General features: G+C 65.0%; 93 protein-coding genes and 3 pseudogenes. 39 read left to right on the forward strand and 57 right to left on the reverse strand.

Annotated features, from left to right (window positions below):
- Positions 1-318: 318 nt before the first annotated feature.
- The 3 genes and pseudogenes from BO1_RS57685 to BO1_RS19140 all read right to left on the reverse strand — a co-directional run.
- A pseudogene (locus BO1_RS57685) lies at positions 319-417 on the reverse strand (type II toxin-antitoxin system YoeB family toxin); the annotation flags it as partial.
- A 21-nt stretch (positions 418-438) separates the two neighbouring features.
- Positions 439-894 carry a universal stress protein gene (locus BO1_RS19135; RefSeq protein ID WP_322788535.1) on the reverse strand — a complete coding sequence of 152 codons (456 nt, stop codon included), beginning with the start codon at positions 892-894 and terminating at the stop codon, positions 439-441.
- A gap of 307 nt (positions 895-1,201) precedes the next feature.
- The gene (locus tag BO1_RS19140) at positions 1,202-1,891 is read right to left on the reverse strand and encodes a CBS domain-containing protein (protein ID WP_028218939.1); all 690 of its coding nucleotides are present in this window, start codon (positions 1,889-1,891) and stop codon (positions 1,202-1,204) included.
- Positions 1,892-2,329: 438 nt separating this feature from the next.
- Here BO1_RS19140 and BO1_RS19145 point away from each other — a divergent pair, with 438 nt between their 5' ends.
- A complete protein-coding gene (locus BO1_RS19145; protein WP_028218940.1) occupies positions 2,330-2,842 on the forward strand; it encodes a universal stress protein in 513 nt (170 codons plus the stop codon).
- Positions 2,843-3,320: 478 nt separating this feature from the next.
- Here the strand turns inward: BO1_RS19145 and BO1_RS61255 are convergent.
- From BO1_RS61255 to BO1_RS19200, 9 genes and pseudogenes are all read right to left on the reverse strand, one after another.
- Positions 3,321-3,995: pseudogene (locus BO1_RS61255) on the reverse strand (Tn3 family transposase).
- Between the two features lie 70 nt (positions 3,996-4,065).
- Positions 4,066-4,785 carry a hypothetical protein gene (locus BO1_RS59285; protein ID WP_156992319.1) on the reverse strand — a complete coding sequence of 240 codons (720 nt, stop codon included), beginning with the start codon at positions 4,783-4,785 and terminating at the stop codon, positions 4,066-4,068.
- A 78-nt stretch (positions 4,786-4,863) separates the two neighbouring features.
- Positions 4,864-5,220 carry a Rieske (2Fe-2S) protein gene (locus BO1_RS19170; RefSeq protein WP_028218944.1) on the reverse strand — a complete coding sequence of 119 codons (357 nt, stop codon included), beginning with the start codon at positions 5,218-5,220 and terminating at the stop codon, positions 4,864-4,866.
- A gap of 154 nt (positions 5,221-5,374) precedes the next feature.
- Positions 5,375-5,758, reverse strand: coding sequence for a BON domain-containing protein (locus BO1_RS19175; protein ID WP_028218945.1), 384 nt, complete (start codon positions 5,756-5,758; stop codon positions 5,375-5,377).
- A gap of 32 nt (positions 5,759-5,790) precedes the next feature.
- The gene (locus BO1_RS19180) at positions 5,791-6,948 is read right to left on the reverse strand and encodes a porin (protein ID WP_028218946.1); all 1,158 of its coding nucleotides are present in this window, start codon (positions 6,946-6,948) and stop codon (positions 5,791-5,793) included.
- Between the two features lie 139 nt (positions 6,949-7,087).
- Positions 7,088-7,948 (reverse strand): SDR family NAD(P)-dependent oxidoreductase, encoded by an 861-nt coding sequence (locus tag BO1_RS19185; RefSeq protein WP_043285431.1) that lies wholly within the window; start codon positions 7,946-7,948, stop codon positions 7,088-7,090.
- Between the two features lie 13 nt (positions 7,949-7,961).
- On the reverse strand, positions 7,962-9,266 hold the full coding sequence (locus BO1_RS51725; RefSeq protein WP_043285434.1) for an MFS transporter: 1,305 nt from the start codon (positions 9,264-9,266) through the stop codon (positions 7,962-7,964).
- 107 nt (positions 9,267-9,373) lie between these two features.
- Complete coding sequence (locus BO1_RS19195; RefSeq protein WP_028218948.1) at positions 9,374-10,423, reverse strand: BKACE family enzyme; 1,050 nt, start codon at positions 10,421-10,423, stop codon at positions 9,374-9,376.
- 36 nt (positions 10,424-10,459) lie between these two features.
- Positions 10,460-10,855 carry a carboxymuconolactone decarboxylase family protein gene (locus tag BO1_RS19200; protein WP_028218949.1) on the reverse strand — a complete coding sequence of 132 codons (396 nt, stop codon included), beginning with the start codon at positions 10,853-10,855 and terminating at the stop codon, positions 10,460-10,462.
- Between the two features lie 167 nt (positions 10,856-11,022).
- Between BO1_RS19200 and BO1_RS19205 the strand changes: the two genes are divergently transcribed.
- A complete protein-coding gene (locus BO1_RS19205; RefSeq protein ID WP_028218950.1) occupies positions 11,023-12,042 on the forward strand; it encodes an AraC family transcriptional regulator in 1,020 nt (339 codons plus the stop codon).
- A 117-nt stretch (positions 12,043-12,159) separates the two neighbouring features.
- On the opposite strand, the gene BO1_RS19210 is transcribed toward BO1_RS19205, so the two are convergent.
- The 4 genes from BO1_RS19210 to potE all read right to left on the reverse strand — a co-directional run bounded on the left by BO1_RS19210 (position 12,160) and on the right by potE (position 19,774).
- Positions 12,160-13,830, reverse strand: a complete 1,671-nt coding sequence (locus tag BO1_RS19210; RefSeq protein WP_028218951.1) for a bifunctional aspartate transaminase/aspartate 4-decarboxylase — start codon at positions 13,828-13,830, stop codon at positions 12,160-12,162.
- A 122-nt stretch (positions 13,831-13,952) separates the two neighbouring features.
- Positions 13,953-15,638, reverse strand: coding sequence for an aspartate-alanine antiporter (gene aspT / locus BO1_RS19215; protein WP_028218952.1), 1,686 nt, complete (start codon positions 15,636-15,638; stop codon positions 13,953-13,955).
- 91 nt (positions 15,639-15,729) lie between these two features.
- Positions 15,730-17,412: an aspartate-alanine antiporter gene (aspT, locus tag BO1_RS19220; protein WP_028218953.1), complete on the reverse strand. Its 1,683-nt coding sequence runs from the start codon at positions 17,410-17,412 to the stop codon at positions 15,730-15,732.
- Positions 17,413-17,527: 115 nt separating this feature from the next.
- Complete coding sequence (potE, locus tag BO1_RS19225) at positions 17,528-19,774, reverse strand: putrescine-ornithine antiporter (protein ID WP_028218954.1); 2,247 nt, start codon at positions 19,772-19,774, stop codon at positions 17,528-17,530.
- 667 nt (positions 19,775-20,441) lie between these two features.
- Between potE and arcD the strand changes: the two genes are divergently transcribed.
- The 5 genes from arcD (at position 20,442) to BO1_RS19255 (ending at position 26,790) form a co-directional block, all read left to right on the forward strand.
- Complete coding sequence (gene arcD / locus BO1_RS19230; RefSeq protein ID WP_043285436.1) at positions 20,442-21,923, forward strand: arginine-ornithine antiporter; 1,482 nt, start codon at positions 20,442-20,444, stop codon at positions 21,921-21,923.
- Between the two features lie 16 nt (positions 21,924-21,939).
- Entirely contained in the window at positions 21,940-23,196 is a 1,257-nt protein-coding gene (arcA, locus tag BO1_RS19235) for an arginine deiminase (RefSeq protein ID WP_028218956.1), read from the forward strand.
- 56 nt (positions 23,197-23,252) lie between these two features.
- Positions 23,253-24,263 (forward strand): ornithine carbamoyltransferase, encoded by a 1,011-nt coding sequence (locus tag BO1_RS19240; RefSeq protein ID WP_028218957.1) that lies wholly within the window; start codon positions 23,253-23,255, stop codon positions 24,261-24,263.
- A gap of 93 nt (positions 24,264-24,356) precedes the next feature.
- Positions 24,357-25,301, forward strand: coding sequence for a carbamate kinase (gene arcC, locus BO1_RS19250; protein WP_028218958.1), 945 nt, complete (start codon positions 24,357-24,359; stop codon positions 25,299-25,301).
- Between the two features lie 34 nt (positions 25,302-25,335).
- The gene (locus tag BO1_RS19255) at positions 25,336-26,790 is read left to right on the forward strand and encodes a patatin-like phospholipase family protein (protein WP_245643838.1); all 1,455 of its coding nucleotides are present in this window, start codon (positions 25,336-25,338) and stop codon (positions 26,788-26,790) included.
- Positions 26,791-26,871: 81 nt separating this feature from the next.
- Here the strand turns inward: BO1_RS19255 and BO1_RS19260 are convergent, their stop codons facing one another.
- From BO1_RS19260 to BO1_RS19270, 3 genes are all read right to left on the reverse strand, one after another.
- Positions 26,872-27,666, reverse strand: a complete 795-nt coding sequence (locus tag BO1_RS19260) for a potassium channel family protein (protein WP_028218960.1) — start codon at positions 27,664-27,666, stop codon at positions 26,872-26,874.
- Between the two features lie 110 nt (positions 27,667-27,776).
- Complete coding sequence (locus BO1_RS19265) at positions 27,777-29,510, reverse strand: SulP family inorganic anion transporter (RefSeq protein ID WP_028218961.1); 1,734 nt, start codon at positions 29,508-29,510, stop codon at positions 27,777-27,779.
- Positions 29,511-29,578: 68 nt separating this feature from the next.
- A complete protein-coding gene (locus BO1_RS19270; RefSeq protein WP_043285438.1) occupies positions 29,579-31,012 on the reverse strand; it encodes a DUF2252 domain-containing protein in 1,434 nt (477 codons plus the stop codon).
- A 200-nt stretch (positions 31,013-31,212) separates the two neighbouring features.
- Here BO1_RS19270 and BO1_RS19275 point away from each other — a divergent pair, with 200 nt between their 5' ends.
- A complete protein-coding gene (locus BO1_RS19275; RefSeq protein ID WP_028218963.1) occupies positions 31,213-32,298 on the forward strand; it encodes a transporter substrate-binding domain-containing protein in 1,086 nt (361 codons plus the stop codon).
- A 47-nt stretch (positions 32,299-32,345) separates the two neighbouring features.
- Here BO1_RS19275 and BO1_RS19280 read toward each other — a convergent pair whose 3' ends face one another.
- The gene (locus tag BO1_RS19280) at positions 32,346-33,206 is read right to left on the reverse strand and encodes a potassium channel family protein (protein ID WP_028218964.1); all 861 of its coding nucleotides are present in this window, start codon (positions 33,204-33,206) and stop codon (positions 32,346-32,348) included.
- 90 nt (positions 33,207-33,296) lie between these two features.
- Positions 33,297-33,941 (reverse strand): hypothetical protein, encoded by a 645-nt coding sequence (locus tag BO1_RS19285; protein WP_028218965.1) that lies wholly within the window; start codon positions 33,939-33,941, stop codon positions 33,297-33,299.
- A gap of 278 nt (positions 33,942-34,219) precedes the next feature.
- Here BO1_RS19285 and ydiK point away from each other — a divergent pair, with 278 nt between their 5' ends.
- Positions 34,220-35,347: an AI-2E family transporter YdiK gene (gene ydiK, locus BO1_RS51730; protein ID WP_245643839.1), complete on the forward strand. Its 1,128-nt coding sequence runs from the start codon at positions 34,220-34,222 to the stop codon at positions 35,345-35,347.
- On the opposite strand, the gene BO1_RS19295 is transcribed toward ydiK, so the two are convergent.
- The 4 genes from BO1_RS19295 to ppk2 form a co-directional block, all read right to left on the reverse strand.
- A complete protein-coding gene (locus BO1_RS19295; protein ID WP_028218966.1) occupies positions 35,344-36,285 on the reverse strand; it encodes a phosphate acetyltransferase in 942 nt (313 codons plus the stop codon). The two genes, ydiK and BO1_RS19295, sit on opposite strands and share 4 nt — an antisense overlap.
- 26 nt (positions 36,286-36,311) lie before the next feature.
- Positions 36,312-38,630, reverse strand: a complete 2,319-nt coding sequence (locus BO1_RS19300) for a DUF3141 domain-containing protein (RefSeq protein WP_028218967.1) — start codon at positions 38,628-38,630, stop codon at positions 36,312-36,314.
- 165 nt (positions 38,631-38,795) lie between these two features.
- Entirely contained in the window at positions 38,796-39,050 is a 255-nt protein-coding gene (locus BO1_RS19305) for an RNA-binding protein (RefSeq protein ID WP_028218968.1), read from the reverse strand.
- 80 nt (positions 39,051-39,130) lie between these two features.
- A complete protein-coding gene (gene ppk2, locus BO1_RS19310; RefSeq protein ID WP_028218969.1) occupies positions 39,131-39,952 on the reverse strand; it encodes a polyphosphate kinase 2 in 822 nt (273 codons plus the stop codon).
- Between the two features lie 313 nt (positions 39,953-40,265).
- Here ppk2 and BO1_RS51735 point away from each other — a divergent pair, with 313 nt between their 5' ends.
- Together BO1_RS51735 and BO1_RS19320 are read left to right on the forward strand one after the other, a co-directional pair.
- Positions 40,266-41,522 (forward strand): cation:proton antiporter domain-containing protein, encoded by a 1,257-nt coding sequence (locus tag BO1_RS51735; RefSeq protein WP_043285443.1) that lies wholly within the window; start codon positions 40,266-40,268, stop codon positions 41,520-41,522.
- Positions 41,523-41,613: 91 nt separating this feature from the next.
- Positions 41,614-42,537 (forward strand): transporter, encoded by a 924-nt coding sequence (locus BO1_RS19320; RefSeq protein WP_043285445.1) that lies wholly within the window; start codon positions 41,614-41,616, stop codon positions 42,535-42,537.
- A gap of 59 nt (positions 42,538-42,596) precedes the next feature.
- Here the strand turns inward: BO1_RS19320 and BO1_RS19325 are convergent, their stop codons facing one another.
- From BO1_RS19325 to BO1_RS19340, 5 genes are all read right to left on the reverse strand, one after another.
- Positions 42,597-43,247 (reverse strand): response regulator transcription factor, encoded by a 651-nt coding sequence (locus BO1_RS19325; RefSeq protein WP_028218971.1) that lies wholly within the window; start codon positions 43,245-43,247, stop codon positions 42,597-42,599.
- Positions 43,244-44,692, reverse strand: a complete 1,449-nt coding sequence (locus BO1_RS19330) for a sensor histidine kinase (protein WP_167338365.1) — start codon at positions 44,690-44,692, stop codon at positions 43,244-43,246. The genes BO1_RS19325 and BO1_RS19330 overlap by 4 nt, the downstream gene beginning before the upstream one ends.
- Before the next feature lie 529 nt (positions 44,693-45,221).
- A complete protein-coding gene (locus BO1_RS57695; RefSeq protein ID WP_084688048.1) occupies positions 45,222-45,506 on the reverse strand; it encodes a hypothetical protein in 285 nt (94 codons plus the stop codon).
- Between the two features lie 245 nt (positions 45,507-45,751).
- A complete protein-coding gene (gene fdhF / locus BO1_RS51740; protein WP_043285447.1) occupies positions 45,752-48,457 on the reverse strand; it encodes a formate dehydrogenase subunit alpha in 2,706 nt (901 codons plus the stop codon).
- The gene (locus BO1_RS19340) at positions 48,445-49,884 is read right to left on the reverse strand and encodes an NADH-ubiquinone oxidoreductase-F iron-sulfur binding region domain-containing protein (RefSeq protein ID WP_028218973.1); all 1,440 of its coding nucleotides are present in this window, start codon (positions 49,882-49,884) and stop codon (positions 48,445-48,447) included. Before BO1_RS19340 ends, fdhF begins: the two co-directional genes overlap by 13 nt.
- A 970-nt stretch (positions 49,885-50,854) precedes the next feature.
- Here BO1_RS19340 and BO1_RS19350 point away from each other — a divergent pair.
- A complete protein-coding gene (locus BO1_RS19350; protein ID WP_028218975.1) occupies positions 50,855-51,457 on the forward strand; it encodes a hypothetical protein in 603 nt (200 codons plus the stop codon).
- A gap of 124 nt (positions 51,458-51,581) precedes the next feature.
- Here the strand turns inward: BO1_RS19350 and BO1_RS51745 are convergent, their stop codons facing one another.
- Both BO1_RS51745 and BO1_RS19360 read right to left on the reverse strand, forming a co-directional pair.
- Positions 51,582-52,736, reverse strand: coding sequence for a CapA family protein (locus BO1_RS51745; RefSeq protein ID WP_043285452.1), 1,155 nt, complete (start codon positions 52,734-52,736; stop codon positions 51,582-51,584).
- Between the two features lie 30 nt (positions 52,737-52,766).
- A complete protein-coding gene (locus BO1_RS19360) occupies positions 52,767-53,015 on the reverse strand; it encodes a hypothetical protein (protein WP_156992320.1) in 249 nt (82 codons plus the stop codon).
- 366 nt (positions 53,016-53,381) lie between these two features.
- On the opposite strand from BO1_RS19360, the gene BO1_RS51750 reads away from it, so the two are divergent.
- The 5 genes from BO1_RS51750 to BO1_RS51760 all read left to right on the forward strand — a co-directional run bounded on the left by BO1_RS51750 (position 53,382) and on the right by BO1_RS51760 (position 60,392).
- On the forward strand, positions 53,382-54,209 hold the full coding sequence (locus tag BO1_RS51750; RefSeq protein ID WP_052409517.1) for a polysaccharide deacetylase family protein: 828 nt from the start codon (positions 53,382-53,384) through the stop codon (positions 54,207-54,209).
- 86 nt (positions 54,210-54,295) lie between these two features.
- A complete protein-coding gene (locus tag BO1_RS19370; protein WP_043285487.1) occupies positions 54,296-55,531 on the forward strand; it encodes a putative glycoside hydrolase in 1,236 nt (411 codons plus the stop codon).
- Positions 55,532-55,536: 5 nt separating this feature from the next.
- Entirely contained in the window at positions 55,537-57,972 is a 2,436-nt protein-coding gene (locus BO1_RS51755) for a serine hydrolase (RefSeq protein WP_084688050.1), read from the forward strand.
- 162 nt (positions 57,973-58,134) lie between these two features.
- A complete protein-coding gene (gene groL, locus BO1_RS19380; protein ID WP_028218978.1) occupies positions 58,135-59,730 on the forward strand; it encodes a chaperonin GroEL in 1,596 nt (531 codons plus the stop codon).
- Between the two features lie 80 nt (positions 59,731-59,810).
- Positions 59,811-60,392: a hypothetical protein gene (locus BO1_RS51760; protein WP_043285454.1), complete on the forward strand. Its 582-nt coding sequence runs from the start codon at positions 59,811-59,813 to the stop codon at positions 60,390-60,392.
- Positions 60,393-60,467: 75 nt separating this feature from the next.
- Here BO1_RS51760 and BO1_RS19390 read toward each other — a convergent pair whose 3' ends face one another.
- The 3 genes from BO1_RS19390 to BO1_RS19400 form a co-directional block, all read right to left on the reverse strand.
- Positions 60,468-61,790 (reverse strand): erythromycin esterase family protein, encoded by a 1,323-nt coding sequence (locus tag BO1_RS19390; protein WP_028218979.1) that lies wholly within the window; start codon positions 61,788-61,790, stop codon positions 60,468-60,470.
- Positions 61,791-61,887: 97 nt separating this feature from the next.
- A complete protein-coding gene (locus tag BO1_RS51765; protein WP_043285456.1) occupies positions 61,888-62,610 on the reverse strand; it encodes a phosphoribosyltransferase in 723 nt (240 codons plus the stop codon).
- A gap of 98 nt (positions 62,611-62,708) precedes the next feature.
- Complete coding sequence (locus BO1_RS19400; RefSeq protein WP_028218980.1) at positions 62,709-63,362, reverse strand: dienelactone hydrolase family protein; 654 nt, start codon at positions 63,360-63,362, stop codon at positions 62,709-62,711.
- Positions 63,363-63,837: 475 nt separating this feature from the next.
- On the opposite strand from BO1_RS19400, the gene BO1_RS19405 reads away from it, so the two are divergent.
- Entirely contained in the window at positions 63,838-65,463 is a 1,626-nt protein-coding gene (locus BO1_RS19405) for a bifunctional aminoglycoside phosphotransferase/ATP-binding protein (protein WP_028218981.1), read from the forward strand.
- Positions 65,464-65,541: 78 nt separating this feature from the next.
- On the opposite strand, the gene BO1_RS51770 is transcribed toward BO1_RS19405, so the two are convergent.
- The gene (locus BO1_RS51770) at positions 65,542-66,033 is read right to left on the reverse strand and encodes a hypothetical protein (protein ID WP_043285458.1); all 492 of its coding nucleotides are present in this window, start codon (positions 66,031-66,033) and stop codon (positions 65,542-65,544) included.
- 249 nt (positions 66,034-66,282) lie between these two features.
- Here BO1_RS51770 and polX point away from each other — a divergent pair, with 249 nt between their 5' ends.
- The 6 genes from polX to BO1_RS19440 all read left to right on the forward strand — a co-directional run bounded on the left by polX (position 66,283) and on the right by BO1_RS19440 (position 72,186).
- Complete coding sequence (polX, locus tag BO1_RS51775; protein WP_063744692.1) at positions 66,283-68,139, forward strand: DNA polymerase/3'-5' exonuclease PolX; 1,857 nt, start codon at positions 66,283-66,285, stop codon at positions 68,137-68,139.
- Positions 68,140-68,235: 96 nt separating this feature from the next.
- A complete protein-coding gene (locus BO1_RS19420; RefSeq protein WP_245643840.1) occupies positions 68,236-68,427 on the forward strand; it encodes a hypothetical protein in 192 nt (63 codons plus the stop codon).
- An 86-nt stretch (positions 68,428-68,513) separates the two neighbouring features.
- Positions 68,514-69,806 carry a polyhydroxyalkanoate depolymerase gene (phaZ, locus tag BO1_RS51780; RefSeq protein WP_043285493.1) on the forward strand — a complete coding sequence of 431 codons (1,293 nt, stop codon included), beginning with the start codon at positions 68,514-68,516 and terminating at the stop codon, positions 69,804-69,806.
- Between the two features lie 115 nt (positions 69,807-69,921).
- Positions 69,922-71,130, forward strand: coding sequence for an acetate/propionate family kinase (locus BO1_RS19430; protein ID WP_028218983.1), 1,209 nt, complete (start codon positions 69,922-69,924; stop codon positions 71,128-71,130).
- Positions 71,131-71,235: 105 nt separating this feature from the next.
- On the forward strand, positions 71,236-71,463 hold the full coding sequence (locus tag BO1_RS61780; RefSeq protein WP_028218984.1) for an ATP-binding cassette domain-containing protein: 228 nt from the start codon (positions 71,236-71,238) through the stop codon (positions 71,461-71,463).
- Between the two features lie 180 nt (positions 71,464-71,643).
- Positions 71,644-72,186 carry a lipocalin family protein gene (locus BO1_RS19440; RefSeq protein ID WP_245643841.1) on the forward strand — a complete coding sequence of 181 codons (543 nt, stop codon included), beginning with the start codon at positions 71,644-71,646 and terminating at the stop codon, positions 72,184-72,186.
- Between the two features lie 150 nt (positions 72,187-72,336).
- Here BO1_RS19440 and BO1_RS51785 read toward each other — a convergent pair whose 3' ends face one another.
- On the reverse strand, positions 72,337-72,834 hold the full coding sequence (locus BO1_RS51785) for a universal stress protein (protein WP_063744693.1): 498 nt from the start codon (positions 72,832-72,834) through the stop codon (positions 72,337-72,339).
- 216 nt (positions 72,835-73,050) lie between these two features.
- On the opposite strand from BO1_RS51785, the gene BO1_RS19450 reads away from it, so the two are divergent.
- From BO1_RS19450 to BO1_RS51790, 5 genes are read left to right on the forward strand one after another with little or no spacing between them, the layout of a single operon-like run.
- Entirely contained in the window at positions 73,051-73,770 is a 720-nt protein-coding gene (locus tag BO1_RS19450; protein ID WP_028218986.1) for a Bax inhibitor-1/YccA family protein, read from the forward strand.
- 39 nt (positions 73,771-73,809) lie between these two features.
- Positions 73,810-74,949 (forward strand): MlaE family ABC transporter permease, encoded by a 1,140-nt coding sequence (locus BO1_RS19455; RefSeq protein ID WP_028218987.1) that lies wholly within the window; start codon positions 73,810-73,812, stop codon positions 74,947-74,949.
- A complete protein-coding gene (locus tag BO1_RS19460; RefSeq protein WP_028218988.1) occupies positions 74,943-75,755 on the forward strand; it encodes an ABC transporter ATP-binding protein in 813 nt (270 codons plus the stop codon). Before BO1_RS19455 ends, BO1_RS19460 begins: the two co-directional genes overlap by 7 nt.
- Before the next feature lies 1 nt (position 75,756).
- Entirely contained in the window at positions 75,757-76,695 is a 939-nt protein-coding gene (locus BO1_RS19465) for an MlaD family protein (protein WP_028218989.1), read from the forward strand.
- Positions 76,692-77,414: an ABC-type transport auxiliary lipoprotein family protein gene (locus tag BO1_RS51790; protein ID WP_043285461.1), complete on the forward strand. Its 723-nt coding sequence runs from the start codon at positions 76,692-76,694 to the stop codon at positions 77,412-77,414. Before BO1_RS19465 ends, BO1_RS51790 begins: the two co-directional genes overlap by 4 nt.
- Before the next feature lie 331 nt (positions 77,415-77,745).
- On the opposite strand, the gene BO1_RS19475 is transcribed toward BO1_RS51790, so the two are convergent.
- The 6 genes from BO1_RS19475 to BO1_RS19500 are packed head-to-tail and all read right to left on the reverse strand — an operon-like array spanning position 77,746 to position 83,090.
- Positions 77,746-78,741 carry a hypothetical protein gene (locus BO1_RS19475; RefSeq protein WP_028218990.1) on the reverse strand — a complete coding sequence of 332 codons (996 nt, stop codon included), beginning with the start codon at positions 78,739-78,741 and terminating at the stop codon, positions 77,746-77,748.
- A gap of 31 nt (positions 78,742-78,772) precedes the next feature.
- The gene (locus tag BO1_RS51795; protein ID WP_043285463.1) at positions 78,773-81,130 is read right to left on the reverse strand and encodes an FAD-dependent oxidoreductase; all 2,358 of its coding nucleotides are present in this window, start codon (positions 81,128-81,130) and stop codon (positions 78,773-78,775) included.
- Complete coding sequence (locus tag BO1_RS19485) at positions 81,127-81,663, reverse strand: flavodoxin family protein (protein WP_245643842.1); 537 nt, start codon at positions 81,661-81,663, stop codon at positions 81,127-81,129. Before BO1_RS19485 ends, BO1_RS51795 begins: the two co-directional genes overlap by 4 nt.
- Positions 81,664-81,691: 28 nt before the next feature.
- Positions 81,692-82,153, reverse strand: coding sequence for a CBS domain-containing protein (locus BO1_RS19490; protein ID WP_028218992.1), 462 nt, complete (start codon positions 82,151-82,153; stop codon positions 81,692-81,694).
- The gene (locus BO1_RS19495) at positions 82,150-82,443 is read right to left on the reverse strand and encodes a hypothetical protein (protein WP_156992321.1); all 294 of its coding nucleotides are present in this window, start codon (positions 82,441-82,443) and stop codon (positions 82,150-82,152) included. The genes BO1_RS19490 and BO1_RS19495 overlap by 4 nt, the downstream gene beginning before the upstream one ends.
- Entirely contained in the window at positions 82,440-83,090 is a 651-nt protein-coding gene (locus BO1_RS19500; protein WP_028218994.1) for a BON domain-containing protein, read from the reverse strand. Before BO1_RS19500 ends, BO1_RS19495 begins: the two co-directional genes overlap by 4 nt.
- Positions 83,091-83,265: 175 nt before the next feature.
- Here BO1_RS19500 and BO1_RS51800 point away from each other — a divergent pair, with 175 nt between their 5' ends.
- On the forward strand, positions 83,266-83,790 hold the full coding sequence (locus tag BO1_RS51800; RefSeq protein ID WP_043285465.1) for a universal stress protein: 525 nt from the start codon (positions 83,266-83,268) through the stop codon (positions 83,788-83,790).
- On the opposite strand, the gene BO1_RS19510 is transcribed toward BO1_RS51800, so the two are convergent.
- From BO1_RS19510 to BO1_RS59295, 5 genes are all read right to left on the reverse strand, one after another.
- Complete coding sequence (locus BO1_RS19510; RefSeq protein ID WP_245643843.1) at positions 83,780-84,307, reverse strand: hypothetical protein; 528 nt, start codon at positions 84,305-84,307, stop codon at positions 83,780-83,782. The two genes, BO1_RS51800 and BO1_RS19510, sit on opposite strands and share 11 nt — an antisense overlap.
- On the reverse strand, positions 84,300-85,178 hold the full coding sequence (locus BO1_RS19515; RefSeq protein WP_028218996.1) for an LOG family protein: 879 nt from the start codon (positions 85,176-85,178) through the stop codon (positions 84,300-84,302). The genes BO1_RS19510 and BO1_RS19515 overlap by 8 nt, the downstream gene beginning before the upstream one ends.
- Positions 85,179-85,180: 2 nt before the next feature.
- Complete coding sequence (locus tag BO1_RS51805) at positions 85,181-85,477, reverse strand: NAD(P)H-dependent oxidoreductase (protein WP_028218997.1); 297 nt, start codon at positions 85,475-85,477, stop codon at positions 85,181-85,183.
- A gap of 193 nt (positions 85,478-85,670) precedes the next feature.
- Positions 85,671-86,321, reverse strand: coding sequence for a BON domain-containing protein (locus BO1_RS19525; RefSeq protein ID WP_028218998.1), 651 nt, complete (start codon positions 86,319-86,321; stop codon positions 85,671-85,673).
- A 73-nt stretch (positions 86,322-86,394) separates the two neighbouring features.
- Positions 86,395-86,541, reverse strand: coding sequence for a hypothetical protein (locus BO1_RS59295; protein WP_156992322.1), 147 nt, complete (start codon positions 86,539-86,541; stop codon positions 86,395-86,397).
- 262 nt (positions 86,542-86,803) lie between these two features.
- Here BO1_RS59295 and BO1_RS19535 point away from each other — a divergent pair, with 262 nt between their 5' ends.
- From BO1_RS19535 to BO1_RS19560, 5 genes and pseudogenes are all read left to right on the forward strand, one after another.
- The gene (locus BO1_RS19535) at positions 86,804-87,007 is read left to right on the forward strand and encodes a cold-shock protein (protein ID WP_028218999.1); all 204 of its coding nucleotides are present in this window, start codon (positions 86,804-86,806) and stop codon (positions 87,005-87,007) included.
- Between the two features lie 58 nt (positions 87,008-87,065).
- On the forward strand, positions 87,066-87,716 hold the full coding sequence (locus BO1_RS19540; protein ID WP_028219000.1) for a nitroreductase family protein: 651 nt from the start codon (positions 87,066-87,068) through the stop codon (positions 87,714-87,716).
- A 37-nt stretch (positions 87,717-87,753) separates the two neighbouring features.
- Positions 87,754-88,195: pseudogene (locus tag BO1_RS51810) on the forward strand (hypothetical protein).
- Between the two features lie 119 nt (positions 88,196-88,314).
- Positions 88,315-88,692 carry a hypothetical protein gene (locus BO1_RS51815; RefSeq protein ID WP_043285468.1) on the forward strand — a complete coding sequence of 126 codons (378 nt, stop codon included), beginning with the start codon at positions 88,315-88,317 and terminating at the stop codon, positions 88,690-88,692.
- Positions 88,693-88,864: 172 nt separating this feature from the next.
- Positions 88,865-90,169: a sigma-70 family RNA polymerase sigma factor gene (locus BO1_RS19560; protein ID WP_043285501.1), complete on the forward strand. Its 1,305-nt coding sequence runs from the start codon at positions 88,865-88,867 to the stop codon at positions 90,167-90,169.
- A 26-nt stretch (positions 90,170-90,195) separates the two neighbouring features.
- Here BO1_RS19560 and ftsH read toward each other — a convergent pair whose 3' ends face one another.
- Together ftsH and BO1_RS19570 are read right to left on the reverse strand one after the other, a co-directional pair.
- Positions 90,196-92,112 carry an ATP-dependent zinc metalloprotease FtsH gene (ftsH, locus tag BO1_RS51820; RefSeq protein WP_043285471.1) on the reverse strand — a complete coding sequence of 639 codons (1,917 nt, stop codon included), beginning with the start codon at positions 92,110-92,112 and terminating at the stop codon, positions 90,196-90,198.
- A gap of 75 nt (positions 92,113-92,187) precedes the next feature.
- Entirely contained in the window at positions 92,188-92,865 is a 678-nt protein-coding gene (locus BO1_RS19570) for a dienelactone hydrolase family protein (protein ID WP_028219003.1), read from the reverse strand.
- 135 nt (positions 92,866-93,000) lie between these two features.
- Here BO1_RS19570 and BO1_RS19575 point away from each other — a divergent pair, with 135 nt between their 5' ends.
- Positions 93,001-93,348 carry a hypothetical protein gene (locus tag BO1_RS19575; protein WP_028219004.1) on the forward strand — a complete coding sequence of 116 codons (348 nt, stop codon included), beginning with the start codon at positions 93,001-93,003 and terminating at the stop codon, positions 93,346-93,348.
- Between the two features lie 37 nt (positions 93,349-93,385).
- Here the strand turns inward: BO1_RS19575 and BO1_RS19580 are convergent, their stop codons facing one another.
- Positions 93,386-93,664, reverse strand: coding sequence for a hypothetical protein (locus tag BO1_RS19580; protein WP_028219005.1), 279 nt, complete (start codon positions 93,662-93,664; stop codon positions 93,386-93,388).
- A gap of 226 nt (positions 93,665-93,890) precedes the next feature.
- Between BO1_RS19580 and BO1_RS19585 the strand changes: the two genes are divergently transcribed.
- Together BO1_RS19585 and BO1_RS51825 are read left to right on the forward strand one after the other, a co-directional pair.
- Positions 93,891-94,133, forward strand: a complete 243-nt coding sequence (locus tag BO1_RS19585; RefSeq protein WP_245643844.1) for a ChaB family protein — start codon at positions 93,891-93,893, stop codon at positions 94,131-94,133.
- 38 nt (positions 94,134-94,171) lie between these two features.
- Complete coding sequence (locus tag BO1_RS51825; RefSeq protein ID WP_043285475.1) at positions 94,172-97,075, forward strand: AMP-binding protein; 2,904 nt, start codon at positions 94,172-94,174, stop codon at positions 97,073-97,075.
- A 30-nt stretch (positions 97,076-97,105) separates the two neighbouring features.
- On the opposite strand, the gene ppsA is transcribed toward BO1_RS51825, so the two are convergent.
- Together ppsA and BO1_RS19600 are read right to left on the reverse strand one after the other, a co-directional pair.
- The gene (ppsA, locus tag BO1_RS51830) at positions 97,106-99,541 is read right to left on the reverse strand and encodes a phosphoenolpyruvate synthase (RefSeq protein ID WP_043285477.1); all 2,436 of its coding nucleotides are present in this window, start codon (positions 99,539-99,541) and stop codon (positions 97,106-97,108) included.
- A complete protein-coding gene (locus tag BO1_RS19600) occupies positions 99,538-99,987 on the reverse strand; it encodes a universal stress protein (RefSeq protein ID WP_028219007.1) in 450 nt (149 codons plus the stop codon). Before BO1_RS19600 ends, ppsA begins: the two co-directional genes overlap by 4 nt.
- A 210-nt stretch (positions 99,988-100,197) precedes the next feature.
- On the opposite strand from BO1_RS19600, the gene BO1_RS19605 reads away from it, so the two are divergent.
- Complete coding sequence (locus tag BO1_RS19605) at positions 100,198-100,689, forward strand: hypothetical protein (RefSeq protein WP_052409520.1); 492 nt, start codon at positions 100,198-100,200, stop codon at positions 100,687-100,689.
- Positions 100,690-100,845: 156 nt separating this feature from the next.
- On the opposite strand, the gene BO1_RS19610 is transcribed toward BO1_RS19605, so the two are convergent.
- The 4 genes from BO1_RS19610 to BO1_RS19625 form a co-directional block, all read right to left on the reverse strand.
- Positions 100,846-102,363: an efflux transporter outer membrane subunit gene (locus BO1_RS19610; RefSeq protein ID WP_028219009.1), complete on the reverse strand. Its 1,518-nt coding sequence runs from the start codon at positions 102,361-102,363 to the stop codon at positions 100,846-100,848.
- Positions 102,341-103,426 carry an HlyD family secretion protein gene (locus tag BO1_RS19615; protein ID WP_028219010.1) on the reverse strand — a complete coding sequence of 362 codons (1,086 nt, stop codon included), beginning with the start codon at positions 103,424-103,426 and terminating at the stop codon, positions 102,341-102,343. Before BO1_RS19615 ends, BO1_RS19610 begins: the two co-directional genes overlap by 23 nt.
- A complete protein-coding gene (locus BO1_RS19620) occupies positions 103,423-104,124 on the reverse strand; it encodes an ABC transporter ATP-binding protein (protein WP_028219011.1) in 702 nt (233 codons plus the stop codon). The genes BO1_RS19615 and BO1_RS19620 overlap by 4 nt, the downstream gene beginning before the upstream one ends.
- A 4-nt stretch (positions 104,125-104,128) precedes the next feature.
- Positions 104,129-104,674, reverse strand: a 546-nt coding sequence (locus BO1_RS19625) for an ABC transporter permease (protein WP_028219012.1), incomplete at its 5' end; no start/stop codon positions are given.

A 104,674-nucleotide genomic window follows, 5' to 3' on the forward strand; every position in this document is an offset into this window, starting at 1 on the left:
TGTTCACGAAAAATTGACTTGAAAATCGGTGCCGTACCTGCTTAGCAGTGCTTCAAGTTCGGCGTCGATGGTTTCGCGTGTCCAAGTCAGGGCTCGACGCCATCGGTATTTCAGGTGCCTCCAGACAAAGCAGAGGATTTTTTGGTTAGCGATCGCGGATCAGGTCCGACGACATGGCGATGCGCTGGTTGCCGCGACCGCCAACCAAAAAAATCTCTGCCAAATGAAAAAAGTTTGATCACTTTTATTATGTTAAATTAACGCGGCGTCCAAGTTCCTACCCGGGAAATGGTAGTGCCAGGAGGCGATGCGGACCTGTTAGTCGTCAGCCTCATATATACGGCGATTCGCATCATCGATACGCCGTGACCAAAATAGCTTGGCCTCCAATGCTTCTGGCCTCCCAATTCTTTCGAACGGCGCGCATTGCCTCTCGCGCTAACCTCGAACAACCAGTACCGGGCATGGAGATATCCGGAGAAATCCCTCGGCAACACTGCCCAGCACTGCCCTGCTCACGCCATGCCTGCCGTGGGTGCCCATTACGACCAGATCGGCGTCCAGCACGGCCGCACAGCGCCGCAAACATTCGACGATCGAGTCAGATTTCCCTAGCGTCTCGCAGATTTCGACGGAGATCGTGACTTCCTGGGCGGCCATCGCTCGCCGCACTTCTTCCAGCGCCTTGCGACCGTCCTCATTGAGGACCCTGCCGAGCGCATCGGGATCGAAGTAGCCGCCGTATGGAGCAAGGCCCCATTTATGGACAACGTAAACAGCGTGCACGCGCCCGTGACCGAAAGCTGCGAGAGCGAGGGCTTCCCGCGTGGCGCGCCGCGCGGACCCACTGCCGTCCACTGCCAGCAGGATCCTTCTATAAATGGGCTTTGTCATACGTCTGGTTTCCTGATGCGTCGTAGCTCTGCTCGGCTGGTTCGTGAAGCTGCGTGACGCCGAATGCGCGCCCAAGATCCGATGGTTCTATCCGGCGGTCTCCTTCTGAACGAAGGAGCACGACTCGCCCAGGATAAGCAACCGGTCTCAGTTTCGACTGATCTCGATCAATTGATTTTGAATCGAGCATGCTGTGGCAGCTGGCGACCGACGCTCGCGTTGCCCGTCGATCTCAACCGCGGCATTTGTGACCTTCGTCTGCTGAACCAAATTGACAAGATCGAAGTTGAGGTTAGCCTTTTTTGTGTCACATGCCGGGTGCTATCGGATACGGCTCAGTGTGGTCTTCGACACGCTTCACCCCTTGAATGCCTCCCGCAGCGGTGCGCATGGCCTGCACTGCCACAGCCGAGCGGTAGAATCCCCACAGGTGCACCACGCCGTCGCGCACGACGATATTTTGTCCCGCAAAGGCCCAAGGATGGCTCGCAATTTCTCCCATGAGCATCGCCCGTATTTCGCGGTCGGTCGAATCCACTTCCAGCGGGGGCTCATCGACGGCACTCGCCAAAGCCTGCACGAGATTGGCGCGGCTGACGATGCCAACGACCTGACCACCTCGCATGACCGGTACACGCTTGATACGTCTTGTTTCGAAGATGTTGGCGACCTCGGAGAGAGGTGTCGCTTCATCAACTGAAACGACATCTGTTGTCATCACCTCCGCGACCAGATTACCGTGTGACTTGACGTAATCCTTCGCATCGCGGCTCGATGAAAATAAATCAAGCCACCAGGAGTGGTAGCGTTCCTGAGTTTCGAGTTCTGCCCGGCGTATCAAGTCGCCTTCGCTCAACATTCCCACTACGCTGCCGTTTTTGTCGATTACTGGCACACCGCTGATACCATGGTCTACCAGGACCTTCGCAGCTTCGCGTACCTGCATTTCCGGCTTTACTGAAACGACGGTTGAGGTCATTACATCTAGAGCGCGCATTGCTGGTCTCCTATTTGGGTGTCGGGAAGCGCCAGGACTCACGGCGAATTTCAAGAAAGGGCAGTTGGCTCAAGCCGCTGTAAGTCGTGCCGGCGCGACGTTTGGCGCGAAGACCCGGCTAGCGACACCACGCTGGAACCAGTCGCCCGGCAAGACAACTTTGGGGCACGCTTTTGTTTGCGTGGCCCCGTGCAAGGCCAGCCAGCCTCCACCTGCTTATTCAGCCTACGAAGGGAAGGCACCCACCATGTTGACCTGAGTCAAAGCTCTGCGCTCTGTGAATTGCACCCTGCCCTCGCGCTCGCTCAGGTGTGTCGTGAAGCCGGAGCCGCCGGGACCGCGCTGGCCTGGGGCATCGTATCGTTTGACTTGAATCAACCAGCTGAGGCCAGTCGACCGCAATCATGGACACACCGTGCCACCGACACCGAGGTCCCAATGTACTCGCAAATTCTCGTTCCGATTGACGGCAGCCCGACCGCGGCGCGGGCGTTCGATACTGCGTGCAAACTGGCCCAGGAAACCGGAGCGCAGTTGCAACCACTCTATGTCGTCGCGGCTCCGTTGTTGGCTTACGATGCTCCCGGCAGCGATCACGGCATCATACGTGACGCCTTTCTACATGAAGGGAGGGCCGTGATGAAGAAGGCGCTTGCGTCAATGGATCGCGATGGCGTGCAAGGCACTCCGCGGATCGTCGAGCCCGAAAAGGCGGGTGATGACATTCCGCACTGCATCCTGCGCGCGGCCCGGGACTTTAAAGCTGATCTCGTCGTTATGGGCACGCATGGCCGCAGCGGGGCGCGCCGACTCATGCTCGGCAGCGTTGCAGAACGGTTCCTGCGTATCGCCGGGTGTCCCGTGCTGATGATATCCGCGCATGGCGACAGACAATCCAACGGCGATGACGTGGCAACCGAACCGGCCGAGTCCGCAAAGAAGACAGCCTGATCTGAGCGTTCGAAAGGGGCGCGAACCTGATTGCGGCCCGCTACGCCCGTTCTAACCACGCGCGGGAAGCAAACTACTGACGCAAATAGGCATCCGGGCGCTGCTAGTGCAGACGTTCGTCGCGTTGGCACGCGCACGTTCGAACGGCAGTATCGGAGCAGGCACGCGAGCTTCGCTTGGGGATCGGGCTGGCTGCGTCTTGATTCGGCATAGGTAGTATGCCTAGCCTTGATTTCAATCCATTTTGCGACGGCAGGTTGATCGTGGCTTGATGAGGATTTGCGCGGCGCGCCCCGTCAAAATACCTCACCAAATCAGGCACCTCCGGTCTCCCTGTCTGGTCCCTTCCATTTTTGATCGCCAGCCGAAGCGTTTGCGCGCCGATGTGCCGCACGGCTTGCGCCCATAGGACGGAACTCAAGTAGCGGCGCACCGACGGCGATTGCTGCGGTTCAAGCTAGCCGTCGCTGCGTGGCATTCAGGTCGGTGGCGCTCGGCAGCAAATGATGTGCATAGCGTTCGATCGGGAAAATGAACGTTCAGCGCAGGTTGATACCTTCGAGATGCGCCGCAAGTCGCTCGCCTGAACGGATTCTCCACTCATCGCCTCTATCTGGTCGTCCGCGCCCTGCATGTGGATCGTGTTCCACGCCATCACGGTATTGGAGAGCAGCGCCAGTGCCGAGGGTACCGCCGCGAGCGGGTCATTGTTTCCGGCTAGTTCCAGTGGCATGTTGCCGGTGTGGATCGCCCGCTGCACCGAATCCACCTCCGCCCCACGATTGAGCACGTGCTGCAACTCAAGTAGTCGATCAGACAAATCGTGCGGAATAGCCGCCCGATATGGACGCAGCCTGTATAGCGGTTGTCCGCGTGCGGCTGAACCGAAGCGCGAGAGCGCCTACACCACCGTGCATTGGCCGGTCTGCACTGAGGCAGCGACGCGAACAAACTCGTCCAGGATGCCCACAACCAGATCCATTCGGACGTCGCGGTCGGTGACAGCAGTAAGCTCTGCAGGGACAGTATGATGCTGCGGGACGTGCTGGCGCCGGTCACGAAGATGCGAGAGTCGCGGGCACAGGTCAAAGCCTAAGGCCCGCGACAGCCCCATCGCATAGTCCATGGGTATCGACGGCAAGCTGGACAACATCGTCGGCACCGCTTTGACGAATCAAGCCCTCAATCGCTGCCCCGGCCTGACGGTCGTTGAGGACAATGGGTTAATCGTAGAAGATGCCACAGCGATCAAGATGCACCGCACTGTCGATACGTACGTCGCCGCGCGTGGTTGCGTCGCGCAGCACGATCAAGCTCTGGTCAAGATGCTCGATGAGCGGGCCGAGGAATTCCCTTGAATCCTGCGGCAGCTTCAGATGCACATAGAAATGATTGCGCTTCGTTTTCCATTCGTCTGGAGGGATCAGGAGCATCGCCTGGTTGCGGAACGCGAAGCTGCGAGCGACGAAAACGGAACCATTGCGCAATGCGACGCGCAGCGCAAAGTGCGTCGCCGATTCGAAAGCCAATAGCGCCTTGTACCGGTCATAGCTGTCGATCGCTTCTCGCCAGGCCCGCCCGAGTCGGACTACGACGCGGTCCGGTAACACGTAGCCCTTACAGGCATAAAGTTCCCGCAGCACGTCAAGTGCGCTGATGACGGGATGGACGGTCTGCGCTTCAAACGGCAGGCGGACGAACCTGGCGAGTATCGCGCGGGCTTGCCCTCGTTTTGCGAGCAGGCGTGGGCGAACCACGCTTGGCCGACGTGGTGCACGTTGGCCAAGCGCCTGGTCGGCCAGCGCGCATACCCTCATGCTGAGTTCTTCGCGCGTTAACGCTGCGTCAAGCGCGACCGTTTTCACAGCTGACGCGAATTCGCGGAGTCTCGCATTCGGATCTACTGCGATTGATTCGACCGCACGCGTCGCGTCGTTGACCACCTTCCGGATCCAGCGACGCAGCGTCCCCCAACCTTCCAACGTTTTCTACTGCAGGTGTGTATGACTCTCGCCCGCGAATCACGTTGCCGTTCGACATGCCGGTGCCTCGCCGGGACTCGCGTACTGCCCTTCCAGGCTCATGACCAGCTTCCCGCAGGCTACGTGAACGCGAATTTTCATCAGGCTCAAGCCGCCTGCACCCGCCGTGCAGCCGGTGCGCAGATCAAAGCGCAGGCCGTGTGCAGGGCAACGCAAAACGCGCCCCTCGAGTTCTCCGCTCGCGAGCGAGGCGCCACTGTGAGGACAGGCGTTGTCGATCGCGTAGATCGTGCCATCGATGTTGAACAGGACAATGCTGCGACCATCGACAAAGGCAAGCTTGCGCTGGCCGGGTGCAAGGTCCCCGGCAACGCCAATTACGACATGACGCGTCATCTCAAATAAACTCGCGAATCAGTGTTTCTGCCATTAGCCATTCGCAGCGAGCGTGGCGATGGTCGGGTAAGCAGCCGGCAGCGGCGTCTCGAGGTCAACTGGCGCGGCAAGCAGCGCGCCCGTGGGTGGTCGCGCCGCCTGCTGGCCTGCCGGTCTACTGGCCGCCGAACGGCTTCTTGACGCTCAGCCGGTTGGTGATGGACATCACGCCCGGAACGCCCCGCGCGATCTCGGCGACCTTGTCGATCTGGGCTCCGTCCACAACCGTGCCGTCGAGCGTCACCGCCCCGCTCTTCGCAATGACGCTGATGTCACCGGCATTGATCTCCTTGTGCTTGACGATCTCCGCGTAGACTTTCCTGCGCAGCGCGCGATTGGGCGTGCGGATGTTCTTTGCCGTCATGCCGCTGGAAGCGGCAATCGCGGCAGCGTTTGAAGCGGCGAGCGCTTCGCTCGCGCCAGGCTGCGCCCAGGCGTGAATGGATGCCAACGCGATCAAGGCGGCGCCGGCGTTCCTGATCGCCTTCTTTGTCTTCATGGAATGCTCCCGTTTTTTCGAGCGGATGGGTATCAGAAGCTATGGCGGATGCCGACCATCACCGCCGTGCTCGACCGGCCTTTCGGAACCGGTGCACCATACGTGATCGTCTGGCTCATGTCGCCGTGATTGTCGACGTAGCCGACCTGTGCGTAAGTAAGGGTGGCCTTGGACAGGTTGTACTCGGCGCCCAGCGCGTATTCGGCCGAGTGGTTGGCGCCCATGTTGCGGTCATGCAAATAATAGAAGCCCGAGGTGATCCTGAAGACCGGGCTGAACCTGTAGCCGAGCCCGCCGGAATACATCTCCAGATTGAACCCTTTGGGCGCGTTCGCATTTGAGGGATTGCGTGCGCGGCTATATGACGTCGAGACCGAGAAGCCGTGGAAGGTGTACTGCCCGCCGAGATAGTAGAACTGGTTGTTGTTCAGGCCAGTCGAGGGCGCGGTGGCGATCGCGCCGGTTTGCAGGTTCGCCGTGAACGGGCTGGTGTCGTGCCCGTTGTAATAGACAGCCGCGAGGTTCAGGCCGTAGTTCGAGTACTGCAACACGGCCGACTCGCGGGTGCCGCCCTGGAATTGGCCGGGCACCCCGCCTGGCGCATATTCGAGCGCGAGCGACGCGCCGTAGAGCTTCGGCGAGCGGTAGACGATCGCGTTGTCATCGTAGAGCGCGCCAATCGGTCCGTTCGTGCTCAAGCCCTGCCAGCCCGCCGCCTGGTTCAGACCGAGCCAGCCTGTCAGGACGGAGCCGAAGTACTGGGCGCTGCGCACGTCCGTGTCGGCCATCGCGTAGATCATCGGCACGATCTGGCGGCCCGCGTCGATCGCACCGAACGGGCCTGACACGCCAAGGGTCGACTGCTGGTTGAACAGCACGGTCACCCCCGGCGTATCGGACAAACCGGATTTGCCATTGGTGGTGTTGAAGGCGCCTTGCAACTTGAAGTTGACCTTATAGCCGCCGCCGATATCCTCGGTGCCCCTCAAACCCCAGATGCTCGAATAGATCCCTCCGTCCTTGAGTTCGTAGACGTGTCCATTATTCTTCGGGGACTGAAAGCTCGAGGCGTTCGCGCTCTGATAGAGGAAACCGGTATCGACGGATCCGTACAACGTAACCGACGATTGCGCGTGCGCCGCACTGGCGAACACGACAAGCGCTGCAGCGCCACTCCACTTCAATTTCATTTGGTATCCGAATTAATGTTGAAATTTCCGGGCAGCCCCGGCGAGCGTACTTCGGGATTCGTCAGTTGTCAGTTCGTGGAACGATGCGCGATGCACAATGTGGATCGCGCCAGACTCGGCGCATAGATGCGCCAAATACTCAGATCACCGCTCCGCCATTCGGGCTGATGACCTGCCCGACCAGATAATGGTGATCGCTGGCCAGATGGACAACGGTGGCCGCATATTCCTCGGGGGTGCCGAGGCGCCCCGACGGAACCATCTGCCAGAGCCGGTTGCGCGCCTCGTCGCCGATCGTGTCGAGGTACGCGTTGAACTCGGGCGTCGCCACCCCACCCGGCGCCAGCACGTTGACGAAGACATTTGCGCCGGCCACCTCCGCTGCCAGCGCCTTGCTGAACGCGATCACCGCGCCCTTGGTCGCGCTGTAGTGGGGACTGTGCGCGCTCATTGCGCTGATGCCCGCAATCGAGGCCACGTTGACGATCCGCCCATAGCGCTGGGGCTCCATCAGCTTGAGCGCTTCACGCGCGCAGTAGAAAACGCCGTGGACATTCACACCCCAATAGTGATGCCAGTCCTCGTCGCTCATGCTGCTCGTGAAGCCGAGTGACTGCCGTGGCACGGGCGAAGTCATATACCCGTAGTGAAGATTGCGCCGGCGCGTGTCATCCGGCCGGTTCGGCGTGAGCGCCGCATTGTTCACGAGGATGTGAAGCGTGCCGAAGCGCACGGCCACTTGCGAGAACATGCGCTGCACGTCGGCACTCGACGACACGTCGCAACGAAGCGCGAGACATGGCACGCCCTCGGCCTCAACTGCAGCGCGCGTCGCCTCGAGGGTCTCGGGATCGACATCGCAGACCGCCACGCTCGCGCCGGCCTGGGCCAACGCGACCGCGCACGCCCGGCCAAGACCGGGGCCCACGCCCGTCACGAGCGCCACGCGCTGCGCCAGCACGCCCTCGCCGGAATGGGTTTGCCCGGGAACGTTATTCATGTTTGGACTTCCTTCAGTTTTGAGCTTGTTGCTGTGATGCGCCGACACACGCCCGCTCCGGTGCCGTATCGCCGGGTGCCGCTCGTGAGCGGGCGTGCCTCGCCAATGCGAGGAAGCACGGCAACGATGCAATGGCGAACAGGTCGGTCCCGAGCAGGACCCAGGTCAACGGCGCATGAACGCCGGCCTTCGCGAGACGGTCGCTCAGCGCGCCGGCAGCGAAGTTTCCGAGTGCGAACGCGAAAAGGTTGATGAGTGTCATCGTCAGGCCCGTGATCGTCGAGCGCATGCGCGTCGGAACGTGGCTCTGGATCACGCTGATGGCCGGCCCATAGACCGCGAGCGGCAGGAAGGCGCCCGCGCACATTCCGGCGTAGAACAACGGGGAACCTGCAGGCGCGAACCGGTAGGCGATCATCAGCGGCGCGCATACGGCTACCAGCAACGCCATGAAGCTTGCGTGCCCGCCGGCGAAGCGCCGCGCGAAACGGTCGCCCCCTGCGCCGCCGACGACGGCACCAAGCGTGCCGAACAGGATCTGCGCGCCGCCGATGAGGCGCGTGATTCCCGCTGGATCGAGCCCGCGTTCGCGCACGAGCCACAGCTGGGCAAACGAGAGGCCGGCGAATATCAAATGCACGAGGACGAACCCGGTGATCGCCAGTTGCAACGCGGGGCTGCCACGCATCACACACAGCACCTCGCGCAGTTGTGCGGCGAATGGCGTGCTGCGTGCGGCGGCCGCATGTTGCTCGCGCTCGTCCTTGAGGAACGCGAGGGCCACGGCCATTACCGCGCCGATCACGCCAAGGCCATGGAACGTCGCGCGCCAGCCATAGACGGCGCCAACGGTGCCGGCCAGCACGAAGCTCGAACCGACCCCGAGCGGGATGCCGATGAAGAACAGTCCGAGCGCTGTGGCACGCCGGCGCGCCGAAAAGACCTCGGCGAGGATTCCGACTGCCGCCGGCACCAGCGCCGCCTCACCCGTCGCCACGAGCAGGCGGGCCGCCACCAGTTGCCCGAAGCTGTGAGTGGAACCGGACGCCGCCGTGCATACGCTCCAGACGACCAGTCCCGCCGCGATGACGCGTGTGCGGCTGAAGCGGTCCGCGCAGGCGCCCATGACGATCGCCATCACAGCGTAGCTGAGGACCCAGACGGCGCCCACCAGGAGTCCGTACTGGGCGTTGCTGATGCCAAGTTCGGCGACGACGGTCGACGAGAAGCCGAGCAGGATGTTGCGGTCGATTTGCGCGAGGATATGCGTGACCAGCAATGTCGCCAGTACCGCACCGGGGTAGTTCTTCCATGCCATGCAGGTCTCCATGAACCGCATCGCCGCAGCGATGTCGTGTCACGTGCTACAACAACGGGGTTTGCGGGGCTGCGAGGGGGCCAAACCGCCTTGCAGCCCCGTGTGCATTACGCCGCGATCTGGAAGCCGCGCTGGCCGGGGCGGCGATTCGGCGTGTAGCCCAGTGCGTTCAGGGTCTCGTCGACGCTGCCGTAGTGCTCACCGATGCGGTAGATACGGCGCGCGTCCTCGCCGCTCGCCACATCGCGGTGCAGTTCGCGGGCGATGCGGACCGTCTGCTCGACCTGCTGCACCGACGTCATGCGCTCGCCGGCCTTGCCCCAGAGGTTGTCCTCGATACCGACACGCACGTGCAGACCCATCGCGATGGCCATCGTGTTGAGCGGCAGCACGTGGCGCATCAGGCTTTCGACGCTCAGCACCGCGTTTTGCGGGCAGCGGTTGATGAACTCCATCAGGTTGCGCGGATTGGGGCCATCCGCCCCGCCACCGATCGCCACCCAGTTCAGCACCAGAGGACCGGTGTAGTGGCCGCGCCGGATCAGCCGTTCCACAGTCTCGAGCTGGCCGACGTCGCCGAGCATGAAGTGCGGCTGAATTCCGGCGGCCTGCAGTCGCTTCAGGTGCTCCTCGACGAACGCCGGGCCCGACGGGATCCACATTTCCTTGTACGCCTGGAAATAGGCGGGGTGGCCCATCGAAGTGTCGCCGCAGTCCTCGGCGGTGAGCAGCTCGGTGACATTCATCTGGTTGGTGTTGATGGCGATGGTCACCTGGTCGGGCGCGGGCGTGAGATCGGCCAGCATATGGCGCGTGTCGTCATTGAGCCACTTCGCCGCTTCGCCTTCGTTTTCCGGCGCAAACGAGATCGAGCCGCCCACCTGCAGCACCATGTCGGGCACGGCGTCGCGCAGTCGTGCGAGCATCTCGTTGAACTTCGACAGGCGCTTCGCGCCCTTGCCGTCCTCCTCGCGCACGTGCACGTGGAGCACGGTGGCACCGGCGTTGTAGCAGTCGACCGCCTTCTGGATCTGCGCGTCCATGCTCACTGCGATGTCGTCCGAGTCGCTCGGCAGGAACTGCGGGCCGTAGGGCGCGACCTGGATCACAAGCTTTTCCTGGTTCTCGGGCAGGAGGGAGTCGTCGAGAAATTGCATGATGGGGTCCTATTGAAATCTGGAATTGGGGGGTGCTTACTTCTGGACGGCTTGCGCACGGCTTTCGTGCGAGGCGGCCTCTTCGAGCAGGATCGGGGCCGCGAGGCTCATCGTGTGGATCCCCAGCACGGAGACACACTGGAGCACGGCGGTGATTTCTTCCTTCGTCGCCCCAAGTTCGAGCGCCTTGCGAATGTGGCGCCGCACGCCGGGCGCGTACATGTGCGTGCATGAGGCGTCGACGGCAATCGCGATGAACTCGATCGTCTTCGCGTCGAGCACGCCGGAGAGCATCGGCGCAGTGCCCATTGCCATGAACTTCTCCGTCCAGTCGGGATCGAGCGCCGCGAACGGCTCCCAGTTCGGGTTCCAGTTGCCGCTCGCGCGCAGCGCATCGCAAATCGGCGTCGCCGTGGCGTCGTTCGTATTCATGGGAAGACTTCCTTTGCGTTCCATATCAGTGGGTCAGGTCGAGGTCTGCATGGCACACCCTGGCGCGCCGTTACAGGAGATGCATCGATTTTAGGGAGGCAGCTTCGCGGCCGCTTGACTTTACGGGACAATTTATTAACATAGAGTGCCAACGCGGGAAGACCCTGATGCCGAAACTCGTTCGCAGCGCAAGCCTCACCCATTACGCCGAAATAGCCCGCGCGTCCGGGCTCGACCCCTATCTCATGCTCGCGGAAGTCGGACTGCCGGCTGACTGCCTGAGCGAGGCTGACCTCAGGATTCCGGCCGAAAAGGTTGCGTTGTTGCTCGAGCGCTCCGCTCAGGAGAGCGGGGTCGAAACATTCGGATTGCTCATGGCGGAGACACGCCGGGCGTCGAACCTCGGTCCGCTTGCACTCGCGGTGCGCGACGAGCCAACGCTGCGCCACGCGCTGAATGCCGCGGCGCGATACAGCCACCTGCAGAACGAGGCGCTGTTCATCCGCGTCGAACAAGACGGCAACCTAGCGATCATTCGGGAAGAACTGCTGGCAGGCGAAGGCGTGCCGGTGCGTCAAGGGGCCGAACTCGCGCTCGCGGTCATGTTTCGCCTCTTGCTCTTTTTCCTCGGCGACGAATGGCACCCGAAGTCTGTCTGCTTCACGCACGGGCCGCCCTCTGACCGCACGGTCCATACGAGGATCTTCGGACCGAACGTCGAGTTCGGCCATGCGTTCACGGGTATCGTCTGCGATGTCAACGACCTCAAGTTGCCGCTGCCTTCGGCCGATCCGGTCATGGGCAAGTATGTTCGCCAGTATCTCGGCAGCGAAGCGGTCAATCAGTCGCTGTCTGACGACGTGCGCAAGCTCGTCTTTCTCCTCCTGCCACAAGGTCGTAGCACGATCGACACGGTCGCGCGCCATCTGGGCATGAGCCGCCGCACGGCGCACCGCCATCTTGCTGATGAAGGCGTGAGTTTTTCATCGATCCTCGAGGAGGTGCGCGGTGAACTGGCGCTGCGTCATCTGGAGCGGCGCGAGCGGCCATTTTCCGAGATCTCTGGCTTGCTCGGATTCTCGGAGCCGAGCGCCTTCACGCGTTGGTTCAGAACGCGATTCGGCAGCAGTCCTAGCCAGTTCGAGGCGTCAGCGAAACGCCCGCGTGCGAAGCGGAAGGCGGGCTAAACGTCGGCCGGCATGCCGGTGTGAACGCGAGATCGTTGAGCCGCGATCCGGCATGTAAGGCCGGATCGCGGCCCAGACGTCAGATTCAGGGTGGCGGCCTGCGAGCCGCCGCCGCCCCTACTTCTTCGGCGCAGGCAACGCGGACGGATCGAGATGCTTGCCGGTCTCGTCGTTGTAGCGCTGCACATACTCCTCGGTGAGCTTGCGCACCGCGCGGCCGATCTTGCGATAGTCCGACTCATTGAGGTTCGCAAGCGAGACGCGCCCCGACGGGTGCGGTGTGCCAAAGCCCATGCCTGGCAGCAGCACCACGCGCGCCTCTTCTGCAAGACGGAACAGCAACTCGTTGGGCTTCACCTGCTTCAGGAGCCAGTCGACGAAGTCGCGCCCGAAGCGCCTCTCGCCCATGTACTCCATGTCGAGGATCGTATAGTAGTCGACCTGGTTCGGATCGCCCTCTTCGTAGGGAATGCCCATCTCCTCGAAGAGCGCACGCTTGCGATGGCGGATGAGGCGCTTGAGCGCATTCTTGTAGGCGTCGGGCGTGTCCATGAGTGAGAACAGCGAGAACAGCACCATCTGAACCTGCTGCGGTGTGGAGAGGCCCGCCGTGTGATTGAGCGCGACAGTGCGGCTGTCGGCCACCAGACGATCGATGAACTTGAGGTGGTCCGGATCGGTCGTGATCGACTCGTAGCGCTTGTGCAGTTCCTTCTTCTCCTCCTTCGAGAGCGCCGCGAGCGTATGGTCGAGCACGTTGTCGCGGTGCGTAGCGATGGCGCCAAGACGCCAGCCTGTCGCGCCGAAGTATTTCGAGTAGGAGTACACGAGAATCGTGTTCTTGGGCGCGAGCGCAAAGAGCGAGACGAAATTATCGGCGAAGGTGCCATACACGTCGTCGGTCAGGATGATGAGACCCGGGCGTTCCTTCACGATTTCAGCGATATACGCGAGGCTCGCGTCGTCGATCTTCACTGATGGCGGGTTGCTCGGGTTCACGAGGAAAAAGGCCTTCACCTTCGGGTCACGCAGCTTGTCGAGTTCCTCCTTTGAGTATTGCCAGTTGTTCTCAACGGTGGCGTCGACCTGCACGACGTTCAGCTGGTAGTCGTTCAGTTTGGGAATCTCGATGTAGGGCGTGAAGATCGGCATGCCGAGCGCAATCGTGTCGCCTGGCTTGATGAGGAAGTTCTCTCGCATCGTGTTGAAGATGTACGTCATCGCCGCCGTGCCGCCTTCCACCGCGAATACGTCGAACTCGCCGACGAACGGATGCTTGCCGATCATCTCGCGGCGCAGGTACTGCCCGATGATGTTTTCGGTGAGCTTGAGAATGCGGTCCGGCACCGGGTAGTTGCAGGCAAGAATGCCCTCGGTCATCTCGTAGAGGAAGTCGCCCGCCGAATACCCGAGTTGGTCGCGCACGTACGACACTGCGCCCGCGAGGAAGGCGATGCCGGGCTGCCCCTTGTTCTCGCGCACAAACAGGTCGAAGCGCTCGATAATGCCCTCGCGTTGCGGGAAACCGCCCACGCCCTCTGGCATGTAAGCAAACGAGCGCTCAGATTCGCGCATCGCGAAGAGGCCCAGTTGCCAGAAGCCGTGGCGCGGAATGGTTGCGAGGAAGTTGGGGTTGCCGCGGCCCGCGTTGAGCATCGAGATATTTGCTGGGCGCGCCGCCGCGCTGCCGCCTGCAGCCTTGATCAGTTCGTCTTTCAATTCGAACGGGCTCAGTGCTTCGAGACCTGACATTTGCTTCTCGCCGTTGCCGTTACCTTTCGTTGCCATAATGCTCTCCGTTGGAAGACTTTGCGCGTGCCGTGCGACTTGCGCTTGCTTGCGCCTGTCCGCCATGTCGACGGATCGAGGAATGGGCCGTGCACGCGCGTACGGCCCACGTTGACTTCAAGTCATGCAAGACCGACCACGAGCGGCCCCAGCAGCGTGAGCAGCACGTTGGCGATCGCGTAGGTGATGGCGAACGGCACGGTTGGCACCGCACTTTCCGCCTTGTCCAGAACCCCGCCGAAGGCTGGATTCGCGCTGCGCGCGCCGGACAGCGCCCCGGCGAGGATGGCCGCGTTGGTGTACTTGAGCACGTAGCGGCCGAACAGCATCGTGAGGAAGAGTGGGACGAGCGTGACAACCACGCCCAGCAGGAAGATCGTGAGGCCGCTCTGCTTGATCGTCACGACCGCCTGCAGGCCCGAGTTCAGCCCCACCACCGCCACGAACGCCGCAAGCCCGAAGTCCTTGAGCAGTTGCGACGCCGCGGGCGGCATCACCCCGTACATCGGATGCTTGCCGCGCATCCAGCCGAACAGCAAGCCCGCGAGCAGGCAGCCGCCGCCCGAGCCAAGCGTGAGCGGAATGCCCGCCACGTTCACGACCACAAGGCCAATCAGCAAGCCGAGCACGAGGCCCACGCCCATGTAGATGAAGTCGGTCTTGTTGCTGTAGGCGAGCTCATAGCCAGCGAACTGGACCGCGCGCTTCGTGTCGGTGGCGGTGCCGTAGATGGTCACCACGTCGCCGTGCTCGAGCTTCGACTCCGGCAGTAGCGGCACGGGCTGGCCCGCACGCTCGATCCTTTCGATGTACACGCCGTGGCGCAGATCGCGATCGACGTTTTTGCGCACCTCAGCGATGGTGGTGTGGTTCATGCCCTTTCTCGTGAACACGAGCTGGCGCGTCTGCATCACGAGGCTCATGCCGCCCGAGTCCGGCACTTCCGGCCCGAGCAGCTCACCCACTTCGACCATCTGTTCGCGGCGCCCCACGATCAGCACAAGGTCTTCGCGGCTCAACACGAACTCGGGCGTGGCGTCGATGACCTTGCCCGCGCGGCGGATCTTTTCGATCGCCACGAAATCGCCCTCAGCCAGCTCGATCTGCTTGACCGTCCTGCCGGCGCCCGCCTCCACCCGAAACACGCGGCCGAACAACTCAGGCAGCGCGGTGGTCTGGCCTGGGCCCGCAGCTGCACTGCCGCCCGACATCTCACGCTCGGCGTCCATGGAAGCGTCCTTCAGGGTACGGCCCATGAATTTCGGCAAGATGTTTACGCAGACGATGATCGCGCCGAGCGAGCCGAACACATAGGTCACGGCGTAGCCGACCGCGACATCGGCCTGGAGGGCCTTCACCTGGTCGGCTGGAAGCCCGAGGCGCGCAATGGCGTCGCCGGCCGTGCCGATGATCGCTGACTGCGTCATGCCGCCCGCGGCGAGACCCGCGGCCAGACCCTTGTTGAGGTGAAAGAGCTTCGCGCAAACGAGCACCGTGATGAGGCCGGCCAGGGCCATGAACACCGCCATGGCGATCTCGCGCAGTGTCTTGCGGTTCAGCGAATTGAAGAAGCCGGGCCCGGAGTCGTAGCCTACCGCGTAGATGAAGACCGCAAACATGACTGCCTTCACGCCGCTGTCGACCGTCACGCCCACCTGACTGATCACAACCGCAGCGATCAACGAGCCACCCACGCCGCCGAGCTGAAACTTGCCGAAATTGATCTGGCCGATCCAGTAGCCAACGGCCAGAGAAAGAAATAGCGCGATCTCAGGAGATTTGTGAAAGATGCCATGTAGCCATTCCATCATGTCCTCGCTTTGGAAAAAGAGCCATCCATTGCCATTTGAGGATGGATGGCAAGCCAGAATCATCGCCGGCTGACCGGACCCACCTTCGTCAGCCGAATTTCGCCGCGAGTCCGACGACGACGGGCCCCATGAGCGGCAAGAGGATGTTCGATAACGCATAAGTGATCGTGTAGCCGATCACGGGAATCGAGTTCCCCGTCACGCCGACGAGCGCGCTGATCGCCGGCGTGCTGCACTGTTGCCCAGCAATCGCGCCGAGCAGCATCGGCGCTTCGAGCTTGAGGAACATGCGCCCGATCCACAGTGAGAGGAGCCCCGGAATCAGTACCATCAGGATGCCGGCTGCCGGCAGCGCGAGGCCGTACTCGCGCACGAGCTTGATGGCGTCGTGCCCGGCCGAGAGCCCTACGGCCGCGATGAACGTGGCAAGGCCGAAGTCCTTGAGCACCTGCGCGGCAGCCGAGGGCAGCGAGCCCACCACGGGGAAATGCGAGCGTGCCCAGCCGAACAGCAGGCCGGAGAGCAGGCAGCCACCGCCGGTGCCGAGCACGAGCGAGACGCCACCCACGTTCACGCCGAAGCGCCCGATCAGCATGCCGACCAGCACGCCAAGGCCGAGATAGACGAAGTCGGTCTTCTGGGTCTGCTGGATCACGTAGCCTAGTCGCTTTGCGCCACGCACCACGTCCGATGGCGCGCCGAGCAGCGTGAGCACGTCTCCGCGATGCACAACCGTGCCGGGCAATGCGGGCACCGTGGTGTCGAGCCGCGTGATCGCGCCCACGTAGATGCCACGGCCGGCCTCCGGCGAGGCGCGCTCGCGCATCTGCGCGAGCGTGAGACCATTGACGTCGCGTTGGGTGACCATCACGTCCAGGCGGTGTGCGAGCACGTTCATGAAGCCCTCGCCCGACACCTCTTCGCCGAGACTTCCCGATGCTTCGATCATCGACTGCCGGCGCCCCGCAATGCACACGGTGTCGCCCGGCTGCAACACGAACCGCGCGTCGGCGTCGAGCTGGCGGCCCTCGCGCAGCACGCGCTCGACGGTGATGTTGTTACCAAAGCGCGCCTCGAAAGCTGCGATTGCCGTGCCGGCCGCGGGCCCCACCTTGAACGCGCGCCCCACGAGTGGCGGGAGAGCCAGGCGCTGCCCCTCCTCGAGCACACCCTCGCCGCCGAGCGAGCGATACAGGCGCGCGGCCTCTTCGCGCAGATTGATGCGCAGGATGAGCGGCGCGATCTGGCTCGTGAACAGCACGATGGTGATGAGGCCAAAGAGGTAGCTCACGCTATAGGCAGTCACTACGTGCGCCTGCAGTGCGCGTACCTGGGCGTCGCCGAGACCAAGCTTGGCGATCGCCTCGGACGCCGTGCCGATCACCGCCGACTCGGTTGCAGCGCCGGCGAGCAACCCCGCGGCGGTGCCCGCATCGAGCTTCATCACGGCAACGGCGATCATGACGAGCGTCATGACCGAGACGATTTCGATGATCGACAGGATGCCGTAGCGCCAGCCACGACCGACGTTGGCGAAGAACTGCGGACCGCCCGTGAAGCCGAGCGCGAAAATGAAAAGCGCAAAGGCGATGTTCTTGAGGTCGGGGGCGATGCGCGCCCCGGTCTGGCCGAGTACGAGCGCGACGATCAGCGTGCCACACACGCCCCCGAGCGAGATCGGTCCGAAGCGGATCGACCCGATCAGGTAGCCGAGCGCAAGGCTCACGAACAGGGCAATCTCGGGTTGCGACTTCAGCAAATCGACGATCATATCGGGGCCCCCGATTTACGCTTGATTGATCCCGAAAGCGGATCGGGATATTGCAGCCGTGAGTCCCGCTGCAGCGGGCAGCACGACGTCGTTCATCCGCCGGGCGTGCGGTCATTCACTCCGGCAGCGCGGCAAGGCGAAAGAAGCTGAGAGCATCCGCGTCAAGCTCCCCAAACCACCTTCCGTACAGGATCGCAATCCCCGGCGACCTGAACAGGCGGCTGAGGGTCTTGTCCACCAGAAGGCGTAGCCCGTCGTCTCCGCGCGCCATGCCGATCGCCACAGGAATCGTCGTGAATCGACGATCGAGAACAACCAGGTCGCTCGCGGCGGAACTTTCGCCCACCGCTGCAAGCAGCAATGAGCGTTCTGCGAAGAAGACGCTCGCCTGGCGGTGAATGACCTTCTGCACGCCCTCCTGCATGGACGAAACGGAAACGACGGTTGCAGACATGTCGAATTCGCCGAGCTTCCCGGCCACCCAACGCTGTGCCGAAGACCCTGCCACGACCGAAACCGTTTGCCGGGACAGGAGCTGTGCGGGCGCTGCGCGCCATACCGGATGCGACGGCCCGACACCGGAAAGAATCTCGTGGAGTCCAGCAGGCGCATCGGCACGGAGAACGGCGCCGATACCGCCCGGAAACACCGGGATGGAGAAGGAGACGGTTTGCCTGTTCGCGAGCGTGTCGGTGGCTCCGCACAACAGATCGACCCGCTTGTCACGCAGTGCGCGCAGATCATCGCCTGGTGCAAGCGGAATCCACTGCACCTTGAGGGTGGCGATCCCCAACTCGCTCTTGATCTCCTCGGCAATCTTCTGGCAGAGCGTGATGGTGTAGCCTTTCACCTGCCCAGCATCGTCCTTGTACGCAAACGGACGTGCGTTGGCAAGGTAACCCATGCCGATATTGCCGGATTGCTTGATTCGCAAAAGCGTTGCGCTCACTGCTGGCTCTTGCGCGTGCACCGGTTGCGGCACGAAGGCCGAAAGCACCAGGATGGCGATGGCTATCGCAGTGACCGACGAGGCTGCTGCCGTGCGCCCCGTGGCACTCGATGAAACGAAGCGAGGTGCCATGAAGCCGTAGACCACGTAACCGATCACCATGACCAGCATGCCACCCAGCACCGCATCCTTGCCCGATGCGTAGATCGCATAGACAGAGTACGCCAGCGCCACCCCGTTTACTGCCGCGTTAAGCCGGTACTTCGTCCCTCCCGTGCCCGCATTGCGCATCATGACAAATAGCGCAGACAGCGAGATGATGTAGGGAAGCACATTGGTCACAACGGCAAGGTTGACAAGCGCCTCGAATTGTTCATTCAGATTTGGCGAAATCGTGGACAAGGCCATCAGCGATTGCACGATCCCCATGATCACCATCCCCCCGACGGGTGCGCCCTTTTCGTTTGCCTTGCCAAAAACAGAGGGGAACATCCGTGCGTCGGACGCGTCTTTGGCTGTTTGCGCAAGCGTGAACTGCCAGCCAAGGAGAGAACCGACGCACGCCATTGCGGCAAGTGCCATGACGATCGAACCAGCTGCAGGACTGAACATCCGGGCAAAAGCGAGGCCGAAGGGCCCCGTCGATTGCGCGAGATCGGCGTTCGGGATGATGCCCTGAATCACAGCGGTAGAGAGAATGTAAATGACCGCCGCGCCCAACGTGCCGCACATACATGCCAGAGGAACATCGCGCTTCGGATTCTCGACAGCCGATGAGTTCTGCACCGCTGATTCCATGCCGAGGAACGCCCACAAGGTGAGCGCGATGCTCGAACCCATGCCTTCCATGAAGTGCAGCCCCTTCGGATTCCATGCCGCTGCAAAAGTATCGCCATGGAACCAGAACCAGCCTGCGACCGATATGAACCCGACGGGCAAAATGACACCCCACACCGTTACAGAGCCGATGCGTCCCGTTACCTTTGGACCTCCGAAATTGGCCAGGGTGGTCAACCACAACAGACCGATCACCCCAAGGCAGGTGGCGACTGGCGACGATGTCAGCGCGGGAAAAAATGCGGCGAGATAGCCGACCGCGGAGCTCGCCACTGCCACATTCGCAATGGCGATCGACAGGAAGTATAAAAAGAAGACCTGGAAGTAGCCGTCCTTGCCATAACCGTCTTCCGCGTAGGCGGCCATGCCGCCCGCGCGCTGATTGAGCAGCCCCGCTTGCGTGAAGCCGTATGCAATCGCAAGCGAACCGATTGCCGTGACGAGCCACGACAGCAACGAAATCGCGCCAACCCTGGCCATGTTGGCGGGCAGCATGATGATGCCCGATCCCATCATGTTGACAGTGACGATAAACGTCAATTGCATGACATTCATCTTTTTCTGTTGGTCTGCCATGGTCATTCTCCTCCACTTCCTGGTCACGCTTTCGTTCGGGGGGCGCGTCAAGCTCGCGGCTCATGCTATCCGGAACGTCGATGCAAGAGTCCCTGACTGCGATATGGCGCGGCCACGCCTTTGCCTCAGGAATAAACACTTAAACAATCGCGACTCGCTTAAGCATCTTGTGAAATGAAATGGGGATGGTGCGGGCTTTCACGGAATGTGGATTCATGGCCCCTCCTCGAGGCAGAGCCCTTTCATTAAAGTGCCCAGCGTTCAGAGCAAATTGACGTAGATCAATGATCAAAAATATGTGTCTAATGGATTAAGCACTACGAACTTTCAAGAAGGATGTGAAACATCAGCACATGTTCAACCGATGAAACATCGAAAGAATTCACACCCTCCACTCGATGCGTTCTGTCACGCTAATCTTTACCGGAACGGTTACACGACGATAGGTTGATTCAGGTCAATTAGCAGACCATATCCGCTTATACGCTGATCATGTGCTTAAAGGACGTCCGGTCGTTCGCGCTCAAGCAGGCGCGAACCAGGTCGCCGATTGAGACACCCCTGGTACCGCCAGCAAGGCAAGTTTATTGGTCGGCCATTCATAAAAGAACCGACCGGTCCGCGACTACCCTGCTGCATCCCAGCAAGCGCCTGAAGGAGACCTCACATGTCTGGTTCTGTATCCCGGCCCGCATCCGATGCGAATGCAAAGCCGTCGCCAGCCTCCGCAGTAAGCCCGAAGCTCCATCTCGGTGCTCTGACCGCACTGGTGGTGGGCTCGATGATAGGGGGCGGTATCTTCTCACTCCCCCAAAATATGGCCGTTAGCGCCGACGCCGGCGCGGTGCTGATCGGTTGGGCCGTCACAGCGATCGGCATGCTGACACTGGCGTTTGTCTTCCAGACCCTTGCGAACCGCAAGCCCGAGTTGGATGGTGGCGTCTACATCTACGCGAAGGAAGGCTTCGGCGACTACATGGGCTTCTCGTCGGCATGGGGGTACTGGATTAGCGCCTGGCTGGGCAACGTCGGCTACTTCGTGTTGCTGTTCAGCACGTTCGGCTATTTCTTCCCGGTCTTCGGCGAAGGCAACACGCTGGCTTCGATTGCATGCGCCTCCGTCCTCCTGTGGGGTGTGCATTTCCTTGTCCTGCAGGGCATCAAGGAAGCGGCATTCGTCAACTTGATCACGACCGTAGCCAAAATAGTGCCCATTTTCCTGTTCATCCTGATCTGTCTCTTCGCGTTCAACACGCACATCTTCACGAGCGACTTCTTCGGCCTGAACAATCCCAAGCTCGGCAGCGTCGCGAACCAGGTCCGCAACATGATGCTCGTGACCGTCTGGGTGTTCATCGGGATCGAAGGCGCCAGCATCTTCTCCGCGCGCGCCGAACGGCGCTCCGATGTCGGCAAGGCGACCGTCATCGGTTTCACCGGCGTGCTGCTCGTCCTCGTGCTCGTGAACGTCCTGTCGCTTGGCATCATGACCCAGCCACAGCTCGCCGCGCTGCAAAATCCGTCGATGGCCGGCGTGCTCGAGCATGTCGTCGGCCATTGGGGCGCCGTACTCATCAGCGTCGGCCTCGTGATATCGCTGGCGGGCGCTCTTCTGTCGTGGGTGCTGCTGTGCGCCGAAATCATCTTTTCCGCCGCGCGCGACAGCACGATGCCCAAGTTCGTGCGCAAGGAAAACGCGAAACAGGTACCTGCCAACGCGTTATGGCTGACCAACGGCCTCACCCAACTGTTCCTGCTGATCACGCTGTTCTCAAAGGGCACTTACCTGTCGCTGATTTATCTCGCGACATCGATGATTCTCTTGCCCTACTTCTGGTCGGCGGCCTACGCGCTTCTCATTGCCTGGCGCGGCGAGACCTACGAGCGCGAACCCAAGGAACGCAGGAAGGACCTCGTGATCTCCGCGATCTCGGTTCTTTACGCGATCTGGCTGCTCTACGCGGGCGGACTAAAGTACGTCCTGTTGTCGGCGCTGCTCTACGCGCCGGGTGTGCTCCTTTTCGCCAAAGCCAAGCGCGAAGCCGGGCAGCGGGTCTTTACGAAGATCGAAAAATCTATTTTCTTTGCTGTCGTGATCGGCGCCGCGATCGCCGCATTCGGCCTGTACCAGGGCTTCCTCACGCTTTGATTCCGGGAGAGACATGATGGTCACGGACACAATCCGATATGGCGTTCATTCCGAGGCGGGCAAGTTACGCAAAGTGATGGTCTGCTCACCGGGCCTCGCGCACCAGCGGCTGACACCGAGTAATTGCGACGAGTTGCTGTTCGACGACGTCATCTGGGTCAGCCAGGCCAAGCGCGATCATTTCGACTTCGTCACGAAGATGCGCGAGCGTGGCGTCGAGGTGCTGGAGATGCACAACTTGTTGACGGAGACCGTGCAGAATCCGGAAGCGCTGAAGTGGATCCTCGAGCGCAAGATCCGCCCGGACACCGTCGGCGTCGGCCTGGCCAACGAGGTTCGCTCGTGGATGGAAGGGCTCGAGCCGCGCAGACAGGCGGAGTTCCTGGTGGGCGGCGTAATCGCGGAGGACATTCCAGACACCGCTCACAGCAGCATCCTCAAGATGTTCCGTCAATATCTGGGCTACTCGAGCTTCGTCCTGCCACCGCTGCCCAACACACTCTTCACGCGCGATACGACTTGCTGGATCTATGGCGGCGTCAGTCTGAACCCAATGTACTGGCCGGCCCGCAGGCAGGAAACGCTGCTCGCGACCGCGATCTACAAGTTCCATCCCGACTTCGCCGGTCGAGCGTTCGAAGTCTGGTACGGCGACCCGGATGAGGATCACGGTGCGGCGACGCTCGAAGGCGGCGACGTGATGCCGATCGGGCGCGGCATCGTGCTCGTCGGGATGGGCGAGCGCACGTCCCGGCAGGCGATCGGTGCGCTTGCGCAGCGCTTGTTCGCGCAGGGCGCGGCCGAGCGGATCATCGTCGCCGGGCTGCCGAAGTCTCGGGCGGCGATGCACCTCGACACGGTGTTCACCTTCTGCGATCGCGATCTCGTCACTGTGTTCCCCGAAGTCGTGAAGGAAATTGTCGCATTCTCGGTGCGGCCCGATGAAGCCGCGCCATCGAAGCTCAGCATCCGCCATGAGCAGAAGCCGTTCATCGACGTCGTCGGCGAGGCGCTCGGCCTCCCGAAGCTGCGCGTCGTGGAGACGGGCGGCAACAGCTTCGCCGCCGAGCGCGAGCAATGGGACGACGGCAACAACGTGGTCTGCATTGAGCCCGGGGTGGTGATCGGCTATGACCGCAACACCTACACCAACACGTTGCTTCGCAAGGCGGGCGTGGAGGTGATCACGATCGCCGCGAGTGAACTGGGCCGCGGCCGCGGAGGCGGCCATTGCATGACATGCCCGATTGTCCGCGATCCCATCGACTATTGATTCGTGGCGGCGCCCCTCCGAGGCGCGCCGCTGGACTCACCGACATGGAGAACACCATGGCTTTCAATCTGCGCAATCGAAGTCTCCTGAGCCTGATGCACCATACCGACCGCGAGCTGCGATACCTGCTCGACCTGTCGCGGGACCTCAAGCGTGCGAAGTACACCGGCACCGAACAGCAGCATCTTAAAGGCATCAATATCGCACTGATCTTCGAGAAGACGTCGACCCGCACCCGCTGCGCGTTCGAAGTCGCGGCTTACGACCAGGGGGCCAACGTCACCTACATCGATCCGCATTCCTCCCAGATCGGACACAAGGAAAGCATGAAAGACACGGCGCGAGTACTGGGGCGCATGTATGACGCAATCGAGTACCGGGGCTTCAGGCAGGACATCGTCGAAGAGCTGGCGAAGTTTGCCGGGGTGCCCGTCTTCAATGGTCTGACCGATGAATACCATCCGACCCAGATGCTTGCCGATGTCCTGACCATGCGCGAATCCAGCGACAAGCCGCTAACGGCAATCAGCTACGCGTACCTGGGCGACGCTCGCAACAACATGGGCAATTCTCTGCTCCTGATCGGTGCGAAGCTCGGGATGGAAGTGCGGATCGCAGCGCCGAAGGCGCTCTGGCCGAACGCAGAGCACATCGAGGCGTGCCAGCGTTTCGCTGCTCAAAGCGGTGCGCGCATCATGTTGACTGAAGACGCGAAAGCGGCCGTCAAGGGAGTGGACTTCGTGCACACGGATGTCTGGGTGTCGATGGGCGAACCGATGGAAGCATGGGGCGAGCGCGTCCAGCAATTGCTTCCGTATCAGGTCAACATGGATCTGATCAAAGCCTCGCAGAACCCGCAAGTCAAGTTCATGCACTGCTTGCCCGCATTTCATAACTGCGAGACGGAAGTCGGAAAGCAGATCGCCGAGAAATATCCGGTGCTAGCGAACGGAATCGAAGTCACCGAAGAGGTCTTCGAGTCGCCGTTGAACCTCGCGTTCGAGCAGGCGGAGAACCGCATGCACACGATCAAGGCGATCCTTGTCTCGACGCTTGCCGACATCTGAGCAAGCACGTCGAACTAGCCACTGCGCGGTGGCGCGAGCTGCAGCAACGCTTGCGCCACCTGCCCGCTGGCGTACATCTGGAGGTGCTGCGTCATGCGTATCGTGATTGCGTTGGGAGGGAATGCGTTGCTGCGGCGTGGTGAGCCGATGACGGCCGAGAATCAGCGCGAAAACGTGCGGCTCGCCGCTCGCCAGATCGCGTCGATCGCGCCGGGCAACGAAATCGTCATTGCACACGGCAACGGCCCGCAGGTCGGTCTGCTTGCGCTCCAGGGCGCAGCGTACAAGGAGGTCGAGGCTTATCCGCTCGACGTCCTTGGCGCGCAGACGGAAGGGATGATCGGCTATCTGATCGAGCAGGAACTCGGCAACTTGCTGCCTTATGAAGTGCCGTTCGCAACGATTCTGACGCAGGTCGAGGTCGATCCGCGCGACCCAGCTTTCCAGCATCCGACCAAGCCGATCGGTCCGGTTTATTCGAAAGAAGAAGCAGAGCGTCTCGCGAAAGAGCGGGAATGGAGCATCGCCCCGGATGGCGACAAGTTCCGCCGGGTGGTCGCGAGCCCGCGGCCGAAGCATATCTTCGAAATACGCCCCATCAGGTGGCTGCTCGAGCGCGGCACGATCGTCATCTGCGCCGGCGGCGGCGGTATCCCGACATGCTACGACGTGAATCACAAGCTGGTCGGCGTCGAAGCGGTCATTGACAAGGACCTGTGCTCGGCTTTGCTTGCACAGGAGCTCGCCGCGGACATGCTCATCGTCGCAACCGATGTCGATGCGGCGTACGTCGACTGGGGCAAGCCGGGCCAGAAGGCCATTGCAGCGGCACATCCCGACGCGCTCGAGAAGCTCGGCTTCGCGTCGGGCTCGATGGGGCCGAAAGTCCAGGCAGCGGCCGAGTTCGCTCGCAACACAGGAAAGCACGCGGTGATCGGGGCGCTGCCTGACATCATCGCGATCACGCAGGGCCACGCCGGCACCAGGATAAGCGTCGACACGCCCGGCCTGCACTATCGCGAGAGTGAGCGCGGCTAGCGCGGGAGCGTCATGGCGCTGGAGAATGAGTCCGATGCCTGCCTCGCGCATGTTCCGATCGCTCGCTTTCGCGGCGCTGCTCCTGCTCGCCGCGTGCGCGACGCGCCCCATCAATCCGCCTATCCTTCACTACAATACGAACACGACAGCTCAATACGAAACGCCGAAGTGGAACAGGGAAAGGCGGCAGGATTTCGTCATACTGGCATTTTCCGGCGGCGGCACGCGCGCCGCAGCGTTCTCGTATGGCGTGCTCGAAGCGCTCCGGCGCATCGAGGTCGTCGGCAGATCGGGCAATCCCGTGCGCCTGCTCGACGAAGTCAACGTGATCACCGGCGTCTCGGGCGGCGGCTTCACCGCACTCGCGTACGGGCTCTACGGCGAGCGGCTGTTCGACATCTACGAAAGAGACTTCCTCAAACGCAACGTGCAGCGCGAACTGGTCACGCGCATCGCGAATCCTTTGAACTGGGGCAAGCTGTTGTCGCGCGGCTATGGCCGCTCCGAACTGGCTGCCCAGCTGTACGACAAGATCCTGTTCCACGGCGCAACGTTCGCGGACCTCGAGCGAACGCCGGGCCCGATAATCGCAGTCAGCGCGACTGAGCTCTCCTCCGGTTCGCGCCTCGTATTCACGCCACAAAATTTCAATGTCATGTGCGCGGACTTGCGTCCGATCTCGCTTTCGCGGGCCGCCGCAGCCTCGTCGGCGGTGCCGGTCCTGCTGTCGCCGATCACGCTCAACAACTATGGCGGCAGTTGCGGCTATACGGAACCCGTCTGGCTCGCACCGTTCACGGAACTCGCCGACGCGCCGAGGCCGGTCGGCCGCGTCCTCAAGCGCCTTCAGGAGATACGCGGATTGGGCAACGCCAAGAACGACCCTTACTTCCATCTCGTGGATGGCGGCGTTTCCGACAACCTGGCCTTGCGCGGGGTGCTCGATTTCATCGAAACCTTCGAAGCGCTCCAGGAGGCCGGCCAGCCGACGCCCATCGACAACGTGCAGAGAATCGTCATTTTCGTCGTCAATTCCATGTCCGCCCCGTCCAACACCTGGAACCGGTCAGAGAATCCGCCCAGCAGCGTGACGATCCTGACCAAGTCGATCAGGATACCGATCGAGCGCTATTCGGGAGAATCGATCGAGCTGCTGAAAGACATCAGTGCCCGCTGGGCGTCGATGCGCGCGGTCCGCGCCTCGGCAACGTTCGCCAGTAGTGAGATTCCCAAGGTGACTTACGCCGAGAAGTCACCCGATGCTGAGATCTATGTCATCGACGTATCATTCGCGGCACTAAAGGATCACGCGGAGCGTGACTATCTCAACGAATTAGCAACAGCGTTCGCGCTTCCCGACGAGGCGGTCGACCGTCTGCGGGCTGCCGCGCTAACGCTCATTCTCGATTCGCCGGAATTCCAGCAGATGCTTGAGGACGCGGGTGCCCATCTCATCGTGCTGCCCCCTCCCCTGCCCTCGGCAGAGTAATGGGTAAAAGACAAAAAAGGGACTCTGTTGCGTCGCCACTAATCGGGACTCGCAACCGGCAGGTAGCCTGCATAGGCGTGGCTATCGCGGAAGCTGATCCTTGCCCTTTATCTGCTCCGCCAAGATGCGCGCCACGACGTCGGTCAGGTTCACGACGGCAGACGCACCCGCTTCCTCGAGCAGCATCTTGCGAAGATTGTTCTCACACGACACGATGATTGGCAGCATGGGGTTGAGCGTGTGGGCCACGAGCGTGGCAGCCAGGTTGGCGCTCGTGTCGGGCTCCGTCAACACGAGCGCACGGGCTGTATCGAGTCTGGCGCGTCGCAGGATGTTGTCAAACGAAGCGGCTTCGCCGAGCACAACCATGTAATTTTCGTCGGATGCCTTCTTTGCCTGCCTTGCATCGGTCGCCAGCACCAGCACAACCTCCCCCGTATCGCGAAGATATCCCGCGACGAGTTCCCCAAGCGCGCCAAACCCGGCTACGGGCACATGGCGATCCAATGCCCGCAACTTACGCTCCATCACCCTGTTTTCCCGGCGCGCCATGACCTCGTCGCCTGATAGCATGCCGCTCAGCGTGGACACGGCATAGCCCACGATCAACATCGTCGCGAACATCGCAAAAGCCATGAACACCTTCTGACGCGGATTGAACTCCGAGAAGTCACCCAACGTCGTAACGAGATTCATGCTGTCCCACACCGCCGTAAATAACTTGCTCGAGACCGGCGTCTTCGAGCTGTCGAGCAGCGCGACGCCAAGCGATGTGCCGACCATCACCAGTAGCAGCATGCCCAGCGTTCGGCGCGCGCGCCGGCGCCACTCCCTGAAATGCTGTTTGCCGATCTGAGGATCTTCGACGCGATACATGGTCAGGTGCCTGCATGCCCCAATATGTCAAAATGATGTCACACGGGCGGGAACCCGAAATCGGACTTTAGTCCTACGCCGTTGCCTCTACGCGAAATGTTGCCTCAAGGTCACTGCACGGCCCCCTTCGGCGCATGCGGCGCATCCTGTGCGAAGCACAACGCCTGCCATGCGTCGAGCGCCTGCTCAAGGTTGAGAAACATCCGCTCCCGTCCCAGAACGCAGCCGAGCGGAGAATTTTGCACCATGTGCCATACGGCGGGATTCAGGCCCACGAGCCAAAGCGTGACACCCTGTTCGCGGTACTTCTTCTCTCCTTCGGTCAGCATCTTCAGGGCCGTATACTCCAAATCGAATACTGCCCGCATGTCCAGCGCGACGACCCGTGGACGCGTCTGCGCGATCCGCGCCAGAATCTTTTGACCGATATGCTCCGCATTGGCGAAAAATACGCGTCCCTCGGGCCGCAGAAGCAGGAGTCCTGGAAATTCTTCGTCTTCAGGATGTTCGTCGGATACCGGGCGGAACACATTTGTGCCTGGTTTGCGTCGCAGCACATAGACGGGCGGGTCGGACACCTGGTGAGCCAAAGCAACAAGCGACACAACGATCGCAAAAAGAATGCCTTTCAAGGTACCGAGCAGCACAACACCGGCAAGCGCGACGAGCGCCCAGATGAACTCCGTGCGCCTCACGTCGAGAATGGCGCGAAAATCAGCGGGCTTAAGCAGGCCAATTGAGTAGACGATCACCACTGCAGCAAGCGTGGCATGTGGCATCAGACCGATCAGTGGCGCAAGGAGCAGCATCGTGCCAAGCGTAACGGCAGCCGTGATCAGTTCCGCCAACTGTGAACGCGCTCCCACAAGCCTGTTGACCGCTGTCTGTGTTGTCCCACCACCTGCCGGCATCGAGCCCAGCAAGGCACCCGCGACGTTGCCGAGGCCGGTCGCAAGCAGCTCCCGGTTCGGCTGTGGGACGGACTCGCCATACTGCACGAAGGCGCGGCCGGAAGCGATCGTTTCGGTAAAGCTCATCAGCGCAATGCCCGCAGCGGACGGCAACAGCGCACCGATCAACGACAGGTCCGGAAGGACAATCGCGGGCAACCCCCGCGGAATGTGACCGACAATCTCGACTCCGTGGGCCTGCAGGCCCAGCAGGCCCACGCTCCCAATCCCGCACGCCACGGCGACAAGCGGGGCCGGTGCCTTGGGAAAGAAATGCTCGAGCGCGACCAGGATCACGATCGTGGCGGCGCCCACCGCGACGGTGGCCACCGATGCGTGGGGAAGTCCGCTAACGAGCGCCCACAGGTTGTGCCAGAACGAGCCTTTCACCACATGAACGCCGATCAGTTTGGGCAACTGATCGAGTACGATGACAATCGCGATGCCCCCCTTGAAGCCGGTCAGTACCGGGTCCGAGATGAAGTTTGCGACAAACCCAAACCGCAGCAGCGAAGCGAGGACCAGGATCGCGCCGACCAGCAAGGTCAGCGTTACTGTCGCGGCCGCCAGTTCGGCTGCTCCGCCGCCAGGGGCTACCTGACCAAGCGCAGCGGCGGTCAGGATGGCAAGCGTTGCACTCGTGCTGACGCTCAGCGGTCGTGAGCTGCCAAAGAACGCGTAGACCACCATCGGGACAAAGGCGGTATAGAGTCCGACCTGAACCGGAAGTCCCGCAACGGTCGCATACGCCATCGCCTTCGGAAGGACGACGGCTGCGGCCGTGACGCCAGCGACGACGTCCGGCTTCAGCCATGTCTTCTGGTAGTCCTGAACCCATTCCGGCACCGGCACGTGAAACCCGGAACGCCGCCGCATCGAGGAATCATCTTGCATGATCGCCTGCCTCCCCCAACTGTTGCACGGTGGGTTACGCTATCCGAATTCAAAGTGCGCAGCCCCCTTCAACCCGGAGGGTCAAACTCCGCCTTGAGCACCCCGTTGCTGATCGCGCGTTTGAACGCGGCATGGTCGGCTTCGTTCTGGTCGGCATACAGGAATGAAAACGCGACCACAGCCTTGTCAAACTCGTCGCTCTTGCCAAGGTATCCGCTGATGACGGATGAATCGCCGGAGCGCGCGTGTGAAAGCGCGAGAGAGTGACCGCACCAATCCGCAAAGCCCGCCATTTCAGCTTTGCCGAAGGTTTCCACGGCAGGTTTGATCTTGACGTCGCGCAACTGGCGAACATAGTAGTCATACCCCTGCAGCCCCTTGGTCCAGCCGAGGAAGACATCGCTCGCCGGCTGCATGAGCCGGTGGCCCAAGACCACACGCTGCCCGTGATTCTCATAGACGCTCGCACCCGCATAGGCTTCCAGCACCGAGGTGCGCGCCTCCTTGACCTGCAGAAAGAGCGGATCTCCGGCACCGTCCATGAGCAGGACCACCCAGCAGCGCGTGCCAACGCTGCCCACCCCGACTACCTTGATCGCGGCGTCCACCACTTGATAGCGCTCGAGGAGAACGCGCCGGTCTGGCGCCAGGCTTTCGCGATACGCGTCAAACACTTTCCTCGTCGTCGCCTCGACTTCTCTACGGCGTGCCCCCTGCAGATGGAAAATCGCAGGGCGCTCGTCCCTGATGACCGCGGAGACGCCTTCGCCAACAGCGAGCTTCGGAAACAGGTCCTCGGCCATGCTGCTGGCACGCTCCTTTTCGATTCTCCTGATGACGCGGCGTCGCAACGCCGGATCCTTGATCGAAGCGATCAATGCTTCCGCTTCGACCGCCTGATACCAGAGATCGAGCGAGGTCATCTCGCTGAAGGCCGCCATGTGCTCGCGATACGAGCGCACGCAATCGAGCACGCTGTCTCTGGCCGTAGAGTCGCTCAGTCCGTTGTCGCGACAAGCGATCACAAAGCTTGCAGCAAGGCGCTTGAGATCCCACTCCCACGGCGCAGGCAGGGTCTCGTCCAGATCGTTAATCGCGAAGATGATATTGCGCTCGGCAGTCGCGAAGCCACGGAAATTCACCAGATGGGCGTCTCCACAGCACTGCACCCGTATTCCGGGGCCAGGCAGCGAAGCGAGGTCATGTGCCATATTCAGTGCGGCGCCTCGATAGAACGTGAAGGGTGACTGAACCATGCGTCCGTGCCGAAGCGGAACCAGTTCCGGCAGCCGGCCCTCGTCGGCCTGCTGGACCAGACGGACGGGACCAGGACGGTCCGCACTCTGCTTCCACATGCCGTGCAGCTCGCGTGGACACGTTTCCCTGAGGCTTTTTCCCAGTGCGCGCCGTTGCGCACGCGAGCGAATCTGTGTCCCGGAAACAGTCACTGCGGCCCCTTTGGGTCTACCGTCCTTGACCTCGCTCAACAGGACTTCTTCCATGGCGGCCTCCAGGCGTACGCTTCCCACCTGCCCAAGACTGGCACACGGCCGATGCCCGCAATTGACGCAAGTCAAGCAACCAGAGGAGTGAACGACCAGAATGGCCAATACACAAGAACCCCTGATCGACCGCGTGAAGCGTCGACAGGCTGTCCCGGTGTATCGTTTCGGCTCGATGGCGCTGTCCAGGATGGAGAAAAATGCTTGCGCTGGCCAGAAAGTGTGCGTTCCTGATGTGGCTCGCGGCCATGCTGTCCGCCTCTGCGCTTGCTCAGGACCGCAGGCCCGTCATCCATATTGGTGTGCTCGTTGTTCCACCTGCTGTCATCAAGGAACACGGAACGCTGACCGGATTCAGTGTCGAGATGTGGCAGGCGATCGCAACCCGGCTGCAGGTCGAGACGAAGTATGAGATGGCGTCCGACACTGCATCTCTGTACGACTGTGTACGGTCCAGACTGTGTGACCTCGCAATGCCTCAGTTCATTACCTGGGAGCGCGATCAGGAATTCGACTTTTCCTACCCGGTGTTGACGGCAGGCCAGCGAATCATGGTTCTCGACACGGGCGAAAGTAAGACGATCAATCCGATTCTTGAACTGCTCCATTTACTCGGGTCACGAACGTCTCTCGAATGGCTTGGCGCCGGCGTATTGCTGATTCTGGTTCCTGCTCATGTGGCATGGTTTCTGGATCGCGGGCGCGAGGGAGGGGTCATTCCTAGCAGGAAATACTTCCCCGGGATATTCCAGGCGATGTATTGGGCGGCAACGACGTTGCTCACCCAGGCTGAGCAGGCCCCAAGGCAATGGCTCGCCCGGACAATGGCATTTATCTTCATGTTCGTCGGACTCGTGTTTGTCGCGTTCTATACGGCACAGCTAACAAGCAACCTGACCGTACAGCGGATTCGAGGGGAAATCAACGGACCGGAAGATCTGCCCGGCAAAAGGGTGGCTACGATAGGCGGAACCGTGTCAGCGGATTATCTTCGGGACCACGACGCCCGCATTCAGGAATATTCACATGTGGACGAGATGTATGCGGCGCTGCTACAAAAACAAGTAGATGCCGTGCTCTTCGCGGGGCCGACACTTCTCTATTACGCGAGCCACGGCGGGCACGGGAAAGTGACGATAGTCGGACCGGAAATTAACCAGCAGGAGGTTGGATTCGTCTTCCCGGTCAACAGTCCCCTGCGCAGGAAAGTCGATAGCGCATTGCTCTCGCTTCACAAGGACGGCACCTACGGGCGAATCTACAAGAGATGGTTCGGGGATGAGTGACGCCGGTCGGCGACGTCGCAGTTGCGCAAGCAGCGGTGGTCGGTCTGTCAAGGCCGGACTCGCGCTGCGCGAACGGCTGGCTGCTGGGCCGCTTTGCTCACGCCTTGCGAATCGCCTTGCCGGGGCGCGAGCGTATCGCGCAGCCCTTCCAGCTCACGATGCAGCGAGACGATTTCTGCATGCAGCACCTTGATGTCACGATGCATTTCGCGCCTCAGGCGTCGCTCTTCCTTGCCGATGAGCCAGGCGGCGATTCCGGCAAATGCCAGCGAGAGCATGCCATAGCCGAGCAGCACGACGAACACCGCAAAAATGCGCGATGCGGGCGTCGTTGGCGCGATGTCGCCATAACCGACCGTGGCGCTGCTCTCAAATGCAAGCCACAGCCCCTCGGCGTAACTGTGCACTCGCGGCTCCAACGCATAAAACCCCGCGCCGCCAAGCAGCAGAACGATCACACCCGCGAGCGGCAGCAGCGCGAGCCGGTTGAGTTCGAAACAGGGGCGCAGCGCAATGACGATTCGCAGCGCGATCATCGCCATGAACGCGAGTCTGAGCGTCCATTCGAGCGAAGACCATGGATTTGCTCCGCCGATCATGCTGACGAGCGCGCCGAAAGTGATCGCCACGTCGAACGCATTGTGATTCAGGAACCGCGCTGGTTTGTGGCTCGACCAGGCGGTCCGCGCAATGGCGCCTGCGCAGGACACCGCCATGCCGCCGTACAGCGCTCGTGCGGTCATGAGCATCGAATTCGACGTGGCGACCAGTTCGAGATAGAAGGCTGGAATCGCCATCATGCAACCCGCGAGCAAAAGCCAGCGAGCGTGCGACCAGGCGCGCAGTGCGCCCGGTCCGTCATGCGAATCGACTCCGCCGAGTCCTGCCTTGGACCACCCGATACTCATTTGTCGCATCCGTTGGTACGCGAGATTCGTCAGCCTTGACGGCGCCTTCGCGCGCCGGACCGGAAATCATCGCAGGTTACGCGTGGCGCCTCATCCCCCTAACGCGACGACAGCCCCGATCAGAATGGCCCCGATGGCAGCCATCGCCAATCCCGTGACGAATGGACGTCTGTATCCCGCATAGCGCGCAAGTCCAATTCCGGCAATAAAGAGCATGACGAGCGCAATCGCACGCGAGCCATGCTTCGCCGCTGCAAGATCGTCCGTTAGCAGAAACGGCAGCACGACCGGAAAGGTCGCAACAACAACGAGCAAGAATATGCCGGTCGCCTCCAGATAATCCCTTGGCGCCAGTCCGCGTTTCCTGGCCGGCAGCACCATCAGGCGTTGCCGCATTCCTTCCAGTTCAGTCGACCCCGTGATGTTCGCGACATGGGGCGGCAATGCCTCGGCAATCAATCGGCACGCGGCTCTCGGGTCGGCGCTCACGATTTGCTTTGCAAGATTGCAGTTGCGCGTGCGTTCGGTCGCCGTCCGTAGCAGGTACATAACTGCATCCACCAGCCCCCAGGCGAGATTGCAGCCGAGCGCGGCATGCGTGACCGCGCGTGCGAAGTTTTGCCCCGGAGATGTGATCGACTGCGATCCAACGATCGTCACAGCCATGATCAACCCGAAGAGGATTTCCGAGATCCGGTCTACAGGTTCGAGCAGCCTTTCTCGCAGTACCGGCATGTTCACAGTTCCTTGCGCAACGCGATTCGTTCTGCACATTCCGGCTCCGACCGGTTGAAACACAGACACGACATTCTCAAGAGCAGCTTCCTGCATCAACACTAATACGGCCGCTTCCTCCTCTTTTGACCTCAATCAATCGCATCAAGTCGCTCGCCCCCTTGCGGCGCCCGAAGCGTAGGACCAAGGTCCGATAGTGCGCCACGATACAAGTGGTAACCTGGAACCGCGGCGCTCGATCGACTGCAGGCGCCCGTCACCCCCGTGGAGGACCTCACGTGAACGCGCCCAGCTCCGGCACCCCGTCGCACCCGCCCGAGCCTATGCACCAGCGTGCTGTGTTCGACCTGCCGCGCATCGTGCTCGCCACGATCTCGCTGCTGCTGCTGATCGGCGGTAGCCTCTACGTGCTGCGTCCGTTTGTTCCCGCCCTCATCTGGGGCAGCATGATCGTCGTCGCCACCTGGCCACCCTTCGTCGCCCTGCAGCGCCGCCTGGGCGGGCGGCGCGCACCGGCGGTCATGATCATGTTGCTGGTGCAGATCGCCGTGATTGTCGTGCCGTTCTATGCGGCGGTCGCCACACTCACGAGCCACGCCACGGACATCACCGCCTTTGTGAAGAACCTACCGGACTACGCATTGCCGGCTCCGCCCCACTGGGTTGCCAACATTCCACTGGGCGGCCGGCGTCTCGCTCAGGAGTGGCAGACCCTCTCGGACGCCGGCCCGGGCGGCGTGCTCGCCAAGGTCCAGCCCTACGCCTCGGTCGCGGCGCGCTGGCTGCTCGCGCGCGCGAGCCAGCTAGGCATGTTCGCTGTGTATCTGATGCTGATGGTTATCGTGTGCGGCATGCTGTACGCGCGGGGCGAAATCGCGGCGCAACTGGTCATCCGGGTGGCCGAGCGCGTCGCGCCGCGCAACGGCGAGCAGATCGTCCACCTCGCAGCGCAGTCGGTACGGGCAATCGCCCTTGGCGTGGTGGTGACGGCCATCATTCAGGCATCGCTTGGCGCGCTCGGCGTCTGGGTAGCCGGTGTGCCATTCGCGGGCATCATCGCCGCCCTGCTGCTGATGTTCTGCCTGATTCAAGCCGGCCCGTTGTTGCCGCTGCTCGGCTGTGTCGCATGGACTTTCGCCAATGGCTCGCGGGTCGTCGCGATCGTCTTGCTCGTCTGGTCGATTGGCGTCACCATGATCGACAACTTCCTGCGCCCCATCCTGATCCGTCGCGCCGTGGAGTTGCCGCTCGTGCTCATCCTTTTCGGCGTGCTGGGCGGCCTGATTTCGATTGGCGTGGTCGGGCTCTTCGTCGGCCCGGTTGTTCTGGCCGTCACCTATCATCTGCTGCTCGCATGGGTCGGACAGCCGGGCTCTCCCGGGCCGAAGAACGGGAGGCCCGGCTAATGCGCGGCCCCGCACCCGCGTTCGCGGCGCGCAAGCGCAACGAGCGCGGCGACCGCGCACGACGCGAGCCGGGTGTTGACCGAGTCCGCGCGGCTCGTGAGGATGATCGGCACGCGTGCGCCGAGCACGATGCCGGCTGCGTCCGCGCCCGCGAGAAACGAGAGGCTCTTGGCGAGCATGTTGCCCGCCTCGAGGTCCGGCACAACCAGTACGTTGGCGCGCCCAGCGACCGCCGAATCGATCTGCTTGATCTTCGCGGCTTCGATGTTGATGGCGTTGTCGAGCGCGAGCGGGCCGTCCACGAGCGCGCCCGTGATCTGGCGCCGGTCCACCATCTTGCAGATCGCGGCGGCTTCGATCGTCGAAGGTACCTTCGGATTGACCGTCTCCATCGCGGAAAGCAACGCAACGCGGACCTCGGGGAATCGCAATGCGTGGCCAAGGTCGATCGCGTTTTGCACGATGTCGACTTTCTCCTCGAGCGTCGGCGCAATATTGACGGCGGCGTCGGTAATGATGAGCGCCCCTTCGTGCTCCGGCACGTCCATCACGAAGCAGTGGCTGATGCGCCGCGCCGTGCGCAAGCCAACGTCGCGCTTTACCACGGCGGCCATCAGCTCGTCGGTGTGCAGGCTGCCCTTCATGAGCGCCTGAGCCTTGCCCTCGCGCACGAGCCGCACCGCCGCCTCGGCGGCGGCTTCGCTGTATGGCGCGTCCACGAGCGTACAGCCTTCGAGTGAGAGGCCGCTTTGCACGGCCACCGCCTCGATACGCGCACGCGGCCCCACGAGAATCGGCGCAATCAGCCCCATCTGCGCGGCCTCGATCGCGCCACCCAGTGAACTGGCATCGCAAGGGTGCACGACCGCGGTCGGTAGCGGGGGCAAGCCTTTGCAGTACTCGATCAGGCGATGGTATTTGGCGTGTTGGGCTTCCATGGCGTGGCTCCGGTGATGCGCCAGGGTCAAGGGCGCACGCGTGCCGCAACCTGCCTCTCGCGCGGCGGCTGTGGCGCGAGGGACGTGCGGATGCGCTCGAGCATTTCAAGCTGTTCTTCGGCTGGCGCCTGGCTCAGCACTCGCTCGTCCGAAAGCAGCATGTCGAGCAGGGTCATCAGGCGCTGGCGATCGGCCGGATCGGCGAGCAACGCGGGCAGCGTGGCCACGGCTTCGTCCGGTTCGAACCGGGCGATGATTTCCTGCTCGCCGCGTATGCGCCGCCACTGATCGGCGGGCACGTCCGGCAGGTAGCCGGCATAGGCATGGATCAGCTCCTGACGCCTCTCGAGCAAGGCAAGTGGCAGCGGGACGCCTTTGCGCGCCAGCAGGAAGGACACGCGTGCGAGCGCTTCGGTGTAGCCGCCCTCGCTGATCGAGCCGAGCGCCTCCTTCACGAACGGCAGCTCGCGCGAATCGGTGGCGCGCATTGCCGAGTCGTGCCGCGCGATGGGCCGCTCGCCTTGGTCCAGCGCATACAGGTTGGCGTAGAGGCCGAAAAAGAGCGCTTCGGCGCCGGCGTCGCGCACGGCCCGGCCGTACTCGAGCGACGCGCTCACGAAATCGGAGAAATTCTGCTCGATCCTGCGCAGCGGCGCCTCGGCGGCGACGGGCTGCCGGTTCTCGCGCGCCATGCCGGCCGCGCCCGGCAGCCAGCCCAACCACGGGTTGAGGTCGGACCATGCCCAGCGCTGTGAACGCAGCGGATGAAGCTCGCGCAACATGCGCGCCGACATTTCGTTGGACATCGCTTGCACGAAAGGCTGGGCAAAGAGCTCATAGGCGCGCTGGTTGAACTCCGACACCTCGACGACTGCCTCGAACGGCTTTTCGTCGACCCGGCCGAGCCGGTTGGCGCGTGCCACGACGTCTTCCAGCCGATGTTCGAGCAGCGCCACCTCGTATTCGGTCGCGCCATCCTTACCCGGCCGCTCGGTGATCGACATGCCGTAAAGCCCGGGCGGCAAGGTCTCGATCGTCTCGAGTACGGAAGCAATCTGCGTATGCTCCTTTTTCGCCACCTTGCCGGAAACGAAGATGCCGAGATGCCCGATATCCTGATGCACGAGGCCGACGATGACCTGCCCGCGCACCTTGATTTCCTCGGTGCTCCCATACAGGTCGGCCACCCAGTTGAACGCCTGCTGAGGCGGCGTGATGTTGTCGCCCAGCGACGCGAACAGGATGATGGGTGAGCGAATCTCACGCAGGTCGAACATCTTGCCGCCCGTTCCCCTCACCTCGCCCGACCAGAGCCTGTTGCCGATGAAGAGATTGCGCGTGATCCACTCGATCTCTTCGCGGTTCATCAGGTAGTAGCCGCCCCACCAGCGCTCGAAATCGAGAAAGCGTGGGGGCTCCGTATCGATGTTTGTGTACAGGTAACGGTATTTGTCCCAGAGTGTGTTGGCGGGATTCAGGTTTTCGAAGTTCTGCACCAGATGCGCGCCGTCGAACTTGCCGTTGCCGAGGTCCGCGCTCAGCGAGGCGAGCCACGTGCCGCCCAGCAAGCCGCCGGCGTAGCGCATCGGGTTGTCGCCTTCGCCCTCGCTCCACGCGCCGCTCCAGTACGACATGGGCGCGCCGTTGATGACGATCGGTCCGGTGTCCTGCGGCGACGAACTCGCAAGCATCATCGCCGCCCAGCCGCCCTGGCAGTTGCCGACAATGGCGGGCCTGGGGCTGTCGGGATGCAACTCGCGCACCTTCGAGACGAACTTCTGCTCGGCCGCGCAGACGTCGATCAGCGTCTGCCCCGGTTCGGGATCGGGAAAGAACACGACAAAGTAGACCGGGTGGCCGGCGCGCAACGCGACGCCCGCCTGCGAGTCGTCCTTGAAACCGCCAATGCCAGGCCCATGTCCGGCGCGCGGATCGATGATGAGCCAGGGCCGATTTCGCGGGTCGACGCGAACGCCATCGGGCGGCACGATGCGCAATAGCGCGTAGTTCACAGGGCGCTCGAAGGCGCGCGCGTCGAGGACGACTTCATGGTCGAAATGCAGCACGGGCTTCAGACCCTGTGCCGAGCGCTCGACGAATTCGTTGCCGCGCACGCGCAATGTCTCGAGGAACAGCAGCCAGCGCTGCGCTCCATCGAGTGCGTACTGCCACAGGCTCAAGGGCGTGAGCAAGGCCAGTTGCGACTGGCCGCCTGCCCCGGAGTCGCCTGTTGCGCGCAAACGCTCGCCATAGGCCCGCTGCGCAACGTTCAGCCGCTTTGCCAGCAAACGCGAAATCTGCACAGCGATGGTCTGGCTGCGCGAAAACCGGGTTGCAGCGTCCATGGCGTAGACCTCCAGGCTGGGAGACACACGCAGACATTGTTGGCCGCCTGCTGCGCCGCCGCAATCGGACCAAGGTCCTATAGCCTGGCGCGGTGCGGTGCGGTGCGGTGCGGTGCGCTGCCCGTGTCACTGCGCGCGTTGCTCCCGATGGCCTGCTGCCCGTGCTCACGGTTGCCGCGGCGGCATCACCTGCACGGTCAATGTGCGATTTCTCCAGTACATGTTGTGGATGCGCGGTTGCAGTCTGCGCAGGGCTTCCGGTGAAAGTCCCGTAAAGCTCAGCACCACTGCAGGACGCGCGCCGCTTCCGTGCACGCGCTCGATCGCATCGAATGCCGGAAACCCGTATTTCGCCAGAAACTCTATCAGCTCCTCGTCGGAGACGTCTGCGTCGACGTTTCCCACCAGCAGATCAGCCATGATTCAATCCTCCTTGCTGCCCAAACCTTCACGACATCGGCGCGCAAGTTCATCTACGTGCAACGCTGCGCGCGCCGGGCTCAGAACTTCTCCGCTACGAAGCGCAATGGGTAGTCCGGTTCGCGGTAACCCTTCGCTTTTTGCCGCCGCGGCAAGACCACTTTCGGCCGGGATCTGGCTTCATAGGGAATCCTGCACAGCAAGTCGTTGATGATGTTCAGGCGCGAGCGCTTCTTGTCGTCGGACCGTGCAACGGTCCAAGGGGCGAAATCGGTATCGCTCATCGCGAACATTTCGTCGCGTGCCCGCGAATAGTCATACCACCGGCGATACGACTCAAGGTCCATCGGCGAAAGCTTCCAGGTTTTGCGCGGATCGTGTATGCGCGCTTCGAGTCTGCGCGTCTGCTCCTCGGGCGACACTTCAAGCCAGTACTTGATGAAGATGATCCCCGAATCGATGATCGCCTGCTCCACGAGCGACACGTCGCGCAGAAACTTCTGCGCCTGCTCGTCGGTACAGAAGCCCATTACGCGTTCGACGCCGGCCCGGTTGTACCAGCTGCGATCGAAGATCACCACTTCGCCCGCCGCCGGCATGTGTGGCAGATACCGCTGAATATACATCTGCGTCTTCTCCCGGTCGGTGGGAGCCGGCAGCGCGACAACGCGGAAAACGCGCGGGCTCACACGTGCGGTGATGGCCTTGATGGTGCCACCTTTTCCGGCACCATCACGCCCTTCGAAGATGATGCAGATCTTGGCCCCGCTGCGGACCACCCAGTCCTGGAACTGCACCAGCTCGGCGTGAAGCCTTGCGAGTTGCTTCAGGTAGGCCTTGTTGGCAAGCTTGTGCACGGGTTTCGAGCCTTTGATCTTTGCCTCTTCCACTGTTTCGGACATGGTGTCGCTCCCCGGCCGCCGCGGCCCGAGATGGTTATTCACCTCTCCACTATTGGCACGCACTCGAACCGGCGCAATAGGCCTTTGGGCCGATGCGACGCCCGGGATACCGCCTTTGTGACGAACTGTACGAAGCTGACTAACGGTGGGCAATTGGTGGGCAATTTCTGGCGTTCCCAGCAAGCTTTTGACGTGTATCAAGCCTCTTCCCGGACATCGGAGTGTCAATTGAACAAACGGACAGCTTTTCGGCGCGCCTGGCATGCATCCCTTTCATGAGGAACACGGTGCGCTGCACCACAAGAGGTGAAAGATGATTATCATTGCCGCGTTCATCACAACCGTCTTCCTGTACGGCCTGGTATCCGGGCGGCTGGAGCGGACTATTCTCACGGCTCCAATCCTGTTTGCCGCATCCGGCGCGCTCATGCACTTCTCGCACGAAGCGCTGCGAGAGCTCACGATTGACCGGCAAGACCTGCTGTTGATGGCCGAGCTGGGCCTGGTCATGACCCTGTTTACCGACGCCTCGCGAGTTCGTCCATCCATGTTGAGAGGCGAAACGAATCTGCCTGCGCGCCTGCTGAGTGTGGGGATGCTGCTCACCATCGCGTCAGGCATGGTCTGCGCCAAGCTGGTCTTCCCGCAACTGACATGGCCTGAGACAGGCATTCTCGCTTCGATCCTGGCGCCGACCGATGCCGGGCTTGGTCAAATCATCGTAAGCAGTCCGCATGTTCCCCCACGCATTCGCCAGGCATTGAACGTGGAAGCGGGACTCAATGACGGGCTCTCTGTGCCATTCCTGATGTTTTTCATCGCGCTTGCCGTGGCGCGGGAGACAGGCCAACACGGAGGCGTTTTGGCGCGCTATCTGATCGAGCAGCTCGGCTACGGAACGTTGATCGGCCTCGGCATCGGCCTCGTCGGCGGCTGCTTGCTCAACCTCGCCCTGCGCAGGCGCTGGATGGCCGAGTCGGCGGCACAGCTGGGCGTGGTGGCCCTGCCCATTTTCTGCGTGCTGGCGGCGGAAAGCAGCGGCGCGAGCATGTTCATTGCGGCCTTCGTCGCCGGGCTCGCGACGCAGGTGGCTTTCAGCGAAGTCGGCCAACAGAACGTCGAGTTCACCGAGGAGTGGGGCCAGCTATTCAACTTTTTTGTCTTTTTCCTGTTTGCCCTGTCGTGTGCCGGCGCCCTATCGCAGTTCAACTTCGCAATTTTCGTGTATAGCGTGCTCAGTCTGACGCTGATTCGCATGGTGCCGGTGGCCATCGCGCTGCGAGGCACGCACCTGAGCCGGCCAACCACGCTGTTCATGGGCTGGTTCGGGCCGCGGGGGCTCGCGTCCATTGTGCTCGGGCTCGTCTATCTGGAAGGCGATACGGGCCTGCAAGGCGAGTCGACGATCAAGCTCACGGTCATGGCCACGGTGCTGCTGAGCATCGTCGCTCATGGACTGTCCGCGCTGCCTTCAATCAACCGGTATGCGAAGTCCATCGCATCGCTCGGAGACCATGCGCCTGAGCATGCGAGCACTGCGGCGGACCGGGTCAGCAGCGACGAAGCGTGACTCGGGAGCGCCGTGCGCGAAAGGTGGCGCTCGCGCGTTCGCCATGCACGGCTGCTAGCCGTACCTTACTGGCGTGCCGGGTACATCGACGATGCGGCGTTCACAGTTTGCCCGCGTGCTTCCGCGCGCCGGCCTTTTCATCCTGCTGTTGCCGGCGAGCGCAGCATTTGCGCAGGAACTGGAGCCGCGCACGTATTCGCCTTCACCCGTCGGCACACACTTTCTCGTCGCCACTTACGCGTTTGCGACCGGCGACGTGCTGACCGACCCGTCGCTACCCATCACCAACGTCCAGGCGAATCTTGATTTTTTCACGCTCGGCTACGTGCAAACCTTTGGGCTAGCCGGCCATACGGCGTCGTTGGGTTTTGCCGTCCCAGTGGTCCGCGGCAATCTCAGCGGCGACGTCGTGGATTCGCCACGCGAGATCCATCGGGCGGGTCTTGGCGACGTGCGCCTGCGCTTCGCCTATAACTTGTTCGGCAGTCCGGCCCTCGCTCCCGAAGCGTTCGCGAAGCGCGCGCCTTCCACCTCCGTGGGCGTGAGCCTGACGATGACGGCGCCGACCGGACAATACGTCGATTCGCGTCTCGTCAACGTGGGAGCGAACCGCTGGTCGTTCAAGCCCGAGATCGGCATCTCGCAGCCGGCCGGCAACTGGTTCTTCGAAGCGTCCGCTGGCGCCTGGTTTTTTACGGACAATGCGGACTTCATGAACGGGCACGTCCGGAGTCAGTCACCGCTTGCAACCATCGAGTTGCACACGGGCTACGATTTTCGGCCGGGGCTATGGCTGGCCGGCGACGTGGGTTATTACGCGGGTGGCAGGACGTCGCTCGATGGCCAGGAAAATCAGGATCGGCAGTCGAATATCCGCTACGGGATCACGCTTTCGGTGCCCTTCGCGCGTGGCTGGTCCGCCAAAATCGCCGCTTCGAAGGGGCTGATGACCCGTGTGGGCGGCAACTACAAGGCCGTGTCGATTACGTTGCAGTACCGGTGGTTCGATCACTGAGCGCGAGCACTCGCCGTCGACCCGATACCGGGTGCGTTTCGGACTGCTCCGCTGAACGATCAGGCTCGCCCCAAAAGACGCCTGCCAGACGGCGCGCTGCGCGCTGCGCCGACGCCAGCCTTGTCGGCAAAGCGGACGAGATCGGCCAGCGAGTTGGCCTCTATTTTCTCCATGACGCGGGCGCGATGAATCTTGATGGTCTTCTCGGCAATGCCCAAATCGCCTGCCGCCTGTTTGTTCAGGCGGCCGCTCACCACGAGCTCCATCACCTCGCGCTCGCGTGGCGTCAGCCGGTTCAAGCGCATCTGAATGTCGGCCAGCTCGCGGCGGCGTTCGTAAATCTGCGCAGCAGTTTCGAGTGCGCGCTCTATGGCGGCGAACAACACGGCCTCGCTAACCGGTTTAGGAAGAAAGTCGCTGGCGCCAGCTTTCATCGCGTCCACGGTCGTGCCAATATCGCCGTGCCCCGTAATGAAGATCACCGGCAATATTGCGTTCAGTTCGCGCTGAAGGTCGAGGCCACTTGCGTCGGGCAATTCCAGGTCAAGCAAAACGCACGCCGGATAGTGCGATAAATCCGCGCCATGCAGGAATTCGTTTGCCGACTGGAAAGTCTCGGCTCCATAGCCCGCCGAGCGGATGAGACGCGCGAGGGCTCTGCGCACGTTGTCGTCGTCGTCCACAATATAAACGAGGGCAGTTTCACTCATGGTTGTTCGACCGGGAGGTACTGAGGCTCCGGGTTTTCCGCCGGCAAGGTGACATAGAAAGTAGCGCCCCGGTCGGGATTGTTCTCTGCCCAGATGCGCCCGCCGTGTCCGGCGACAATGCTTCGGCTGATCGACAACCCGAGCCCAAGCCCTTGCGGCTTCGAGGTGAAAAATGGCTTGAAGACTTTGTCGATCTGACCCACTGCGAGCCCTTGCCCACGGTCACTGACCATCATGCACACGGCGCCATCGGGCTGCACCGAAACGCGCACGGTAACGACGCGATCTGCCGCTGAGCACTCGCGGATAGCATCGAAACTGTTGAGCAGGAGATTGAGTACGACTTGCTGCAACTGCACTCTGTCGCCACGCACAACCGGCAGATCGTCGGCGATCTCGAGTGCGACCTGCACGCCGCGGATGATCGTGTCGCTGTGCACGAGTGTGGTTACGTCGCGCACGATGCTGCCCACGTCCAGCGTCCGCATCTCGTCGTCGCCCTGTCTCACGAGCGTCCGGATCTTGCGAATGATTTCGCTTGCCCGGCAGTTATCCTGAACGATGTCGTTCAGCGTCTCGCGCAACTCGTCCAGATTGATCGGGTCCGCATCCAGAAATCGCTGGGCCGCCTGGGCGTTGCTCAGGATGGCTGTGAGCGGCTGGTTGAGTTCGTGTGCAAGCGAACCGGCCAATTCGCCGAGTGCCGAGATGCGGGTGAGATGCGTCAGCTCCTGGCGGCTGCGGTGCAGTTCTTCGGCGTCGTTGCGCTCGGCAATTGCCATCAGCAACGCTCGCGCGCCATCGACCACGCACGCGCTGGTTCTGGCCGCCACCGGAACCCCGCCACCGTCGCAGCGCTTCGCAATGAGCGCGTGCGAGGCAAGCTCGGGCCGGGAGCCCGCCGAAACCGAGGCGCGCTCCAGCGCTGCAAGCATGTCCCGGACGCACAGTTCCGGAAAGAGCACAGTGACGGATCGCGCAACCAGCGCTTCGCGCCGATAGCCAAATAGCGCCGCAGCCGGCGGATTTGCGTAGACGATCTGGTCCCGCTCGTCAATCGCGAAGAGCGCGACGGGTACCAGGTCCAACGCGTCACGCAAGCCGGATTCGATGCAGGGCGCCTTGCAATCCGCGTTTGATTGCCGAAGCGCCGGCATGTCCGCCGCCACATCGCCTCCATTGCGCAACGGCGGGCTCAGATGCCGCGCGAAACCGGAAAGCGCGCCAAACAGGTCGGCCTTCGCCCTTTTTTTCGCGCCGAAGTCGCTGATCGCACTGATCGCGCCAGAAGCCGCGAACCGGCGCGGTGGCGCCAATGCGGGCTGCGGGCTGGCCTGACCAATGGATAACTGGCGCCAATACGTCTGCAGTGCGTGGTTGCGCCGCTTGAATCCCGCAACGATTCCCGCCTTTATGGTCTCGAAACCGCTTTTGGTTTTCTTCATAACCGATCTCTCCGAGCCCTGGCTCGCCGCGCCGACGGCCCAGGGAACCCGGCGGCCAAGCAGCGGCAAGCACTTTGCCTCGAGCGAGTCAGGCGAACTCGCGATCGCGACCATTCGCCATGCACCCGTTCCGGTTTTTGCCCGCAAAGCTGGCACGAAGGTAACGTGACGGGCGCTGCGGATCGCACATTGAAGCCTTCATCTGCTTCAGTGCATAGACACACCTTAGCCACCTCGGCAATCGGTTAATTGATCCGCGTCAGTTTTAGCTCCATCAATGGAATTCACGCCGGCGTTTTCATGATTATTTTTTAGCACACCACCTAATACACAGAACCGCTGCATTCAATCGCATTAATCAAATAATTATAAAACCGCGAAAACGATTGAAAAACAAGACTCGCACCCGATAGTCACAATCGAGCCGGGCAGTGTGACGCCGAGCGATACCCAGCGACAAATCAACACCGTCACACCCTTTTGCGCCATGCTGCACCGCCAGCGTCAACCATCATTTCCATCCCGGCCGTCAATTACAGCCATGACTGTTTGCGCTCCGGTAACAGGTCGTTCCGCCGGGCCCCTTCACCACGCCCTTGCCATTCATCGTCTTCGCCTCGCCACCCCGGTTAGTCTGGGTCGTGCGCACACCGTTCTGGTTCACCTGGGATGTCCACGCCGTGCCAGTGTTCCGGTTATAGCCGCCGGCAGCATTCCCGTTGCCACACACCGTTTCGCCCCGGGCGTTTGTCGCGCATTGTGCGTAAGCGTTGGCTGACAGCATGACGCATGCCAGAATAACCAGAGTCTTCATGATTGCCTCCTGAGGGATTGCGCTGGCTGATGCACTGCACGTACGGCCTTTGACCGGCTCCATCGATGCGCGGATAGTCGCTCGAGGCCCGTTCCGTCCGAAGGGTTCGCGACACTGATGCCGCCTGAAGCGAGGTGGCGCGCTCATCGCCCGTACGAGGTCAGTCCGGTAGCTTCATTATTGTCAATTCTCGTGCATGCACTATCGGACCAAAGTCTGACAAAGCACCTTGGTCGCAATGGCGTTCAGGCCGGCGATCCGGCGCTCGTAGCCTGACTCCCGGTGACGCTCACTGGCGTTTCCTTGTCTACACGCACCACAACCACCTTGTATTCCGGCGTTCGCACCAGGCGGTCGCGAACTGGCGAAGTCAAGCGGTTAATGAACAGATCGGGCCGATGAAAGCTGCTAAACAGTTGCCCCGTCTGCATAGACGGGCTGATGTGAACCGGCAGAATCGCCGTGCCGTGGCGACTCGACACCCGCACTATTTCTCCTTCGACCAGGTCGTAGCGCGCGGCATCGGCGGGAGCCATGTCGAGCGTATCCGATGGTCGCAGCACGACATTGGCAGTGCGATGACTCATCGTGCCCGAGTTGAATTGATACAGCACCCGGCCGGTGGTGAGAAGCAAGGGATACCGATCATCTGGCTCTTCAGTCGTCGGAATATACGCGATCGGGGCCAGCTTCGCGGCCTTGCCGACAGCAAAGCGCTCCCGATGCAACACGTCGGTCCCCGGATGGCACTCATCGGGGCATGGCCACTGTAGTGCTTCGTGCTCCAGTCGCGCATAGGTGAGCCCAGCGCCATCGGGCCACAGCGAGCGCACTTCGTCCCAGATGGCCTCAGGTCCAGTGAATTCGAAGCCGCACGGCTTGCCCAGACGGGCTGCCAGCGCCTGGATGATCCACCAGTCCGGGCGCGCCTCCCCCGGAGCGGGCACCGCAGCGCGAACGCGCTGCACGCGCCGATCGGAATTCATGAATGTCCCCTCCTTCTCGAAGGAGGATGAGGCTGGCAGGAAAACTGTGCCGAAGGCCTCGGCCGTCTGATTCAAAAACAGGTCCTGCACGATCACCAGTTCAAGCTGTGCCAGCGCTGCGGCTGTGTCATTGGCATTGGCCAGTGAAAGATGGACGTCATAGCCCATCGCCCAAAGCGCCTTGAGCTGGCCTGCCCGTGCCGCATCGATCATTTGGAGCACGTCAAGGCCACGACTGGCAGGAAGTTTCGCACCCCAAATCGCTTCGAAGCGCGCACCCGCCACATCGATTGCCTGCGCGCCAGTCAGCGACACGGGATCGCAACCCATCTGCGCCGCGCCTTGCACGTTGTTCTGACCGCGCAGCGGATTGATCCCGGCACCGGGCTTGCCGAGATTGCCGGTCAGCAGCGCGAGATTGATGAGCGCCATCACGCCCTCGCTGCCCTGCAGATGCTCCGTCACGCCAAGACCATGAAAGCACATGGACGGCTGCCCGCGCGCATACAGCCGCGCGGCGGCACGGATCGCGTCTGCCGCCAAACCACAGGCGCCCGCTACGCTCTCGGGCGAGAAGCCGGCCACGTGCGCGGCAAAGGCGTCGAAGCCCTCCACGCGCTCGGCCAAAAATAGTCGGTCGATGAACTGTTCCTCGATCAAGGTCGCAGCCAGTGCATTGAAAAGTGGCACATTGTGGCCGGGACGCACGGCAAGGTGCACATCTGCCAGTTCCGCGAGCTCGGTACGGCGCGGGTCGATGACCACGAGCCCCGCACCTTTGAGCACGGCCTGCTTGATGCGTGCACCCACGACAGGATGGTCCTCGGTCGGATTCGCGCCGCAAATGAGAAACGCGTTCGCCCGCTCGATGTCGTCGAAGCTGTTCGTGGCCGCACCGGTGCCAAGCATGGTCTTGAGCGCTTTGGCACTGGGTGTGTGGCACACGCGTGCGCAGCAATCGACGTTGTGGGTCCCGATCACGATACGGGCGAACTTCTGCACAAGGTAGTTATCCTCATTGGTGGCGCGTGCCGATCCCAGCACACCCACCGCATCGGGCCCGTCCAGCGCGACGATAGCCTTCAATCTCGCGGCGGTAAAGTCGAGCGCTTCGTCCCAGCTCACGACCCGCCACCTGCTGTCGAGGCGAATCATTGGCCGCGTGATGCGATCCGGAGCGTGGTTGTACTCGAACGCGTATCGCCCCTTAACACATGCGTGGCCACGGTTGACGGGGCTGTCGGCCGCGCGCATCGCCACCACGCGGCCATTCGCCGTGCCAACGTCCATTTGACAGCCGACCCCACAGTACGCACAGGTGGTGCGTTTCCAGGCCGTCGGCTCAACGCCGGCCCGCTTGTCGAACAGCGCTCCGGTGGGGCAACTGTCCACACAGGCACCACAGCTCACGCACCCGCCAGTGAGCAGCGTCGAGCCTTTGCCGGTCAAGATGCGAGTCGCATCGCTGCGCCCCCATGCCTCCCAGACGAACTGGCCTTGTACCTCCTCACAGATGCGGATGCAGCGCTCGCAATAGATGCAACGCTCCATCGCCACGCCGAGATAGGGGTGGGTATCGTCGTGAAACAGCCCATCTTCCCGCACGTCACCCGGCTGCACGCCATATTCGGCAAGCAGGCGGTGGAATGGATGGTGTGGCTGAGCGGCACATGCCGCTGCGGGATAGTGCGCGGCAATCAGCTCGAGGTTAGTACGGCGCAGGGCGTCGAGTGCTTCGCTACGGGTGCGCACGACCATGCCCGCACTCACCTCGAACGAGCAGCTCGGAACGGGGCGCGCCTGACCGGACACTTCCACGACGCACAGGCGGCAGGCCCCGGACGGCTTCACGCGACTGTCGTGACACAGGTGCGGGACGACCGTGCCAGCTGCCGTCAATGCGTCAATCAGCAGGGCGCCGTCCGCCACTTCGTGAGCGATACCGTCAATCGTCAGCCGAACCATGTGCGTAGCTCCTCGCGATAATGGCGCTGCACCGAGAGGACGAACTCCGCCAGCCCGCGCCCATGACCGCACAGGCTGGTCTGTGCAAGCGCGTCAATCAGGCGTTGATAGCATGATGCATCGATCGGAGCGCCTGCCGCTGCAGCATCACTCATTGCCACCAGCAGCGGCGTGCCGAAATGGCATGGCGTGCACTTGCCACAGGACTCGCGCGCGCCGAACCGGAGCACCTCGGCCATGATCTCAATGATTCGTGTGTCATCGGCAAACGCGATGACGCCACCATGTCCGACTGTGCACTCAATGGCCTGCATTTCCTCGTAGCCGAGCCGGGTGCTCAAGTGCTCCGGTGGCACGAGTCCAGCGAGCGGCCCACCCACCATCAAGCCCTTGAGCTTGCCACGGCGCAATCCCTGACCGAGTTGCCCTACGACGTCGGCCAGTGTGATGCCGAACTCCACCTCGTACAGCCCGGGACGGCGAAACAGCGAATTGAGCGACAGCAGCTTGGTGCCGCGGCTGCGCGAGAATCCGAGGTCGGCATAGGCCGCCGCGCCGTGTGTGACGATCCACGGCACGGCGCACAGGGTTTCCACGTTGTGGACCAGCGTAGGAGCGCCAAAGAGGCCACGCCGGGTAATCTGGGGCGGTCGCAGCCGTACTTCCGGACGGCGTCGCTCCAGCGCATTCAGCAGCGAGGTCTCTTCGCCACAGACGTAGCCCCCCTGGCCAACGACCAGTTCCAGCTCGAATGACGGGTCGGGCCACGCTGCTGCACGTGCCTGCTCTAAAGCCCCCAAAAGGACTTGCGCGGCGTGGGGATATTCTTTTCGCAGATAGATATAACCGCGGCGCGCCCCCACGGCATACGCCGCGATCGCAGCCGCTTCGATCACCCGGAATGGGTCGTCTTCGAGCAGAAACCGGTCGGAAAACGCACCGGGGTCGCCCTCGTCGGCGTTCACAACCAGGTATTTTGAGGGCGCGGGCTCGTTCGCTACGCTCTGCCACTTGATACCGGCCGGGAAGCCCGCTCCACCGCGCCCACGCAATCCGGAGTCCTGCACCATGGACACCAGTTCGTTCGGCGTCGTGGTTTGGGTTCTGGCGAACGCCGCGCCACCTCCCCGTTCGCGATACGTTGCCAGGTCTCGCACGCCGCCCGCAAGCACATTTCCCAACAGAACGGTATGACGTGCGTGAGCGCCGATATACGGCCGCATGTCGTGCTCACCGTCGCTGGGGCTCTCGTAGCATTTGCCCAGGCAGTACACGGTGGGACTTTGGCAGATAGCGGTCTGCCAGCGTCGCTGCCGGTCGGCCCGAGCGGCAAAACAGGCCAAACCCGCACACGCGCAGTTGGTCATCTCGCGCTGGCCAAGGTGATAGAACGAGTGCGCCGCTGCGTGGCGCTGGAGCGGTTTCACCGGCTTCCCCACTGAAAGGACGATGCAGTGTGACCCCGGTGCGTGGCCCGGGACTTCCTCACCCTATCTTGAGAAACGGGGGGAGTGTTGAGCCAGGTCAAAAAACCGATTGGGGATTCAACGGCGTTGTCGACCTGAGCGCGCCAGGCAAACACGGTTATCCGACGAGGCGCCACAACCCGCCCCTCATCGCGCCGGCGCGGCAACGCGGATGCGAAGCCATTGACGCAGGTCAAGCGCAGTCGCGTCCGCCGGCAGTCGAATAACACCAGCCGTCGCACAGTCGTCCGAAGCGGCGGCAACTCTGCGTTCACGGGAGCCCCGATCGTGCAAAACCTACCTATCGTGCAGAGAGTGACAGTGGACACCCGCACTGACGAACCCGCGAAATTCTGCTTTCGCTACCGTGGCGGCCGACGCCATCACCGGCTCTACGACGTGCTCATGACACTGGACGAGCCAGGTGGCGTATGCCATATCGAGGTCTGCCACGCGTTGCCGGCGAGCGCCGATCTCCCGGCGCTGACATCGGGGCACCTCGACGCTGCGCGCCTGATGCGCGCCCTGGACCTGATCGGCCTCGTGAAGCGTGTGACGTCGCGCGATCACACCACGCGGCAGCCAGGCCGGCTCGTGTTCGACGCGCACATGCAGTTGCCGTGGCGGCCGACGGCGAGTCCCCCAAGCACCAGAACGTCGCCTGCAGGCACCTCGCCCGACCGCCACGCGCGTTCTCGCCTCGTGTCAGAAAGCGTTGCGCCAGTGCCATTCATGACCATGAGGCCTGCGCCGCTCTTTGCGCAACAGCGGACTCGTTACCCGTTGCATGGGTTGGGCCGATGTGCCCGACTGAAGCGTCGCGTTAGCCCCAATTGACACAGCTTGCGCGGAAATCGTGCACTGCGCCCGCGCGACGGCGCGCTGTCTGCACGGCACTCGAAACGAATGCCAGAGAGATGGAGAGGTCACCATGAAATGCGGATGGCGATGCAGTCTTCTTGTTGGCGCAGCGGCGCTCGCGATCGGCGCGGTGCCGATGCAGACGGCTTCGGCAGACGAAGCTGCGACGAACGCCGCGCCTGGCGCCCCGGTATCGACCACCAGTGTGATGCATGCGAATGCAGTCGTGGTCGGTATCGATAACGGGCGCAACAGCATCACTCTGCTCGAAGACAACGGCGAGCCCGTCGACGTCGTAGTCGACCGCAAGCTCGGTGACGTGAGCAAGCTGCAACTCGGCGACACGGTCGCAGTCACATTCAGCCGCGCGCTGCTGCTTCGTGCCGACAAGTCCAGTACGAAAGGCATACGCAAGCGCGTCGATAAAGGATTCACGACAGGCTCGTCTCTGCGCTCGTCCCTGTCCATGTCCCGGGTCGAAGCGGTGACGACCGTGCTGCAGGTCGATCGCTCGAAGGGCCTGGTGACCTTGCGAGGGCCTTCGCATACGGTCGTGCTACAGGCATCGAAGGACACTCTGCTCGACGGTCTCAAGCCAGGCGACAGCGTTCGGGTCGACTACGTCGAGGCAACCGCCGTCCAGATCATGCGCGACGGCGTGCCATTGCGCTAAGCCCGTCTCGCGACCACCAGGAGAAGCACCACGGTAGCGGCGAGGAAGAGCCGGCTCGTCACCCCTGCGGACCGATTCGAACTCGAGCGCATTGATGGCAGGTGCCGCGTGGGCGTACCTCCGCTCACCATCGCAGCGTGAACGTGTTCATGCGCGTGTCACGCTCCACGTCGACACCGAATCGGCCGCATTCCCGCTGAAGCGTCGCATAGAGCCACGAAACACCTTCATCCGGCGCGTGGCCCACGCGCAAATGCCGTATCTGCATCGGCACTGCGGTCAATGCCACAAGGGCTCCCCCGGTCGGGTCCACTTCCGGAAAATACATGAGCGTGAGATCGGGCCGATAGCTTTCGTTGCCGGTAATGCCCTCATAGTCGTTCAGGAAGTCGCCGCAGCCGTAGAGTACCGGCTTGCCGCGGTAGACTTCGATGCCCCTGATATGGTGCGACGAATGACCGTGGATCACATCCGCCGCCCCCGCATCGATGAGGTGCCCGGCAAATGCGCGCTCAGCGCGCGAGACGTCGAAGCCCCAATTGCCGCCCCAATGCAGCGATATCACGACGACGTCGCCCGGCTGGCGCGCGTGGTCAACAAGGCGTGCGATCGCCCCGGCGCTTTTTGCGGAAAGATCGGCAAGCCAGTTGACGCCGCCGCGCCTTGCGGCGGCTGCCCACTCCTCGGGTACGCCGGCCGTCGCGCTCGCATAGGCGTAGACCAGTATGCGGCCCTGCCCGGCGATATCGATGATGGCAGGCGCGCTGGCCTCTTGCGCATGGCGCCCGGCGCCGGCGGTGCGAATTGCCGCGTCGTGCAGCGACTCGAGCGTTTCGCTCAGACCCGTGTGCCCCCAGTCCAGCACATGATTGTTCGCGAGCACACAGCAGTCGATGCCCGCCGCGCTCAGACACGCGAGATTGGCCGGGTGCATGCGATAGTGAATGGATTTGCCGCGCCAGTGCGCGTCGCTGGCGGTGACCGCCGTCTCGAGATTGACGATGCGCGCGTGCGGATGGCGCTGCGCAAGCACGGCGAGGGCATCGCCCCAGGGATACGCGTAGTCGACCGGTAACCGCAGCTTGCCCGTGGCGCGCTCCGCGAGCTTCACGTACTCCTGCGCGGATCGGACATAGGGCTCGAACAGGTGTGGCGCGACCGGATGCGGCAGGATCTGGTCGATACCGCGACCCGTCATCACATCGCCGCACAGGAAGAGGCACAAGGTGTGCGTGCGAGCCTCAGTGTCCTCCAAGGCGCGTTCACCAATCGGTGGCATTGCGGATTTCCTTCGCCTTATTTGGCCCAATCACGCTGGCGCTTCAACCACGTAGCCGTTGGCCGCAATCGTCCAGTTGCTGACCCGTTGAGCCTGTTCAAATTCGAGGATAGCGCCCGCGATGGCTTGATCGCGGTCGATGTCCTCGCTGCACACGCGCATCAACTCGCAGCGGTGCGCAAAGCCGCGGTGGTCGAGAATCTCCTTGTAGAACACGACTTCCACCGTCGCCCACGTCGAAGCCGGCGTGCTTGCCCCACGCTTTCTCGTGGCACGCACGCCTCCCATCTTCCCCGACTGAGGTCCGCCGGTCCGCCGGGGCTGTATTTGCGGAGCGCCCCCGCACATGACCATCGTCGCCAGACCCGGGTGATCGGCACGCGTTCCTGAAGATGCTGCGGCACGGTTACGCGTTTGCGTCGTGGAGCGAACTGTCATTTCGTGACCTCCGAAGCGAATCTGCGACTGGGCGCCGGTTTGCGCACGTCAAATCCATGCTGAATTCCCGCGTCGTCGTGCCATTGATGCAGATCAAGCTCAAACGGGGACGGTCCGGCTCGAATAGAGATCAGCGCTGCGCCGCGCGAGAAGTGCCCGCGGCAACGGCCCACAAACAACGACGAACAGAAGAACAGGACAAAGACCATGCGCTATTTTCCCAGCATGCTCAGCGGCATCCTGCTGCTGATCCTGGCCACGACACTCGCGTGGCGCCCGCTGCCGGCGCGAGCCGAAGCGGCCCCACCCGCACCGCAGGTGTCGGTCCTCGTCTACCACCGGTTTGCCGCTGAAGCCACGGACTCGATGACCGTTCGCGTGACCACGTTCGAAGCGCATCTCGCCTGGCTGCACGCGCACGGCTACCAGATCGTGCCGCTGCGCGACGTCGTCACCTGGCTGAGGGACCCAACGGCCAGGCTGCCGCCCAAGGCCGTCGCGATCACAGTCGACGACGGCCATCGTTCGGTCTACGAAGTCATGCGCGCGATCGTCCTGCGCGAGCGGTTTCCGGTCACCCTGTTCATCTATCCGTCGGCCATCTCGAACGCGACTTATGCGATGACCTGGCCCGAGTTGCACGAGCTTCGCGATACCGGGCTCTTCGACATTCAGTCGCACACCTGGTGGCATCCGAATTTCAACGTCGAGCGCCGGCGCCAGTCGGCCGCCGACTTCGAACAGTTCGCGCTGAAGCAGCTTACGCACTCGCGCGAGCTGCTCGAACATCAGCTCGGCGGCCATGTGGACATGCTCGCCTGGCCCTTCGGCATCTACGACGACCAGTTGATCACCCTCGCGCAACGTGCCGGCTACGACGCGGCGTTCACGATCGAGCCGCATCGCGTCACGCATTCGACGCCCCCGCTCGCGGTTCCGCGCTTTCTGATGGTCGACACCTGCACGCCCGAGCGCCTCGGCCAGATGCTCGGCGAGCACGCATCCGCCATGCACGCACAAACCACCCAACCCTGAGCCGCGCCATGACCGACCTCACCCTGCCCACCGTCAATCCCCGCGCGATCCGGAGCACGATCGCCTCGCTTGCCGTGTTCGTCTGCATGAGCGTGTGCGGGCTCGCGTGCGCCGGTGCGAGCGCGCAGGCGGCAAACGGCGCCGAAGGCATCGTCATCGACGCGAAAACACGCGCGCCCATTCCCGATGCCATCCTCACGATCGGTGGCCGTGCGCTGCGCGCCGATGCGCACGGCGCCTTTCCTGCGCCCGCGTCCGGCACGAGCGTGGCGGCGCGCGCGCCGGGCTACCTGCGCACCAGCATGGACGTGAGCGCCGGCGCGCCCGTGACGATCGCGCTCACGCCGTTCCGCCCGAAAGCGGTCTACCTGTCCGTTTTCGGCGTGACGAGCCGCACGCTGCGCGGCGATGCCGTGGCGCTCAAGGCGAGCAACGGCATCAATGCGCTCGTGATCGACGCCAAGGGCGACCGCGGCCTCACGCCCTGGCGCGACACCACGCGCGACGCCATCGGCGCAATCCGTCACGTGAGCGCGCAGCCGCCCTACATCGACGACTTCGCCGCGCTCGTGGCGACGCTGCACGAGCAGGGCTTCTATCTGATCGCGCGCATCGTCGTCTTCAAGGACGATCCGCTCGCGAGCGCGCATCCCGAGTGGGCGGTGCGCGACGCGGCGGGCGACTTGTGGCGCGACCGCGAGTCGCTGCAATGGGTCGATCCGTTCCGGCACGAAGTGTGGGCGCACAACCTCGACGTCGCCGAAGAGGCCGCGCGCCTCGGCTTCGACGAAATCCAGTTCGATTACGTGCGCTTTCCCGATGCGCCGGGCCTGCGCTTCAGCGAGCCGAACACGCGCGCGAACCGCACGGCGGCAATCGTCAGCTTTCTCGATGCGGCACGCGCGCGCCTCGCGCCCTATAACGTCTTCGTGGCGGCGGACATCTTCGGCTACGTGTGCTGGAATCTCGACGACACCGCCATCGGCCAGCAGATCGAGCAGCTCGGCGCGCCGCTCGACTACATCTCGCCGATGCTCTATCCGTCGGGCTTCACCTGGGGGCTGCCCGGCTGCACGCGCCCGACAGAAGAGCCGGGCCAGATCGTCGGCCGCTCGCTCGCCGAGGCGAAGACCCGCACCGGCTTGCCGGGCGTGCGATTCAGGCCGTGGCTGCAGGCGTTTCGCGACTATGCGTTCGATCATCGCGAGTTCGGCGCGGAGGCGATCCGCGAGCAGGTGGGCGCCGCCGATGCCGCTGGCACGGATGGCTGGATGCTATGGAATCCGCGCAATCGCTACGATCCGGCGCAACTGCCGCATTGAGGCTCATGCGGCTTCGCGGCGTGGCAAGCCGCGGCACGCGGTGCGCGGCGGGGCTGCTCGCGGCCGCGCTGGCCGTTGCCTTGACGGACTGCGCGGTGCCGCCACATCAGCCGGCGCAGCACGCTGGCGCGGTGCATGTGGCCTCACCGCGTCCATCTGCGGAGACGCCCGCGCCCGAAGCTCCCGAATCGACTGAATCGCGCGCGCCGGCCGGGCTCGACGCGATCGTCGCCACGCAGATCGCCGAGGGGCGCATTCCGGGCGCCGTGGTCATGGCCGGCGACGCGCAAGCGCCCGCGTGGCATTACGCGGCCGGCGCGCGCACGCGCGGTATTCAGCCCGAGCCCATGACGCTCGACACCGTCTTCGATCTCGCCTCGCTCACGAAGGCGATCGCGACGACAACGGCGGTGCTCCAGCTGGCCGAATCGGGCAGGCTCGATCTGGGCGCGCCCGTCACCCGCTACTGGCCCGCGTTCGGCGCGCGCGGCAAAGGCGATATCACCGTGCGCGAGCTGCTAGCGCACACGTCGGGGCTACCGCCTGACGTACCCATCGCGCACGCCGCCGATGCTGAGGACGTCCTGCGCGAGGCCGCCAATGTCGTCCCTGACGCCGCACCCGGCGCACGCGTGATTTACAGCGATGTGAACTTCATCGTGCTCGCGAAGCTCGTGGAGCGCGTCAGCGGGGAACGCTTCGACGCATACTGTCGGGCGCACATTTTCGCGCCGCTCGGCATGGTCGATACCGGCTTCAGACCCGACGCCGCGCTTGCAACCCGCAGCGCGCCGACAAGCGGCCTCGCGCGCGGCATGGTGCACGACCCGATTGCCGCGCGCATGGGCGGCATCGCAGGGCATGCGGGCCTCTTCTCGACGACCGGCGACCTCGCGCGCTACGCCCGCATGCTGCTGCAAGGCGGCACGCTCGACGGCGCACGCATCCTGAGTGCGTCGAGCGTCGCCCTGCTCGCGCAGCCCGCGTCGGCCATCGATGCACCGCCATGGCGCGGTCTCGGCTGGGAGCTTGGCGCGCCGCTCGTGGCGAACCGCGACCGGCTCGTGCCCATCGGCGTGCTGTACCACACCGGCTACACCGGCACGGCCATGTGGATCGACTTCGCGACCGCCCGCTTTCTGGTCGTGCTGACCAACCGCGTGCTGATGGGCGGGCGCGGCGACGCCGAGCCCTTGCGCGCGCAAATCAGCTCGCTCGTCGCCAGCAACGCACCGCCGCTTTCCGGGGCGCAACTCGCACAGCGCCTGCCCTGGAGCGCGGCGACGCTCGCCGCCGCGCAGGTCATGCCGCGCGCGCGCGGGCCGGTGATGACGGGTATCGACGTCCTCGCCGCGCAGCATTTCGCGCCGCTCGCGGGCAGACGAATCGGTCTGGTGACGAACCGCAGCGGCATCGACGCCGAGGGCCGGCGCACGGCCGACGTGCTGGCCCACGCGCCCGGCGTCGCGCTGCGGGTGCTCTTTGCGCCCGAGCACGGCCTGAACGGCGACGTCGACGCACCGTTCGGCGACACCATCGACGCGGCGACGGGGCTCCCTGTGATCAGCCTCTACGGCAGCGGCCAGCGGTTTCCCGCGCACGCGCTCGATGGTCTCGATGCGCTCGTCTTCGACCTCCAGGACGCCGGCGTGCGCTTCTTCACCTACGAAACAACGCTTGGCTACGCGCTCGAAGCGGCCGCCGCGCGCGGCATACCGGTCTTTGTGCTGGACCGGCCCGACCCGCTTGGCGCCGTGCGCTTCGGCGGCCCGCTGCTCGATGCGGCGCGCACGTCGTTTACCGGCTATACGGCGTTGCCGCTGCAACCGGGCATGACCGTCGGCGAACTCGCGCAGTACTTCAATGGCGAGCTGCAAATCGGCGCGGACTTGCATGTGGTACCGATGCGCGGCTACCGCCGCGACATGTCGTTCGCGGACACCGGTCTCGCGTGGACGCCGCTCTCGCCGAACCTGCGCACGCCGCTGGCGCTCGCGCTCTATCCAGACGTGGCGCTGGTCGAAGGCGCGAACCTGAGCGTCGGGCGCGGCACGCCGCATCCGTTCGAGTGGATCGGCGCACCGTGGATCGACGGCGCGGCGCTCGCCGCCGCGCTGAACGCGGCGCATGCGGGCGCGCGCTTCGAGCCGATGGATTTCGTGCCGACCGAATCCGCATGGCATGGCGTGCTGTGTCACGGTGTTCGCGTGGTCAGCTTGGACGCCACGCGCGAGCCGGGCTTGCTGGGTCTCACGCTGGTCGCGGTGCTGCGCCGCGCGTGGCCGCAGACCTTCGAATTCGCCGCGACGCGTGCGCTGATCGGCTCGGATGCCGTCTGGGAGGCGCTGGGCCACGACGCCGATCCGGTACAGGCGCTCAGGCTTGCGCGGCAGCAAACGCGTGCCTTCGCGCCGAAGCGCATGCGCTATCTGCTCTACTGAAGAAGGAAGACCAGACTTCGGTCAAAAACATCCGGTCCCGCCACCGATTGATGCAAGTCAAGCGCCTAATGGCTCTACGTTATGGAATAAGAGTTACGCGTATGGCGAGGTGCGCAATACGCCCTCCCGTATGACCCATGCTCTCGAACAGCGAGGCCGATCGTGACTGGCAAGACTCTCGTATTCCATCAGGCTGCGCGCCAGCGCCTGCTTGACGGCATCAACGCGCTCGCCGAAGCCGTGAAGGTGACACTCGGGCCGGGTGGCCGCAACGTGATCGTCGAACGTAGCGGCGATACCCCGCTCATCGCCAATTCGGGCGTGGTCGTGGCGAGCTCCGTGGCGGTGCCCGACGCGTTCGAGGAGATGGGCGTGCGCTTGTTGCGCGAGGTCGCCACGCGCACCAGCGAACTCGCGGGCGACGGCACCACCACGGCCACCACGCTTGCCCAGGCCATCATGGTGGAGGGTAACAAGTACGTCGCGGCGGGTTTCGACCCGATGGCACTGCGCCACGCGATCGAAGCCGCCGGGCAGCGTGTGGTCGCGCGGCTTCGGGAGCTCTCGCGCCCCCGCGCCGGCACCGACGAAGTGCGCCACATCGCGACGATTTCGGCGAGCGGTGATGCGACCATCGGCGGCATTGTCGCGCAGGCCGTCGAGCGGGTCGGCCGCGATGGCGCGATCAGCATCGAAGACGGCTCGAAGCTTGAAGACGAACTGGAGACGGTGGAGGGCTCGTTGATCGAGCATGGTTTCGCTTCGCCGCTCGTTCTCGGCGACGAGGCGCGCGAGGTCGTGCTCGAGGAGCCGCGCATCCTCCTTTGCGACGCGAGCATCAGCTCCATTACGCAGATGCTGCCGCTGCTCGAAGCGCTCAGCGCCACCGGCAAGCCGCTGCTCGTAGTGGCCAACGAGATCGAGGGCGAGGCGCTGGCGACGCTCGTGCTCAACCACCTGCGCGGCGCGCTGAAATCGTGCGCCCTGCGCTCGCCCGAGTTCGGCGAGCGGCGCACCGAAACGCTCAACGACCTCGCCACGCTCACCGGTGCGACGGTCATCTCGCCGCAACTGGGCCGCACGCTGGAGCACGCGACGCTGGACGATCTGGGCACGGCGCGCCGCGTCGAGATCGCCCGCGACACGACGACGATCGTCGAACCGCGCGGCGAGCGGCCCCGCATCGACGAGCGCATTGGCGCGCTGCGCGCGCGCATCGAAACACTGGGTTCCGGCAGCGAACGCGATGCGCTCACCCGCCGTCTCACGCGCCTGGCGGGCGGCGTGGCCGTCATTCGCGTGGGCGCCGCCACGGAGACGGCGTTGCATGAGCGCAAGAACCGCTTCGAGGACGCGCTCCACGCCACGCGCGCGGCGGTGGAGGAAGGCATCGTTGCGGGCGGCGGAGTGGCGCTGTTGCGCGCGCGCACGGTGCTCGACGGGTTGGGCGCCGACGAGACCACGCGGGCGGGCGCGAAGATCGTTCATGACGCGCTGGCCGCGCCGCTGGGCCAGATCGCCGAGAACGCCGGCGCCGACGCCCAGGTGGTCGTGCATGCCGTTAGCGCCGCGCAAGACGCATGGGGCTACGACGCCGCGCGCGGCGCGTTCGGCGACATGATCGCCGCCGGTATCGTGGATCCGCTGAAAGTCACGCGCACGGCGTTGCAGAACGCTGTCTCCATCGCCTCCTTGCTGTTCACGACCGACTGCATGATCGCCCGGCAAACCCATACGGATGACGAACAAACCGACTGAATCGGCGCGCCTGTGTGCCCGATAGCGGCGCGTGGACGGCGCATCAGCCGACAGGACAGAATTGTGAGCGAGGACCCCCCATGAAAGACGCTTTCGAACGACGCGCCCTGCTGCTTCACCTGGGGCGCGCACTGCAACTGGTGGCCCGCATTCTCGAAACGCGGCCGACAGCCCAGACGGTCGGCCAGCTCGTCGCGCTGCATCCCATACTCGAAGGCGAGCCCCTGCTCGCGCATGTCCGGCCTTCCCTGCGCGTTGAAGACTTCGTCGCGCAGGCGCTGCAGGCGTTCTGCGCCTGGCCCCGGTGGCTGCTCGACGATGAGCTCGACCGCGCCGGATTCGCCGCATCGGTACGCGAGCGTTTGTTCGAGCAGAATGCGAGCGGCTGGCGCGCCTATGCCGCCAGTCTGCGCGCCGAGGTTGCCTGGTTCGGGCTGGAGCAGCCCGGCAAACAGCGCGCGCGCCCCCGCAAGCACAGCCGTGCAACCGGGCCCGCACAAGGCGATGCCGATGCGCCCCGCGCGGCGCTTGCCGCCGTGCCGGCTCGCGACATCGAGCGCGATGAAGACGCAACGGAGCGGATCTCGGAGAGCGTCGAAGGGTTCGCGCCGGCCAACGGTGCCAGGCGAGCAAACGAGCAGTATCTGCCCGAGTTCGAATAAAGCGGACATGTGCATTGGGGGCGAGAGGCCCCCGCGGCCAGTTGTGCCGCTCGCCTATGCGGCGACGGAACCGGGCTATGCCAAAGGCGTCTCGGCGCTGCCCTCGCGCCGGTGCCATCCGGCCGCCGCTTCGAGCGGCTCGAGCGCGCAGGTTTCGTCGAGATGAAAGAGCGCATCGAACTGCGCGCCGAGCTCGGCCTCGAAGTAGTGGCTCTGCCGCTCCGTCTGGGGCAGGTAGAGCACGCCGATCGCCCGCTCGAGCAGGGGCTCCTTGAGCGGGCGGGATGCGTCGTCGCGCAGCGGCAAAAAGAAGCGGTCGTAGCCCGTGGAGTGGAATAGATGCTCCCAGCTCTCGGGCAGTGCGGGGCGTACCCATTTCTGCTCGACCTCGCCGTCCCACTGCGAAGCCGCCGACACATGGCCCGTATAGGTCGTGAAACCCACCAGCAGCGCCCGATGCTGCGCGCTCTCGCGCACGATCTGGCCGAGATTCCACTCGCCGCGCTGCCGCGACTCCGTGGCGCGTGCGTCGCCAAGATGCGAGTTGTGCGCCCAGACGACCACTTTGCCGCTGCCGCCGCGACGCACGCGATAGCGCGCCAGTGCGAAGAGCGTGTTGGCCATGTGGGCATCGCGCAGGCTCCACGTGTTCAGCCGACTGCTGAACATCCCCCGGTAGTATGCTTCGGCGTTGACCACCACCTGGGCGTTCTGCTCGGCGAAAAACTGGGCATCGAGTGCATCGGTGCCGTCACGCGCGAGGTAGTCGAATTCGTCGGCGCGTAGCTGCATCAACTGCTGCACGGCGAGCGAGCGCGCGGCGGGCCGTGCACCGAGCGCCACCGCATATCCGTAGGCTTGCGGCTCGCGCACGTGATCGAGCGCCGCGTAGCGCTCGCGCGCCAATGCGGCCTCGCGCGGGTCCACGGCGTCCAGATAGCGGATCACGGCGTCCGCGGACCGGTAGAGGCTGTAGAGATCGAGACCATAAACCCCTACGCGCTGCCGGCGCGGCCGCGCCGCGTTGATATCGCGCAACGCCGCAATGAAATCGCGCATCTCGCGATTGCGCCACATCCACATCGGGAAACGCTCGAAATCATCGAGCGCGGTCGTGGCGTCGTCCGCGCCCTCGCCCTGCACGAAACGGTTGACGCGCCACGCGTCGGGCCAGTCGCCTTCGATCGCGACGGTGTCGAACCCGCACTCGCCGATCAGGCGCAGCGTGATTTGCACGCGCATGCGGTAGAACTCGGCGGTGCCGTGTGTCGCCTCCCCTAGCAGGATCAGGTCGCGGCCACGTGCCATGTCCAACAGTGCGTCGTAGTCCGTACTGTCTCCGCTCAGGCGCTGGCCCAGGTCGCGAACGGCAAGAAATGGAGTCTTGGATGGCTGCACGATGGGGTCCCCCCGCACGGAATACGAGAGCGGCGCGGCGGCGAGAACCGCGTGCGCAGAGGCTGCGGTTCGCGCGACGCGCCGGTCAGTCTGCCGCTCAAGCCTGCCCGCCACCGGATGGCGCGGCGCGCGTGTTGCGGCCATCGCCGTCATCGCCATGCGCGGCCTGCGGTTGCCAATCCCGCGCGGCGTCGAGACAGGCGCGCACCTCGTCGTCGTCGGTTTGCCTGAAGTCCGCGTAGAACTGTCCGATCCCCATGAACCAGTCCGGCTGCATCACGCAGACGAAGTCGTCGACAACCTGCGCGAAGCGCGTTTCGATGCCGACCGGACACACGGGCGTCGCTACGACGATGTGCTTCGGGCGCCTGGCGCGCAGTGCCATCAGGGCAGCGTGCATCGTCGCCCCGGTTGCCATGCCGTCGTCCACGACGATCACGGTCTTGCCCTCTATCGCGGCAGGCGGGCGCTCGCCCCGGTAGGCCGACTCGCGGCGGTCAAGCTCGACGCGCTCGCGCGCGACGGTTTGCGCAAACTGCGCCTCGCTCACATCGAGGGCGCGCAGCACCCGGTGGTTCATGTAGAGTGCGTCGCCGCTCGCAATGGCGCCCATCGCGAGCTCGGGGTTGTGAGGCGCGCCGAGCTTGCGCACGACCAGCACGTCCAGGGGGCAGCGCAAGGCCTTCGCCACCTCATAACCGACCGGCACGCCGCCGCGTGGCAGCGCCAGCACCACGAGGTCGTCGCGCCCCGCATAGCTCGTCAGCGCCCAACCCAGTTGCTTGCCGGCTTCGATACGATTCTGGAACACGTCATTCATGGCTCAGGTCCTTTCCTTCAGTAACTGCCGCCAGACACCGCGCCGGCGCGCTGTAGCACGGGCGCGCGCAAGGCCGCACTCGCGCGCCACGAGCGGATTCAGGACGGCTCGCCGTCCAGCCAGTGCCCGAACCAGCGGACCGCGAGGCGCGTCACGTCTTCGAGGACACCGGGCTCCTCGAAGAGATGGGTCGCGCCGGGCACGATCTCGATGCGGTGCTCGCACGTCAATTGCGCAGCGGCCTTGCGGTTCAGGCGGATCACCTGCTCGTCGAGCTCGCCGACAATCAGCAGCGTGGGCGCCGGGACCGTTGCAAGCGATGTCCCCGCCAGGTCGGGCCGGCCGCCGCGGGACACGATGGCGCTCACGGCGTCCGTCCCGGCCGCGGCGACGAGCGCCGCCGCAGCGCCCGTGCTCGCGCCGAACAGTCCGACCGGCAGCGTCTCGAGATGCGCCCACGTGCGCAGCCACACGAGGGTGGCGGCAAGGCGGCGTGCCAGCAGCGCGATGTTGAAACGATACGTGGCGTCGACGTTGTCGTGCCGTTGTTCGTTCGGCGTCAGGAGATCGAACAGCAAGGTTGCGAAGCCGGCGCGGTGCAGGCCCGCGGCCACCTGCCGGTTTCGCGGACTGAGGCGGCTGCTGCCGCTGCCATGCACGAACACCACGATCGCCCGGGCCCCCTCGGGAATCTCCAGCGTCCCGCCAAGGTTCACATAATCGACAGGAATCTCCACTTGCAACGTTTGCATGGACCCCTCCAGGAAGCGTGGCAGCATTCGGCGGACCGGTGCCGCGCGGGTTAGCCGTCAACCTGTTCCATTCCGGCCGCCGCACGGTGCACCGTCTTCTACCGCGATGATCGGGGCCGCCGTGAACCGTCCATTGACTTCGATCAATCAGGCGATGCCTGAGTGGGCAAACGGCAATGCCATCGCCAGCCGACGCCTTGGCTGTTGGGCTCTGTTTGATACAAGTCAAGCGGCGACCTCTCCTCCTTCGGTCGAATACGGTTAAGTGACGCACCGCACGCCCATACAGGCCTATGCGTGCCGATATATGGCGATACGCGCCGCCTCAATCCGGAGTGCAGATCATGTGGAAATGGAAATCGACCATCCTGCGCAGACTTCTTTGCGGACCCTACCGCGCGCGCCGCATTCGGGGTCTGTATCTCGATCGCACGCGCGGTGCGCGCACATTTACGTTGCTTGCGGCTCCCGTGCCATGTCCCGCGCGCGACATGTTCCTCCGTTCGCGCTGAGCGGCGGCAAGGCGCGCCGCGACGCTCGCCGCGCCGATCGCGCGCTGCGGCGCGCAGTCACCTATCCGCACCCCGCCGGCCAGATTCGCCGCATCGAGACACATCTGTCGCTCGTGTATCTCGCCGGGCGCTACGCGTACAAGATCTTCAAGCCAGTGAATCTCGGCTTCGTCGATCTCACACGGCTCGCGCGGCGCCGCCGTTGCGCGCAGGCAGAATGCGAGCTCAACCGTGCGCTGGCCGGGCCGCTCTATCTGGGCGTCTGGCCGCTCGTGGCGCACGGCCGGCGCTGCGTGTTCGACAACACCACGCTTCACCGCGCGCCGGCGGGATGCAGGGTTGGCGCCGCGCTGGAATACGTGGTGCGGATGCGCCGCTTCGATGCGGACGCGGTGCTCTCCGCGCGCTGCGCACGGCGCGACGACGCCCTTGCGGATGCAGATGCGCTCGCGGCTCGGCTCGCGCACTACCATCTGCATGCATCCCGCCGCGCGCCGCGCGCCCACTACGGCAGCGCAGCCAGCATGGCGGCCCAGTGTCGGCCGCTCATCGACGCGCTCGATCCCACAGTGCCGTCCGAGACCGCATTGCGCGCATGGTGTGAGCAGGCACTCGCGCGTGCCGCGCCCAAGCTCGCCGAGCGGCACGCGAACGGGTTCGTGCGCGCCTGCCACGGCGACCTGCATCTGGACAACCTCATCCGGTGGCGCAACCGGCTGCTGATGTTCGATTGCATCGAGTTCGACGACGCGCTGCGCTGGATCGACGTCGCAAGCGATCTGGCGTTCGCAGTGATGGATTATGGCGCGCACGGGCGCGAGGACTGCGCGCACCGTCTGCTCGGCGCGTGGCTGGCAGCGACAGGCGACTATGCAGCGCTGCGCCTGCTGCCGCTCTACACGGTCTATCGCGCCCTCGTGCGCGCGTTCGCGGCCCGCCTGCGCGGCGATGCCGCCGGACGCACGCGCTATCTGCATGCCGCAACAGGGGTCGCGGCGCGTGCGCGCGATGCGCGGCCCTGCCTGCTGCTGTGCCACGGCCTTTCGGGCTCGGGCAAATCGCTCGCGAGCCGCGCGCTGGCCACGCGGATGGGCGCGATCCGCCTGTCGAGCGACGCTGAGCGCAAGCGCCGCGCCGGCCTGCCCGACGCCACACGCCTTCCCACTTGTGCCTATTCCGCGAGCCAGATCGACGCGATCTACGAAGGTCTGCTCGAACACGCCCAAACGGTGCTCGAAAGCGGTTATACGGCCATCGTGGACGCGACCTTCCTACACGAACACAACCGGGCAGCCTTCATCGCGCTGGCACAGCGCCTGGGCATGCAGATCGTGATCCTCGAATTCACGGCGGACCCCGCCACGCTCTTCAAGCGTGTCGCGGCACGGGCCGCCTTGGGGCGCGATCCATCGGACGCGGACACGGCGGTGCTCGCCGGACAACTCGCGCAGGCCCAGCCCTTGAGCGCCACGGAGCGCGCGCTGGCGATCCGCTTCGATACCCGTGTCGAACCCGCGGCCTACGAGGACGCTGCATTCTGGACGCCGCTGCTGGAGGCGCTCGCCCGCACGGCGGCAGCCCCTGCGTGAACCGCGCCTGCACATGCACACATGCACGTTCGCGGCGTTGGCACAGGGGGCGAGTTGACCTGCGCCAGCTCAGCAGGCTCAGGGGCAGCGGTGCGTGCGCTCGCCGGGCTCCCCTCGCGTCGCGCCGGTACCGGAGGAAGGCGGCTGGCGCCGGCGCCGGACCAGCCGTTTCACGCCTGCTGTGGCCATCGCGATGCCACCCAGCGCGACGAACCACACTATGAGGACATAACCGATCAGTTGCCAAAACTCGCCGACGCGCTGTTGCAGGATCCAACTTTGATAGGACTTGGCATTGTCAGCCGCATTCGGAAACGACGCGCGATACAGGAAAAAGGGCAGACAGCTGTCACTGTCCGGCAGCGAGGCGGCCAGGCGGGAGCCGGCGGGCAACGCGCGTACCGAGGCGCACTCCGGCGCGTTCATGCCTGCGACAACCGCCGCATCGACGGGGTAGTCATATATCGCGCCAAGCCAGGTCGTGAGGCTCGCCAGCATCAAGCCCATGGCCGCGCCGCGAACGCATCGCCACCACCAGCGAGTGCGATGAGGAGGGTCAGGATTGTCCATCGGATGTCCTCCACGCTGAATCCATCAACTGGACCCAATCTGGATTGCGAAATCGTCATCCATCGACCGCCCCATCGAATTGACACTGATCAACTGCCCGCTCCTGGACCGTTTGCGGGCACGCTGACCTGGATCAACGGATCCGCCGTGCGGCCGCCCATCCTGTGACCCAAGGGCACGGTTGCGCAGTCGTAGTGCCCCGCCCTGCTGCTCACCCATGCCACGTTTTCATCGCGACGAGCTGAAGCCATGCCGATTCACAATGCCGACATCGCCGAGGTCTTCGGCGATGTCGCCGATCTGCTCGAAATCCAGGGTGGCAACCCCTTCCGGGTGCGTGCTTACCGCAACGCCGCGCGCTCGGTGGGCGAGTACGGGCAGAACCTGCGGACGATGGTGGCGCAAGGCGCCGACCTCAAGGCGATCCCCGCGATCGGCGACGACCTCGCGCTCAAGATCCGGGAGATCGTCACCACCGGCTCATGCGCGCTGCTGGCGAGCCTGCGCGCCCAGGTACCGTCAGCGATCACAGCGTTGCTGCGCGTTCCGGGGCTCGGGCCAAAACGCGTGCGCACGCTGTACGAGCTGCTGCGCGTGCAATCGCTGGAAGATCTGCAGCGCGCCGCCGCCGCAGGGCGCGTGCGCAAGTTGCCTGGATTCGGCACGCGGACCGAGGCGCATCTCCTTGCGAACCTCGCGGCGCGCCTGGACAAATCGCGCCGCTTTCTGTTCGTCGAGGCGCGCCAGCGCGCAGAGCCGCTGCTCGCCTGGCTCGCCGCGTCGCCCGGAGTGGCGCGCGTCGAGGTGGCAGGCAGCCTGCGCAGGCTGCTCGACACCGTCGGCGACATCGACATCCTCGCCACCGCGCGCGAACCGTCCGCGGTCACGCGCCGGTTCGTCGGCTACGAAGACGTCGTCGAGGCGCTCGCGCAAGGCCCGACCCGTGCGAGCGTCGTGCTTCGTGGCGGTCTGCAGGTCGACCTGCGCGTCGTGGAACCCGAGAGCCTGGGCGCGGCGCTCGTCTACTTCACCGGTTCGAAGGCGCACAACGTGGCGTTACGCCGGCTGGGCCAGGAGCATGGCCTCAAGATCAACGAATATGGCGTCTTTCGCTCGGACACCCGCATTGCCGGCGAAACCGAGGAATCCGTTTATGCGAGCGTGGGCCTGCGCTGGATCCCCCCGGAGCTGCGCGAAGATCAGGGAGAGATCGACGCTGCGCGCGGCGCCGCGCTGCCGGCATTGATCGCGCGCGACGATCTGCGCGGAGATCTGCACGCCCATACCGTGGCCAGCGACGGGCGCGCGTCGCTGTTCGACATGGCGCACGCGGCCCGCGAGCGCGGCCTCTCGTACCTCGCCATCACGGACCACTCGAAGCGCCTCGCGATGGCGCACGGGCTCGACGCCGCCAGGCTCGCCGCGCAGATCGACCTCAACGCGCAGCTCACTGGGATCACGCTGCTCAAGGGCATCGAGGTCGACATCCTCGAGGACGGCGGGCTCGATCTCCCCGATGCCATCCTGGCGCGGCTCGATCTCGTGGTTGGCGCGATTCACAGCCATTTCGACCTGCCGCGCGAGCGCCAGACCGCGCGGATACTGCGTGCGATGGACCACCCTTGCTTTAGCCTGCTCGCGCACCCGAGCGGCCGCCTGATCGAGAGTCGCGAACCGTGCGATTTCGACATGTTGCGCGTGGTGCGCAAGGCGAAGGAGCGCGGCTGCTTTCTCGAACTCAATGCCCAGCCCGAACGTCTCGACCTGATCGATACGGCCTGCCGCATGGCGAAGGATCACGGCGTGCTGGTCTCGATCGATTCCGACGCGCACAGCGTGGCGGAGCTCGACAATCTGCGTTACGGCGTGAATCAGGCCCGCCGCGGGTGGCTGGGGAAAGCAGACGTGCTGAACACACGCTCGCTCGCGAAGCTGCGAGCGCTGCTTGCGCGCACGATGCGCACGCCCACGCGCGAAACTTCGGAAAGCCAGTGGCCGGGCTCAAACGAGCCGTGCGGCACGCGCGTCCAGCAGCAGCCTGCAGCGTTGCAAATACGCGCGGCGCTGGGCCGGACGCGATATACACGCCTGGAGTCCTCACAATGAACACCACGCCGCTACTCTTCTCTCCCCCGGCCTCGCATGCGTTCGCGCAGCGCGTGGCCCTGCGCGAAACGGCGCTCTGCTGCGGTGCATGCGGCCGTGCCCCCCGGCCTGTTCCTCGGTGACGCGTGCGAGAAACTCGGCGGCGGCGCGCTGGCCAGTGTGGTCGTGACCGACAGCGTCGCGCCTTGGCGTGTGCCGGACGGGCCGTTGCCGGAGCGGCTCACCGTGCTCGACGGCGCGCCGCTTTTTGCCGAGGCCATCTTCCGTATACATGCGTACACCCTTTAGGACCGGCCCGCGCGAACGCGGTGCCGATTTTCACACGCCGCGCCGGCGGCAAACACCGCACCATGGTGCGCACCGTCGAGGTGAACATGTGGTATGCCCTGGTCGAACAACAGCGTCAATGGCTGCGCGCATGGCGCGCGGCGGCGCGGTATGCGTGGCCCGTACCTGCGCTGGCACGCGCCGCGGCGGCCTGCTACGCCGATCTGTACGAGCCCCTGCTCGGCCTCGAGGCCGAGCCGCCGCCGTTCGCGATCGGAACGATCGCGCTCGATGGGCGCCGCTGCAAAGTCGTGGAACGCGTGGTCGCGCATACGCCGTTCTGCGACCTGCGCAGCTTCACTCGCCCCAACGCCACGCGCGCTGTGTTGCTGTGCACGCCGCTTGCCGGCCATGCGGCCGTGATGATGCGCGAGACGGTCGAGGCACTGCTCGCCGACGGCGACGTCTATCTCACGGACTGGATCAACGCGCGCGACGTGCCGCTCGACGCGGGGCGCTTTGGCCTCGACGAATATGTGGCGATGCTCGACGGCTTCATCGACTCGCTCGCACAGGAGGGCCGGCCGCTGCACGTCGTGGCTATCTGCCAGTCCACGTTTCCCGCGCTCGGGGCGCTCGCGCTGCGCGCGCAACGTGGATCTGCGCCGCCCGCCAGCATCACGCTGATCGGCGGCCCGCTCGATGCACGCGTCAATCCGAGCACGCTCGGTCTCGCCGCCGCAACGCATTCGCTCGACTGGTGCCGCCGCCATCTGATCGACACCGTGCCCAACGGCTTCGCGGGGCATGGTCGGCTCGTGTTTGCGACCTGGCTCCAGCAGGCCGAGATCGCGATCGTCTACCCGCATCGCTACGTCTCGCTGATCGAGCGCTACGCGCAAGCGAGTTCGCGCGGCGACGCCCGCGCGCTTGCCGCCGCGCGCCGCGCATTGCTCGAGTACACCGCGCTGCTCGATATGCCGGCCGAATACTTCCTCGACACCGTCGATATCGTGTTCCAGCGCGCCCTGCTCGCGAACGGCACATGGTGCGTAGGGGCATTGAGCGGAGCAAGCGGCAGCGGCACACTCGTCGAGCCGGCTGCCCTGCGCGACACCGTGCTGCTGACCGTGGAGGGCGCGCGCGATGCCGTCACCGGCGCCGGACAGACGCATGCGGCTCACGCGATGTGCAGCAGCATCGCGGCGAACGGACGGCGACGCCTCGACGTGGACGACTGCGACCATTACGGCCTGTTCACAGGCGAGCGCTGGCGCGACGACGTGCATCACGTGCTGCAGGCAACTTTCGCCCTGGGCGAAGCTAGCCGCACGAGCCAAGCCACGGCGGACACAACCGTTCCACCGTGCGTTCGCTGTACGCAGGCCCCGTTGATCTGAGTCAAGCGTGAGGGCGAGCCTCACCGTAGACTGCGTCGCACAGACTGTCGGAGCAGAGGCTGTTTCACGTGCCAGCGCGCTCCGTCGCAATTCCGATGTCGCGCCAGGGGGACCGATGCGTACGCTTGCACTGCTTGCTATCAACGCAGGTTCGTCGAGTGTCAAGTTCGCGGTGTTCGCCTGGCCGGCACACGGTGACCCCGAGCGACGGCCGCGGCACGAAGGCGAGGCTGTCGTCGCAGGCAATGGCGCCACGATCCGCTTCGACGGTGCCCCCGCGCACAGTCTGCCGAGGGCTCCCGGCGACGATCCGTTTCGCGCGATTCTCCTGCACGTTGCACAGTGGGCGCGCGAACAGCTCCCGCATCTCGCGCTGGGCGGCGTCGCGCATCGCGTGGTACATGGCGGCGCGCAGTACGCGGCCCCGGTCGTCGTCGACGATGCCGTGCTCGGGGCCCTGCGCAGGCTCACGCCGCTTGCGCCCCTGCACCAGCCGCACAGCCTGGACGCAATCGATCTGTTCCGGAACCTGTTGCCAGGCGTCCCGCAGATCGCGGTGTTCGATACGGCGTTCCACCACACGCTGCCGCGCAGCGAGCAAATGCTGCCGCTGCCTCATGCGTGGTTCGACAAGGGCGTTCGCCGCTACGGCTTTCATGGATTGTCCTACGCGTACTTGAGCGTCGCGCTCGACGAGGCGTTCGGCGCGCGCGCACAAGGCCGCGTGATCGCCGCGCACCTTGGCAGCGGCGCCAGCCTGTGCGCGCTGCGCGCGCTGCGCAGCGTCGCGACGACGATGGGGTTTTCCGCCCTCGACGGCTTGATGATGGGCACGCGCTGCGGCTCGCTCGATCCTGGCGCCGTGCTGCATCTGCTCGACGTCGAACACCTGTCCCACGCGGCGCTCGGCCAGATCCTCTACCACGAGTCGGGACTCAAGGGCGTGTCCGGTATCTCGTCGGATCCGCGCGAGTTGCTTGCGCGCGAGGCGAGCGGCGATGCCCAGGCGCGCGACGCGCTCGCGCTCTACGTACACCGGATCGTGCGCGAGACGGGGGCCTTGACGGCATTGCTCGGCGGGCTCGACATGCTGGTTTTCACGGCCGGCATCGGAGAGCATTGCGCAGTGCTGCGTGAGCGGATCTGCGCCGCGCTTGGCTGGCTTGGCGTTGCGCTCGACCCCACCGCCAATGCCGCGCACGCACACGTCGTCTCCCACGCCTCGAGCACGGTCACGGTCGTCGTCGAACCGACCAACGAAGCGTGGATCGCCGCGCGCGACGCGCGTCGGCTGCTGGGCGCCAGGCAGGAGGGCCTGGCCTGAGCGGTGCGGCACGCTGCTTCTCTTTGAGGCAGATCAATCGGCGCACCGTGGCGCCTGCCAACATGCAAGCACCTTGTCCCTCACCGCCCAACACGCCAGGCCGCCATGTCCACCCCTGTCATCGAAACACATGCCCTTTGCCGCCGCTTCGGCGAGGTCACGGCAGTGGATGGGCTGACGCTTTCGGTCGACGCGGGCGAAACTTTCGGGCTGCCTGGCCGCAACGGCGCCGGCAAGTCGACCGTCATCAAGATGCTCACGACGCTACTGCCGCCAAGCAGCGGCAGCGCGACGGTGTGCGGCTTCGACGTCGTGCGGACTCCGGCGGCATGATCCGCGGGCTCGAACAAAATGCCAACGTACAGCGACTCACCCTGTGACCGGGACGTTGCGCGCCCGATGCGCGCGTCGGGTCTGTTCATCCGCTGCGTCCTGGACTCCGTGGTCTTCGCCGCAGTCCTGCTTCTACTCGCCGCTTGCGCGACTCGGGACATCAACGCCCCATCGCCCGCAATGCGCTCCGAAGCACCGTCACCCCATGTGTTGCAGGCTGTTCCTGTCGACCTGACGCGTTACATGGGCCGCTGGTACACGATAGCAACGGTTCCCTATCTGAACGAGCGTGACTATGTCGGCAGCTACGCGGAGTGGGACCTGCGCACGGACGGCAGGATCGAAGACCGCTTCTTTGGCAGACGCGTCAGCTTCGATCGCCCGATCACCGGCGGCAAATTGGTCGCGAAGGTCGTGCCGGGCAGCGGCGGCGGAAAATGGCGAGTATTCGTGATCTGGCCGTTTGAAATGGTCGTCGTCACCGTCTACGTGGATCCCGATTACCGGTACACGGTCCGTTGCCTCGAGGACGGCAGCCTGATCTGGATCCTGTCGCGCACGCCCGACATGAACGATGACGCCTATGCCGGCTTGCTACGCCGGCTGGCCGCGATGGGGATCCAGACCGGTCGTTTGCGCCGCGTGCCGCAACATCCGGAACAGATCGGCCTGCCGGGGTTCATGGCGCCCAGTGCGCCCAGTGCACCGAGGAGCGGGTCCTGAGACGAGCGGCCGTGCTTGCCGAATGCGTGTATCTCAACCGATCGTCTATCGGGCCCAGGTTGTCGAGCATCTGTCGATGGGAAAAGCACCTGCCGGTTCAGCCGGCGCACAGGTCCAAAGTACCGTCCCGAACGATGATGTACTTCGACGTCAGGTCGTTTCCCTCACACGTTCGCTAACAACTGGGTGACCCGGATTACGTCTCGCCTCACACGCCAGAATGACGGGGCACGTCGAGAAGCGCAGAAACCGCTCGGCCACGCTGCCGAGAATCGCGCGCCTTGCGCCGCGGTACCCGTGCGTCCCCATGACCACCAGATCGGGCTGGTAATGCGCCACGTATCGCTGCAGGCGTGCAGCCACGTCCTCGGTCATGCTTTGCGTCTTCACAAGCTCAGAATCCGTATCGACGCCGGCGCCCGTGAGCACGCGTGCCGCCTCATCGAGCGACTCATGCCCCTGGCGGTTGAATGCCTCCTCCAGCTTGGCCATGTCGTAGTGGCACGTGTACGGGAACACCGGCGCCCAATCCAGCACATAGACATTACGCACGTGCGCATGCGTGAGCTGCGCGATCCGGACGGCCTCCTCCACCGCGCGCCTGGACGATTGACTTCCGTCCACCGCGACCAGAATCTTCTGATACATCTTGCCCCTCCTCTGTGGCCGGCTTGCGCGCTACATCGCGCGGTGCCCGGGCCGGCTCGATGTATGAAGCGTAGGAAGGAGCCGATGCGAGACTCTTGATACATGTCAATCGCAACAGCGTGGAAAGCAGCAAATCTGCGTGTGAAGGCCTTGGCGTTTCCAGCGGCGATTGCCCGCTGCGCCGAACCCGTCCCGCTCTTCTGGAGACAATTGAACATGGAAAACAATTTTACCGGCGGCTCCCGCCACGAAGCGGCGCAGCGCGGGTGGGAAGGCACCGACCCCAGCCTCAGACAGTACTTGCTGCGTGTCTACAACTACATGGCCGGGGGGCTCGTCCTCACGGGCGCCGTCGCTTACGTCGGCGCGACGAGCGGATTGTATGTGTCGATCGCCGCCACCCCCCTTTTCTGGATCGTGCTGCTCGCACCGCTCGCGCTCGTCATCTTGCTGAGCTTTCGCATCGAGCGCATCAGCCTCGGCGCGGCCCAGACCGGTTTCTGGGCCTATGCCGCGCTGGTTGGCTTGTCGCTCTCGGGCATCTTCCTCGTGTACACGGGGGAAAGCATCGCGCGCGTGTTCCTCATCAGCGCGGCAACCTACGGCGCAACCAGCCTTTACGGCTACACGACACGGATCGATCTCTCGCGCTTCGGTTCGTTCCTGTTCATGGGGCTCGTCGGCATCGTGATTGCCGGGCTCGTCAATCTCTTCCTCGCTTCTACGGCGTTGCAGTTCACCGTCTCCGTGATCGGCGTGCTCGTGTTCACGGGCCTCACGGCATTCGATACGCAGCGCATCCGTGACATCTATAACGCTGGCGAAGACGAGGCGACTGCCGGCAAGAAGGCGATCATGGGCGCGCTTGCGCTCTATCTCGACTTTCTCAACCTCTTCCTGATGGTGTTGCGCTTGCTGGGCAACCGCCGCCGTTAGGCCGGCCAGGCCGAACGGAATCGTCGGGGGCTGAGCCGCATGTCCGATCCATCTCTTTCGTTTTCCCAACGAATCGACACGTCCGTGCCGGGGGTGTTGGCGATCATCGGGGACTGGACACTGCCGCACTACGATACGCTGTGCGAGGCGAACGCGCGTCTGGCCGCGCCCGGCGCCATTGCCTCGCTCGACTTCTCGCGGCTCGCCGGACTCGACACGGCGGGCGCCGCGCTGCTCGCGCAGACGCTCGGCCCCGAGCGCCTGCGCAGCCTGTTGCGCAGCGCGTCCGGCCTCGCCCCCGACCGCCTCGCGCTGCTCGTCGCCGTTGCGCTCGCCGTGGGCGAGGCCGCGCAGCAGAGCGTCGAGCAGCGCGACAACGGCGCGCTCGAACTGCTCGAGCGCATCGGCGGCGCGGTGCTCGGGCTGGCCGACCGCACGCTCATCCTGCTCGGCTTCGTCGGGCTCGTACTCGAATCGCTGGCCCGCGCCGCCTGGCGGCCCAGGCGCTGGCGCGTCACCTCGATCGTCGCCCAGCTCGAGCAGATCGCGCTCGACGCATTGCCCATCGTCGCGTTGCTGACCTTTATGGTGGGCGCCGTCATTGCCTTTCTCGGGGCGACGATGCTAGGCGATTTCGGCGCGCGGGTCTATACGATCGATCTCGTCGGCTTCTCGTTCCTGCGCGAGTTCGGCATTCTACTCGCGTCGATCCTGCTGGCCGGCCGCACGGCCAGCGCCTTCACGGCCCAGATCGGCTCGATGAAGGCCAACGAGGAAATCGACGCCATCCGCGCGCTGGGCCTGAATCCCGTCGAACTGCTGGTGTTGCCGCGCGTGTTCGCCATGATCCTCGCGCTGCCGATTCTCACCTTCGTCGCGATGGTGTCGGGCATGATCGGCGGTGCGCTGGTCTGCATGCTGCGTTTCGGCATTTCGCCGACGATGTTCGTGAACCGTCTGCGTCTGGACATTCCCGTGCAGCACTTTTTCATCGGCATGGGCAAGGCGCCGGTGTTCGCGTTCCTGATCGCGTGCATCGGCTGCCTCGAAGGACTGCGTGTGGAAGGCAGCGCGCAGTCGGTCGGCGAGCATACGACCTCGAGCGTCGTGCAATCGATCTTTGTCGTGATTCTGCTCGACGCCATCGCCGCCCTCTTTTTCATGGAGATGGGGTGGTGAGCGCCGGGAATGCAGGGGGAAGCGACGAGCCGGTCGTCGAGGTGCGCAACCTCTCGAATCGCTTCGGCAAGCAGGTCGTGCACGAGCACCTGAGCCTCGAAGTCATGCGCGGCGAGATCCTGGGCGTGGTGGGCGGCTCAGGCAGCGGCAAGTCGGTGCTGCTGCGCTCGATCGCCGGGCTGCGCAAGTTCGACGCGGGCACGATCCGCGTGTTCGGCTCGAACCTCGCCGAGCTTGACCGGGAAGCGCGCATGCGCGCCGAAGAGCGCATGGGCATTCTGTTCCAGCGCGGAGCGCTATTCTCGTCGCTCAGCGTGCTCGACAACGTGACGTTGCCGCTCGTCGAGCACACCGCGCTCGGTCGCAGCGCGGCCGAAAAGCTCGCCCGCGTCAAGCTCGCGCTGGTGGGCCTGCCGCCCGACGCGGTGAACAAGGCGCCCGCCTCGCTCTCCGGGGGCATGATCAAGCGCGTGGCGCTAGCCCGCGCGCTCGCGCTGGACCCGGAGATCCTTTTTCTCGACGAGCCGACCTCAGGGCTCGACCCGGTGAGCGCCTCCGCGTTCGATCAGCTGCTGCACACGCTGCGCGACGCGCTGGGGCTCACCGTCTTTCTCGTCACGCACGACCTCGATACGCTCTGCGCGATCTGCGACCGCGTTGCCGTGCTCTCGCAACGGTGCGTGATCGCGGCAGGCCCTCTGCCCGACGTCGCGAATTGCGACGATCCATGGATCGCACAATATTTTCACGGCCCGCGCGGCAGAGCCGCGCTCGCGGCGATGCCACAATTGCGCATGGGGGGCTGAGATGGAAACGCGCGCGCATCACGTCCTGATCGGCCTCTTCACGGTGGCCGTCGTCGCGGCGGCCATGCTGTTCGGCCTGTGGCTCGCCAAAGGCCCGACCAGCGGCGGCTTCACGGAGTACGACATCATCTTCCACGAACCGGTCTATGGGCTCTCGGAAGGCAGCCCCGTGCAGTACAGCGGCGTGAACGTCGGCGACGTGCTCACGCTTTCGCTGGACCCCGCCGATCCCCGCCAGGTTCACGCGCGGGTGCGCATCGGCAGGAAGACACCCGTCAAGCGTGACACCGAGGCGCGGCTCGCCATGACCGGCATCACTGGCACGTCGGTCATCCAGCTGAGCGGCGGCACGCCCCAAAGCCCGCGCCTCGCCGCGCCGGCGGGCGAGACGCCGGTCATCGTCGCGTCGCGCTCGGCGCTGTCCACCTTCGCCGAAGGTGGAGAGGACGTCGTCAGCAACCTGAACGCGACGCTGCGCGCGATGCAGCAAGTCCTGTCGCCCGAGAACGCCACCAGGATCGGGCAAACGCTGGCCGACGTCCAGCAGGTTGCAGGCGCGCTGGCGAACGAGCGAGGGGACCTGCATGCGATGCTGCTAGCGATCACGGCCAGCGCGCACGACGCCGACCATGCGCTGAAAAGCGCCGACCGGCTGATGCAGCAGGGCAACGCGCTCGCCTCGGGGCAAGGGCCGCAGATCGTCGCGAACGTCCAGCAATTGACCGCTTCGCTCGCCCGTACGAGCGACAGCGTCGATCAGCTGGTCCAAGCGAATCGCGCCGCGATCAAAAGCGGACTGCGTGGCGCCGACCAGCTCGGTCCCACGCTTGCCGAATTGCGCGCAACGCTCGCTTCGCTGCGCGAGCTGACCGAACGGCTTCAGGAAGACCCGTCCGGCTGGCTGCTCGGTCGAGACAAGCTGCCCGAGTTCTCGCCATGAAGGCAATGCGTCCTGCCCTGCGTCTGGGCGCTGCGGGTGCGCTTGCCACGCTCGTCGCAGCGTGCTCGATGTTGCTTCCTGCACGCGCGCCGGACGTGTATCGCCTGGCGCCGCCAGCCGCACACTCGCTGGCGGCGTCGCCGACGCAACAGGATGCACCGTGCGAGGCGGCCATCGGCACGCCGGCAACGCCACCGGTTCTGCTGCGCATTCGCGCCGCTGCGCTCAGCAGCGCACTCGCCGGCGAGCATATCGTCGTGATGCCGACCCCGGATACGGTGCAAGCCTACCGTGACGCGCGCTGGAGCGACCCTGCCCCTGCGATGGTGCGCACCGCGCTCATGGAAGCGTTGACCCGCGACGGCCGGTTCATCGCCGTGACGGTCGATGATGGCACACTCGATGTTACATTCGACCTCGATATGCAGCTTCGCGCGTTTCAGGCCGAATACCGGGGCGGCAAGCCGGTGGTGCATGTCGGGCTCGACGCCCGGCTTGTCGATCCCGTTGCGCATCGCGTCATCGCAATACAGTCGTTCGATGCGCAAACCGCGCCGGCAACCGCCGACGTCGGCGCCGTCGTGCAGTCGTTCGCAGTGGCAACCGACGCGCTGGACGCCCGCCTTGCGGGTTGGCTCGCGTGCGCCGTGCTGCCCGCCGGTGGTGGCGCCGCGCGGCATGAAGGCCCGATGCTTGCGCCACGCGCGCCCGTCCGTTGACCTCCATCGATCGGAGCATTTCAGCTCCGCTCACAATCTTTTTTTTGCGCGATTCTCCCCGGATGCCAAGCATGCAGGCGTGCGATGGCACGCACATCGTCCGTTGAAACAGGAGAGACTCGGCGTTCTATTCTTCCGACTCAACGCAGGTGTACCACGCTCGCGCTGCCGATGGGTGTGCTATGCGATTGCGTAGACGCGGCTACCGGGTGCAGCCGGGCAGCGAGCCGTAGGTCCAGACTTGCGAGGCCGGGACCGCCGCGACGGCTGCGGTCTTCGATGTCTCATGCTTGCATGTCAGTGGCAGACCCGGTCAGACGATTGAACTCGATCAATCGCGCGGCGAAGGGTGGGCCGATGCGGTCTCGCGCGCGCCGGGGAACGCGGCCTGAAAGGCTGCGACGAACGTATCGAACGCCGCGCGCGGCAGGCCGGCGATGCCGCCCGCGCCTGCTCTGCCCGCCCCGCCGAAACGGCGGCAAAAACGGTCTGCGCCGGCGGGCGCAGCGAGCGGCGCACGCACGCTCACGGTCCATGTGCCGTCGACGGCGAGCGTGAGCACTGCATGGGCGCGATCGGGTGCTGCCAGCGCAAGACGATTCGCGAACGCGCCGCGGACCCGGCGCGCCCAGCGCTCGTCGGGCAGCGCATAGACTTCGGTGCCCGACGAGGCTCCAGCGGGACGCTGCGCGCACGCGAGCCCGAGGTCCTCGCGCCGCGAGGCACCTAACGTCGCGAGCAGCGGACACGCTGCGATGAAATCGAGCGGATCCGTATACGGCACGAGCCGCGCGTAGAGCGCAGCCGGTGCGATCAGCAGATCGTTCAGCGAGTCACCATAGCCCGCGTAGTTCACGTTCTCGCCCAGTTCGCGCAGCCGCGCCTCGTCGGCGCACGCCAAGCCTGCGAGCCGGGCAAGCTGGTGAGCCGCGCCCGGCAGATTGTCGCCATAGGCAGCCGCCACCGCCCACGCGCGATGGCGGCCAGCGAGCCGCCGGTCGACGAGGATGCTGGTGCAGACGTCGGGCGCCGTGTCGATCTGCGCATGAAGCAGCGGATGCCGCGGCAGGTTGGTGGCGACGTGATGGTCGATGTAGTCGATCGTCACCCCGCGCGCCAGCAGCGCAAGTGCTGCCGCGCGATTGACGCCGAACGAAAGGTCGAGCACGGTCACGTGGTCGCCGCGCCGCGCTTGCACCCGCTGCAGCAAGGCGTTGTCCCGTTTCGGCCCCGTGATCAGCACCGCGTCGCGCGGCGTGGCGAGACGGAGCTGATGCAGCGCGAACAGACCGTCCGCGTCGCCGTTGCACACGTCGAAATATTGCATCAGCCTCTCCCCTGCCTCAGGCGCGTGCGCGCTATGCACACGCTTCGCCCTCGCGGTCTGCAGCCGTCTCGTCGCTGCCCGTCTTTGCCTCGCCAGAAGCAAGCGCGTCGAGCGCCGCCTCCCGGCCGAGCGCCTGCAGCGTGGCAATCGACTCCGCCGAAAAATCGAAGTCGCGCGCAAAGGTCCACCTCCCCCCTTCGGCGCCATCGAGCGCGATGCGGTGGATCTGCACCGGCACATGGCTGCCCATCAGCCGGATGTACTCCGGCAACTGGCGCACGCGCGCGGCGCTCGCGGTATCGAGCTGCGCGGTGATACGCTCGACCAGTTCGCGAAAGTCGTTGGCGTTTTCCTCGAACCGCAAGTCGTTGCGCACCCGGTCCGCGTAGACGATCTCATCACGGCGCAACATCACCTCGAACAGATTCGACGGCAGCGGCCGCACGCCGGAGAACAGGTCGACGACGAACACGCGCCCCGCTATCCGCCCGCAGCGCTCGATCACGAGATCGAGCGGCGAGTTGCTGACGATGCCGCCGTCCCAGTACGCGCGGCCCTCGATGTGCGTCCACGGCATCGCGGGCGGCAGACTGCCGCTCGCCAGCAGATGCTCGGGCGTCAGGCGGTCGACGTAGCTGTCGAAGATGCGCCGCTCGCCGCTTGCGACGTCCACCGCGCCGAGCAGCAGACGCGTGGGGCTCGCCGCCAGGGCGTCGAAATCGACGTGGCGTCGCAACAGTGCAAGCATCGGCCGCGTGTCGTAGAAGCTCGTCCACCACGGCGCGGGGCTGCCTCCGTCCGTCTCGCCGATGTCCCCCATCTCGCCCGGCCACCAGCGCGGCCGCATGAAGTTAGGGACGCCGAACCATGCGAGATGCCATGCGAGCGCGCTCTGCCGCAAGTCCGCGCACGGTTGCGGCGCGGCAAGCCCCGTAATCGACAGATCGCGCCAGAACGCCTCGAGCGCCTTTGCCGCATGCCCGGGGTGGCTTGCGGCGATCGCGCCATTGAAGGCGCCGATGGAGGCGGCCGAGACGATGTCGGGCCGCACGCCGTGCGACTCCAGCGCCGCAATCGCCCCGCTTTCGAACGCACCGAGCGCGCCGCCGCCCTGCAGGATGAGCACGGTCTGCGAAGGCAGCGCGCCCAGCCGCGAACCGGCCTGCGCAAGCGCCTCGCGACTGCCCGCAAGATTGCGCCGGTGGCGGATCATTTCCGCGGCGGCGATCGCCTCTTCGGCTGGCGCACCGATCGAGAACATCGCCCGCAGCACGTGGTGCCTCATGAACAACAGCGAATACGGGGTGCGTGCAAACTCGCCGCGCTCGACGACCTCCAGCGCATCGGCAGGATCGCCGAGAAAGTTATAGGCTACGTTGAACACGTCGCCGTAGAAAATCGACACTTCCCGGTACGGCATGCGCGCACCGCGCATGTTGCGCGCCGCAAGGCGCCCCTGGCGCATGGCATTGTCCCAGTGCTCCACGCGCCGCCGCGCGCCCAGCACCGGGTCGTGAAAGTTCGCCACGTCCCCGGCCGCATAGATGTCGGGGTCGCATGATTGCAGGCATTCGTCGACGAGCACACCGTCGTCGATCGCGATGCCGCTGCCTGCCAGAAACGCGCAGTTTGGCTCCACGCCGGTCGCGACGACGGCGATATCGCAGGCCAGTACGCGGCCATCGCTGAGCACCGCGCGCTCCACCTTGCCGGCCCCCTCGAAGCGTTCGACCGTCAGCCCGGCCAACAGGTCGATGCCGTGCTCCGCGCCAAGCTTTGCGAATCGCTCCGAGAGCAGCGGCGAATGCAGTTGCGGCAGCATCTGCCCGGAGCGCTCGACCAGCGTGACCGCGAGGCCGAGTTCGCGCAGTGCCGCGGCCACCTCGACGCCGACAAAACCGGCGCCGATCACGAGCGCGCGGCGCCCGGTTCCCGCATCCGCGCGCAGCGCGACGGCATCGCCGATGTCGTGCAAACGGCGCACGCCAGCCAGCGTGCCGCCCGGCACGTCCGGCGCGCGTGCGGATGCGCCCGTCGCGATCAGCAGCTTGCCGTAGCGCACCGCGCTGCCGTCTTCGAGCCGCACGAGGTGCGCGGCGCAATCGAGCGCGGCGGCCTTCGCGTGCAGCAGCAATACGATGTTCTGCCGCTCGTAGAAGTCGGCCGGATGGATCGTGACCCGCGCCGCGCCGACCTTACCCGTGAGAAAGCCTTTCGTGAGCGGCGGACGCCGGTATGGCAGGACGGGCTCGCCGCACAGGATCGCGATGCTCGCACCCGGCGCTTCGTGGCGCAGCGTGAGCGCCGCCGACACGCTCGCAATGCCACCGCCCACGAGCACATAATCGAAGCGCCGCTCGCGCGTGCCCGGCACCGGCGCGCGGTTCATCGGGCCACCACCACGCGCTCGCGCGCGGCAAGCGCATCCTTGATCGCGAGCACGAAGCGGGCGACCTTCTCGACGGCCACGTCTTGCCGCATGTCGCGCGCGGAGATCGCGCAAGTGGCGATCGGCACACACCGCGCAAGCCGCTGCATCTGCGCGAAGGTGTCTTGGCTGCCGCGGCCGCCCATCGTGCAGAAGAACGCCACGGTGCGCATCTGGCGCCAACGCTCCGATATCCACGTCGAAACCGGCGTCGAAGCGCGCCCTGCCCACACCGGCGTGCCGATCAGGACGACATCATAGTCGGCAAGCCTGTGCGTCATCGGCTGCAAGGGCGCGGGGCGCTTGCGGACCACATCGAGGATCGAGCGCAGGAAGCCCAATGGCCCCGCCCGCCGCAGGAGTTCGACCTCCTGCAGGCGTTCATAATCCCCTTCGAGCTCGGCGGCGAGCCTCCCGGCAAACTCCGCAGTGGTCTCGCTGCGCGAATAGAAGACCACGAGGATTCGTGTTGGGGCGTTCATGGCCACCTCCATCAGATTGCGCAGATGCGCGAACCCCGTCTCAGCCATCACGCTGGCCGCGCCGCTTCTCTTCGAAATGCGGCTGGCGCGCCGCGATCAGGCGCAGCTCGTCGAGCAGGCTCGCGGCCGCCTGAAGCAGGTCGTCGAGCGTGACGATGCCGATCAGTCCGCCGTCTTCACCGACCACCGGGAGCCGGCGCAGGCCGTGCAGGCGCATGCGTCTTGCGAGCAGCCAGATGTCGTCGGCGCCGTGGGCGACCACCGCGGGCGCCGACATGACGTCACCGGCGTACAGACGGCCCGGCGCGGCATCGGGGCACACCACCGCCAGCACAATATCGCGATCGGTCAGTACACCGAGGGGCGTGCGCACGCCGTCGGCCTCGCGCACCACCACCAGATCGCCCGCGTGCAGGGCGCGCATTCTCGCCGCTGCCTCGACAATCGACATGTCCGGGCCGCAGGTGGCGACTTCACGTGTGCATAGCGTGGCGGCTTTCATTGCGCCCCCCTCCAGACAGGCATTGACGATGCGCACGGGGCCGTCTGGCTCGCCTCCGCGCAAGCGAACACATAGGCGAGCGCTGCACTCCCGCCGTGCGGCGCCACGAGATCGTCTATCGACACGCCGCAGCGCTCGATCACGATGAAGCCTGCGCACGCGAGCGCCAACGCCGTCACGATGCCGAACGCCAGTTTTTCAAACCGACGAAACGCGCGATACATAGCCTTGCCCCCTGCGCTGTGCCCTCGCGTGGCGGGTGCGCCACGCACGAGCACATTGCGCATCATTCGAGTGTCAGAAGATCGACGACAGCGCGCACGCCCGGCGTCGCTCTGGCCGCCCCACAGACGAGCCGCCGCTCGGCATGCGAAGCGACCTTGCCGGTCAGGATGGCTGTGCCGTCTTCGATCTCGATGCCGATGTGCTTCGCTTCGCGGTCCCCGTGCCGCTGGATCGCGTCGCGTATGCCGCGTGCGATGTCTTCGATCGACGTTTCACCCCGGACCCTGATCTTGTCCGTGACACCGGTGACACCACGCAAATGCGAGATGGCACTTTGCGCAGCATGGCTCTGATACCCCCATTCGCAATCGCCAAGCAGCGTGACCCAGCCCTTCTCGACCTGCGCCTGCACGTTCTGGTTGTTCATGCCTACGGTCCATTCGAGGATCGAGCGCACCGTGTTCGCGATGTCCTCGTCGCTTCGCCTGTCGTCGTGGGGCAGACGCACCTCCATTTCGACCACGATGCCGCGCACACCCGCAACCCGGGCGGCCGCCCGCTCGGCGGTCAGCTTCTCCGCGAAGCTGGGCGGATGGCCCGACAAGGTCACCACGCCGTTGCACACTTCGACGCCGATCTGCGCGAGATTGATCGATTTTTCCCAGGCAAGCTCGGCTTCGACGTCACGCTTCAATTCGATATCGGATTTCATTGCAGTCCACTCCTGATCTCGCCACGCTGGCTGACGGACATAGCGTCCCACCGCACGTTTGCCGCACATATGACTCAGATCAATTCAGATAGCCGTCGACCACCTACGCTTTCGACGCGGCAAGCAATCGCACGCCTACCCGGCACGTCATGCACGCAGCGGCGAGGAGAGACTCATGTACGGCAAGATCATGGTTGCAATAGACGCCAGTGAGGCGTCGAAATGCGCGCTTGCGCACGGACTGCGCCTTGCGAGCCTGCTTGGCTCCAGTCTCTGCGTCGCACACGTGATTCCCGTCGTCGCGCCGTTCGGTATGGGCATCGGACTCGGCATGGCGAACTTGCCGGTGGAACTGTTCACGGCGCAACGCGATGAAGCCCATGCACAACTCGCCGCCGCGCAGCGAAGCGCGGCGGCGCTAGGTGTCGCTTGCGAAGCCGACCTTCTCGAACTGGGCAGCCCGGCCGACGACGTGGCGCAATGTCTCCTGCGCTGCGCCGTTCGCTGCGGCGCTGAACTGGTGGTGCTTGGCACGCATGGCCGGCGTGGCGTGAGGCGTGCATTGCACGGCAGCGTGGCGGAGCGTTTCGCGCGTACGTCCGTTTGTCCCGTGCTTCTCGTGCACGGCAGGCGCCGCGCCGGTAAAGACACCCGAGACCACTCCGCTACGATACGGCTAGCCGCGAGCCCTAAATGCTGATGTAGCCCGCAAAACACCATGGCAGATGCATGTGCTGCGGCGAGCCCCAATCGCCCGATGGCGCCACGCAACTGCCCAAAAAGCCTGGCGCACCATCGGCGGAAAAGACGGGTACGAATGCGAACGCGTCATTGACCCTGATGAGGAAATCGCGGTTGTAACGCGACGGGGCGAAAATCTCGATCGACCGGAAGAATTCGCGGCCCTCGGCATTCGGCGCCGTTTCTGGCGTCGGGAGTGCCTCCGGCGCATGCATCTCGTAACGCGCGGGGATTTCATCGCTGCGCGTGCCACGCCTCACGTCCTCACCGGGACTGAAGGCGAGCTCGACGCCAGGGTACGGCAGGCAATACGGTTTCTGCGCGGCCGGCCCGTCCGGGCCGAGCAGCAGCGGTGGGTACGCCCACATCGAGATATTCAGTACGGGAGTTCTGCGTGAAAAATACTCTGCAAGCCAGTTCATAGCCATCTCCATGCCGTAAGAGCCGCACGCAAGCTGCGTGAGCGGCTCATCCACTTGCGCCGTACCACCCGCGGATGGTCGACCAGATATCTTCGGCGCTCTCGCAGAAGCGGAACAGCGAGAGGTCGCCGGGCGCGATCATCCCTTCGTCGGCCATCATGTCGAAGTCGACGAGGCTGCGCCAATACGCCTCGCCGACCAGCACCACCGGAATCGGCTCGATCTTGCGGGTTTGCAAAAGCGTCAGGACTTCAAACAATTCGTCGCAGGTTCCGTAGCCGCCTGGAAAGAACACCGTCGCTTTCGCCTTTTCGAGCAGGTGCAGTTTGCGGATCGCGAAGTAGTGAAACTGGAAGCACAGCTCGGGCGTCAGGTACGCGTTCGGAAGCTGGTCGCGTGGCAGTGAGATGTTCATTCCGATCGTAGGCGAGCGGCTCTCGAACGCGCCGCGATTGGCCGCTTCCATGATGCCGGGACCACCGCCCGTCACGATCGTGAGCCTGGGAAGCCTGCGCGAACCACCCCACGCGCCAACCCGCCGGCCCAGTTCGCGCGCGATTTCGTAGTAGACGCCATGCCTGACCAGCGCCTCGGCCGCACGAACCGCACGTTGATGCCGGGCATCGGCCGGATCCTCCTTGAGCCTGCGGCGCGCTTCGGCGAGGACTCGGCTCGCGCGCGCAGGCGCCTCGATGCGTGTGCTCCCGTAGACCACGACGGTGTCGGAAATGCCGAGCTGTTGCAGCTTCTCAGCGGCTTTCCAGTAATCGAGCTGCAAGCGCACGCCGCACATTTCGGGGCGGCGCAGGAAGGCGCCGTCCTCGTCGGCCTGAATGTAGGTCGGGCTCTCGATCAGGCGCCGCACGCGCGGCGGCAGCGCCTGCCGCCCCACCCGCGCGGCTCGCCGTTCGCGCGTCGCGCCCATGTTCACGCTGCCGGCACCGAGGCGAAATGCCCGCGGACGAACCCGCGCAGGCGCATGAGATCCTTCGCGGCCGCGGCAGCGTCTTCCCGTGCAATCAGCGCGTCGGCCACGCGCACGTGCACGTCGCTGCCTTCGGTCAGCTCGCGCGCGGAGAGCACCGGATTGAACCCCATCCTGTACAGGTCGTGAACGCGCACGTCATGGCCCATGCGAAGCAACTCGCCCAGGTAGGCGCGGGTCATCCTTATGGTGAAGCTGTCTTCCACCGAATGCGCGAGCACGATTAGGTGTCTTTGCATGGCAGGGGCTCCTTTCAAAATCGCGCCGTGCAACAGCGCTATGCACGAACATATTCATCGTGCGCGTCTTCGCGGCTTCCCAGTTGACGCATATCAACGATGCGGGATGCGCGCCGCCGGTGCACGCCGTGTCGCCTCGCCCGGGCGATGCCCTGTCCCTTCCTGGGCGGACACGGGCGCGGCAGGCTACGGTTCACTGCACGCTCAGCCGATCCACCACCGCCCGCACGCCGCGCGTCGCCCACGCGGCGCCGCAGGCCGCACGCCGTTCGCGCAGCGAAGCGACCGTGCCGCTCAACGTCACCACGCCGTTGCTCTCGTCGATGTGGATGCCGGCGAACTCGCGTTGTGCACGGCGGGCCAGCGCCGCGCTGATATGCTGCGCGACCTCGAACGCAGCCTCGCTGTTGCGCACGTTCAGCCGGTTGGCCACGCCCACCACACCGCGCATGCGGCTCACCACTTTCTCGGCCGCATTGCGCTGGTAGCCCCAATCGACCTCGCCCATGAGGGTCACGCAGCCACGGTCGACCTCCACATGCGCCTGGTCGCCGGTCAGACCCGCTTGCCAGCGCAGGGCGCTCATGATTGCGGCGGCCAGATCGGCATCGGGGTGTTCGGCGCCCGGCGGCGGGTCGATCGAGAGCTCCAGTACAATCGCGCGGCAACCGGCCACCCGTTCGGCGGCGCGCTCGGCCGCGAGCTTCTGCGCATAGTCGGGCACCCGCCCCAACAACGTGACAATGCGGTCTCGCACGCCAACCTCGATGCCCGAGGCATCGAGCGCCAGATCCCACGCGAGTTCCTGCTCCACGTCCTGCTTGAGTGCTTCATCCAGTTTCATGATTCGCTCCATGGCTTCGCCATCCGTACCATTTCAAGCATCGCGCAGCGCCACGCCGCGCGGCTGACTCTTGTCAATCCGCAGTGCACATCGCGGCCTTTCCGCCTTGCGCGAGCGGCGCGAGCAAATCGAGCGCCTTGATGCCGGTCGTGAAGATCTCGGTGGAGCCGCGCAGTGCCGCGAGAGGCGGCGCCGCGCGATGGATCGGGGGGCGCGGCACTTCTCCGCAATGCAAGGCTTCGATTCATCCAGGATAAGCGCTCGATGCGAATTCCGGCTGATCTCGGTCAATTCGCTGCGCACCGGTCTCGAAATCGGGGCGCGCTTGTGATGCGCATCGCCCTGATTGATCTGAGTCAATCGTGCCTCCTGGGCGGGCGTCGAGACTGAAGCGGCAAACGCAAGCCCGCACGTCGCCGATAACGAAAAGCGGCGCGCAAAGGCGTGCACCTCCATTTCTCTCCCATTTCCATGGAAACGACATGAAAACAGGCACCGTCAAATGGTTCAACGACGCCAAGGGCTTCGGCTTCATCACGCCCGACGATGGTAGCGAAGATGTGTTCGTGCACTTTTCGTCCATCAAGGCGGATGGCTTTCGCTCGTTGCAGGAAAACCAGCGTGTGAGCTTCAACGAAACCACGAGTCACAAAGGCAAGCAAGCCATCGAAGTCCTGGCGATTTGACGAGCGGCAGATCCTCAACCCCTCTGCATAATCCCCGCTCAAGTGACTGGAGAAAGTCATGACCGAATTTCAACGCATCGAATACGAGCCGACGCCGCTGCTGCCGCCCGCGCCCGCGAGCGGCACAGCGCCCGCCTTCATCGACCTGCCACGGCCGCGCCTCGCTGCGGGCGCGCCACTGATGCAGGCACTCGCGCAGCGCCAAAGCACACGCGCCTATGCGGATACGCCCATGACACTCGACACGCTCGGCGAACTGCTCTGGGCCGCCAACGGGATCAACCGCCCTGAAACGGGCGGCCACACGGCGCCGTCCGCGCATGGCTTCAACGAAATCGACGTCTATGTAGCGTTGCCTCATGGCGTCTATCGCTACGAGCCCGCGCTCAACCGCCTCGTGCTCAAGCACGCCGTCGACGCGCGCAACATGACTGGCTATCAGGACTTCGTAGGCAAAGCGCCGCTCGATCTCGTGTACGTGCTGCGCGGCTCCCAGGTGCTCGCCACGCCCCCGCAGCAGCGTGAATTGTTCGCGGCCATCTCCACCGGCGCAATCTCGCAAAACGTCTCGCTCTATTGCGCGTCCGAGGGGCTCGCGACCGTCGTACGCGGCTGGATCAATCATCGGCTGCTCGCCGACGCCTTGCGCCTGAACGAGGACGAAGTGCCCGTCCTCGCGCAGACCGTCGGCAGGCCGCAGGCGCAGTGAGCGTCAAGCGGCGCTCTCGCGAAAGAGGAAGCCAGCGATGACTACGTGCGTCGATCTGACTGCAGTCCAGGAGATGTATCGCCTGTGTTACGTCCGCACGCCGTGGGCGTATTTCACGCGCTTGCCGCTCGAACAGCAATGGGGGCGACCATTGGGAGCGCTCGCCCTATGCGCCGAAAGCCGGTCTGCCCTACGGCGGCGAACCCGACCAGATCCTCAAGGTCGCCTTCGACGGGCCGCTGCTCACGCCCGAAACCGGGGAGCACGCGCACCCGTTCAGCGTTCAGGAGATCAATGACCGGCGCGCGCCCTGGCTGCGCACCGACAGCTATTTTGGCGGCCCGCCCGTGCACATCATGGCGGGCGCGACGCTCCAGCACTTCGCCGAGCAGGTACGGCTCGCGGGCGGAAGCATTTACGCGCCGGTCGGCTGGGGGCAGTTGCCCGAAATGCCGTACGAGCTCGCCATGAAGCGCTGAGCGCGCCGTATCCATGCAAAGTAACCGTGCAGAAGCCGGTGGCCCGGCGCTTCTGCATCTGCCCGCCGCATGCGGGTGTATCGAGCGGGCCGGAGTCTGTGATCCGCGAGGAGTGAATCATGAAAGATGCTTACGAGCGCCGGGCGTTGCTGCTGCAACTCGGCGATGTTCTGGAGATGCTCGATTACATCAAGGAGCACGTCCACGAGGCCCGCACGGTTGGCGATCTGGTGCGAAATTACCAGGCGCTTGCCGGCGCGCCCCTGCTGGCCAACGTCGCCCAGACCATGACGGTCAGCGAGCTCGAGTACCGCACCTTGCGCGCGTTTTGCCGTTGGCCTCAATTGCTGCTGAACGAGCGCCTCGACCATTTCGCGCTCGCGGCGCCCGTGAGAGAGCTGCTGTTCGACGACAATCCGTTTGGCTGGGAATCCTATGCAGATTACCTGGAGAGCGAGGTGCCGTGGTTCGGCTCGGCCACGCCTGTTTCGGCGTGAGTTCCGTGCGCTTGGCCCTTTGGTTGAGTCCGGTTGAATCGCGGACAATCGCCCCAAGATGCACGGTCATGAGGCAGGCCGTAGCGAATGGGTGTTCGTGAACGAGCGGCCGCCGTCACACGGGAGCCATTCAGTCCTCCCGATTAGCAGGACGGTGTAATCCGTGATCGACATGAAAACCACAGGCCGGCAGCAGGGGACAGACATGGAGCGCGTCGAGCGTTTGCTCGCGCGCGCTGCCAGGCAGGGCTATCTGTTCCGAACCGATCTCGAAGATGCGTTTGCCAGCGCCACCTGCTCGCGCGAAATGGTGGACGACGTACTTGACCAGCTCGCGCGGACTGGCGTCGAGGTGCTCGATGCCCCCCTTCATGAGGACACGCCAGGCGGCGCGCGCGGATCCGCCAGCGACGACGCACAAGCAGGCGGCCCGCAGCCATTGAGCCCCGCGGCAGGGCCACAGGACATCTCCGTCTCCGACGACACACTCGTGCTGTTCCGTGCGCGGATGCAAGCCGTGCCGTTGCTGTCGCGCGACCAGGAGATCGAGCTGGCGACACAGATCGAGGCGTCGCGCCGCGATCTGCTGCGCGTACTCGGCGCAAGCGCGCCGCCCGCCGCCCCCTGCTGGCCGTCGGAGGCCGTCGAAACGGCCTGCGAGACACTGCTGGCCACGCGCGGAGGCGGGCCCGCCACTCCGGGGGCACATGCATGCCTTGCGCAGTTGAGCGCGACGCGCCAGCGCCTGCGCGAAGCGACGCGCAAGCTGTTCGAGGCCAATCTTCGGCTCGTGTATTCGATCGCGCGGCGCTACGATAACCGCGGCGTCGACCTTGCCGATCTGGTTCAGGACGGCAGCATCGGCTTGATGCGCGCGATCGAACGGTTCGAATACCAGCGTGGGTTCAAGTTCTCCACCTACGCCACATGGTGGATCCGCCAGGCGATCGCACGCGCCGTGGCCGACCGCGGGCGCACCATCCGGCTACCCGTCCATGTTGGCGGCCAGCTCTCGCGCGTGCGGCGCGCGAGGGAGCGCATCCGCGAGCGCACGGGCCATGAGCCGGGTCCTGCCGATCTCGCGTCGGCCAGCGGCATCGAAGAAGCCAAAGTGCGTGCATTGCTGGCGCTGCCGGGCGAGCCTGCATCCCTGGACATCCTGCTGCCCGACGGACAGACGGAACTCGTCGAACTCGTTCCGGATCATGCCGCGCGCGCCCCGCTGGAGGCGCTAGCCAACGCGCGCATGTGCGACCTCGTGAAAGCCCTGCTCGACGAGATGCCTGCGGCCGAAGCAGACATCGTGCGCTGGCGCTTCGGGATTGGCGGCGCCGAACCCGAAACCTACGACGAAATCGCCAGGCGTGCTGGCATCTCGCGCGAACAGGTCCGCCGCGTCGAACAGCGGGCACTCGACATCATGCGCGCCTCGGAACGCGCCCGCGCCGCGCGCGACTATCTCGAGCCGGGGCACTAAGCGCAACGAGGCCGCTCACCCGCGCCTCACGCAGCGCGCTCGACGCGTCGGGATTGCCCTTCGCCCGAGGTGTCTTCCCGCACGCGCGCCTCCGCGCCGTCGCCCTGCACTGGCTCGCCCGCAATCAGCGCGACGAGTTCATCGTGCTCGAGCACTTCCCGATCGAGCAAACACTTCGCAATCCTGTCGAGCGCCTCACGCCGGTCGTCCAGCGTTCGCGCAACGCGCTCATGTGCTTCGTTCAGCAGCCTGCGCACTTCGTCGTCGATGCACTGTGCCGTATGCTCACCATGGCGAGGGCCCTCTGCGCCGCCGAGCGCGTGCGCCACGCCATCGTCCGCACAGTTTGCGAGGCCGATGCGCTCGCTCATGCCGTAGCGCGCCACCATGTGCCACGCCATCGCGGTCGCGCGTTCGAGGTCGTTCTCCGCACCCGTGGAAGCATCGCCGAAAACCAGTTCTTCCGACACGCGACCGCCGAGCAGCGCGTCGAGCCGGTCGAGCAGTTCGCTGCGCCTGAGCACGTAGCGGTCCTCGGTGGGCACCTGTTGCGTGTAGCCAAGCGCCGCCACCCCGCGCGGAATGATGGACACCTTTTTGACCGGGTCGCAATGCGCGCGGCTTTGCGCGACCAGCGCATGCCCCGCCTCGTGGTACGCAATGGTCAGCTTCTCCAGCGCGTTCATCACGCGGCTCTTGCGTTCTGAGCCTGCGAGCGCGCGGTCGATGGCCTCGTCGAAGTCGGCCATGGCGACGCTCGAGCGGTCGGCCTCCGCGGCGTGCAGCGCGGCCTCGTTCACGATGTTCGCCAGATCGGCGCCCACGCAGCCGGGCGTGCGCGCCGCCAGCTCCTCCAGATCGACGTCCGGCGCAAGCGGCACCTTGCGCGTATGCACGGCAAGAATCTGCCTGCGCCCCACGAGATCGGGGCGGTCGATCGCGATGTGCCGGTCGAACCGGCCCGGACGCAGCAGAGCGGGATCGAGCGTTTCGGGCCGGTTCGTTGCCGCAAGCAGAATGACGCCCGCATTGGCCTCGAAGCCGTCCAGCTCGACGAGCAACTGATTGAGCGTCTGCTCGCGTTCGTCATTTCCCGATATCGGACTCGCGCCGCGCACCTTGCCGAGCGCGTCGAGCTCGTCGATGAACACGATGCACGGCGCCTGGCGCTGCGCCTGCTCGAACAGATCGCGCACGCGCGCCGCCCCCACGCCGACGAACATTTCGACGAACGACGACCCGCTGATGGAGAAGAATGGCACGCCTGCTTCGCCAGCGAGGGCCTTCGCGAGCAGGGTCTTTCCGGTGCCGGGCGCGCCGACGATCAGGATGCCCTTGGGTATCTTGCCGCCAAGCCGGCGGTATCGCTCCGGGTGGCACAGGAACGAGACGATCTGCTGAAGTTCCTTTTTCGCCTCGTCGATGCCAGCGATATCGTTAAACGTCGCGCCCGTCTCGCGCTGCACATAGACGTGCGCGCGGCTTCTGCCGATGCCCATGAAGTCGCGCGTCCCGCCACCCCGGCGCATCATGAATTGCCACACGATCATGAAGAGCAAGAGCGGCGCAAGCCACCCGAGCAGCGAGCCGGCCCAGTTGCTGTCGAGCGTGCCGCTATAGCGCACGCCCGCGGCGGCCAGCCGGACCGGCAACGAATCGTCGGCTACGCGGATCGTCGAAAACGTGTAAGGCGGCGGACCGCCCCCTAATGCGGCGGCGTCGGACGCGGGGAGCGCCGCCTTGGCCTGTTCCGAGCGCAACTCGCCGGTGATGCGCGTGGGACTGATCACGAGGTTGTCGATTTCGTGCGCGTCGAGCAAGCGCCGAAAATCGCTGTACGCGATCGGCGGCACGCCCGGCGTGGCCCAGAACAGCTGAAGCGCCACGAGAAACAGGAGCCCGATGAAAAGCGCGATGCTGCCCGAATCGAGCTTGTTCTCCATGCTGAGTTCACTCCTCGTTGGGCCCGGTCGGCCTGCGGCGCGGCGTGCCCGCCGCGTCACGCCACCACCAGTTCGTCAATGACCGTGCACACGCCCGGCTGCGCACACGCCGATTTCCAGATGTGCCAAGAACCATTCTGTCGCAAGCCGCGTGAGCGCTTCGAGCGCGCCCGGCTCGTCGAAGCGGCGCGACGCGTCCGCCACGATCGAGATCCTGTGCTTGCAGCGCAAACGCGTTGCAGCGAGGCCATTGAAGCGAATCGCCGTTTCGTAGAACTCGCCCACGATCAGCAGCGTCGGCGCGGTAACACACGCCAATGCCTCGCGGGCGAGATCCTGCCGGCCGCCCCGCGAAACCATGGCGCGCACCTGCTGCCTCGCGGCCGAAACGATCAGCGCCGCCGCCGCGCCCGTATCGTCGCCCAACAGGCCGACTGGCAACACACGTGTATCCGGACGCGTCCCGAGCCAGTCGAGCACCTTCGCGAGACGACGAGCGAGCAATGCCACGTCGAACCGGTACTCCCCCGTGCCGGTGTCACGGCGCTCTTCATCCTTGCTCAGGATTTCGAAGCACAGCGTGGCGAAGCCTGCGTCCTGGAGGCTCCTTGCGATGATCTGATCCCCCACCCCATGCTCGCTGCTTGCGCCGCCATGCACAAGGACCACGATACCTTTCGCGGCTAGCGGAACGCTCAGCATGCCATCGAGCAGCAGCCTCTCGACAGGGATCCCCACTGCATTCGCCTGCATCGCCGACGCCTCCTTAAAAATTCGCGTGTGGCACGCAACACTATCCATCGCGGTGGGGCAAACCATTTGACGCAGATCAGCCTGGCCGGGCGCCGCCGCGACCACGATGAAATCTCATGAAGCGAGGAGATCGACATGGCACGCACACATCATTTCCACCCGGAGTTGCGCCACGCAACCGTCCCGACCTATTTGGTCAGCTATGGCTTCCCCCTGCTCCTCTCGCTCTACGAGATTTTCAGGCTGGTCGACTGGGTATCCCGGCGTGGCTTCAGCCTCTACGGATTCAACCAGATGGGATACGACTTCACAATCATGCTTGCATTCTTTGCTCTGCAGATTATTACCCAGTCGATATTCCTGATTTCGACCGTCGCGGGATCCCGTCCGGACGTGGGCCACAGAGTGGCCAATCTCGGCATGGGCTTGCTCTGCTCGGCGGCGGTGCTGATGTTCGACCTCTTGCTCCAGGCACGGGCCTGAGGAGCACGTGCGACGGCACGCGTGCGCGCTGTCGCGCTCAGCCGGCCGAGGACATCGAGCTGCGTTCTGGCTTCACGGACCTCGCCTCGCCGTCAGGGCGCGCGCCCATGAAGCAGTCAAGGTACTTCACCCAGTCCGCCGCCTGCTGCACAGGCCCAGCCTGTTGCGCCATCCGCGCCGGCGCGGTACGCGCACAGACCTTTTCGACATCGAGGACCATGCCGCGAAGCAACGCCCCATAGGCCGCCTGGTCGCGCGCGGCCTCGCTCAGGCTTTGCTCCCACAAGCCCACGCTCGCCGTGAGGTATGCGCGCATCAACATTTGCCATGTCTACGCCAGAGACTTCACGTCGTATCTGCACGCATGCTGAAATGCCTCGCGCAGGCGTTGCGCCGCGGCGCGGTCGCGTTCGATGCGCCTGGCCTGCAACAGCGCAGACGTCGGGGCGAATCGATCGGCAGGCGCACTGGGCTTCTCTTGATTTGAATCAGCCTCCGGTCTGCCTCCGCGCGCGAGCCTTGTTACTGGATCGATTGACTTCGTGCACGACGCACCCTTTGACGCCATGCCTTACGCAACGAACGCCGACTTGCCTGCGGGTGTACGCAATCATTTGCCGCTGCACGCGCAGGACATCTTCCGGGCCGCCTTCAATCGTGCCTGGGCCGACCACGCGTGGGACCCGCGCCAGGAAGAAGCGGCGCGCCGGATCGCATGGGCAGCGGTCAAGCGGCTCTACGTCCGCGAGGGCACACCCGAGCACACGTACTGGGTGCCACGCTGACCGATCCCTCCCTGCTCCTCTCGCGCGAAGGCCTGCCCATGAACACGCAGCCCGACGAAACCCGTGCCGCACGCCTCGTGCACCTCATCGATACGCTTGCCTCCGAGTTGCACGGCGAGGCGCATCGCACCGAACGAGTTTCGATGACGACGCAACTCGAGCGCGATCTCGGCCTCGACAGCCTCGCGCGCGCCGAACTTGCCGAACGGATCGAACAGGCCTTCGCCGTCCGCCTGCCGCCCGACGCGTTTGCTGCCGCCACGCCCGCGGACCTGCTCGGCGCAATCGAGCGGGGCGCACAGGCTTCGCCGCGCGAAGCGGCGCCACAGACGCAGACGCAAGCGCAAGCGCGCAGCGAACCCGCATCGACGGTCCCCGAGCAAGCCCTCACACTCGCCGAGGTCCTCCGATGGCACGCGCGCGTGCACCCCGACCGGCTCCATCTCACGCTGGTTGAAGACGGCGTCTCCCGGGAGCTTACGTATGGGACGTTCTTCCAGCGCGCCTCGCGCGCGGCCAACGCCCTGCGCGCGCTCGGTGTCGATCCGGGCGCACGCGTCGCGCTGATGCTGCCCACCGGCACGGAGTATTTCGTCGCCTTCGCGGCGTTGACGCTGTGCGGGGCCGTGCCGGTGCCCATCTATCCGCCAACGAGCCTTGCACAGCTCGAAGAGCACGTCACCCGCCACGCGTCGATCCTCGCGAATGCCGAAGTCTCCACGCTGATCGCCTCTGCCTCACTGGGCTCCGTTGCGCAACTGCTCAAACTGAAAGTCCCCTCGCTGCATCAGGTGCTCACCAGCGCGACGCTCGACACGATTCAGCCCGGCAATGACGAGCCAGCGCCGCTCGTGACGGCCGACCCACACGACCTTGCGTTGCTCCAGTACACGTCCGGCAGCACCGGCGAGCCCAAAGGGGTCATGCTGAGCCACGCGAACCTGCTTTCGAACATCCGCGCGATGGGCGAGCGCATGATGGTGCAGCCCGCCGACAAGCTCGTGAGCTGGCTGCCGCTCTATCACGACATGGGGCTCATCGGCGCGTGGCTCGCCCCGCTCTATTTCGGCTTTCCGCTCGTCGCCATGTCGCCGCTCGCGTTTCTGGCACGCCCGGTCGTTTGGCTCGAGACGATCTCGCGCTGCCGCGCCACGATCACCGCTGCGCCCAATTTCGCGTACGAGTGGTGCGCGCGGCGCGTGCCCGAGCGCCAGCTCGCCGGGCTCGATCTCGCGTCGCTGCGGTTCGCGTTCTGCGGCTCCGAGCCGGTGAATCCCGACACGCTGCGGGCCTTCGCCGAGCGCTTCGCGTCGTTCGGATTCGATGCACGCGCCATCACGCCGGTTTATGGCCTCGCGGAGAACACGCTCGCCGTCACCTTCCCCGCGCCGTCGCGCGGCTTGCGCGTCGACCTCGTGCGGCGAGAGACACTTGCCACGCACAGCAAAGCCGAGCCGGCACAAGCGGACGACGACGCGCTCGCGCTCGTCGCCTGCGGCTATGCGCTCGCCGATACAGAACTGCGTATCGTGGACGACCGGAGGCAGCCGCTCGCCGAGCGTCGGATCGGCCGCATCGAGTTTCGCGGCGCGAGCGCGACGGCCGGCTACTACCGCAAACCGGAGCAAACCGCGCAGCTCACGCATGACGGCTGGCTCGATAGCGGCGATTTGGGCTATCTCGCCGCTGGCGAGCTTTTCGTCACGGGGCGCAGCAAGGACCTCATCATTCGCGCGGGCCGCCATATTTTCCCCGACGAACTGGAGCACGCGGTGGGGCAACTGAGCGGGATCGAGCCCGGTGGCGTGGCAGCCTGCGGCGAGCCCGATCCGCTCGCCGCCACCGAGCGGCTCGTCGTGATCGTGGAAACCGCGCTGCGCGGGGCCGCCGAGCGCGCCGAGCTCACGGCGCGTGTCAACGCCGTCGTGCTGCGCTTGTGCGGAGCGCCTGCCGAGCGCGTCATGCTCGTCGCGCCGCACGAGATTCTCAAGACGCCTGGCGGCAAGATCCGTCGCGCTGCCACGCTCGAGCGCCTGCGCCACGGCGCATCCCGCGCGAAGCCGCCGGGCACGCTCGCGCTGTGGCGGCAGATGTTCGCGCTGGCGGCTGCCAATGCGGTTCCGCTCGCGCGGGCCGCCTTCGCGTCGCTTAGGAGCGTCGCTCGCGGCGCCTGGTGCTGGTCGCTCACCGGAACCGCGTTTGCGGCCGTCTGGCTGCTGGTCGCGGTCGATCGCGCCCCCCTGCGGCGCTGGCGCACGGCCGCGCGCGCCAGCCGCATCGTGCTGCGTGCTGTGGGGCTGCGCACGACGCTGCGCGGCGCGCAGCACTTCGATGTTCGGGCGCACCCCGTACTGGTCGTCAATCACACGAGCTATCTCGACGTGGTGGCGCTGCTTGCCGCGTTGCCCGAGCCGGTGCACTTTGTCGCGAAGCGGGAGCTGTCGCGCCAGCCGTTCGTCGGCGCCGTGCTGCGTGCGCTTGGCACGCGCTTTGTCGCGCGCGACGACTATGGCCAAAGCCTTGCGGATGAGGCTCAGCTCGTCGAATGCGCCCGCGCCGGCGAAACGCTGCTGTTCTTCCCCGAGGGGACCTTCGTGGCCGCAGCCGGGCTGCGCGCGTTCAGGCTGGGCGCGTTTCGCGCCGCCGTGCTGGCAGGTTGCCCGGTGCTGCCCGTCGCGGTGCGCGGCGCACGCGCGGCGCTGCGCGATGGGCGCTGGATCCCGGAGCACGGCGATATCGAAGTCGAATTGCACGCTCCAATCCATGCAGAGGGGAACGATTTCCGCGCGATGGTGAGCCTGCGCGAGCGCGCGCGCGCGGCGCTGCTCGGGCTATGCGGCGAACCGGACGCGGACGCCGCCGCACAGGCCACGGCCGCGCAAGCGCCAGGATTGCACGCCATCTCCAGCGCGAGTGACGACGCTGTCATGCCGCAGCCGTAGATAGAAAGCAAGAACAAGCCAAATCGTCAATCACAGTGGCAACCGTTCGACTAGCGGCACTGGCCTGCCGGAGTCCGCATCGCGCGCCGCCTCGCTGGCCGCCACGCAGCGCTTGACCGCAACGAAGCTATCGGGACTCACCGAAATCGAGTCGATGCCGCACTCGACCAGGAAGGCGGCAAACTCGGGATGGTGCGCGGGCGCCTCGCCACACAGCCCGACCTTCGCGCCGGCTTGATGAGCCTCGGCGATCACCCGGCGCACCATCCATTTGACCGCATCGCTCTGCTCGTCGAAGAGCCCCGCTAGCTGCGCCGAGTCGCGATCCACGCCCAGTGTGAGCTGCGTGAGGTCGTTGCTGCCAATCGAGAAGCCGTCGAAACGCTGCGCGAACTGGCGCGCGAGCACGACATTGGACGGAATCTCGCACATCACGTAAATCTCGAGACCCTTGCGCCCACGCTCGAGCCCGTTCTCCTTCATCACCGCCAGCACGCGATCGGCTTCCTCGGGCGTGCGGCAAAACGGAATCATCACGATGACATTGGTGAAGCCCATCGCTTCGCGCAGGCGCCGGATCGCGCGGCATTCGAGCGCGAAGCCTTCGCGGTACTGCGGCGAGTAGTAGCGCGAAGCACCGCGAAAGCCGAGCATCGGGTTGGCTTCGTGCGGCTCGAACTGCGCGCCGCCCACGAGGTTGGCGTACTCGTTGGTCTTGAAGTCGCTCATGCGCACGATCGCGGGACGCGGAAAGTGCGCAGCCGCGATGCGACCGAGCGCGCGCGCAAGCTGCTCCACGAAGTACTCCGTGCGGTCTTCGTAGCCGGCAGTCAGATCGCGTATGGTGCGCTTCGCCTGCTCGTCCTTGAGCTTGTCGTATTGGACCAGCGCCATGGGATGGACCCGGATCTGGCTGCCGATCACGAACTCCATTCGCGCGAGCCCCACCCCGTCGGCGGGAACACGCCACCAGCGCAAAGCCGCCGCCGGATTCGCGAGATTGAGCATGACGCCGGTGCGCGTGGGCGGCAGGGCCGAGAAGTCGATCTCGTCCGCGTGAAACTCGGCGATGCCCTCGTACACCGCGCCCTGTTCGCCCTGCGCGCAGCTCACCGTGACCTGCTGGCGGTTACGCAGCACGCGCGTGGCGTTGCCGGTCCCGACGATAGCGGGCAGGCCCAGCTCTCGGCTCACGATTGCCGCGTGCGAAGTGCGGCCGCCGTGATCCGTGACGATCGCCGAGGCGCGCCGCATGATCGGCACCCAGTCCGGGTCGGTGGTCTGCGCGACCAGCACCGCGCCGTCCACGAAGCGCGCCATGTCGCGAGGCTGCCCGATCACGCAAACTTGCCCCGCGCCGATCGCCTCGCCCACGCTCACACCCGAAAGCAGCTTCGGGCCCGTCTTGCCGATGCGCCAGGTCTTGAGGGCGCCCGCGTCGCGGCGCGACTGCACGGTTTCCGGGCGCGCCTGGACGATGAAAATCTCGCCCGTGGCGCCGTCCTTCGCCCACTCCATGTCCATCGCACAGCCATAGTGCGTCTCGATCAGGCAGGCCCAGCGCGCAAGCTTCAGGATTTCATCGTCTCGCAACACGTAGGCGCGGCGCTGTGCGAGCGACGTGCGCACATTGCTCGTCGGTTGCTTCCTGCGGCGCGAGCAGATCATCTTGACCGCCTTGGCGCCGCACGTCTTGCTGACGATGGGCGTGAGCGACGGGTCGTCCAGCAGCGGCTTGAAGACCTCATACTCGTCCGGGTCGACCGCGCCCTGCACGACGTTCTCGCCGAGCCCCCATGCGGCGTCGATGAGGACGACGCGCTCGAAGCCCGTTTCGGTATCGATCGAAAACATCACGCCCGCGCCGCCGAGATCGGCGCGCACCATCTGCTGCACGCCCACCGACACCGCTACATCGAGCGTATCGAAGCCCCTGGCCTGGCGATAGCTGTTCGCCCGGTCGGTGTAGAGCGACGCGTAGCAGCGCCGGCACGCGTCGAGCACCGCCGCGCCGCCGGATATGTTCAGGAACGTCTCGAACTGCCCCGCGAAGCTCGCCTCGGGCAGGTCTTCGGCCGTCGCGCTGGAGCGCACGGCAACGCTCAGCTTCTGCTGGCCGGTCTGCTCGCACAACTGCGCGTAGGCCGAACGGATCGCGTCAGCGATGGAAACAGGCCAGGCGCCGTGCAAGATCGCCGCGCGGATCAGCATGCCCGTTTCCGCGAGCGTGCGCCGCTGCGCCGCGAGCTCGCCGAGGGCGGTGGCGATCACGTCGTCCAGGTGGTTGGCTTCGATGAAGTCGCGATACGCCTGCGCCGTGGTCGCGAAGCCGGGCGGCACCTTGACGCCGTGGGGCGCGAGATTGGCGATCAACTCGCCGAGCGACGCGTTCTTGCCGCCGACGCGCGCCAGATCGGCGCGCGTGACCTCCGCCAGCCAGACGACGGGAGAGCATGCGGCGGTCATGACTCGCCCCGCACGAGCAGCACCGGGCACTGCGCCTCGCGCACGAACGTCTCCGCCACGCTGCCGATGAAAGCACGCTTGATGCCGTGCCGGCCATGTGTGCCGAGCACGGCGAGCTGCGCGCCATAGCGCGCGGCGCAGCGGTTCAGGCAGTCGGCCACGCTGTCAGTTACGCCTTGCACTTCAAGCAATTCCGTCTCGCAGCTCACGCCTGCCGCCTTCGCCTGGGCGCGCGCCCCTTCGAGCAGCTTTTTGGCTTCCTCCCGATACGTGGCGATCAGGTCCGCGGGAACGTAGGTCAGCCCCATGCCGAGCGGCGCCACAACGTCGATCACGTGCGCCACGCAAAGTTGTGCGCCCGCCCGATGCGCGAAGCGCACCGCCTCGCCGAGCGCATGCTTCGAGGTCTCGCTGCCGTCGAACGCCATCAGAATCTTTTCGTACATGCTCTGCCTCCTCACTTCGGGGATGCCCCGCGTCTCGCAGTGTCTTGCCCGACCCATCATCGGATCGTGTGGCGCCGCGCCGTTGATTTGCATCAAGAGACGATCGGGCGCCGGGGCGAAGACATGGCTTGACCTGCATCAGACGTGGCGCCACGTTCAGAGGGATCCTCGAGTCATCACCATGCTGATCGCAGCTGCGAGGAGAGGCCCATGAAACGTATCCATGGCATTACGCTGACCGTTGCCCTGATTGCGGCGACGGCGCCTGGCCCCGGCTTTTGCGCGGCCGATATCGTCCCCACCGAAACGGGCGCCGCCGCGACGCGGACCATGCAGAACGGCATCGCCTACATCACCGGCGGCGTGGGCAGCGACGAAGCCGACGCGCTGCGCAGCGTTGCGAGCCAGTACAGCCTGCGGCTCACTTTCGTGACGCGGCGCGGGCAATTCCTTTCGGACGTGGATGTCGAGATCGTCGGGCCTTCGGGGGCGTCGGTCCTCAGGACGCGCACGCTGGGCCCGTACCTCTACGTGGCGCTGCCACCCGGTCGATATCAGGTGGCGGCATACGCGGCAGGGACGAAACAGACCCGTGTCGTGGTCGTGAACGCACGCGAGGGCACGAACGCGCAGTTCGAATTTGTCCCGGTGGTGCGCCGCGCCGCAGCACCGTGCTGCCAGACGCCGCCCCTGGCCAGGTGAAGCCACCCGGCTGAACAAGCATCGGGATGCCGGCACCCGCCACCCTGCCTGCTGGACAGGCGCTCCCGCATACGATGCCGGCGACGGTTGTGTGCACGGCGGCAGGGTTGTGAAGACACCTCAATCGGCCCGGGGCCGTCGACCCGCCTTGGCGCCTCAGCGCTTGCCGTCTCCATCGCCCCAGCCGCCGCCCAACGCCGCATAGAGCGCGACAGTGTCCTGCAGCCGCTGGGCGTCGGCTTCGAGCCAGGCGATCTGCGCCTGATGCAGCTGGCCGTCGGCGACGAGGATCTGGAGGTAATCCACGGTTCCCGCGCGATAGTCGGCGCGCAGCAGCCGCAGCGCCTCTTGTGCCGCCGCCAGCGCGCGCGTCTGCGCGTCGAGCGCGCCGGCGTCGTACTCGAGCGCATAGAGCACGTCCGCCACCTGCGCGAAGGCGCTCAGCACGGTCTGGCGATACTGCGCGCGCGACGCGTCGTAGGCGTCCTGCGCGGCCTTGCGCCCGTACCAGAGCGTGCCGCCCTGAAAGAGCGGCGCGGCCACGTTCGCGGCCAGGTCCCACGACTGGCCGGCGCGTGCGCCGAGCGAGGCGAGCGACGTGCTCGAGAGCCCGCCGCCCGCCGAAAGCGTGATGTTCGGCAGCATCGCCGCCGTGGCCACGCCGATGCCCGCGCTCGCCGCGTGCAGCAGCGCCTCGGCCTGCAGCACGTCGGGCCGCTGGCGCACGAGCTGCGAGGGCACCGTCTGCGGCAGGTCCGCCGGGAGCGTGATCTCATGCAGCGAAAGCTCGGGCGCAGTCCCTTGCGCCGGCAGCATGCCCGCCAGCGTGGCCAGCAGGTCCGCCGCCTGGGCGCGTTTTTGCTCCAGCACCGGCAAGGTGGCTTCGAGCGTGGCCTGCTCGTTTTGCAGCGTGAGCACGGCCGCGTAGGCGGCGGTGCCCGCGCGCGCGCGCTCCTCGGAGATGCGGACCTGCTCGCGCACGAGCCCGATCATCTCGCGCGTCGCGTCGATCTCGTCGCGCCACGCCGCGCGTGCGATCAACGTGTTGACGACGTTCGATTCGATCGTCAGGTACGCGGCCGCGAGTGCGTAGCGCTGCGCATCGCGCTGTGCCGCGAGCCCCTCGACGTAGCGCCGGTTGCCGCCCCAGAGATCGACGGCATAGCTGATCGACGCGGAGAGCGTGAACAGATTGAAGATCGACGGCGCCACCTCCGAGCCCACGTGAAGGGGCACATAGCGCTGACGCGATACACCGGCATTGGCGCCAACTTGGGGGTAAAACACGCCTGCCCCGGCCCGCAGTTGATCATCGGCACGCCGCAGCGACGCCTCGGCCGCATCGAGTGTCGCGTTGCCCGTGAGCGCGTCGTCCACGGCCGCGTCGATCTCCCGGCAGCCGAATTGGGTCCACCAGTCGTCGTGCACGGTCATGCCGGCGCGCAGCGTCTGTGAGACGCCTGCCGCCTCGAAGGTCGCGGGAGCGCGCTCGCGCATAAATGCGTCGACCTGCGGCGGCGCCGGCCGCGTGAAGTCCGGCCCGACCGCGCAGCCCGGCAGCCCTGCCGCGCCGATCCAGGCGCACACGAGGAGCACGAGCCCCCTGCGTGCGCGACGGCGCCCGCCTCGCGCCGCGCCCGGATGATTTCGCTCAGCGCGCGGCAATGTAGACATCGACGATCTGCCCTGGGTACAGGCGCAGCCCCGCCTTCGGTTCGACGCGGAAAATCACCGGCAGCACGCGCAGGTCTACGCGTTCGGTGCGCTGATCCGAGAGCTCGATCTTCGGCGTCACGTAGGGCTGGATGCGCTCGAACGCGAGATCGGCCTCGATGTTCGCGCCGCGCACCGACATGCGCGCCTTGAGCTGCCCCGGATCCGGCAGCCGCGCAATCAGGATCTCGTCCACGTAGCAGCGCACCGCGAGCCGCTCGGGCGCGGTGCCCAGCACGATCACGGGCGCCATGCCCTGCGTATAGGTGTCGTAGACGCCCTGCTGCGAAAGGTACGAGCCCTGCGCGGTGTTCACCGCCAGCACGACGCCATCGGACGGCGCGCGCAGCGTGTAGTGCGCGAGCAGGGCCCCGGCCGAGGCGGCGGCCTTGCGCAGCGCGTCCACCTGGCCCTGCTGGTTGCGCACGTCGTAGACCCACGCGCCCGCGCGTGTGAGGCGGTCCTGCCGCGCGACCACGTCTAGGTTCGCCTGGGCGACGCGCATGGCGTTCTGCGCACTGTCGAGCACGTCGCGGCTCACGGCTTTCGGGTCGATGTCCCATGCCTCTTTCTGCTTCGCATAGGTGTCCTGAGCCATCTTCAGATTGGCCTGCGCCGCCTTGACCTGTGCATCGGCAACGTCGCGCGTCTCGGGCCGGGGCTGCGCCTTCAGTTCGTCGAGCAGCGCCTGCGCGGCCAGCGCCTGGGCCGCAAGTTGCTCCGCGCTCGCGCGCTGCACGGAATCGTCGATCGTGAGCAGCACGTCGCCCGCCTTCACGCGGTCGCCGTCATGCACGTAGAGGCGCGTGACCGCGCCCGACACGTCGGGATAAAGGTTGACGTTCGCGCCCGCGGGCTGGTCGCTCTCGACGATCCCGGTCGCATAGACGCCATGCGGATAGGGATTGGCCGCCGGCTGGAACACCGGCGGCTGCGGCTGCTGCTGGATGCCGAACACCCAGGCGGCCACCACGCTTGCGGCAAAGCCGATCAACGCCGCGGCGAACAGGAGCCGATGCTTCATCGCGCGCCTCCGGGGGCAATGTCCTTGAGCTTGCCGTCCTCCATGTGCAGGATGCGGTCCGCGTATTCGAAGATGCGGGCATCGTGCGTGACGGTGACGATGCAGCGCCGCTCGTTGAGCACCTGATGCTTGACGAACTCGATGATGGTGCGCCCCGTGTCGCCGTCGAGCGACGCGGTGGGCTCGTCGAGCACGAGAATGTCCGGCTGGCTCACGATCGCGCGCGCGATCGCCACGCGCTGCTGCTCGCCGCCCGAGAGTTTCACGGGCGGCAGGGCCGCACGTCCGCCGAGGCCCACGACCTCCAGATAGCGCTGCGCTTCGGCAAGCGCGTCGTCCCAGGGCCGGCGCTTGAGGATCAGCGGAATGGCCACGTTCTCCGCGGTGGTCAGGCGCGGGAACAGGTGGTAGTCCTGAAAGACGAAGCCGATGCGGTTGAGCCGGAACTCCGCGAGCCGGTCGTCGGGCTGCGCCCACAGATCCACGCCGTCGATCGACACGGAGCCGCCATCGGGCCGCAGGATGCCGGAGATGACGCTCAGCAGCGTGGTCTTCCCGCTGCCGGAGGGTCCCACGATCAGCACCATTTCGCCGAAACGCGCCTGCATCGAGACGCCCTGCAGCGCCTGGGTGCGCGCCGCGCCCTCGCCGAACCACTTGTCGAGCGCACTGGCCTCGATGGCAATCGAATCGCTCATCGCGTCAGCCCCGGAAGATGTCGAACGGCTCGATGCGCAGCACGCGGCGCACGCCGAGATAGCTGGAGAGCGCGGCGATCACCACCACCATCGCAAACGCGATCGCGAGATTGCCGAACGTGATCATGGCGGCATAATCGCGGATGCGCAGCCGCGCGAGACTGATCGACGCCGCGCACAGGCCGACGCCGAGGCCATAGCCGGTGAGCGCCGTGAACGCCGCCTGGAACAGGATCATCGCGACCAGCTCGCGCCGTTTCGCACCGATGGCCTTGAGCGCGCCGAATTTTTCGAGGTTCTCGAGAATGAACGTGTAGAAGGTCTGCCCGGAGATCGACAGCCCGACCACGAAGCTGATCACGGTCATCAGGAGGATGTTGGTGCCGAGGCTCGTCTCGTACTTGTAGAAGTCCGCGATGTGCTGCATGAACTCGTCTTTCGTGTAGGCGATGTAGCCGAGCGCCGCGACCTCGGCCTTGATGTGCGCGACGTCGGCGGCCGACTTCGGCTCGACGAGGATGTACGAGGTGGTGTAACGGGTCGACGGAAT

This window comes from Paraburkholderia oxyphila NBRC 105797 (genome assembly GCF_000685075.1).
GTDB lineage: Bacteria > Pseudomonadota > Gammaproteobacteria > Burkholderiales > Burkholderiaceae > Paraburkholderia > Paraburkholderia oxyphila.

Coding starts and splice junctions, on each gene's coding strand:
- BO1_RS19300 (WP_028218967.1), bottom strand. CDS start 38,630: ATGGACGCTGCAACCCGGTTTTCGCGCAGCCAGACCATCGCTGTGCAG.
- BO1_RS19295 (WP_028218966.1), bottom strand. CDS start 36,285: ATGGAAGCCCAACACGCCAAATACCATCGCCTGATCGAGTACTGCAAA.
- BO1_RS51805 (WP_028218997.1), bottom strand. CDS start 85,477: ATGCAAAGACACCTAATCGTGCTCGCGCATTCGGTGGAAGACAGCTTC.
- polX (WP_063744692.1), top strand. CDS start 66,283: ATGCCGATTCACAATGCCGACATCGCCGAGGTCTTCGGCGATGTCGCC.
- BO1_RS19615 (WP_028219010.1), bottom strand. CDS start 103,426: ATGAAGCATCGGCTCCTGTTCGCCGCGGCGTTGATCGGCTTTGCCGCA.
- BO1_RS19570 (WP_028219003.1), bottom strand. CDS start 92,865: ATGCAGGCGAATGCAGTGGGGATCCCTGTCGAGAGGCTGCTGCTCGAT.
- ppsA (WP_043285477.1), bottom strand. CDS start 99,541: ATGACCGCCGCATGCTCTCCCGTCGTCTGGCTGGCGGAGGTCACGCGC.
- BO1_RS19430 (WP_028218983.1), top strand. CDS start 69,922: ATGCGTACGCTTGCACTGCTTGCTATCAACGCAGGTTCGTCGAGTGTC.
- BO1_RS51815 (WP_043285468.1), top strand. CDS start 88,315: ATGAAAGATGCTTACGAGCGCCGGGCGTTGCTGCTGCAACTCGGCGAT.
- BO1_RS19210 (WP_028218951.1), bottom strand. CDS start 13,830: ATGGCAACGAAAGGTAACGGCAACGGCGAGAAGCAAATGTCAGGTCTC.
- BO1_RS19560 (WP_043285501.1), top strand. CDS start 88,865: ATGAAAACCACAGGCCGGCAGCAGGGGACAGACATGGAGCGCGTCGAG.
- BO1_RS19145 (WP_028218940.1), top strand. CDS start 2,330: ATGTACTCGCAAATTCTCGTTCCGATTGACGGCAGCCCGACCGCGGCG.
- BO1_RS51745 (WP_043285452.1), bottom strand. CDS start 52,736: ATGCCACCGATTGGTGAACGCGCCTTGGAGGACACTGAGGCTCGCACG.
- BO1_RS19140 (WP_028218939.1), bottom strand. CDS start 1,891: ATGCGCGCTCTAGATGTAATGACCTCAACCGTCGTTTCAGTAAAGCCG.
- BO1_RS51790 (WP_043285461.1), top strand. CDS start 76,692: ATGAAGGCAATGCGTCCTGCCCTGCGTCTGGGCGCTGCGGGTGCGCTT.
- BO1_RS19205 (WP_028218950.1), top strand. CDS start 11,023: ATGCCGAAACTCGTTCGCAGCGCAAGCCTCACCCATTACGCCGAAATA.
- BO1_RS19465 (WP_028218989.1), top strand. CDS start 75,757: ATGGAAACGCGCGCGCATCACGTCCTGATCGGCCTCTTCACGGTGGCC.
- BO1_RS51800 (WP_043285465.1), top strand. CDS start 83,266: ATGTACGGCAAGATCATGGTTGCAATAGACGCCAGTGAGGCGTCGAAA.
- BO1_RS19265 (WP_028218961.1), bottom strand. CDS start 29,510: ATGCAAGATGATTCCTCGATGCGGCGGCGTTCCGGGTTTCACGTGCCG.
- BO1_RS19540 (WP_028219000.1), top strand. CDS start 87,066: ATGACCGAATTTCAACGCATCGAATACGAGCCGACGCCGCTGCTGCCG.
- BO1_RS19605 (WP_052409520.1), top strand. CDS start 100,198: ATGAAACGTATCCATGGCATTACGCTGACCGTTGCCCTGATTGCGGCG.
- BO1_RS19280 (WP_028218964.1), bottom strand. CDS start 33,206: ATGAGTATCGGGTGGTCCAAGGCAGGACTCGGCGGAGTCGATTCGCAT.
- BO1_RS19370 (WP_043285487.1), top strand. CDS start 54,296: ATGAGCGTGTGCGGGCTCGCGTGCGCCGGTGCGAGCGCGCAGGCGGCA.
- BO1_RS57695 (WP_084688048.1), bottom strand. CDS start 45,506: ATGAAGACTCTGGTTATTCTGGCATGCGTCATGCTGTCAGCCAACGCT.
- BO1_RS19450 (WP_028218986.1), top strand. CDS start 73,051: ATGGAAAACAATTTTACCGGCGGCTCCCGCCACGAAGCGGCGCAGCGC.
- BO1_RS19600 (WP_028219007.1), bottom strand. CDS start 99,987: ATGTACGAAAAGATTCTGATGGCGTTCGACGGCAGCGAGACCTCGAAG.
- BO1_RS19180 (WP_028218946.1), bottom strand. CDS start 6,948: ATGAAATTGAAGTGGAGTGGCGCTGCAGCGCTTGTCGTGTTCGCCAGT.
- BO1_RS19135 (WP_322788535.1), bottom strand. CDS start 894: ATGACAAAGCCCATTTATAGAAGGATCCTGCTGGCAGTGGACGGCAGT.
- BO1_RS19170 (WP_028218944.1), bottom strand. CDS start 5,220: ATGACGCGTCATGTCGTAATTGGCGTTGCCGGGGACCTTGCACCCGGC.
- BO1_RS51725 (WP_043285434.1), bottom strand. CDS start 9,266: ATGGCATGGAAGAACTACCCCGGTGCGGTACTGGCGACATTGCTGGTC.
- arcC (WP_028218958.1), top strand. CDS start 24,357: ATGCGTATCGTGATTGCGTTGGGAGGGAATGCGTTGCTGCGGCGTGGT.
- BO1_RS19610 (WP_028219009.1), bottom strand. CDS start 102,363: ATGTCTACATTGCCGCGCGCTGAGCGAAATCATCCGGGCGCGGCGCGA.
- BO1_RS19485 (WP_245643842.1), bottom strand. CDS start 81,663: ATGGAGGTGGCCATGAACGCCCCAACACGAATCCTCGTGGTCTTCTAT.
- BO1_RS19525 (WP_028218998.1), bottom strand. CDS start 86,321: ATGAAACTGGATGAAGCACTCAAGCAGGACGTGGAGCAGGAACTCGCG.
- BO1_RS19330 (WP_167338365.1), bottom strand. CDS start 44,692: ATGAAGAAAACCAAAAGCGGTTTCGAGACCATAAAGGCGGGAATCGTT.
- BO1_RS19320 (WP_043285445.1), top strand. CDS start 41,614: ATGCGGCGTTCACAGTTTGCCCGCGTGCTTCCGCGCGCCGGCCTTTTC.
- BO1_RS19185 (WP_043285431.1), bottom strand. CDS start 7,948: ATGAATAACGTTCCCGGGCAAACCCATTCCGGCGAGGGCGTGCTGGCG.
- BO1_RS51770 (WP_043285458.1), bottom strand. CDS start 66,033: ATGGACAATCCTGACCCTCCTCATCGCACTCGCTGGTGGTGGCGATGC.
- BO1_RS19350 (WP_028218975.1), top strand. CDS start 50,855: ATGAAATGCGGATGGCGATGCAGTCTTCTTGTTGGCGCAGCGGCGCTC.
- BO1_RS19195 (WP_028218948.1), bottom strand. CDS start 10,423: ATGCAATTTCTCGACGACTCCCTCCTGCCCGAGAACCAGGAAAAGCTT.
- BO1_RS51825 (WP_043285475.1), top strand. CDS start 94,172: ATGAACACGCAGCCCGACGAAACCCGTGCCGCACGCCTCGTGCACCTC.
- BO1_RS19440 (WP_245643841.1), top strand. CDS start 71,644: ATGCGCTCCGAAGCACCGTCACCCCATGTGTTGCAGGCTGTTCCTGTC.
- BO1_RS19255 (WP_245643838.1), top strand. CDS start 25,336: ATGCCTGCCTCGCGCATGTTCCGATCGCTCGCTTTCGCGGCGCTGCTC.
- BO1_RS51795 (WP_043285463.1), bottom strand. CDS start 81,130: ATGAACCGCGCGCCGGTGCCGGGCACGCGCGAGCGGCGCTTCGATTAT.
- BO1_RS51760 (WP_043285454.1), top strand. CDS start 59,811: ATGAAAGACGCTTTCGAACGACGCGCCCTGCTGCTTCACCTGGGGCGC.
- BO1_RS19500 (WP_028218994.1), bottom strand. CDS start 83,090: ATGAAATCCGATATCGAATTGAAGCGTGACGTCGAAGCCGAGCTTGCC.
- BO1_RS19575 (WP_028219004.1), top strand. CDS start 93,001: ATGGCACGCACACATCATTTCCACCCGGAGTTGCGCCACGCAACCGTC.
- BO1_RS19275 (WP_028218963.1), top strand. CDS start 31,213: ATGCTTGCGCTGGCCAGAAAGTGTGCGTTCCTGATGTGGCTCGCGGCC.
- BO1_RS19260 (WP_028218960.1), bottom strand. CDS start 27,666: ATGTATCGCGTCGAAGATCCTCAGATCGGCAAACAGCATTTCAGGGAG.
- aspT (WP_028218953.1), bottom strand. CDS start 17,412: ATGATCGTCGATTTGCTGAAGTCGCAACCCGAGATTGCCCTGTTCGTG.
- BO1_RS19490 (WP_028218992.1), bottom strand. CDS start 82,153: ATGAAAGCCGCCACGCTATGCACACGTGAAGTCGCCACCTGCGGCCCG.
- BO1_RS19175 (WP_028218945.1), bottom strand. CDS start 5,758: ATGAAGACAAAGAAGGCGATCAGGAACGCCGGCGCCGCCTTGATCGCG.
- BO1_RS51750 (WP_052409517.1), top strand. CDS start 53,382: ATGCGCTATTTTCCCAGCATGCTCAGCGGCATCCTGCTGCTGATCCTG.
- BO1_RS19240 (WP_028218957.1), top strand. CDS start 23,253: ATGGCTTTCAATCTGCGCAATCGAAGTCTCCTGAGCCTGATGCACCAT.
- BO1_RS51785 (WP_063744693.1), bottom strand. CDS start 72,834: ATGTATCAGAAGATTCTGGTCGCGGTGGACGGAAGTCAATCGTCCAGG.
- arcA (WP_028218956.1), top strand. CDS start 21,940: ATGGTCACGGACACAATCCGATATGGCGTTCATTCCGAGGCGGGCAAG.
- BO1_RS19475 (WP_028218990.1), bottom strand. CDS start 78,741: ATGCAATATTTCGACGTGTGCAACGGCGACGCGGACGGTCTGTTCGCG.
- potE (WP_028218954.1), bottom strand. CDS start 19,774: ATGGCAGACCAACAGAAAAAGATGAATGTCATGCAATTGACGTTTATC.
- BO1_RS19400 (WP_028218980.1), bottom strand. CDS start 63,362: ATGCAAACGTTGCAAGTGGAGATTCCTGTCGATTATGTGAACCTTGGC.
- ftsH (WP_043285471.1), bottom strand. CDS start 92,112: ATGGAGAACAAGCTCGATTCGGGCAGCATCGCGCTTTTCATCGGGCTC.
- BO1_RS19620 (WP_028219011.1), bottom strand. CDS start 104,124: ATGAGCGATTCGATTGCCATCGAGGCCAGTGCGCTCGACAAGTGGTTC.
- BO1_RS19270 (WP_043285438.1), bottom strand. CDS start 31,012: ATGGAAGAAGTCCTGTTGAGCGAGGTCAAGGACGGTAGACCCAAAGGG.
- BO1_RS19580 (WP_028219005.1), bottom strand. CDS start 93,664: ATGCGCGCATACCTCACGGCGAGCGTGGGCTTGTGGGAGCAAAGCCTG.
- BO1_RS51755 (WP_084688050.1), top strand. CDS start 55,537: ATGCGGCTTCGCGGCGTGGCAAGCCGCGGCACGCGGTGCGCGGCGGGG.
- BO1_RS19305 (WP_028218968.1), bottom strand. CDS start 39,050: ATGGCTGATCTGCTGGTGGGAAACGTCGACGCAGACGTCTCCGACGAG.
- BO1_RS61780 (WP_028218984.1), top strand. CDS start 71,236: ATGTCCACCCCTGTCATCGAAACACATGCCCTTTGCCGCCGCTTCGGC.
- ppk2 (WP_028218969.1), bottom strand. CDS start 39,952: ATGTCCGAAACAGTGGAAGAGGCAAAGATCAAAGGCTCGAAACCCGTG.
- BO1_RS19495 (WP_156992321.1), bottom strand. CDS start 82,443: ATGATGCGCAATGTGCTCGTGCGTGGCGCACCCGCCACGCGAGGGCAC.
- BO1_RS19200 (WP_028218949.1), bottom strand. CDS start 10,855: ATGAATACGAACGACGCCACGGCGACGCCGATTTGCGATGCGCTGCGC.
- fdhF (WP_043285447.1), bottom strand. CDS start 48,457: ATGGTTCGGCTGACGATTGACGGTATCGCTCACGAAGTGGCGGACGGC.
- BO1_RS19515 (WP_028218996.1), bottom strand. CDS start 85,178: ATGGGCGCGACGCGCGAACGGCGAGCCGCGCGGGTGGGGCGGCAGGCG.
- BO1_RS19455 (WP_028218987.1), top strand. CDS start 73,810: ATGTCCGATCCATCTCTTTCGTTTTCCCAACGAATCGACACGTCCGTG.
- BO1_RS19535 (WP_028218999.1), top strand. CDS start 86,804: ATGAAAACAGGCACCGTCAAATGGTTCAACGACGCCAAGGGCTTCGGC.
- BO1_RS51735 (WP_043285443.1), top strand. CDS start 40,266: ATGATTATCATTGCCGCGTTCATCACAACCGTCTTCCTGTACGGCCTG.
- phaZ (WP_043285493.1), top strand. CDS start 68,514: ATGTGGTATGCCCTGGTCGAACAACAGCGTCAATGGCTGCGCGCATGG.
- BO1_RS19325 (WP_028218971.1), bottom strand. CDS start 43,247: ATGAGTGAAACTGCCCTCGTTTATATTGTGGACGACGACGACAACGTG.
- BO1_RS51765 (WP_043285456.1), bottom strand. CDS start 62,610: ATGAATGACGTGTTCCAGAATCGTATCGAAGCCGGCAAGCAACTGGGT.
- BO1_RS19405 (WP_028218981.1), top strand. CDS start 63,838: ATGTCCCGCGCGCGACATGTTCCTCCGTTCGCGCTGAGCGGCGGCAAG.
- aspT (WP_028218952.1), bottom strand. CDS start 15,638: ATGGAATGGCTACATGGCATCTTTCACAAATCTCCTGAGATCGCGCTA.
- arcD (WP_043285436.1), top strand. CDS start 20,442: ATGTCTGGTTCTGTATCCCGGCCCGCATCCGATGCGAATGCAAAGCCG.
- BO1_RS19285 (WP_028218965.1), bottom strand. CDS start 33,941: ATGCCGGTACTGCGAGAAAGGCTGCTCGAACCTGTAGACCGGATCTCG.